Below are 98,691 nucleotides of genomic sequence, written 5' to 3' on the forward strand. Positions count from 1 at the left end.
TGTACTAACAAATTGCTTAAGAGTGATTCGTAACGCGTGGCATTTTTACTTTGCGGTGGCTTAGGGTGATTAAGGCGCCGTGCGGTAGCTTTTGTATTGCGTTACTCACACCTTAGCAAGGCGTTATTGGAATTTAGATTTAGATATTTAACTTTAAGGGAGTAAAAATGAAAGAAAAATCAATACCTAAGGCAAAAAAACAGGAAAGTTTCACCCCTCATTATGTTGCAATAAATAGAGTAAAAAGGAGCTTTGAGCGTGCTAAAGATAGGCAAAGTGATAGTTCCACTGAATTTGTAGAAGTCAAATAAAAGAGGAACAATTTAAACATGGACGTCAAAATATACGTAACTAGGGCTCTCAGTGAGGAAAGAAAACTTAACAAAGACCTAGATTTATTAATTCATGACTTTAAGCGTCACAAGCAAGGTCATCGGATATCATATTTTGGTAAAGAAGTCCCATATCATAGACCAGCTCCTGCAGCAGAAGATGCTGGGTTAATGCATATTCATATACTAGATAAAATTAAAACGCTAAAACTTGGTCAAAGTGATACAAGTGATAGTGTCTTAATTTATACTGAGGGTGCTACAAGCATCAATACTTACTTTATAATCGATTTCTTGGTGGATGGTGCTCATGCGCAGGCGAGAAGGCACGAGTATATGAGTTGGTTAATTGATAAGGCGGAAGCATTTAGGAATCAGAAATAATGAGTAAAGTGAAGATCAAAGCTACATGGTTTGAGGGTACAGAGCCTAGCGAAATTGGTGTCTACTTAGTTGCATTAAGACATCTTAGTGGTTTTGGCTCGTATGACTACTTATACTGGGATGGTAAATGTTGGTTGAATAAAACGACTTCTGATATTGTCGGCTGGTCGCCAGTATTTGACATGCTGACACAACTAGATGCTGGTTGGCCTACCGGTGACTTAGAAACAGATATAGAGTTTGAAAAATATAGGAAACAACATGGTGGTAAGTTTGATGATGATGATTTCATCGAAGTAGAGTAATCCATAATAAATTCAAATAACAAAGCATTTAAGAGTGATTCCCAACGCATGGCATTTTTCATTCCATCGTTGGGTTTTATGTTTATGGTGGTCTGGTTTAGTTTCGTGGTAGCGTTGCTCACACCTTAATGCGGCGTTAGCCGTCAGAGTATTGAGGTATCGATGGGTGAAATTACGAAAACGTATAAACTGTCTACAGATGAAGAAGATAAACAGCGTTTATATTGCAAAGAGTGCTCTGGACTTACACTACACTCAATTGTGTCATCCTTTGATGAGGATGGAAGTGAAGACTGTGGAGGCGGCAACTCAGTTGATTGGCATTGCAAGAATCAGACAATTCAGTGTTTAGGCTGCCAGACAGTCTCTTTTCGAACTGTTTCAACTTTTTCTGAAGATGTTGAATATGACCATGAAGGTCCGTATCATCCTGAAACGATTAAGTATTATCCAGGACGCGTGGAAGGGGTTAAATCTTTAGAATCACACTTGCTTCCCTATACAGTTCAACAAATATACAAAGAAACGGTTTTATCGTTAGAAAATGATCAATTTATCCTAGCGGGTATTGGCATTCGAGCAATTGTTGAAACCATCTGTAAAGATCTCCAAGCTGAAGGTCGCGATCTATACCGAAAAATAAACACTTTAAAAACTAGATCAATTGTCACTAAAGAAGGTGCTGATACATTGCATAAGCTAAGGGTATTAGGGAACTCTGCAGCGCACGAAGTGAAGAACTAGCCCTGCAAATTATTGAGCATATGCTTGAAGGAACATACATCATTCCGGCACGTGTTGAGAACGTATTTCCAAAAGACGGCTAACAAACTGTTTAAGAGTGATTCGCAACGCGTGGCATTTTTACTATGCGTTGGTTTTAGTGTTTAAGGTGGTATGCGGCGGCATCTGTATTGCGTTGCTCACACCTTAACAGGGCGTTATGTGACCAGAGAAGGAATAACATGGAATACATACCCAAACTATTAGCTAGTAAATTTAAATGGGCTGCTACTTCTTCCTTACTGAAGCTTTGGTTTATATGTGTCTGCTTTGTTTTTTTGATGCCTTTATTGGTACCGATTCTCATGCGTATTAATGGTGATTTGGTATTATTAATGTTGAGTGCCTATTTAGTGTTTCTATTAGGCATATTTTCCGCTAAGTATTACTCTAGAACAGATGTGTTGTTAGGTACTCCGGTTCCTAAAAATAATAAGCTGAATTTTGTATTCCTAGCGGTATTCTATTTTAAGTTAAGTTGTGCTGTTCTCTTGGCTGTTTCCCCACTGTTTTTTGGTGATTAGGTTTTGGGGCAAGTCACATAACAAACTGTTCAAGAGGGATTCGCAACGCGTGGCATTTTCACTGTGCGTTGGTTTAAGTGATTAAGGTGGTATGCGGCAGTTTCAGTATTGCGTTGCTCACCCCTTAACAGGGCGTTAGCTTTTTGAGGATAAACGTTGATTCTGTATAAATATATGTCGTTTAAAGCGGCTATTTCTGTTATTGAAAATTCATCACTTGGCTTCTCTTGTCTTGAAGACCTGAACGACCCATTTGAATGCACCGCTTTTGGATTCGAGGATGGTAGTGATTCATTCGTAACTGCAAGCATGGCTACGAATGCGTGTAAAAATCGTTTTTCAAGAAACTATGGTGTGCTTTCACTTACTAGACAACCATTGAATCCATTGATGTGAGCTCACTATGGAGACGAACACCAAGGTGTGGTAATTGGTTTTGATGCTAAATTAGCTGGATTTACAGATGAAGATGCGTGCGTCATACCTTGTCAGTATGGAGAAATTGTCTATTCGGCAACCAAGCCACATAAAAACTTGCCTACTTTAAGTAGTGAAGAACTGATGAGTATAGGAAATGGCATCAAATTTAACTCTGACTCGTTTAATCTAGTCAAAAGGGCATTTTTGTACAAATCTATTGAGTGGAGCTACGAAGAAGAAGTTCGAGTTGTTAAGGACATATCAGCTCTACCGTTTAGCTACCATTTCGGTAAGGGGCGCAGTAACGCTTGGAATAAAATCTCAGTAGCAGGGCGTCCATTGTATTGTTTGGATATACCAGAAAATGCTATTAAGGAAATATATTTAGGTCGGCATGTATATAAGAATGTAACTAAAAAGAATGATCTCTCCGGTGATGAACTTAAAGAGATCCTTCTCTCATGGGGACGCAAAGATTTAAAATTGTTGCAATGTAAGCCTGACGTACATTCATGGCAGTTAATAGCAGAACAATCAATCAACCAACAAAGCTAACAAACTGTTTAAGAGTGATTCGCAACGCGTGGCATTTTTACTATGCGTCGGTTTTAGTGTTTAAGGTGGTATGCAGGGGCTTCGGCATTGCGTTGCTCACACCTTAACAGGGCGTTAGCTTACCGCAATCATTATAATCCGCAGCATTAATTATTTTTAGAGAGATGTACTTATGTTACTTACATTAGGTGAACTTGAAAAATCCCAAGATGTTACCTATCACAAACTAGAAGAAGGCTTTTTCGTTTTTCCGGAAGGTGAAAATGCTGAGGAGCGTTTATCTCTAAGAATGCAATCTCTGCAGAGAATTAACGATATTGTCATGTCGCACCGTTACGCAATGACTGTTTATGATAGCAACAAACAGCAATACGACCCTGTATATAAGGAGTTTAATGAACATCACTTAAATATGTTCGACGATATACCGGAAGAAAATAAGCATTTAGTGCGCCTAGCATTTCCGAACTACAACTGGAAAGTGGAACAAGAGCAAGTAAAAAGTATCGTAGGCGAAAGTTTAGTTATCAATTTGTGGGCAACAGTAGAGCAATTTTCTAATCGAATCTTGGCTCTAACAGAAAGTCAAGGTAAATCCTCACATCGATGGCATGATATTGAGAAAGATTTCGTAGAGTTAGGTGTGGATGTTACTGAGATTGCTTCATATGCTGCAATTAATGAAATGAGAGTACTTAACAATAAAATTAAACACTTGTATTTTGTTGACTCACAATTAGCAAAGTTCGAGTCTTTTAAAGACCTCAAGGGAAAAAGCTTAGGTTTAGTTCGATTTAATTTGCAGCACTATGTCTCCTCGACTTATCACTTCATTTTTACATTGATCAATGCTATTGGGGAAACCATTTACTATCCGAAGTAGAAAATTTGACCACATCAGTAGTAAGCTAACAAACTGTTTAAGAGGGATTCGCAACGCATGGCATTTTTACTATGCGTTGTGTTTAGTGATTAAGGTGGTATGCGGCGGCTTCAGTATCGCGTTGCTCACCCCTTAACAGGGCGTTATGTGCTTTGGCGGAAATAAATATGGAAATCACAATCAGGCGTATCGAAACAGAAAGCATTGAGGACAAAAGTATATTGGAGACTCTGTTCAAAGAGTATCTATCTGGATTCTCAGTTGAACTAGATCTCTCAGTAATTGCTCAGCTATTTACACTGCCTTATTTCCTCGGATTTATCAGTTTTGTCGACAATAAGCCTGCTGGTTTTGCGGTTTGCTTTGAATCGTTCTCAACTTATCGTGCGCAAAGAGTGATGAATATCCATGATTTTATGGTGTCGGACAGCTTTCGTGGTAAAGGTGTTGGCAAGGTGCAATTGAATAGTATCGAACAATATTGTCGTGATAATGATTACCTCAAAATCACACTAGAAGTCGGTGATGATAATGTTGCAGCTAAAAAGTTCTACAGTTCATTGGACTACAAAGATTACAGAGTAGTTTTGAAAGATCAGCAACATTGGCAAAAGTACCTCAGTTAGCACGCACATAACAAACTGTTCAAGAGGGATTCGCAACGCGTGGCATTTTTACTATGCGTTGATTTTTGTGTTTAAGGTGGTATGCGGCAGCGTTTGTATTGCGTTGCTCACCCCTTAACAGGGCGTTAAGCTTCAATGAGGACAATATGGATTACGAAGAAATAAAACGACAGGGTATCGCTGATTTTGTCGAAGATGAAGAACAAACTAGACCAGATCGTATTGTTAGATTTGTCGAGCTAAATGAACTGTTTGCGCCACAGGGAGATATGCTGTTAACCGGAGGTTTACAGTCTCACTTAGCTTTTCATGAATTGGCTAATAGTTACGTTAATGGTAATTACATGGCAGTCGTATTACTGTGCCAAGCGTTTATTGAGCACTCATTGTCCGGTGAGTTCATCATGAGAGGGCAGAATACGATAGCTGAATCCTCATTTAAGAAAATCCTCGAATCTGCAAAAGCCGCTGAAATTATCAGTGAAACGCTTTTTGAACAATTAGAAGTATTACGGAAAATCCGCAACCCTTATGTTCATGCGAAAGCGGGGCTTAAAAATGGCTCATTGGCTAAAAAAATGATCGATGGTCGATTTGAATCTGCTGAAGAACTAGCTAAATCAGATGCATTAAAATCACTTGGAATACTAAAGTCTTTTGTTCGTCAAAATGTATTCACGTGGGTGCCTGAGCCTGAAGCTTAACAAAGCGTTTAAGGCAGATTCGCAACGCTCGGCATTTTCGGTTTGCTTTGAATTTAGTGATTACGGCACAATGGTTTTGGTAGGAGTGGCGTTGCTCACTACTTAACGCGGCGTTAGGCATCAGGAGGAAAATATGGATAAAGACGTACCGATTCTCCATTTACTTCAAACGTTAGAGAATATAAATGACTTTGAGTTAACGATACTCAAATGTCATCTACTTGTTGAAGAAGCATTGACAGAGATCCTTGTTAATAAATCTGAGTCATCGAAATACATATTGGAAGCTAGGCTTACATTTGCCAATAAACTACAAATATCTAGGGCTTTGACTGACACTTCATGTGAGCCTTGGGTGTGGGCTGCAATTTCAATGCTAAATAAGACTCGGAATCGACTGGCGCATAATTTAACTTCAAGTGAAGTTGAAGCAGATGTTGCAAAGTTTGTATCGTTTATACAAGACAATCAGCCAATGTGGGGAGCTGATATGCTCGATGTGAAAAATAGGGATTTCTTTTGGGCTGTATTTGTGGTGTTTAAAAAAATTAAATCTGTCGCAGGAGTCGAGTAAATGCCTAACAAACTGTTCAAGAGGGATTCGCAACGCGTGGCATTTTTACTATGCGTTGTTTTTAGTGTTTAAGGTGGTATGCAGCGGCTTCGGCATTGCGTTGCTCACCCCTTAACAGGGCGTTATGTTTCTTAGTCGAGTGTAGAAAACTATAGTTAATATTCAGATGCTTATTGTGGAAAAGGAGAGTTGATGGATGTGTATTCGTTACTAGCATTTGCGGCTTTTCTAGTGCTCATATCTTCAATGATAGTGCTCCTTGGGAGTAGTATTTCCCTCGGATTGCAGATGAAAAGAATAGACCCGAGTAGATATAAAGCGATCTACTTTTTGTTTGTTCCTTTTTCTAGTGCGCTTCTCTTTAATTACGTAAGAAGTAGCGAAAATATCTCGAAGTATCCTGAAAGTAGCTCTTGGTTGTTTACTGTCATTCGATATTCTATGGTGTCACTCTTCATATCCTTTGTTTTTATGGGGTTTTCTGCTTTTTTAGCAGCAGGTAAAAGCTAAGTTTTTAGCCGGTAAAATTGTTCTGCTCATTTACGGTAACGTACTGGCGGGTGGTAATAAACATAACAAATTGTTCAAGAGTGATTCGGCACGCGTGGCATTTTTACTATGCGTTGATTTTAGTGGTTAAGGTGTTATGCGGGAGCTTAGGTATTGCGTGCCTCACACCTTAACAAGGCGTTATGTTTTTGATAATTTCAATGTGTGCTGTATCATATAATATTATTATTAATTAGGCTTAATGTATGAAAAATAAACTTATTTTCACATTTGCATCAATTGCGCTAGTTGGTTGCGCGACAGTCCCGCTAGATCCGAAAGTGGATGTTACGGAAATTCAACCATTCATTGAATTTAATGTTAATGATTCAGTATCTATCGTTAATGAACAAAAGAATGATGACACTTTACTCTTGGTCGATCTAAAAACTGTCGCCTTCACAGGCTCGAAGAAAGAGTTGACTGATACCGTAATTGCAGTGGCTGAGAAAGAACTAATAAAACGTAAAGCTATCATTTCTCCAATAGCAACCAAGCAGTTGAATATATCGGTGGATAAATTTAGTTGTGATCAATCTGGATCTTTTTCTATGGGTTGTGAAACAGTCGTTTCTGTAGAAACGGAAGGTCAATATAAAGCAACTTATACTGCATTTGGTGAAAGCGCACTTGGTGTTCAACATGCAAGTAATTACTCATTGGCGAATGCAGTTTCAGCAATGTTTAGAGACCCTAAGATCATAAACTACTTAACTACTAAATAAACATAACAAACAATTTAAGAGTGATTCAGCACGCTTGGCATTTTCGGTTTGGGTTAAGTTTAGTGATTAAAGTGTTCAAATTGAGTGTTGTGGATGCGTGCTTCACACCTTAATTGGGCGTTAGTACGGGTTTGACATCAAAGGTCATGAGTTTTGGTGTTTATCTGTTTTGGCGCTCGCCTTTACACCTTTCAGTTTGTACCTTTCACGTTCTTTCCGGTGGCACTATATGCGGAGTGTTCGCTTTGACTTCATCGTTTACAGTCTCTAACTCTTAATCTATTTCTTTATTGCTTCTTCTTTTTCGTGGTTTTTACTAAGTCAAAATTGTCTTTCTTTGGTGTTGCTGTCGAAGTGCGAGGAACGAATCCTTTTCTAATTTGAACTCAGTAAAAGTAGGTGAGTTCAGTACGTTTTTCTTCTAGCCAACTCTCGTCTCTCTATCGATTTTAAGTTTTGTAGCTGCCCGTCTCACTTCAGTGTTCAAAGCCTTTCATATCATGCCAGTTTTCAATATCTTGGAGCGCATAAATAGAAGTAGCGCATGTATTAACAAATTGCTTAAGAGTGATTCGTAACGCGTGGCATTTTTACTATGCGGTGGCTTATGGTGATTAAGGCGCTGTGCGGTAGCTTTTGTATTGCGTTACTCACACCTTAGCAAGGCGTTAGAGCGCAGGAGAAAAAAGTATGAACATGACCGATATAGTTGAATACATTTCATATCTTATCGCCGGCATTATTATCGCTCCTTTCGGCTTCATGCTGTTTAGAGAATTCATCGGTAAAGATCGCAAGACAGTTACAGATGAAGTCAAATCGACAGTAGGTGATGAATCGAGAAAGTTTCTGGGTGGTAGGTATGGTGATGCCGTTGTAGGTCAATTTGTTGAGTTTAAACTGATAATAGCGATAGGCTTGCCAGTAGTACTATTTCTAGGAGTTTCTTCCTTGGTTAATTCTCTTTTGAAAGTTCTGTTCAACCTGTGAGTTGCGCTCTAACAAACTGTTCAAGAGGGATTCGCAACGCGTGGCATTTTCACTATGCGTTGGTTTTAGTGTTTAAGGTGGCATGCGGCGGCATTGGTATTGCGTTGCTCACCCCTTAACAGGGCGTTATGATTTTTGAGGATTAAAATGGGTACAGTAAATGACTATCTTGATGATGCTAAAACGATAAAAAGTGGACTAAAGGTTGTATTGACTTGGGCTAAGGCGGAGCGACGGAGGCGAATATTTATTTATTTCATGATCGCCCTAGGAGTTGTATCTGGATATAACTATTTCACTAGTTCGAAATTGGCAGAAGCGTACGCTCAAGAAGAACTATATGGAAAGCAAGTAAGTCTGACTGTTGACAAAAATGTTCTCAACTCAGCTATTAACATCGTTAGTAATTGTATTGACGCACGGGACAAAAAATTACCTCTTGAAAAATGGTACTGTGATTTTGCTACTACCAAATATAATAGTTTTAAAGACCTTTCAACGTTAGATGAAGAAGCTCAAAAATTGATTGAAACGTCTAAAGCGTATGAGTTAATGCTTCTTGATCTTAAAGGTCAGTTGCAAGACGTTGATTATAAATACCTGATTGCGAATAAGCCTGATAACCTCGCAATGAAAACATTGAAGATTCTCGTTAGTGATATTTTTTTATTGCTGCTATTAATAAGTAGTATAGGCGTGATTTTGTTTTTATATTGGTACTTGAATCAACCTGACGAACAATCATAACAAAGCATTTAAGAGTGATTCCCAACGCTTGGCATTTTTCGTTTCATCGTTGGGTTTTGTGTTTACGGTGGTACGGTTGTGTTTTGTGGTAGCGTTGCTCACACCTTAATGCGGCGTTATGTTTGTTATCGTTGGTAACAGAAAAAATGCAATATGATATACAATAGGGAATTTAATAGTATGAAAGTTGTGGCTAAACATAATAACTGGCTTTTATATAGTGATGGGGAAAATTACATTCTAAATTCAAGGTGTGATTATGGCATTGGAGAGGAAACTGCTACTTTTTTATTAAACGTTGATGAAGTTTCTCGTTATTTAAAATTTGGAGAGGAAGTAATTCACGAACTTTCGGATTCGGCGCGTAGTTCATCAGGAAAGCATTATTATGAGAAGCAGCGTCCTATTAGCGATGAGCTAATGAAAGAATACTATAAAGCAACGAGTGAATATATTCATAAGTATATCCGATGAAATGGGCAATGATATTTTTCAATTTTTGAACGTTGGTGATGCAAACATAACAAACTGTTTAAGAGCGATTCGCAACGCGTGGCATTTTTACTATGCGTTGCGTTTGGTGTTTAAGGTGGTATGCGGAAGTATCGGCATTACGTTGCTCACACCTTAACAGGGCGTTAGGTTTACGAGTTAACATGGGAAGTTAAAGTGGATAAAACTGAGTTGATAAAGCGACTTGAAGAGCTAGGTATAGGGTTAGAGCGTTTTACAGTCCAGATAACCAACTATGTCCATACATGGACTGAAGCCTATGAGCTAATTGTCAGCGTGATTGCGCCTAATTTGGGTGGCGTGACTCTTTATCATATCGGTAGTACAGCAATCCCAGGCTCAATTGCAAAACCGATAATAGATATAGGTATCGCATATAATGACACTTTAACTTTTAAGCAAAACATTCTAGCGCTTGAATCTCTAGGCTTTACTTGCAAAGGAGAGCAAGGAGTTGAAGGTCGTTGTTTCTTCACATATTACAACGATAACGAACGTTTCGATTATATCCATGTTCATGCTTATAAGCAGGGCGACTCAAAGTTAAGAAAACATATTCAATTTAGAGATGCTCACATTCAAAACCAAGAGTTGCTAATCGAGTACAATTCCTTAAAACAGGGCTTGGTTGCAAGTGGCGTCAGTAGGCAAGATTATCCTGCAGCAAAAGCAGCTTATATTCAAAGAATACTGTCATCTACATCGTGAAATCATAAACCTAACAAACTGTTCAAGAGGGATTCGCAACGCGTGGCATTTTTACTATGCGTTAGTTTTAGTGGTTAAGGCGGTATGCGGTAGTTTCGGTATTGCGTTGCTCACCCCTTAGCAGGGCGTTAGCTGCTTGGAGAAGATTTATGGTTCGTGTAGCCCAAATCAAAGATTTAGATGTGTTGGTTAGCCTTTTCATTGCTGAGAACGAGCACAACTCAGACTTAGCCCCAGATGTTGTTCGCAAAACTGAAGATGTACTAAATGAGACTGAGCTTCAAGACATTCTATCTGATGAAAATCAGTTGCTTATTGTTAGCGAGCACGATGGAAAGGTAGTCGGAGCTTTATTGGGGAATCTCACTGACGTTAAAGAGCGTCGTTGGACGCAATCACGAACGTATGGATATATTGAAGAGTTAATCGTTTCTAGCGAAGCTCGAAAGCTGGGTGTAGCTACAGGGCTAGTTTCTTACTTTTCTAAGTGGGCTAGTGCTCTTGGCGCTAGTTCAGTTGACCTGCATGTTTGGTCAAATAACGCAGGAGCTATCGGTTTTTATACTAGCGCCGGATTCGAATCAAAACAGAACCTGCTCTCCAAAAAGCTACGCAGCTAACAAAGCGTTTAAGGCGGATTCTCAACGCTTGGCATTTTCGGTTTGCTTTGAATTTAGTGTTTACAGCACAATGGTTTAGGTAGGGTGGTAGCGTTGCTCACCACTTAACGCGGCGTTATATGCCAGTAATCAAAAAGTCGATAGCAGCGATAATTTCGTTTCTAAACGTGCTTAGCTCGTTGACTGGGGTCGTAAGGATTCTAGTTGGTACACTTGCCATTTGTTGAGTAAGAATCACAAAGTCACCTTCATCAATATGGATCGTAGGGCACAGGTGGCTAGGGGCTTTTTTCTCTAGCAACTCGATAGGAGTTAAGGGAATGACTAAGCGAGTATTCAGTGAATCTAGCAACTCACTTTGGACATCAACAAAGTATGGGTAAGCGCTTGCGGTGCTCTTATCGTTGTTTTTATAAAGCGTAAATTGTGACATTAGAATACTCGGTATGAATCGGAAAATAGTCCGTGTTTTGCAGTTAAGTCGTTACAAGCTTCAATAGCTTCGGCATTTTGTTCTAACCATTCGGCTTTCAATTGTTGTTTTACTTCCTTTTCCAAAGCCTTTTCCATTGTTGCTGATAGGTTGATGTTTAGGCGCTTAGCTTCGGCAAGTAACTCACTGTTTAGGCTAAGGTTTGTAGCCTTTTTAGGTGCATGTGTGCTATATGTGTTTCTCATAAAGTAATCCTATGCGTATTAATGGTGCGCATTGAGTATAGGTGAAAGCTAGGCATATAACAAATTGTTTAAGAGTGATTCGCAACGCGTGGCATTTTTGCTATGCGTTGCGTTTAGTGTTTAAGGTGGTATGCGGTGGCATCGGTATTACGTTGCTCACACCTTAACAGGGCGTTAGCTCTCTCGGAAATTTAAGCAAAAGGAGGAAACATGGAAACTGTTACATTGCTAAAAGATGTGTTGTTAGATAAGGGGCAAATTCATAACTATTATGAAGGTAAAGTACCTCTTAATTTGTGGAGAGGACTAAATGTTAAAAAAGGTATGGGGCTTTTTGAACTAATTGAAGATACTCTCCTTCTTTCAAATGGTAGACCTAGACCTGCTGATATTACTATTCAAGGAATGGGAGCTGATGCGAGAGTTTTAGTTAAGGACCGGCCAAGAGGCATCAGTACGTTTGATAGACCAGGGATACCACAGGGGCCAAATTGGCAGCACTATCGGATACCAGAGGGCACACCTTTACCTTCTGGGTTGGCGATAGTTAAAGATCAGTATAACCCTCGTTTTGGTGCGTATCATTACACTATCGCTCCTGCTTATGATATGCCCTTGTCAAAGTTTAAGTTACTATTAAGTAAATTAGCGAAGTTAGCAGTAAGAGAGGCTGCGTAAGATGAATATACCTAAGCCATATGTACCGATGCTATTATCGGCAGTTAGAGACGCTGTTCTATATAATCAAAACTTGTTACATAGTGAGACTTTGAGAGAACGTGAAGATTATGAGGAACACTTAGTTCATTTGACTCAGTTTTTTGAATATTTGAAAGATGAATATAAAAGCAATGAAGCAGAATATGGTTTGAAGCTAGAGCAGTTGCTACCTGAACAAGCAGAGAGCTAACAAAGCATTTAAGAGTGATTCCCAACGCTTGGCATTTTCAGTACAAGGTTGGGTTTCGTGTTTACGGTGCAATTAATTAGGTTAGGTGGTAGCGTTGCTCACACCTTAATGCGGCGTTAGTACGGGTTTGACATCAAAGGTCATAAGTTTTGGTGTTTATCTGTTTCGGCGCTCGTATTTACACCTTTCAGTTAGTGCCTTTCACGTTCTTTCCGGTGGCACTATATGCGGAGTATTCGCTTTGACTTCAACGTTTACGGCTTCTAACTCTTAGCCTATTTCTTTGGCGCTTCTTCATTTTCGTGGCGGCTTTTGAGAGAACCTTGATTACTTTTGGTGTGGCTATTGAAGTGCGAGGAAAGAATCCTTTTCTAATTTTAAGCCAGTGAAAGTAGGGCAGTTCAGTGCGTTTTTCTTCTAGTCAACTTTCGCCTTTCATTCGGGGTAAAGTTTTGTAGCTGCCCGTCTCACTTCAGTGTTCAAAGCCTTTCATATCATCTCAATTTTCAATATCTTGGAGCGCATAAATAGAAGTAGCGCATGTACTAACAAATTGCTTAAGAGTGATTCGTAACGCGTGGCATTTTTACTTTGCGGTGGCTTATGGTGATTAAGGCGCTGTGCGGTAGCTTTTGTATTGCGTTACTCACACCTTAGCAAGGCGTTATACCACTATGTGAGAAACTGAGTTTCTGCATACAAGAAAGTAGTTTACGATTCGGCTTTTTGAAGCGGTTCTATATATGTCATATGCAGTTAAAGCTGAAGCTCTTGCTAAAGCTATTCTAGTTCTTGTCGATGGTGGAGTTGATGATTCTCATTGTTATCGCAATTTAGTTGATAATTTGTATGCGTATCGTGTCGGTGCAGTAAATGGGACAGGTAAGTGGGATACAAGAAAGATAAAAGAGCAATGCCAATGGACAATCTCAGCTCGGAATAGCGACAAAGTTGAGAAAGAGCATGTTGTGCCCATGGCTGAGGTTGTGCGCATCTTACTATCGTTAACTAACCCCCAAGTCTCTGATGTATATGATGTTATCGACAAGTACTGTGTCTACTGTATTGTCACGCCGAAAGAGCACAGTATTTTGAATGTAAAATACCAAAGAAAAATGCCATCAGAGTTCTGGGACAGTAACAGTGACTACTATATGGATGCTTGGGCAAGATACAAGTTGTCTAGTTTAGAGGTCGTATTTTAGTAGTGGTATAACAAACTGTTTAAGAGTGATTCGCAACGTGTGGCATTTTCACTGTGCGTTGGTTTTAGTGTTTAAGGTTGTATGCGGCGGCTTTTGCATCGCGTTGCTCACACCTTAACAGGGCGTTATAAAGATTAGGAGACTTTCACGATAAATGGACTTAGTTGTTGAGTTACTAAAAACTGGTGATTACTGGATTGCGATTGTTGTAGTGATCGTAACTATTGCTATAAATGCTCCTAGAGTAACCGAGTACTACTTCTTACTTAGAAAAAATAGAATGGCTCAGATTTTGTCTGCTTTACAAGAACCGAGTGTTTCGGAAGAACTAAAGACTCATTTGAAAAATGAGCTCGATATTGAGTGTTTTAAAGGTATTCATGGTATCCGCGTTAGTCTCCCAATGTTAAAAGCAGTTTATGTACTTAATGAAAGGGTTGGGGCGACGGTCTCTTTCAGACATGTTTTGAAAACAGTCCAACTTTTACCTGATATTTCAGATGTAGAGCTTTTGTCGTACCGGATTAGATTAAATATCCTAGATAAGGTTATTGCTTCTTATAACCTGGTGTTTGGATTGCTCATAGCTGGCTTTGGGTTCATAACATTTTTACTATCGATTTACTCGATTGTTACTGGATTTGAGCCAAGTCTTCTTATTTCTGGTGTTATCTTCCTACCTTTAGGTTTTTACATGCTCAATGATGGTAGTGCCTTGTTTTCTGTGTATCACATCAATAGAGCACTCAATGACTATGAAAAGGCAACTGAGAAAAAATCTTTATAACAAATTGTTCAAGAGTGATTCGGCACGCGTGGCATTTTTACTATGCGTCGGTTTTAGTGGTTAAGGTGGTATGCGGAGGCTTCGGTATTGCGTGCCTCACACCTTAACAAGGCGTTAAGTTACTTTGAAACACCTCGCATTATGACGTAATAATATTTCTGTAAATGCTGTTATCTGAGTTGAAATCATCCAATTTGTATAAAAATTGGAGATGACATGGATTTTCAAAATTTATGGAACAAGCATCCTACTATTGTGGATGATAGCGTACCTTGTTCAACAGATGGCAAAGCAAATTTTTCAGATCAGTGCGCAATTCGTTTGGGTGTTGCTCTTGCTTCTATAGGGGTTGACACAACCAGTCTTGTCCCGAAAGCAAGGCATTGTTGGTACCATGATAGCGGTTTGGGTCACGTTTTAGCAGCGGAAGAGTTAGCACAAGGGCTATCAAGAATGCCTATTTCGGGTGTTAGTAGACTTCGAAAATAGATCCTAAGCAGTTCGCTAGAAAACTTTCAGGTAAAAAAGGCATTATATTCTTTAAAGACTTTTGGTCTAGGGATGGTGAGAACTTTCGGAATCGAAGTGGCGATCACATAGACTTATGGAATGGCTCAAGGCTCACAGATTGGAAAACTTGGTTTATGATTTCGGGTTTATTCAATGCTGGAGGTAACTACAGTAAATCAAAAGAAATATGGTTTTGGGAAGTTAAGTGATGAGTGGGGTTAAATATACATTGATAATAATGGTGGTAGGTGTGTCGGTATGGGCTGCTTCTCTATTTCTTATCGACCCCTTGCTCAATCACCTCGAACCTTCACTCCCACCAGATGAATATAATCTATATTGGTTCATATGTTTTGTGGCATTAGAAGCGCTAGTCCTCACTATTGCGACATGCTTATTTGTAAAGAGAAAACAGTAACTTAACAAAGCATTTAAGAGTGATTCCCAACGCTTGGCATTTTTCATTCCATCGTTGGGTTTTGTGTTTAAGGTGGTATGGTTAAGTTTCGTGGTAGCGTTGCTCACACCTTAATGCGGCGTTAGCTGACAAGAGGTTATATTGAGAAATTTAGATGTCTTTAATTGTGCTGTTGTTGAGATCTTCCACCTATGCCTACACAACTTTCCAGTCGATACAGATATCGTCACTGGAGATTTGGCGGTTAAAGTCAGTGAGTACTTTGAAGAGCAAGATGGCGAGGATTTTTTCTATCAGTTTTTGGAAATTGAAAAAATATGTACTTACACGTTGAGTTGGCTTCACAACGAAGATTACATTCGCTTCAACAGGTACAGCGCTACGGAGTCTAGAGCTGTATTAACTGAAAAAGGTCTAAACGCGGTCAACTCTGTTCCAAAGTCGATTAAAGGCGAGAAAACTTTTAAGGACATATTCTCAGGCGGCATATTAAAACTGTCTCAGCCAATCTTAACTGGCGTTGTTGTAGAGTTTTTTAAGCAGCAGTTGGGCAATGTCAGCTAACAAACTGTTCAAGAGGGATTCGCAACGCGTGGCATTTTTACTATGCGTTAGCTTTAGTGGTTAAGGTGGTATGCGGCGGCTTCGGTATTGCGTTGCTCACACCTTAACAGGGCGTTAGTACGGGTTTGACATCAAAGGTCATAAGTTTTGGTATTTATCTGTTTTGGCGCTCGTGTTTACACCTTTCAGTTAGTGCCTTTCACGTTCTTTCCGGTGGCACTATATGCGGAGTGTTTGCTTTGATTTCACCGTTTACGGTCTCTAACTCTTAGCCTATTTCTGTGGCGCTTTTTCTCTTTCGTGGTTTTTACTAAGTCAGAATTGTCTTTCTTTGGTGCTGCCGTCGAAGTGCGAGGAACGAATCCTTTTCTAATTTGAGGTCAGTAAAAGTAGGGGAGTTCAGTGCGTTTTTCTTCTAGCCAACTCTAGTCTCTTAACCGAGTTTAAGTTTTGTAGCTGCCCGTCTCACTTCAGTGTTCAAAGCCTTTCATATCATGCCAGTTTTCAATATCTTGGAGCGCATAAATAGAAGTAGCGCATGTACTAACAAATTGCTTAAGAGTGATTCGTAACGCGTGGCATTTTTACTTTGCGGTGGCTTATGTGATTAAGGCGTCGTGCGGTAGCTTTTGTATTGCGTTACTCACACCTTAGCAAGGCGTTAGGTGATAAGCTAGTTCTTTTAGATTGAAGCCACAAACACTTACTTCATTTCGTAAGTGGTCATGGAGTTTTATTAAAAGTTTTCGTTAATCTTTTTTAAACATGGCTGAATCCGGATCAAACCAAGGGCGGTAAGCATTTTCACCAAGGCCATCCCATGAGCGGATAGTTCTAACTGTATCGCCATCAGGATATATATCTTTATCTGGGTCTAATGAACTTAACCATGCCCAATCCTCATCCCATTTAAACTCAATTTCAAAATCACCATCAGGATGAACAATAAAACGGGCTTTATTCCAAGGCTTACTCTGTTCCTTACTAGACATTAAATCAAATAAGTCACTAAAGGCATCGTCAAGTTCAATGTTGTCAGAGCTATAGATGTCGAGATCCTTCACATCATCTGAGTTAGCATCTACCAAGTAACGATCGTGAAAATACACCGCTCTAGTAGAAAGGTTCATAGCAATATCAACCCAAGCTACACACCACTGTTCGGGAGCCACCTCCAAGATAGCTCCTCCAACATGGTTATAAATTTCTTCTGCTGTTGAAAACATAAATTTACCTTAATTCTTAAATACCAAACGATTGGTGGAGCCACCATCTACAGTCCACATAGCAATAAGCCTAGAAGGCGTCGAACCCTTACTATATTTGATACGAATATCCACTTCTACGTCTTTTCCTTCATCAAGTGCCTGTGACCACCTCTTTTCCATCTGCCGCCACTCACCATGCCGATTCTGCTCCTTCAGTTGAGGCACTAGATTCACTTTTTCAGCTGGCCCTTGGAATAAAGTAGCAATGAGGTGACCACCATCATAGTTTGGGTCATCCCCTCCATACTTTGATTGAGTAGATGAATTACGGTGCAGTTTATCACGCATAGCTTGATTTTTAATGGGAGACTTTTGCAGTTTCCCCGTTACTCGTATTGTTCTACCTTGTGCATCGGTTTCGTAGGTGTACGTTACTGGGCTTCCTTCATGAGTTTAGGTTACCTCATATAAGGTATTCGGTGCAGGAGGTTCTAGTTCGCTCGCCCACGATCCCTGTTTCCCTTTTATACCAGAAGCTTGTCCTGCACTAACCTTAACAATTGGTTTCTGCTCACGGGGAATATTCCCAGCTGAATCATTAGTTAGTGAGTTTGTCTGTGTCGCAGAGCCTGTAGCACTTTTAGGTTTTGGCGTAGAAGCTTGACCGCCACTGTCTCCTATGAGCACCGTTGGGTTTCCAATCACTATTTTACCGCCGTGAGCTGTTCCGTCCCCCATACGAGCTGCGGGCTTTCCATTGATAAACAACGAGCTAGAGCCTTGGCTTATCATGCCACTTTTCAATATTTTGGAGCGCATAAATAGAAGTAGCGCATGTACTAACAAATTGCTTAAGAGTGATTCGTAACGCGTGGTATTTCTACTTTGCGGTGGCTTATGTGATTAAGGCGCTGTGCGGTAGCTTTTGTATTGCGTTACTCACACCTTAGCAAGGCGTTAGTTTGCAAGAGGAAAAACGCAGCTATATCGCAGGATCTAGTGGTAAAAGCTCAAAGTCGGAATTGTCGTATCGGCGTTCAATTTCAGTGTTAACGAGCGTGGTGAAAATCCAAAATTGGCATCTTTTTAACGGTTGGTTTGTTCTTTGTTGTGGCTACTTTTGGGTTAATTGAGCTGAACTCTTTTGTTGAAACTCTGCTCGTTAAGTTTGCTGGTACAAAAGCCGATTTACTCGCTGAAATAACGTTTTCTCTGAAGTGGTAAATTCATGTGGTTTCAGTGACTCTGTTGAAAGTCCGCATTGTGATATTGGTTTTCCAAAAGCGCTTTTTGGTGTTGTGAGTTCGTTTTCTGCGACGTTGTTTGTTCCATGTGGTTTCATTGATTAGCCGCTTTTAGACTACGCCTGACTTAAGTGCATCAAAACACATAAAGTTTATTGTTTGCAAAGTCTAAAATGACTTAAAATCAACGCTTTGGGTTTGAAAACTAACAAACTGCTCAAGAGGGATTCACAACGCGTGGCATTTTTACTATGCGTTGATTTTAGTGATTAAGGCGGTATGCAGCGGCTTCGGTATTGCGTTGTTCACCCCTTAGCAGAGCGTTATGTTCTAGGAGGAGTTTCATGTTCGGGAAAATATTTGGCAGTAATAAAGATAAAGCACCGAAAGAAAACGAAGTCCGGATAGTTCTTCCTGAAGAATCTTATACTTTACTTGAGTGGAAAAAAGATGATTTACCATGCGTTGGCATGTTGAACTCTGGACTCATTGGTTTTGAGCATCGCGAAATTTTTGGCTGGCATCTTTCTGTAATAATTGATTTTGATGACTTAGCCGAGCATGGAATGCCTTCGGAAGATGAGCAAGCTATCGTTGACCCATTTTGTGATCAATTGGACGAAGAGATTAAAGCGGGTGGTAACGCGCTCTTTCTTGTGAGAGAAACATGGAATAACACTCGTCGCGTAGTATGGCGAGTATATGACCCTGAAGTTGCGCATCAACATCTTCAGTACATAGTTGACCATTATCGTTATCCGCGACAATTTGATTGGCACATGGAACAAGATCTAGAGTGGGAGCAAGCTGATTGGTACTTCAAGCAGTTACGAACATAACAAACTGTTTAAGAGTGATTCGCAACGCGTGGCATTTTTGCTATGCGTTGCGTCTAGTGATTAAGGTGGCATGCGGGAGCATCGGTATTGCGTTGCTCACCACTTAATGCGGCGTTATACGAACGGGGAAGTATGAAGAAAATCTATAAATATATGCCTTTCCGAGAGGAGTTTTTTTCCAACTATTGTCTACGAGCAAGCCAACGTGGAGTTTTGAATGATCCATTTGAATTGAGTCCAGCACAAGATTTAGTGGATAAAGTTCTTCGTGAGGGGCTCGGTGAAGACTTCTTTGAACAAGCTGAACAATTTGTGACTGATGGTAATTTCAATGAAGTTGGTGTTATATCATTTACTGAAAACTACAATAACCTTTTGATGTGGTCTCACTACGCTCATGAACATAAAGGGATTGTTGTAGAGTTTGACTATGAAAAGTTAGATTACTTTTTCAATTACAAGCTTTCCATGAGAGATACGATTGAACGAGTACTATACAACAGGGAACGCTTTTCACCCTTACAGACTGAAGTATGTGTTAAAGACTTACTTCTAACTAAAAGTGATGATTGGATATACGAAAAAGAGCATCGTATCTTACCAAAGTTGAGACTAGCTGATTATGTTCGTGTAGAGCGTGAACTGTTCGAACAGCTTCATGAGTTTTACGATAACTTGTATGTAGACCTGTTTAATATCGTTGCAGAGGACGAACTGTCGGTCACTTTTGAAGTTGATCTTGTCGAATACGAACAGTTCAATAATCAAGACTGGGACGGTAATTCTACTGATGATCGTGAAGAAATGAAGTATAGCCATAGTGACGTGATTCTGAATGAAATCTATGGCTCTTTAGCTGTCTTACCAACATCTGTTTTCTTGTTTAAGTTGCCACCCGATTGTATATCTGCGGTTTTTGTTGGATGTCGTGCTTCTGATGAGGATGCTAGGTTAATTCAGACTCTCATCGGTAGTAAAAATATACCTATTTTCAAAGCTCAGTTAAGTAAAACTCATTTTACTTTGGGTTTCGAAGAAATGTTCGTATAACAAACTGTTTAAGAGTGATTCGCAACGCGTGGCATTTTCACTGTGCGTTGGTTTAAGTGTTTAGGGTGGTATGCGGCGGCATCGGTATTGCGTTGTTCACCCCTTAACAGGGCGTTAACTCACAATGCGTAGTGCAAATGTTGTTGAAATATGCTTGTTGTCAGTTTCATTTACATTGTATGTGAATCGCACAGTTTCATCCTCGAATGTGAAAATGTCGACAGATATGAATTGGCAATGCAAGAATGGCTTTCATTTAATTTGAGTCCTTGAGATGAAACCACTAATAATTCTCCTGCTAATTTTCACATCAAATATGTGTTATGCGAAATTAGAACAGTTGCATTTATCTAATAAGGTTGTAGTAGATATATCAATACCAGAAAAGTTATCACATTCAGACAATATGCTTATCCTGAAATATGATGATTGGTACTTCTCTCATGAGATAATAAATCCCAAGGGATTTTACACAACGATTGATTTAACTGACATTCAACATGAATTTTTAAAGTCAGTCTTTTATCCAAATCTACGGACAAGTTTACCTAATTGGTTAGGTGAACTTGCAAATGAGCAAGCAATGTCATTTGGTCTGTCAAAAACTAATGTAATTAATCGGAAGTTTGGCGACGTAGAGTTGTTGGGTGGTTATGACGATGCATCAAAGCAGGGTAACATTTTTGTTTTTGAAAAGTATCAAATTCATCATCTCAGTATTGGAGGAGAGGGTGAATATTACATTGAACTGCTAAATGCAATTAAAAGGAAGTGATATGTCTTTATCAATAGAAGAAAAGCAAGATCTAAAGTCGTTTCTTGTCAATGTATATGGTCCACAAGCTAGGAACTGGGCGATAAATGATGAAATGTTTAATCTTACATATAAAATGTTATCAGAGTCGGGAAAATGCTCTGACCTCATGGACTTAGTTCCTAGACCAATATCTGTTGGAGAGAACCCCGCAAAATGGTTGAGCAAACAAGTACGTTCAATGATCCTTAGAAAGTTGAAAGGTCGAAAAGGGCATTATGCTGTTTGTGTTAAAACGTCAGCAATAAAAATGAAAACGAACTTCTTAATGATCGACGCAGGGTTATAACTCCCCCAAAATTGTGAGTTAACAAGGCATTTAAGAGTGATTCCCAACGCTTGGTATTTTTCATACCATCGTTGGGTTTTGTGTTTACGGTGGTATGGTTAGGTATCGTGGTAGCGTTGCTCACACCTTAATGCGGCGTTAGAACTTACTACTGAAAAATCATAGAGTGAGAAATGAAAGAGTTACTTTTATTATCAACTTTGCTATTTGGAGCAAACGTTTTAGCACAAGAGAAAATCGACCTTGATAGCTCCTATCGGGAAATCGTTCCTAATGGTCATACCATAATTGAGGCTATTCATGGTGACCTAAATGGAGATAGTCGAGACGATATTGTTTTGATGATACAAGGTACAGATCAAAACAAAATTGTCACTGATGAGCTCCGTGGTCGGTTAGATCTCAACCGAAGAGGAATTATTGTTGCTTTAAGAGGTAACGACAACTACGACGTCGTTGTTGAAAATGACAATTGCTTCTTTTCTGATGATGAAGATGGAGGTGTATACATGGTTCCAGATATCTTAATGAGTATAACAAAAGGAAACTTATATATTGATTTTTTACATGGTCGATATGGTTACTGGAGTTACAACTTCCGTTACCAAGATTCAGATCTTGAATTAATCGGTTATGACGCAAGCGACAATCGAGGTCCGAGAGTGGAGGTGGTTACTAGTATTAACTACCTAACAAAAAAGATGCTTACTAAAAAAAGTGTTAACGAGCTTGACGATGATGACCCAATATTTAAAGAGATGTGGTCAACCTTTGTTCTTGAACATAGATTTAAGTTAAGTCAAATCAGCGACTTTACTGAATTTGGTGATGGTGTACGAAATAGATAGACCCGCACTGAGACGTAATTCTAACAAACTGTTTAAGAGTGATTCGCAACGCGTGGCATTTTTACTATGCGTTGCGTTTGGTGTTTAAGGCGGTATTGCGTTGCTCACACCTTAACAGGGCGTTATAAGTAATGGGAGGTTTTGTGGGTAGTAAAATTCCTAGAGCAAGATTGGTAACTGGCAATAAAATTGATGTGCTTGCCTACGAAAGGCGAACTGATGAAGCTAAAATTTGGTGTGAGACTTCAGGTTGCGAAGCAAAGCTATCTTTTGTTAGCAGGCATAATCGTAAATGCGCATCTAAAACTATTGAAATTCCTCCTTGTTTTAGATTGAAACCACATGAAATACACGCTGAGCATTGCAAGTACAATATAGCTGGTTCATTAAACATTATCGCTAAGACTTCTGAATCTGAAGTTTTTAAAGCCATAGCGGAAAAGAAGTTTGAATTTCGTCTGCACATCTTAATTAAGGCTTTACGAGAGTTATCTGCGTTCGAAGTTGGCAAGGTGAGTGAAGGATGGGGCTCAAGTGTTGAAAGTAATAAGTCGTTTAATAACAAAGGAAAGTTAAGTAACTATCTTCGCACGCTTAAACAAATTATAGAAATTAGAACCTTATTTGAGAACGACGGCGAACTGAAATCACTTATTGTTCTTAAATTTAAAGGAAATAAAGTTCCATGGTCTAGGTTCTTCTTTGACGATAGTAATATTGAAAAGTTTGCCAAATACTATGGTTCTGAAAAATATACTATTCCACTAGCTATCTCAGGTAATCTTTACAAAATAAATGAGCCAATGGAAAACTTTTCGTACCATGTGGCAGAACTGCATTCACCATTTGTTCAGCCAAATGAGAAAGGCGAGATAAAGCGAACTGTAGTACAGGTAGTCTTAAAAAAAACTAAGCTAGTTGATTCGTTAACTGTTGGAGAAGACTTTGTGTTTTTTGGACAGTGGTCAGTAAACACCAAAGAATCCAAGAAAAAGATCGGTCGTAATAACAACACGATGATTTATCAGAACATCAAGATGTACATAAGTAATTCAGATCATTTTGTTAGGTGTTAATTACTTATAACAAACTGTTTAAGAGTGATTCGCAACGCGTGGCATTTTTACTATGCGTTGCGTTTAGTTTTTAAGGTGGTATGCGGTGGTATCGGTATCGGTATCGGTATCGGTATTGCGTTGCTCACACCTTAACAGGGCGTTAAGTACAAGGAAAAAGGTGTGCAACCACATGATTTTGGGAGAGATACGACGTTTGGTTTTCCCGAAAAGCTTCGATTATCCGGGTTGCGACATATACATATAAAAGATAAAACGTCCAAGCGTGGGAACTTGAAGAAGTTTGCATTTGATAAAACTAGCAATACAGCTCTTATCTATTCTAGTAACTATTTTGATGACAATTGCTATTTACTTATTGGTTTGCTAGATAATGCTCATCACGCCTACAAAAATAACCTATTATATTTATTGGAAATGTCTGATATTGCTGATAGCTTTAGCAATAAAAATTTATAGGAACAAATATGAAAACCACTTTAAACTGGAAAAAAGGCACACCACCAACTCCCGGCATTTACTTTGTAGCACTGAAGTTGGGGCAATCTATAGGTAGATATGACTTCATGCTGTGGAGTGGAGTGGAGTGGAGTGGAAAGGTGTGGGAGACAGATCAGCAGGTTGAAATTATAGCCTATGTAGATGCCGATGATATCAAAATGGCGTTATCCCCAGAGTGGCCAGAGAATTCTGATAGAGAATTGCCTCAAACCAATAAAAAAGATCTCCCTAATGATATTTGGGTAGAAGATTAAAACTAAAGGCTAACAAAGCATTTAAGAGTGATTCCCAACGCGTGGCATTTTTACTTCATCGTTGGGTTTTGTGTTTACGGTGGTATGATTAGGTTTCGTGGTAGCGTTGCTCACACCTTAATGCGGCGTTAGCTTGACTCGGAGGTACAATGGAATTACCAACATTTAAGTATCATCCAGATCCCATTAAAACGGGTGCTTTAGAAGTTACAGATGCAAATTGTGAATGTTGTGGTGTCAGTCGTGGCTACAGGGCAACTTCTACTATTTACTCTGAGCATGACATAGAAACTATTTGTCCCTGGTGTATTTCTGATGGCTCGGCGGCGAAGAAATTCGACGGAGAGTTTGCTGATCCACATCCATTGATGAAAGCTAGACTTGATAAGTCTGTGGTGAAGGAAGTTTGCGAGAGAACTCCAAGCTATATTTCATGGCAGCAAGAAGTGTGGCTATCGCACTGTGGCGATGCTTGTGAATTTCATGGAGATGCAGAGAAGTCTGATCTATTACAGGTAAAAGACGCTGAATTAGAGGTTTTACTAAACGATCAGCTAATAGGTATTAATGAGTGGCATCAAATAGTCACTTACTATGAAAAAGGTGGAAACCCAGCAATCTACAAGTTCAAGTGTAGATCATGTGGCATATTTACTTATTCGCTGGACTTTGCGTAAAGCTAACAAACTGTTTAAGAGTGATTCGCAACGCGTGGCATTCTTACTATGCGTTGCGTTTAGTGTTTAAGGTAGTATGCGGAAGCATTGGTATTGCGTTGCTCACACCTTAACAGGGCGTTAACTGGATTGATGACGAGGTAAGTCCGATGAAAAGAATTGCGGTCATTGGTTCCGGTGGTTCGGGTAAATCCACATTTTCGGCACTATTAGGTACAGAGTTGAATTTGCCTGTTCATCATCTCGATCAGCTATATTGGAAACCAAATTGGGTTAAAACTCCAAAAGATGACTGGATCAAAATTCAAAAAGGTCTTTGTGAAAGCGAGTGTTGGATTATCGATGGTAATTATCAGAGCACCCTTGATATAAGATTTGAAGCTTGTGATACAGTAATATTCTTAGATGTAAACCGATATACCTGTATCTATCGAGCACTAAAGAGAACATTATTAAGTAGTAAGCGTCCAGATTTAGCTGAAGGTTGCGATGAAAGGTTTGATATCGAGTTCATCAAATTTTTATGGGACTATCCCAAAAAGTCGAAACCCCTAATAATGGACAAACTCAAGACGCTTACAAGAAATAAGCGTGTAATTATCGCAAAATCGGGAGAGCAAGCGCTCCGCCTTTGCAAATCCAGTTAACAAACTGTTCAAGAGGGATTCGCAACGCGTGGCATTTTTACTATGCGTTGGTTTTAGTGTTTAAGGTGGTATGCGGCGGCATCGGTATTGCGTTGCTCACCCCTTAACAGGGCGTTATGTAAATCGAACAAAAGGAGGGGTTTGAAATTGTATAAAATCATTATATCAGGAGTATTTTACTTAGTTTGTTCTTTAAGTGTTCAGGCTATGGAGCCTGAAGAATTGTTGACAAAAATAAGCCATTTTAATTTTGACTCAACAAAAAACAGGTTTGTTTCCGACAACGTAAACAACCTAAATCGCGACCTGACATTTGAAGAGTTAATAACACTCGTAGAGTATTTTGATTTTGATTCTTCCAAAGTGAAAGCAGTTAAAACATTGCGAGGTCACCACGAAGAATATTCTGATTTAGAATTATCAGAGTTGATGGAAGTTATCAACTTTGATTCAACCAAAGAAAAAATGCTAAAAGTACTTGATGCAGAGGCGGTAGAATTCTCGGAAACTACAAGCTCCAAGAGTTCTTCAACTTCAGTTACATCGACAAAGAGTACAACTCTTACTATTAGGTGTGATGGATTCGATTGTGAAACAGAATACGTAAGTAAATAGTTTTAACGCTACCACAAAAATTTACATAACAAAGCGTTTAAGACGGATTCCCAACGCTTGGCATTTTCGGTTTGATTCGGCTTTAGTGTTTACGGCACAATGGTTTAGGTAAGGTGGTAGCGTTGCTCACCACTTAACGCAGCGTTATGTTTCTTCAGGAAATACTTAGCTTTTGCGGCGACTATCTCTAATTTCCCCTTTTATTTTCCAAACATTGATACGTTCTAGCTGAAATTTATTGCCATCATTTGCATATCAATTTGTTGTATATATTGTACGCAAACGGCATAAGATACTTTGGGAAATTAAAAATGGTCAGAGGTTATAGTGAGCAGACTTTAAAAACTGAACCTGTAGTTCAGTTGGCAATACTAACGGGGTTAGATGACGATCTGAACTTTGTTCGAGGCAACAGAGAAAGTGTACTTCCAGTTCTCACGGGAGTCATTCTGTATCGACAATTAAGTAAAATCGAACAAAGAAAGGTCATGGAGCAAGCTTAGGCTCTTGGGAATCGGAGGTTTTTTGGTAAGGTGCAAATGCTAGTTGCGCAGAGTATTGCAAAACCAATGTGGAATCCTTGGAGTTTATCAAATCGCGAATTACAAGAGTACTTTAAAACACATAAAGCAGTTGCTGACTTTCTCTCAACATGGTTTATAACAATAGAAGTTAAGCTCGAAGTTGGTTTTGCCGCAGCCATAATTTATTCTTTATCAAAAGGTGGTGGCGCTTCCTTGGTGAAAGATATGGCATCTGTTCATATAGCTGAGGAAGCATTAAATAAGTTGAAGTTATCTGCTTCCGCTCAACAAGTTAGCTCGAGAGCGTTTTTCGTAGCTGTTATTCTTGCCAGTGTAATAAAAGGTTTTAATGAAGCTGACTCCATGTCCGCAAAAAAGGAACTTGTGCGTCGTAACTTACTTAGACCAGAGGATTTATAGTTAATGTTTTGGATACTGGCTCTATTTATTTCTCTGTTTGTCCTTTATTCGGATTATGCGTATTATTTTTACAGTAGGCGGAGGGGAGCAAGGTTAAAAACAACAAAACTAGTCAGCCTCGCTCTCACCGTAACATTGCCCATGTTGGCGGCAATCGAGATATTGAATGATTTTAAGGTAACAGGGGCGACTTATCAGACCGTTGTAGTATGTGTTGCGGCGTTAGTCGGTTCCTTGGTTTGTTTATCTGAAAGGTATCGTTTTAAGCACGAAAAGTAGTGTTTTAGATATCCATTGAACCCAAAACATAACAAAGCATTTAAGAGTGATTCCCAACGCTTGGCATTTTCGGGTCAAGGTTGGGTTTTGTGTTTACGGCGGTATGGTTAAGGTTCTGTGGTTGCGTTGCTCACACCTTAATGCGGCGTTATATTAAAAGAGAGCATTTTAAAAAATTGTGAAACTGTTTATTGTTCTCAAGAATTCTATGCTCTGTTCAAAAAATACAGACTGATTGGTATTATTTGGTATACCGAGTTGGAATTTGTAATAGTACCCTTTGTGAAATATTTTGAATATTAAAAAATTTATATTTTTTGAGTGTTTGTGAATTTGGTAGATCCCATTTCCATACTTATGGTTTATAAGAAGCGCACTTACATTAAAGTCATCTATTGTGTTTATCTCAGCTACGTTAGATTCGTCAAATGGCTTACATGACTTACACTCCGATTTTATTATTATTAGAGTCGATGAGCTTTTATTAAACCCCCATTCGTAATTTACTTCACTAGTACCAAACTTTTCGAATGAGTATTCACCCCAATATTCTATATTATTGATACTTATACCATTGTTGTGTAATGGGCTACTTAAGGACGTAGATGATAATAAAATGAGTAATATCGCAATAAATAGCCTTTGCATTTGTCTTTCCTTAGGTTAATCGGTTACTACCAAAAAACATAGCTTGTCAGTTTATACTGAGTGCTATCAGATTTTTTGGGATTCTGATTGTTTGTGTATGTAAGTAGCTTTTTGGAACTCTTAGTTCTGATCATTTTCTGGATCTTAGCCCACACATGTTTACCGTCAATGTATGATTGACCAAACGAAGGCTTTGTCATAATACAACCATGACTCCCTGTATCGTCATGGTAGCCAAACCGTATACCATCACGCCACTTGCCATCATGTAAAAACTGATCGTTTATATTGTCATCAACTAAAAATAGACCAAAATAAGATCAGAAACCGCTTGGGTTTTCTGTAATTACCCAGTTACCTTTAGGTAGATGCTTGTAACCATCCCAACCACCAGATGTTGCCTGCATAATGACTTTTTCGCTGCTAGCACCAGGTATAATTTTTTCTACAATAAGCTGACGTTTTTTGATTGAAAACGTTATTTTTAAACTCATGGTCACCTCTTTTTTATGTGTATGTTAGTTTCTAATCGTTGTTAGAGGAACAAAACCACAATAGTTATGCGATAGCCTAGAGTCGGTTCTCATTTTAAATGCAACTTATTGTTTAATTGGGCTAGTTTAGTTCGGTAACTGCTTTAATATAACAAAGCATTTAAGAGTGACTCTCCACGCTTGGCATTTTTGGTTTAGGTTAAGATCAGTGTTTAAGGTGCTCAAATTGAGTACCGTGGTTGCGTGGCTCACACCTTAATGCGGCGTTCTACGCTTAGAAGTAAACGATAGGTCTTATATATGATAAAAGGAAAAGTTAGGCGGACGAATAGATATGCGGATGGCAGTGACTACCTAGAGATTCACCTCAAAAAGAGTGATTGTTCAAATCTTCCTTTTATTGAAGGCGAGAGGGTTAATGTTGATTCGTTCATCGGTAATGCTCGTTATCAAGTCGGTTTGAGAATGACTCGTGATAACGACTATGCCTGGGTATGTCCTGATGCTTATGCTCAAGGGGAAAAGGAAAGGCTTGCTGACGTTTTAAGCGCTATTGGGCTAAGTGCAAATGATGAAGTGTTGGTGGAATACCGTAATTGTATACTTTACGTATATGGCAGAAGCGACTTTATAAGCAATGTTGGAAACACCCTTCCAGAAGAGGTTGATGCATTTTATTACGAAGGAGCAAAAATAAGGATCTCTGTTAACAAGTACGAGAGAAACCAAGGAGCTAAGGTTGCTTGTTTAGAGGAGCATGGAGCAACTTGCGTAATCTGCGGATTTAATGCGGAAGACACATATGGCAAAGAAGCGAGAAACATTATTCATGTTCACCATCTTACTCCTATATCTGAAGTTGGCTGCGAATATAAAGTCGACCCGATAGCAGATCTACGCCCCGTTTGCCCCAACTGTCACGCTGTTATCCATAGAAATAATGGTTGTGATGAAATTGAAAATGTAAAGTTGATGCTTATCCAGCAGCGCGCGTATAACAAAGCGTTTAAGAGTGATTCGTAACGCGTGGCATTTTTACTTTGCGGTGGCTTATGGTGATTAAGGCGCTGTGCGGTAGCTTTTGTATTGCGTTACTCACATCTTAGCAAGGCGTTAGCTTGCTATCGAAATTTCCAACCAAGAAAACCACAACCGGTGAACTTAACATAAGCCCTTTTGCAAAGAGGACGGACTGCCACTTTTTCAACTACTTCTGCTAAGCAACTTTCTATTGAATGTATCAATAGACCTTTTTGAAGTAGATCCGCTTCGAATAGTTTGCGTGTTTGTTGCGTTTTATGTGTCTTTGACCTTTATGTTGGACGAACAGGTATGGTTTAAATCAAATACTGAAAAGCTTTTAGGATGGCTAAAAACATTATTTGTTAGTTACATAGCATGTGAATTAACTTTGTTTACTAATTTTGTACACCTTTTGGTCAATAAGTACAATGACCCTTCGATGTCTTGGTATTTACCTAGTTTGGTGTTGCTAGGTTTATGGCTGTATGGAAGGTATCAAAGAGCCAGTTAATATCAAGCTAACAAATTGTTCAAGAGGGATTCGCAACGCGTGGCATTTTCACTATGCGTTGGTTTTAGTGTTTAAGGTGGTATGCGGCGGCTTTGGTATTGCGTTGCTCAACCCTTAACAGAGCGTTAGCAGTCAGAAGTAATAAGGAACTATAGATGGAATTAAAGTATCGTTCAGCTGATTTTGAAGATTTGGAAAGTCTTGTTACTTTGCTTTCAAATGACCCGCTTGGTAGCAAAAGAGAAGACGCGTCTGTCCCGCTAAATAGTGCGTATATTGAAGCGTTCGATGCAATTGCACGAGATCCAAACAACGAATTACTTGTTGTTGAACTGGAAAACTCTTTAGTCGGGATGCTTCAAATTACTTTTATTCCTTACCTAACCCATATCGGTAGTTGGCGTTGTCTTATCGAAGGTGTTCGGATCCATAGTGACTATCGTGGACAAGGTTTCGGTGAGCAAATGTTCTCACATGCTATCGAACTGGCAAAAAGCAAAGGCTGTACAATTGTTCAGTTAACAAGTGATAAGCAGCGCCCTGATGCAATCAGGTTCTATGAAAAACTTGGATTCAAAGCAACACATGAAGGGTTTAAACTCGCGTTGTAAGTTGCTGCTAACAAAGCATTTAAGAGTGATTCGCAACGCTTGGCAGTTTCGCTTCGCTCAAGTATAGCCAAGCGTCGCTCACACCTTAATGCGGCGTTATATGGCTATGGATGGCAACTGCTTGAAATCTTAGAATTAATACAGATACTTAACGACAAAGAATGTAGTGTGAATAAAGTTTGAACTACAAATGGCGAATAAAACATGAAAGATGTCATAATCCCTATAGTTTTTCCTGACTACAAGATCACTGTACGGACTCCGAGACAAGAGGTTGACTTATTACCTTGGATAACATTTGACAATTTTACCATTCCCAAGACGGAGCAAAGGTTGTCATATCTTGGGCATGCAGGAATCCTAATAATTAATGGAAAATCAGGTCTTACTAAATATTATGAATATGGTAGGTATGATTACCCAGAGCAGAAAGGCATTGTAAGGAGAGTTCCATTGCCTGATGTAAAAGTTAACGAGTCAGGCGTAGTTTTGAGTTCCTTAATACCAGTTATGCACAAAATTAGTCAAGTTGCAGGTAGCGGAACTCGAATAGAGGGTGTATACATTGAAGCGCTTGACTCTTTTGATAAGTTAAACCAGAGAGCGCAAGCAATAAAAGTAAGAAACTCAGATCCAAATCGAACGCCTTACAATTTAACCTCAAATAGTTGCATTCATTTTGTAAAACGATTGGTCGACCTGTCTGGGAATGAAACACCTTGGCTGATTGACCCACGACCTGCTTCCTACATCGGTGAATTTCGTGATGATTACAACGACCTAGATTATTTACCTAAAGTGCGCACGCTCAAAATAGAAACAATGGGAGAATTTAACTAATGAAAGTTTTTTTCATTTGCCTGTTATTTCTGCTAGCTGGTTGTGAACCTATCGATACCACAGAGGAAAAAGAGAGACCAACGCTCGTCCCTATATCAGCACACTGGGTTGGAGGCTTAGATGGTGGTGTGTACTTAGAGGTGTATGCAGAGGGGGATAATTATTCTGGGACTGTTTATTACCCGAATTCTGGTGAGACTTGGTATCAAGGTGGCTTCAAATATAGTGGAAAAGACGCTATTGATGTGAATAATAGCGAGTTGTTTTCTTCATGGGATGGCGACACAATCTATTTGACTACTGGTGAAAAACTATCCGTAAAATCAGATTAGCTCGCCATATAACAAAGCGTTTAAGACGGATTCCCAACGCTCGGCATTTTCGGTTTGATTCAGCTTTAGTGTTTACAGCACCATGGTTTAGCTAGCGTGGTCTGCGTTGCTCACCACTTAACGCGGCGTTATGTTTATTATCAAAGTGATGTATATGGAACTTGTTCAAGATCTACTTTTACCCGTTGTGTTATCGACGTTATCAGCATATGGAGCTGCTGTATTTGCATTTCGCAAGTATAAAAATGAAAAGCGTTGGGACGATAAAAGAGAAAAGTACTTTTTAGTCATCGAATCAGTCGAGTATATCGCAGCTTGGTATGAGTCGAGGCGTAATCAGATGGGAGCAGAACAGGGGTTAATCCGATTTGGTAATGATACTAGTCAGTTGGAAGTTTCAGAACGTGTTATCCAGAAATACGCAGCGATAGGTAATTTATATTTTTCCAAAGATTTTGTATCAGTTCTATCTCAACTTTATCTAAATCTTGAGCAAAAAGTATATTCTCGTGGCGAAGAATATGAGTGCGCTAATGATGATCCTGAACAAGAGTTTTGGATTGAAAATCGATATTACGCGTCGGTATCACATACTTCTTCCGAAGCACTGAAGAAACTACTTAAACTTTCGGAACGAGATTTGGTGAAAAAATAAACATAACAAACTGTTCAAGAGTGATTCGCAACGCGTGGCATTTTTACTATGCGTTGGTTTTAGTGATTAAGGCGGTTTGCGGCAGCATTGGTATTGCGTTGCTCACACCTTAACAGGGCGTTAGCTTACTGAATTAGCTCTGGAAGATAAGATAAATGTGTAAAAAATGAAAGAAATAGCTAAAACGATAGGGAATGTTAAGTTTTGGAGTATTACAGTATTTTTGTTTGTTGTGCTAACTGCCGTCAGCTATTGGGCTACAGGATTCGTGACTGAGGGTAATTATATCGAAAAGTATCAGAAACTAGATCCCTTAGTGAAAGAGTTGTTTTCTCTTGAAAGTTGGTGGACCAGAAATGCTTATTTCTGGCTGCATACCGATGTTCTTATTATTTAGCATTCAATTTTATTTGTTGAAGTTTGATCCTAAAAATGAGTATAGGGATATGTTTAATTCAGTTCTTCCATTTGTGCCAATGCTTAAATGGCTGACGAATAAGCCTATCTATTTTATGCTTGGTACAGCCTCAGTATTTCTTGGAGTGACAATTTACTTAGCTGTAGAAGGCGGGGTTGCTTATCTAGCAGGTCTGATTATTCCTGTTCCTATTTTTATTTTAACTTTCTTGCTTAAATATGCTTCTGCTCAAATTGCTTCTGGTGAGGGGTTTACTGAATGGACGTACGATAACAATAAATCTGTTGGGACAGGTTGTGCAACTATATCTTTGGCATGTTGGTTATATATTAACGTTCTCTCTCCATCGTGCGAGTTATGGACAGTCTTTAGCGCGCTCAGCGTAAGCTAACAAACAATTTAAGAGTGATTCAGCACGCGTGGCATTTTTACTATGCGTTAGTTTTAGTGATTAAGGTGGCATGCGGCGTTAGGGCTATGATTTACGAAGTTACAGCGATTGTTTATAAGAGGTTACTTTGAATTACAACAACGAATATTGGATACTTTGTCCTAGCTTTCAAGATGAAAAGTTTCATGTGGTGCCAAGTGAAGAAACTGGCTTACGCCGCTTTCACGTCCAAGAACTAGTCGATGAAGAAAATAGGGCAATATTTATTTCTGATGAATGCGGTTTAGTTGCATCACCTCCTACTATCCTTCATTGTAAACCAAGCTTAATAATTCATTCTTCGATAAAAGAACTATTTAAAATGGTATACGGTGGGAAGCTCTTTCCGGCAATAGTCGAGACGCCTGACGGCAATATGATGGACTATTACTTGGTGAATGTTTTCGAACTATTAGACTGCTGGGATAGAGATAAATCTGCATTTAAACAAAAAGACCCAGAATATTTTCCGAGAGTTTATGAATACAGTCTAGATACGTGCGTACTTGACCACATAAAAGAGAGTGAGCGATTAGTCTTTAAGATGGGGGGAACTGATTTATCTCCAATGGTCGTCCATGAAAAAATTAAGAATCGACTGGAGCCTCTTGGGATAGGAACCAATTATTTTAGGGTTGCTGACTATTGTTTTGGTGATGAGTTTGAAGAATAGCTTTTTACCCAAATCAATCATAGTCCTAACAAACTGTTTAAGAGTGATTCGCAACGCGTGGCATTTTTACTATGCGTTAAGTTTAGTGTTTAAGGTGGTATGCGGCGGCTATTGTATTGTATTGTGTTACTCACACCTTAATTGGGCGTTATGTGTCCGAGTAAGTTCGAAGATGTAATTGATAATCATGCAACTGTGCTTTCCTTCTCAAGGTCTTATTTTTAATCAGTTTTTAGTAATGTGGATTTGTTTTAAAAGTGTAGGCTAGTTTGTGTTTAAATGCGGAGGTCTCATGGTTAAACATATTTATCAACAATACAATTCTCTTAAAGAAGGTGAAAAAGAGTGTCTTAAATTAAACCCTCACCATGCTATAGCAATAAAAGAAGCGAAAGATGTTGCTTTTTTCGAAACAGAATCTCGCTTTGGCATCAATGGACACAATGATAAAAGCGATGCATTTCGTCATTGTTTTTGGTATGCGATGCTAGCTCGTGACATTGGATACAAAAATGCTCTCGAATTTACGACAGCACATGAAGACTTTCCGTAAAACCCAGAAAATGAAAAGGTCATGGATTTACACAATAATAAAGTTGGTATTCGGTTAGGGTTATCGATGGCGAGTAATGATAAACTTGCACATTATTGTCACACTTCATTGCTAGCAGGTCGTCTTAAGGTAATAAAGAAAGAGAAGAAAAAATGAAAAAATTGGTTATGATTTTCTTTATTTTACTTCAAGTATCCTGTTCAGATACAAATGAGATACAACTAAGATTAAATGACAGTAGTGTCGATTTTTCTGAAGTTGTCGAAGGTGATTGGAATCGAGTCTGTTTTTTAGGTCCGTACTCCAATAATACTGCTGCTCGTTCTTTACTGGGATTCGACTGGGATGCTGAGAATCTAAGTAGAATATCAGATTTAGATAGTATTACACTTTTATTATTTTCTAATGATGACGAAGTTATTAAATATAGTGAATTATCAAGGGAAATTGATTTTTCACTTTTTAGTAATACATGTATAAAACGTACTAAGGCAAAATTTAGCATTGGTGTGAATGATGTAGTCAATGTAGGAAGGTAAAAATAAAAGTCACCTTAGTTGTAACACATAACAAACTGTTTAAGAGGGATTCGCAACGCGTGGCATTTTTACTATGCGTTGCGTTTGGTGTTTAAGGTGGTATGCGGAAGTATCGGCATTACGTTGCTCACCCCTTAACAGGGCGTTATAGCGCTAGGCGATAGTGTTGCATTGCTCGCAATTTCAATTACCGCCTGTCTCTGGCATAAGATGCGATAAATTAAACTAAAAACATACAGTTTAATTCGTTATTCGTTTGAGTGAGTATTTGCCTTTTCAAAGTGAAAAGGAGTTACACATGGAGAGTTTGGCTTATACAGGAACAGAGCTTAAGTGGCACTTTAAAGCGACTTCTGGAATGAAGGGTTATCAATACCCTGAAGACCAGTGTGTTCCAGATAAAGGTCCTGTCCCAGAGGGAAAATACTATATTCCTCTTATATTGGGAGCTTTGGCTGAAGATGATGGTTCTGGCTTTTGTGTGCTTAAACCATCATGGCAGGTTCAAGAAATACCGCGTGGAGAAAGCGCAGGCGAGTGTGATCCTTACTGGGATAACTGGGGCTATAATCGGGTGCGCTTTGAACCATACGACGAGGTTACCAAAAAAAGATGCAGACCTTCGAGAAGTGGCTTTTACCTTCATGATTCAACTAAAGGATACAGCCATGGCTGTATCGAAGTGGAAGGACGCTTCTTCAATGAACTTAGAGCGTTTATCAAAAAAAACAGATGCTCGGAAGCTTATGTTAAGTATCAAATACCAACCGAATGTAAAAACTAATGGTGGAACTTATGTTGGCTAGAATCTGTATTTTATTATTTTGTTGCCTCCCCTTTTTGTCGTTCGCGCAGCAGACTGCAAGTAGTTTCGTTGACTTCGAGAATACACTTTCAAATTGTGTTTCTATTGATACTAGCGATACTTATGACCGTAACAATCTAACTCTAGTAGATATGAAGCTGACACTAGAAAAAAATATAGGTAGCTGTGGGTGCAAATCTGCCATAGCATCTATTACGCTTGAAAGCATGCCTTCTGGTAGTTCAAGCTTTGACTTTGCTTTGATCAAGTCTCGCATTATATCAGTTCCTTTATTGCTCGATAATACATTGAAAAATGTTAGCAGCATCAAGGGTGCTTTGGCTTGCGGTAATAACTAGCGCAATAACAAAGCATTTAAGAGAGATTCGTAACGCATGGCATTTTTACTATGCGGTGGCTTATGATGATTAAGGCGCCGTGCGGTAGCTTTTGTATTGCGTTACTCACACCTTAGCAAGGCGTTATGTGCTTTGGTGTTCGTGTTGTTTAGATGTGCATGTAAGTCAATTTAAATTATTAAAAGGCATTACTATGTCCAAAAAGGAATCGGATAAAAGTACAGCACTTAAGTTAGGATTGTTCATGGCTGGCTCGGTATTTGGTGCAGTCTTGTATATCTTTTTTGCAATTCCAGCATCTTGATTGTTCGGGTTACTAGGTGTCGTCGGTTGGGTAGCCACGGTTGGGCTCAAGCTACATGTAGGGATAGAATGTTAGTTGCCATCGTATACGTTATTGTCACACTTCTTATGGTTAAAGTGCTTTTAGAGAAGAGAGTCTCCAAAAGTGTACTTTTTTATTTCGCACTTGAACTCTATTTTGGTGCAGTTGCGGTCGCTTCTTATATCGATTAGCTGTTCTGTGAGCAAAGGTGTTCAGTTTAAGCACGCACATAACAAACTGTTCAAGAGGGATTCGTAACGCGTGGCATTTTTACTATGCATTGCGTCTAGTGTTTAAGGTGGCATGCGGGAGCACCGGTATTGCATTGCTCAGAGCTTTACAGTGAGCGTGCATGGTTGCATATTATTGGGATTACTATGATAGGGACTTCAATATGCAAAATATCCAGGACAAAAGAGAGTTTGAGGCTGCGATTCAAGCTTCAGAAGCGCAAGCAGTGAATGTTGGTCTTTGTATGGTGGTAGATGCATAAGCTAGGCAGCTTTACTCGAGACAAATAAAGCGTTTCTCTGAAGAGTTAAAGTTAGAAGTAAAACAAGGAAAAATTAGTTGAGAGGAAGCTGCAAAAAAGGCGAATGAAACTCGAAATGTAATTATGGAGATTGTAAGGGGTAAAAGTACCCCCGTCGGAAACGCATATGCTCAGCGGTTGAAAAGCAAAGGTAGAACGCTAAATGAACTGGTCGCGAAGAAAACAAACGAGATTTATCTTACCAAGCACTTCAACGATCTTACTTTAGAACAAAAGAACAAAGTGTATTCGGAAATCGTAAAGTCATCTGGCAAATCTAATCCAGATGTCAATAGGCTAATGAAAAATATTTCAAGTGCAGGACGCGGTTTGATTGTTTTATCTATCGGTCTTTCTGTGTACACGATTACCTCCTCTGAAAAGAAACTTGAGACAGCTGGTCGCGAGGCTTTAGTTGCAGGTGCTGGTATTGGCGGCGGTATTGCTGGAGGGGCAATAGCAGGTTTAGCTTGTGGTCCGGGAGCTCCAGTATGTGTAAGTGTGGGGGCTTTTATAGGTGGAACATTAGCTGCATTTGGAGTGAGTATTGCGTGGTAGTTGATATGGAACTGTTATCAAAAGATAAATTGGAAATACGTGACGTTGAGAAAGGCAGTGAGTACATATCTTACAAGATATTATTGGCTATTGAAGGCAGGTCCGCAAATTCTTTTGTCAAAGGTGTACAAGTAGAATATGGCGTAAAGTATGATAACTGTTACGTTATCTTTGTCACTGATGACATCCTTAATGAAGAAACGCTGAGAGTATATTTGTTTGATCTTAATGCAAAGCTGATCGATTACTTGTATATAGGTAGTGCTTATTCAACAGGGCGTTTACAAGACTTGACCCTTCAGAAAGACAGCTCAATATCATTTTTGTTTATAGGGGATACACTCTGGAATATAAAAGTATTATCCAAGGCAGAAATGATTATTCCTTTCGTGTCTAACCCGAAAGGGGTCAGCAGAAAAAGCGTCTTTAGTAGCTTTTTACATGTACAAGGCTCGCCAAAAGCAGAAACCTAACAAAGCATTTAAGAGTGATTCTCAACGCTGGGCATTGTCACTATGCGTTGGTTTATGTGATTAAGGTGCTTGCAGGGACATCGGTATTGCGTTGCTCACACCTTAACAGGGCATTAAATGACCTTTCAAATCGGTGCAACTTAATGTAATCGAGGTATGATGTATATTGAGTTAGCGCGAACTAAAAATATTGGTAAATCGCATTTACGCTTTGAAATTCCATATTCACTCACACTCATACTGGGGCAAAAGGGCAAACTATGGAATTTGAGTAGGACGAGAACAAAAACTTAATAAATTTGGCAAAACATAGAATTGATTTTGCTGATGCTGTACACGTTTTTCTTGATGCTAGCAGAATTGAAAGAGAAGATACACGCTACGACTATGGTGAAGCTAGGTTTCAAACGATTGGCAAGACAAAATATGGTATCTTGTTTGTGATTTATACAGAGAGGCAATCAAGTGGTAATATTAGATTAATCTCAGCACGTAAAGCTAACTCTCGTGAAAAAAATCTTATGAGAGAGATTTATTAAGCCATACTCTCAGGTGGTGTAATATGACAATCAAAAAGGTATCGATTGAGAATTTGAAGTTCTCTCGCGGGCAAACTGACAAAAAGCAACTTGAAGCGCTATCTGATAGAGAAATTAATGAGGCAGCCCTCAGTGATCCAGATAGTGTCGTTCCAACCGAAAAGGAACTTGAAGCGTTTGGTACACCAAAGGAGAGAGCATGACAAAGACAATTAAACTTTCAGACGTTCAATCACTCAACGGAAAAACGAACTGGCTCTATTTAAAAAAGTCAAATGAAAGTAGCAAACCAAGCCAAATAGCACCAGAGATTCGTCAGCATCATTTAAACCAAATGAAAAGACCGAAGTCATAGGTCATTTAACAAACTGTTTAAGAGCGATTCGCAACGCGTGGCATTCTTACTCCATCGCTGGGCTTTATGTTTACGGTGGTATGATTAGGTTTCGTGGTTGCGTTGTTCACCCCTTAACAGGGTGTTAGAACTACAAAGGCGCATACAACGACTTGAAATTAATAGACTTATAAATATCGATATGAGTCGACAAAAAGACGTACTCATATTTAACAACATATTTGCATATGTGAGTATTCCCTTAAGCTCACACCAATAAAGGCTAAATATGAAAAAGCCAAGTTTCAGCAAGCTCAAAGTAAACTATAAAACTCTTCCTACGCAAATCCATTCATGCTCAATGGCATTTCCCAATACTTGCGCAATTAGGATGAGCGAAGCTTTAGTTAAAACAGATAGTGACTTCCTTACAGCCTTGAAGAATTCGTCAAAGAATAAATGCTCGCATGGTTATTTAAGGGGGGCACAAGATCTAGCTGCAGTGCTAGGTTCTCCAAAAGTCTTAGGAACACGTACACTCGGTTGGACAAGCCAAGCAAATGGGCAACCGCCAAGCAATGCTATCGGTAAGAAAGGTATTGTATGTTATATGAATATTCCTGACTTTTCAGGGCAAGGGCATATAGATTTATGGGATGGGACTAAAGCTGTAGGCGATGCCTATTGGGAAGCGAAAACTATATGGATGTGGACATTAACATGAGTAAGTTCTCTATCTTTATAAGTATTTTGATCTCGTTTTCCGTTAGCGCAGAGCAATTCTCGATTTTTGAAAGAGAAATTAAGTTAAATGAAGATTGTACCGTAGACGTTATTAACGCTGGGAATCTCTCATATTCTCAAGAACTGAGTGATATCGGGGAAAAAAAATGTTCGTTTATTAAGTTTGGAGAAACTAGTTTAATTCATCTAGAGCGATTCAATGATAAATATGTAGTTTTGGTTGAATCTCAATCTTTCGACAACAAAGAATGCACTTCTCGTTATGGAGCGTTAATTTTCCGCCGTGATAAACCAGTAGAGTTGATCAACTGGTTTAAGGAAAGTGGTAGTTGCGGGGCTGATAGAGAAAGAAGGGTTTTTGAATACTTTGTATCAAAGTCCGTGCAAAAGTAATTCTAACAATCTGTTCAAGAGTGATTCAGCACGCGTGGCATTTTTACTATGCTTTGGTTTCGGTGTTGACGTGCCATGCTTCGGCTTGGTCATTGCGTGCTTCACACCTTAACAAGGCGTTAGCCGTCATAGAGCTTGCTATACTTAAAGTGATAGAATAGTATCACTTTAGTATTCCTTTGGAGCAACTCTCATGAAAGTAGAACTAGTTACATCACTCAAACGTCAAGCAACTAAGATTCTCGCCGATCTCCACGACACCAAAGAACCAGTGTTAATTACTGAGCATGGTAAGCCATCCGCGTATCTCGTTGATGTTGATGACTACGAGTTTATGCAAAATCGTTTAGCTATTCTTGAGGGTATTGCACGAGGTGAGCGTGCACTAGCTGACGGTAAAGTGGTAAGTCATGATGAAGCCAAGGGCAAAATGTCAAAATGGCTGAAATAATCTGGACTGAGCCAGCGTTATCTGACCTCAACGATATCGCTGAATACATCGCACTTGAAAATATCGTAGCTGCAAAGCAGTTAGTGCAAACGATCTTCTCCAAAGTCGAACGTTTACAAACTTTCCCAGAGTCAGGTCGTATTCCACCCGATCTAAAACATTTAAGTTATCGTGAAGTTGTCGTTAATCCATGTCGTGTTTTCTATAAACAAGACGGTGACAAAGTGTTTATTTTGTTTGTTATGCGCGCAGAGAGAGATTTGCGTAAGTTCTTGTTAAATAAGCAATAACCTTTAGGAATGAGCGCTTAGTATCAAGCTTGAAGTGCGACACTTAGAGTAGCTGCTCATAAATATACTCCGTTGGTGTCTTGTAACCAAGCCTTTGGCGTGGTCTGTTATTCAGTTTATATGCTATCTGGTTGTGGTTGCACAGTCTTTGTGTCACATAAGCCATTGAGGTTTTCTTAGGTAAATATTGGCGTACAGTTCAAAGGTTACAAGAAAACGGGTGTTCTTCACGAATCATTTGGTTAAGACACTACTTATAATTTTCCAAGTCAGGTCAAGCAGGCTGGGATGTTTCACATCCATATTAGACATTCTTCATCCAAACGTTGGCATTTGAAGAAGCTTTCATATCATAAGACCAGTAACACCGCGTTGATCTACTGCGAGGGCTTTTTGAATAAAAATTACTTTTTACTCTCAGGTTTTATTGAAAATGCTCTTCAATTATTTAAATTAAAACCACTTTACTTAATGGAATTGGCCGACGTAGCTGAACGCTTTCGTGAAAAGTTTTAGGAGGTAGTATGAGTATTGAGTTGAATTGGGAAAAAGGATTGCCATCATTTGTTGGTATGTATTTTGTTGCGGTAAAACTAGGACCCGCTGCTGGCGTCTACGATTTTGCTCAGTGGAATGGCTCAGCGTGGGAGTTACAAATAGAGGGTGATATAATTGCTTATGTAGATATTCAAGAATTCAAGAATTCCTTGGATATCAAATGGCCTGAAGATGTATTTATACAAAGAGAGCTTCAACAACTATCAGAAGATGACTCTGATCTTTGGTCAGAATCCTAGGGCTAACAAAGCATTTAAGAGTAACTCTCAACGCTTGGCATTTTTACCATGCGTTGGTGTTAGTGATTAAGGTGGTATGCGGTCGCTTAGGTATTTTGCGTGCTTTATACCTTAACAAGGCGTTATGTGTATGTAGCTTAAAAACGTATAGCTAATTTGTCGAGAAATATATGAAAAGGATTTTGTGTTTATTTTTAATTGTTGGATTAGTTGGATGCGCTACAGCTCCAACAGCACCATCTGATATTAAGCTAGCGTCTCATAAACGATTATATAATCAAAATTTATATAAACCTTCTGAACTTAGAACTGTTCCAGTGACGATAACACGGGACACTGGTGTTTTAGGGTCTTTGGCTACTACATTCTTGAAAATAGATGGAGAATACGTGGTGTGGCTTAACGTGATGGAGGAAATTACCATTTACTTAGCTCCAGGAGGATACGTATTCGAAGTAGAAAATGGAGTATGTCCTGATATCAAACAGTGCAAAAAATCATTAGACGTAACTATAAAAAATGGATTTAGCAATAACTTTAGGATTGCCGCTGACGACGGTTTTGAGATCATTCGCTCCAACACATAAACATAACAAACTGTTTAGGGAGGGCATCAAGCATAGCATTTTTATCATCCCTTGATTTTAGTGACTAAGGTGATGTGCGACAGCTTTTGTTCTGTGTTGCTCACTCTTAGCAGGGAATTATGCGATTGGTGGACAACTCATACCTATTGAGGTTAACATTCCTCCTCGCGGCTGCACATGGATTTCAGTCAACTTTAGAGAAAATACGATGATTGTAGAAAATGTGCTTCCTGAAAATTACGCAGAAATGCTTAGTGTTTGGGAAAATTCAGTCCGAGCAACTCATGACTTCATATCAGAAGAAGATATTGAGTTTTTTAAACCAATTATCATTGAGCAGGCTTTTCCTGCTGTCACGTTAAGATGTGTGAAAAATGAAAGTGGTTCAATTTTAGGTTTCGTGGGTATTCACGACTCAAAGGTTGAAATGCTGTTCATCTTAAACGAGGCAAGAGGGCAAGGTGTTGGTAAGGTGCTACTGCAATACGCAATAGAGCAGTTAGGCGCAACCAAAGTGGATGTAAACGAACAAAACCCGAAAGCCGTAGGTTTCTACGAGCATATGGGTTTTAAAGTAGTTTCTCGCTCACCGCTTGATGATATGGGAAAACCTTTTCCAATTCTGCATATGGCACTTTAGAGCTCGGTTTGTCGTAACCAGTTTGCTAGAAGAAACGCCCAAAGCTAATAACTTTGGGCGTTTCCGTATGTGGTGAAAAATCACATAACAATAAATTTAAGAGTGATTCGTAACGCTTGGCGTTTTTACTCCAAACCAGTTCAGTGTGCTATTTGCTTGGGCGTAGCATGACAATACCGCAGAATATTGGTTAAAATATCAACTACTATAAGAACACCATAAATTTATAAAGCCTTATGCGTTTGGGGCGTTGTGTGGCGAAGCGGGAACTGTAATGACTTATGCTGAGAAAGCACTATCATTGTATTGTATTCTTCGCCAGACATTAAATATTATGGGAAAGCCTGTGGTGGTAAAAAGCCGCAGATAATACACGGCATATGCAGAGTTCGCACAGTTGATAGCCTCACACTTTCCGATATCAGAAATTATTGCAGAATAGTAATTAGTGCCCGTGGCGTTAACTTATTAAGTCAAGAATCTAATTTCGGGATTAGTGTTTAGTTATGTTTCTAAATTAATACAAAAATGTAACTTACAACATTATAACTGAGCCATTGATCTCAAGGTGTCAATTATATAATGGTGAGGCTTCTTTATTAGGGTGATATGATTTATATTTTTACTTGAAGCATATAGGCAAGATGAAACCTGTCTAATGTATCAGGAGGTAAAATGGATTGTTTGCCGAAACTTATGGCTAGGAAGTTTGAGTGGGTTGAAAATGTGTCAATGCTCAGGATATGGATGATACTTATCTCTATATTACTAGTTTGTCCTTTCCTTGCTGTAGTGCTCATTAAAATCGACATAAGTTTGTTATTGTTTGTATGTGGCATATATTTTTTGCTTTTATTTGGTTTACTTTACGCTAAATACTATTCGTCAGAAATTATGTTATTAAAAGCATCCAAAAGCAGAAGTGGACTTATTCAAAATATGTTTTTACTTATGATTTTTCCTAGTTTAGGTGTTAATTAAAAATGGCTGGGTAAGTATTTTTATATATATTTATTGGGTGTGCGTATTCAATATGTTTTTTATTATGTTGACTATAATGGCATGTTCTCATCCAATTTTATTGGAGATAATACGCTGAAGTGTAAAACTACTAATTAATTCGCAATTTACGCCTTATCACCAAGCCTAATGGAACGTACTTTAAAACTTGTTTTTATCGTTTTTCATATAAACAGTAAACCTCCCTAAATGGACAATTATCCTGAACAGATTTTAGAAGGAAAAAGTGGAAAACATTTCAATAGTCAAGGTAAAACATCTTTTTGGATACATATTAAAGATACAATTCAGTGACGGACACATATCTATTGTTGACTTCTCATCATTTATTTTTAGTGGAAAACACCCGGATTATGAGCAGTACAGGGATACTTGTTTCTTTGTTGACTTTGACATTGTTGATGGGAATCTGAACTGGCATGATTATAATATGATTTTTCCTATTGAAGATCTTTATAAAAATAATATTGTTAATTAATGATTCTTCCTTGTTTTAAAAATTTTTAGTTTGCGAAAACTTAATTATAGACGGAAATGTTCATGGAAAAAAAAGTCTTACTATCATCAAGTCAAATAGAGAAAAGTCACATAACATATGTTAGGGAATTAAAATGTAGCTTTGTTGATTGGGAAACTAGAATAATATTAGAATCTACGCTTAATGAGCTTGAAAGGCTAAGGAGTATAAGTGAGTTTTCCGATGATGAAAATGTTCGCGCTAATGCTGCTAATGATTATATAAAGGTTCAACTACTCAGAAAGTCACTTGAGAGTGAGGCGAAGGTTGTATTTGGGGAACAAATACTTAATTTTAACCAAGAAGACTTATGATACTCGCTTTGCTGATAGGATTCCTTAGATGTATTGAAAGTGAAAACCTTATTCAATGTTGCTCCATTGGAGGGAGAAGTGAAACGCAAGTCACGAAATTTACTCGCATATGTTGAGTTACAAAATGGAGATATCTTGATAGATCTGATAACACTAACTCGCAATGGTCAGTCTTACTACTTTCAAGGAAAGCGATGGCAGCGAAACCAATGTTGTCTCGGTGAGGACGAGTGCACTGCAGATGATGGAAGTACGATACATATTTAGCTTCTAAATAGGCGACAGCGCCCTATATGGGTTGAGAGTAAAGAGTGTTACGTTTTGCCAGCTGCACAAAAACGTTATCAGCTATGGATTTCAAAGCAGCGATAAAACAGGCTTGGAGCTCTATGTTTGATGATAAAGAACTGAGGTACATAAAGATTTACTTAATTGAGAAGTATGAGCGTGATTTAGCTTTGTTAGCTAAATTAGATGAAGACAGTGATGATTATATCGAACTTGCAAACGATCTCATGCTACTGGAATGTTTAATCTTTAAATTTACTAAAGTATAAGTAAGGTTATTTCCACCCAATACGGGCACTAGGATCTACAAACTAAAAACGGAAAGAGTGACCAAATTCTCTTTTGGATTTGGAAGATTTTAGAAAAATTATTACTTCTTAGTGAAAATGATAAAGGGAAACATGAAAACATTATTAAGACAAAACAAGTTGTCCAATATTAAGCTACTTCATAGTTTTATAAACAGAGTCTTTTTCTTTAGTATTTTAGCTTACTACTTAGTGATCATTTCAGAAGAACCATTGCTTACTCAACTCAGCTTTATAGCCTTTGGTTGTGGTTTCTCACTACTTATCGATTATTCAGCATCAAAACCACGACAGTCTGTCGAGGTCTCGTTTGATGGCACTAAGTTGAGGTTTCTCAATATGTGTATCATGACATCTGATGTAAAAGAAATTCTGTATGGACAAACCAAGAGGTTTGAACACACGGTTCGTTTTCGCTACAAAAATCAGACTTACCAAGATTTTGAACTTGCTTCGAAAGACTTGATCGAGGATTTGCGATTTTATTACTTTCTCGTGGATAACCAGTTACCAGTCAAAATGTTAGATTGTAACGAGCGCTTGATTTAATGCTTCTGTAAGAACGAGGAAAAAATGAATCAATTTTGTTGTTTATATTGCGTGGGGATAATGAAAACACTCGTTATCAACGTGACGCTACTCATTTTAGTTGGATGCGTGTCAAAAGTGGATAAACTGAGCTACTTGGAAACATGGAATGACAAGTGGCAAGAGTGTGACAAGGTAGGCAAGGAAACGACTATTGTATTTCCTCAGTCTGATTGGTTCAAAAGTTTGACGCTAGATAACAAAAGAAAAGTATTCTTATACATACATTTTCTTAAGGATTACGAGTGCACTCAAGAAGAAGCCGAAAAACTTAAAAGTGTTTTGAGCGAATATGACATTACAACGCTCAATGAGGTTCTGAAAGGATTTATCTACTTCGACATGCCAAGCAATGTTGATGTTAAACATTTAGATGAACAGCAGCTTATCTTTCTCTCTAATCAAATTTTGGGGCCTTTCAATGCTATAACAACAGCAGAAGCGATGGGATTAATAAAACACGAATGAACCTAAGCTGTGAGAATTATATTGTGTCAACATCTGATGATGATCGGTATGGCGATGGACTACGAAAAAGTGAGTTATTTCGTTTTAACCATGCTTTCTAATTCAAGAAGCTTGAAGGTGCATCGCAGTAAAAGCCATGATTACTGGCGTAATTAGAGATAGTTATACCGAAGCAATTGAACTCATGTTAATTATTGGTTTTATTCCTCACAACTTTTCCTGTTTAGGGGAGCAACGTGTGTCAAAGGAGGGCTTTGTGGAGTGGATGTTAGGCATATTAGCTTTTGCTGTATTTTGGGGACAAAACGAGTTCTCTTCGATTAAGTATCGACAAAAGATAATTGAGCGCAAGATAGATCTCTTATTGGAACAATCAGGTTTAGAGGTCGATCAACGGTTTGGTGTCTCAATCGAGGTGTGTGATGCGGTTAAATCCGGGGCTAAATTAAAAGCTATTCGTCTTTATAGAAAAGAGATGGGGGCTTCGCTGAGAGATGCTAAAAGGGTTATAGAAACATTGGAAAAAGAGATTGCTTGAGCCTGTCGATATAGAACTCAAGAGTATTTAACTCAATCATATTTACTTTGAATTTGGGTATAAACACACTATTTAACTTGGTATAGTAGTCTTTGTTGTGGTTACGTTGTCACTCGACTCTCAAGGTTGTATTCTGAAGGCCTGTCCTGTCTTCACATTGGTTCGAAGCTGAACAATGCGTTACTTACGAAACATTTATTAAGTTAGCTAAATGCAAACGAATAAAAACAAAAACCCGCAATGTGCGGGTTTTTTAATCGAGACTATACTGCCAGTAAACGGCAATGGGTAGCTTAGTCAATTAAGCCATAGTCTTTACTTAAAATCTCTATGATTTCAGCTTTAGGGTTTTGGCTTAACGTAATTGGCTTTCCGGTAATTTTTTCTGCAATACCAATGTAAGTGCGAGAGATATCCATTAAAGATTCGACTGGCAATTCGTTGTTGCGAGCCAATGCTTCACGTTCTGACATACGCTCTTTATTAAGTAAAATATCTGGGTCAGGGAAGTGGTTTAGCAGGAATTGACGGAAACCTTCTTTCGAGTTTTCGACGATTTGACCTTTTTGATACGCTTTGGTATCCCAAATTCGCGATGAATCAGGTGTGCCAACTTCATCCATATAAATTAGTTTTTTATTACCTGCGGCATCGTGTACGTAACCGAACTCGAACTTAGTATCAACAAAGGTTTGGTCGATGGCTTCCAGTGCATGACTGATCACGTTAAAGCCTTCTTTGAGTAGCTTCTCATACTGCGCTATGTCCTCTGCATGAGAGAAGTTGAAAGCTGCAAAGTTGTCCACGATATTTTCGCGAGTGATGTTCACGTCATCAGCTTCAGGGACGTCAGGAATGCCTTTCAAGATACCTTTGGTTGAAGGTGTCATTAGTAGCTCTGGCAACATTTTATCTTTTTCAAGACCTTCTGGAAGCTGAATACCACAGAAGTTGCGTTCACCATTTGCATAAGCACGCCACATAGAGCCTGTAATGTACTTACGACAGATAGCTTCAATCTTAACTGGTTTGGCTTTTTGTACAATCCAGACAAACGGGTGGGGGATATCTAAAATATGGCTATCTGCAAGACCGTTTTCTTTAAACAGTTTAAACCAGTGATTTGAAATTGCGTTCAGCGCTGCTCCTTTACCCGGAACGCCTTTTAGTCCTCCTTCTCCGTGCCAAATACAATCGAATGCTGAGATGCGATCGCTGATTACCATAATGGCCAAGGGCGCATTTGGGGCGACGTCGTATCCTTTTTCTTTGATCAGTCGTGCGCTGTCTTTTTCTGTTAACCAGTAAACAGAGCGAACTTTTCCGCTGTGGACGGGCTTGTGAGTGCGAATTGGCAGGTCGTCATTGACGGCAAGTACTTGATTAGCAAGGCTCATTGCGACATTCCTATCATCTTAATCAAACGTCAGAAAGAGAACTTACTCAGCGCACAGTGCGCACTGAATAAACCGAATGAGGGCATCATACCAGAACTATTTTAACTCGCCAGAGAAAAAGCAAACGTTTGCCTTATTTTGTTTTGGTATAAAAAAGCCCCCTTAAAAGGAGGCGAGATGCAGGATGGATAACGTCGATATTATTAGTGGTATTGGCTTGGACGGCCTTCGACGAAAAAGACTTCGCACTGATAACGCTGAGCGATGTCACGAAGCATAGATTGATTGATAAGAGCAATCTCATTCGAAGCAACAACTGCGCTAGCATTGCCAGATTGGATGGCTTTAATAACGATTTCCACTTCAGAAAGTTGCTGAGATGGCTTCATCTGAATGATGTTTTGACAGCGAATATTAGAAGCAGCAAGTTGCTCAAAATCAGGACGCGGGCACTGAGCAGTAAACAAAATCCACTGCTGTTGCTGAGATAATACTGCCAACTGAGAAAGAAGTTGGTCAGAGACATCCATCGGTTGTGTTGCTTGCGCCAATACGTTGTAGCGAGAGTATGTATGAGTTTGACTTTGTAACTGCATCTTACTGTTCCTTTATACATGCTGTATGTGTATACAGTAGTTTGTTTTCGAAGTCTGATCAACCCATTTTTATCGATGACTTAGAATAAATGTCGCATGTTTATAGCTTAGGATTTTGTTAAGTTGTTGAATTATAGAAATAAAGTTATTATCGAGTGTAGATTGGCAGTGTGAGAAAATGTGAACTCATCGACATTGCGCTTCCTGTCTATACAGTGTTTTTCTACTGTATAGACAGGGGTTGCACAGTAGGATTTGACTCGGAGACGAAAAGGCAGGATGGAAAATGGTAAGCTGATACGATCAAAAAAGCGCCTTAAACAAGGCGCCTTTGAAAATCAGTTCCATTGATTTGTTGTGGTTAGCTTGCTCGCTGAACCATACGTTCACGCATTTGCAATTCACCTTGGTTAAAGAGGCGCACATCAATTTTGGCGATGTCGTAGCAAGATTTGCAAGAACGATGGTATTTACCATCTAGGTAATCATGACGAGTAACAAAGCTAGGTTTTTTGCACCAGTCACAGGTGCCTTCTTCAGTGAACATTGATTTTCTCCCCACCTACATGAATTTTGAGTCGCTAGGTGTTATTTTTCGCCAAGTATTATGGCATACAAAAGATAGCTAGGTTAAATGTCTGTTAATTTGTTTGAGAGGGAGATCGATTGCGAGCCTTTATTTTAGAGGCAGAAAAGCTCGCATGCTAAAGGGGTTTGACTTGGTTTTACTATTTTGTAACATTCTGTGAAATGGTTTTAAACGCCTGATTTAAACGCTTCATTTCTTCTTCACTTCCTCTGGAATCAGGATGATAGAGCTTTGATAGTTGTCTGTAGCGCAATTTCACTGCTTTACTGTCTGGGATACTCTGTGGGGTATAACCGAACATGGCGCATGCTACAGCCAATCTGTGTCCTTCCGATTGACCTTTGATCTTCCTAAACTCTTTGAATACCTTTTCAAGTTGACGTTTAAGCTGCTTATTTGCAAATTCAAGTTCTTTAGTTTGAGTTTCTAACTGCAGCGTTCTGGATACTTGGTGGGCGGTATTTGCATTGATATTCTGACGATGTCGACGAGTTGCGAATGCGCCTCCAGCAATTACTAAAGCAGCACCTAGGGCGCCAAAGAAGTACCAAAGTGTGGACTCTTGTGCTTGTTGCGTGGACTTCGCTTGTTTTTGGTCTTGTTCTTCTTCGTCGGTGGCTTTTTTGTCTAACTCGACGATTTCCGATACTTGTTTAGCTCGTAATTGGTTAAACCGCGCTTCCAAAAATTGATTGTACGCTTGCTCTGCTTGCGGGTTTTTTAAAGCCGAAAGTTGATACCAGGCTTCAACCAAATCGGCGTTTGATACTTCTTGCTGATGATGTTCTACAAAATCAGCCAACAAGAACCCGCGATCGTTTGGATCATCCAGTGCCACTGATGTAAACCAATACACTGCTAAGGTGTAATCTACGTCTCCGGTTAAACCTCTAGCGTAGTCTTCGGCTAACTGCTTTTGCGCTGGAATATACCCTTGATGTGCCGATTGTTCTAACCAATAGCGTGCGTCATTAGGTGAAGTTGGATTAGGGGATAGAGCCAGTTGCTGCGCTAGTTCGAATTGCGCCTCAGGCTGAGTTGGGTTTTGGGAGGCGAATGCTGCGCCCGTCAGACTGGTCATCAATACCAGAGAAAGGGCAAAAGTTTTGAAACACATGAGGTATGTCAGGTCTAGCGCTTATCGCTAGACCTGCTCCGGTAATTTTAGTTATTACCGATATGGTGCAACCAAATTACTTCAGTGGCAAGATCTGGATTTCAACACGACGGTTGCAAGCACGACCTTCAGAAGTTTGGTTTGAGCAAATTGGGTTACGCTCACCGTAGCCACGTGCGATTGCACGACCTGCTGCGACGTTTTGTGATACTAGGTATTGACGTACCGATTCAGCACGACGCTCAGATAGCGTTTGGTTGTAAGAATCGCTACCAGTACTGTCGGTGTAACCATCGATCACAAGGCTAGTGTCTGGGTATTCAACCAGAATGCGCGCCACGCCACGTAGTGTGTTATGGATGCTTGCGTCTAGTTGGTAAGAGCTTGAAGAGAAGCCAATGCCGTTTTCCATGCGAAGAAGCAGTTTGTTTTCACCTACGCGTTCAACTTGCACACCTGAATTCAGTAGTGCACGACGCAATTCTGCTTCTTGTTGGTCAAAGTAGTAACCAATGCCAGCACCAGTTGCGCCACCAGCTGCAGCGCCAATTAATGCATGTTGACGACGTTCTTTTGCATTGTCGCCCGTCGCAAGACCGATTGCTGCGCCAGCAATCGCACCGATAAGCGCACCTTGTGTGGTGGAATTTGTTTCGTATTCACCTGTGGTTGCGTTTTGGCGTTGGGTTGCTTGACAGCCTGTAAGAGCCAGCACTAGCGCAAGTGCAATAGACATCTTTTTCAAAGGAAAATCTCCGTATAAGCCGAGGCGCAATGGCGCCTCATAATGGGATGTGAATTATGGAATAGAAGGTATTGATATTTGTTATGTGAACGTCAGATTGATAGGACGTTCGTCAGCTTTTTCTGATAGTTGGCGATTGAATAACCAGTGATAGGCTCACTTCGATGGGTTATCCAACATTTTTCTCGCTTGCTCTCCGCCCACTCCGCGGTTAACTGAGACCTTACGACCCTTCTTTAGGCCAACTTCATAATCTGCTGTGAGGTTTTTCATCGCTTCTTTGAGTTGTTTCTTGAACGTCTCTCGGTCGATGTTTTTAAATTCTTTATCAATGTAGTTATTGATCTTATTTGCGGACTCTTCATCAGGGGAGATCACTGGTAGTTTCTCAAGTGCTCCTTCAACCCAACCTGAAACAAAAGAGTTCACGCGACGAGTGACTTCCATTGATGAGGTGCCTGAACCGGCAAAGCTGTTACGAAACTGACCAGTACTTTCGTTCATTTCACGATAGATAATATCGAATGCAAATGCAGCAAAAATCGCACGGTCTGCTTCACCGATAAACTCAACTCGTTTTAATCCTTTATGGTTTAGAAGTACTGCCTCGACACCAAATTTAGTGTTAATACCGCGGATCACACGCAGCAATGTTGAACTGATGTTGGCTGGCAGCAGGTGTGACGATTGCGTCTTACCCATCTTGATAAACTCAATGTCATCTTTATCCAACCCGTATTTAAGCATCAAACGATGCGCCATTTTGATGGCGTTTGCAGCCTCATTGACGTTGGCGGAATTACCCAGTTCTAAACATTTGGCGATTTTCTTCAGAGCTTTTTGTTTATCCATCGATGAACAGTACCAAGAGCAGAAAATTTAAGAAGTCGGACATATTACCTTTTTCACACTAAAAACGCCAGAAAGGCGAACTGTGAGCAAAAAGAAAGCCCCTTATTAAAAGGGGCTTAATACGGTGTTAATAGCGATTGAAACGTTATAAACCTAACTGGTCTAACAGATCATCTGCGTCATTTTTAGAACCACTTGATTGTGACGCTTGCTTGTCTTCCATACTTTTGCGAGTCGCTTCTAAAATGTCGTCTGGACTCTCGTCTTCCGCCACCTCAAACTCTTCAAGTTGAATAAACTCGGTTTTGTCCATCGCAAGCTCTAAGTAGAAAATGTTGTTATTTGCCGTAGAGAAGGTCACGCGACGCGCTTGAGGTCGGTCGAGGTTGGTGTCTACTTGCAAAATTACCTGTTTATTCAGAGCCAACATTTTGGGTTGATTTTGAGTAATGTTGGTTTGTAGCTCTTTGCGGATCTTGTTGGTGAAGTCGCCAACCAACTGATTCATCAGCTCACCAAGAACATCACCTACTTCGTCAGAGGTGTGCGAGATCGCTAACTCCTCTTCTGGCATGCCCATGTTGCGCATGTAGTTGGTGTAGACCTCCAGTGCCGCTTTAGCAGTAAAGTTAATGACCACCAATCCAGTAAACCCACCGTCAAACAGTACAAAGCAACCAAAATCCGGCTTGAGGCTGGTTTTGTTGATCTTTTGCACCATTGCTGAGTAGTTAACTTGAGAGGAAGTCGCCGAAGTAAGAACGCCAGAAACCGACTGGCAAAGTTTTAGAAGGATATCTTCAGTGGTTACAACTTTATTTTTTTTCATCCTGAAAGCTCATATTAAAGGGCTATTTCCCTTTCAATGTAAGGCATCAAGCCTCAAAAAATAAAGCATAAGTTTAATTCTTGTTTGGAGATTCTGATTTGAACGCCTTTTTAAATGTTGTAAAGTGACGTAATTCAAAGAATATTACCTCATTCATGTCTCTGTCTTCTGCTGTTGACGGTGTAGTTCCGAGGCGTGGGTGCTTAAAAATTACATAACCCGCAGCTGATTGGATCAGCGCAGTAGGGGCAGGAAGCAAATGTTACCAAGATTACACTCGCAAACGGATGTCGATCCTCTTGTTCTGAGTTTTCTCAAAGAACTTGAGCAATCCGGGTTCACTGGCGATATTGAAAGCCAGTATTCTAGCCGCCTTGCGGTAGCCACCGATAACAGTGTCTACCAGCAACTTCCTCAGGCTGTAGTTCACCCAAAAAACACTCAAGATGTCTCCCTTATTGGTCGGTTGAGCAATAAGGAAGCTTATGAACGTATAACGTTTTCACCACGTGGAGGCGGAACAGGTACCAATGGACAGTCGTTAACCAAAGGCATTGTGGTCGACTTGTCGCGTCACATGAATAAAGTGTTAGAGGTTAACGAAGAGCAAGGTTGGGTGCGTGTTCAAACGGGAGTGGTCAAAGACCAACTCAACGATGCTGTGCGCCCATATGGTTACTTCTTTTCACCAGACTTATCGACCAGTAACCGAGCAACGATTGGTGGGATGATCAATACCGATGCATCTGGTCAAGGTTCTCTCAAATACGGTAAAACGTCAGATCATGTTTTGTCGCTGCAAGCGGTGTTTGCTGACGGTTCCATCTTAGAATCGGATCTGTCTCATGGTATGCCCATTGAAGGTGAGTTTGCCCACAACGCGATGCGCATTACCGAAGCGGTGTGTCGTGATAAGCGTCAGCAAATTAATGATAAGTTTCCACCATTAAATCGATTTCTAACCGGTTATGACTTAAAGAACGCGTTTGATGAGCAGGAAGATCGTTTTGATCTTACTCGCGTACTGTGTGGGGCTGAGGGTTCGTTGGCATTTATTACCGAGGCAAAACTTAACTTAACTCGCATCCCTAAAGCTCGAACGTTAGTGAACGTAAAATACAACAGTTTTGACTCTGCATTGCGTAACGCTCCATTTATGGTTGAGGCAAATGCTCTATCAGTCGAAACCGTCGACTCTAAGGTGCTTAACCTTGCCAAACAAGACATTGTCTGGCACACCGTCAGCGACCTGATCACCGACGTTCCCAACAAAGAGATGCTTGGCATCAATATGGTGGAATACGCAGGTCAAGATGAAGAGGAAGTTGCCGCGCAAGTGGCCTCCCTGACGAGCAGACTTGATAGCATGCTAGAGACCGAAGAAGCGGGTATTATTGGATATCAAGTATGCAATGATGTTGCGAGCATCGGGCGTATATACAACATGCGTAAAAAGGCTGTGGGGCTGTTGGGGGCCGCGAAAGGGCGTGCTAAGCCGGTAGCGTTCGCGGAAGACACTTGTGTGCCGCCAGAGAATCTAGCGGACTTTATTGTTGAGTTCCGTGAACTGCTGGATGCGAAGTCACTCAACTACGGTATGTTTGGTCATGTAGACGCTGGCGTACTTCACGTCCGTCCTGCATTGGATTTATGCGATCCTCATCAAGAAGCCTTAATGCATGAAATCTCAGACGAGGTTGTTAAGCTGGTAGCCAAATACGGTGGCTTGATGTGGGGTGAGCACGGAAAAGGTTTTCGTTCTGAATATGGACCTGAGTTCTTCGGTGAGGAATTGTTTACCGAGCTACGACGTGTGAAAGCGGCGTTCGACCCGCACAATAAAATGAACCCTGGCAAAATCTGTACACCGTTAAACAGCGATGCAGAACTTGTGAAAGTCACGGATACGAAACGTGGCTACTTCGACCGTCAGATTGACGTTCAGGTGCGTGATAGCTTCAAGCAGGCAATGGAGTGTAACGGGAACGGCTTATGTTTTAACTACGACACGAGCTCGCCGATGTGCCCTTCGATGAAAGTGACAGCAGATCGTCGCCATTCACCAAAAGGGCGAGCAGGTTTGGTGCGTGAATGGTTACGTCAGTTGACAGAGCAAGGCATTGATATTCTCGACTTAGAGAAGCAGACGCTAGAAAATAAAACGCCTATCAAAACCATGATCGACCGTGTACGTCATTCAATCAATCGTCGTCATGAGTATGATTTCTCTCACGAAGTATACGAAGCAATGAATGGTTGTCTTGCATGTAAAGCGTGTGCGAGTCAGTGTCCTATCAAGGTTGATGTGCCTAGCTTCCGCTCTCGTTTCCTAAACATCTATCACTCGCGCTACCAACGTCCGGCAAAAGATTACTTGGTGTCGAACATTGAGTCGATGCTGCCCTTAATGGCAAAAGCACCAACGCTTGTGAATGGAGTGCTTAAGCAGTCTTGGGTGCAAAGTTTAACGGCATCTACTGTGGGTTATGTCGATGCACCGTTACTGTCTGTGCCTACTTTGAAGGATCGTGTAGACACGTTAACGACGGCTTATGATCTTCAAGTGCTGAGTGGTTTATCAAGTGAGGACAAACAACAGCATGTACTGATTGTACAAGACCCATTTACCAGCTACTACGATGCTGAGGTGGTGGAAGACTTTATCAAGCTGGTTAAGAAGTTGGGTATGAACCCTGTTCTTTTGCCATTTAAGCCAAATGGCAAAGCACAGCACATTAAAGGTTTCTTACGCCAGTTCAAGCACACCGCTCAAGATACCGCTAAGTTCTTGGAGATGGTTGCGGATTTAGACATTCCAATGGTGGGTGTTGATCCCGCGCTAGTGCTTTGTTATCGCGATGAGTATGCTGAGGTATTGGGCAGTAAGCGTGGTCAGTTTGATGTTTTAACTGCTCATGAATGGCTTTATCCAAGACTGAGCGAGTTCGAGGCTTTAGATACCAAAGAGCAAGCACCTTGGTATTTGTTTGCGCATTGTACTGAGAAAACAAAAATGCCAAATGCTGAGAAAGAGTGGGGGGCAATCTTTGCTCACTTTGGTGCGATCTTGAATACTGTGCCTGTAGGCTGTTGTGGTATGGCTGGCACTTTTGGCCATGAAGTGGATAAGCTAACTATGTCTCGTGATATCTATGATCTAAGCTGGAAACCAAATTTAGATAAGCTTGATAATGACCGATGCTTAATTACAGGGTATTCCTGTCGAAGCCAAGTAAAGCGTTTTGAAGGCATCAAACCTAAACACCCAGTGCAAGCTTTGCTAACCTTGTTATAACGTTTACTCAAGCCCAGTTTTACTGGGCTTGTTGTCATTAGTGCTATGTAACTGAACATGAATTTGTTTTTACTTTCATAAGGATATGAAGATTGAAAAAGCTTGAGCTTAAAGTGCCGCCTGTCGCTCTATTTTTCTTGATGATACTGCTGATGTATGGGTTAAAAGAAGCGATGCCTGAAATGAAAATTACAGTGCCGTTTGTTGAGTTCGTTACGGCGGGGCTCATTATTCTTGCTGGTTTTATCGGTATTGCTGGTGTTTATGAATTTCGCAAAGCAAAGACGACCGTAAATCCGGTTAAACCAGAGACGGCTTCACTAGTGGTGGATTCCGGCGTTTTTGCCTACACGCGTAACCCAATGTATGTGGCGTTATTATTAGTTATTGTCGCTATAGGTTTGTGGTGGCAACACTTAAGCGTCATTTTATGTGGTGTATTGTTTGTGGCCTACATGAACCGTTATCAAATAAAACCAGAAGAACGTGCGTTAGAGAGGTTGTTTGGCGAAGACTATTTGGATTATAAAAACCAAGTGCGTCGCTGGATTTGACGCAAAGATACCGAGTTACAGATGAAAGAAAGCCCAGCAATACGCTGGGCTTTCTTTTTGAAATCTGTCGGCAGTGGGATGATTATGCTGCCTTAGCAAACTTTGCTAGGAAGGCATCCTTGCGCTCGTTAAAGCGTTGAACCAAATCGTCCACTGCATCTTGGTCGTATGGCTTAAGACCACTCGCAACCATGCGCTTGATGCCTTTGCCAACAACTTCGCCATCTTCTTTGAAGGCAAAGTTTAGTGTTACTACGCCGCGCTTACCTTCAACATCGAACGTCGCACCAGTGAAATCTACTTCTGGATGAGTTAGGTCTAAACGACTGAATTCTACTTCCATGCTTTCGTAGATCACTAATGGTCGTTGGCAGTTGATCATCATTTGTTTCTCTTCCATCAGAGGAACCATGATGTGAGGGAAGTTCATGCCAGAGAATTGAACGTAGTTAGTCACCACGTGTTCAATGAACTCAGGGTTGAGGTTAGTTTCGCCTTCACGAGACATGTGCAGGTATTCTTTACCTGCTTCATCGACTACGGCACTTTCTTTTTCACACTTATTCTCGATATGAAGCGCTACGCCATCGTTCACCATTCCGGAGAAATCGAAACGCATCTTTTGGCTTACCCCTTCTTTGCTTAGCAATACGGCAAAAAGTAAATCGCCCGGCACACAAAAGCGTTTGTTGTCTTCATCATGGATAGGGTTGTAATCACCAGCGACGCGTTTAGCGAAGTGACTTGCTTGCTCACGAGTGAACTGAAATTGGTGATTAGTGTTTGAAAAATAAGGTGTTAGAAACATAATTTTTACGTAGTAACCAAAACTGTCAGGGATTATATGCGAATATCTGCGTAGCAATGGTCCATCCAGTGAAAACTTCACTGTATCTTAACAATGAAACGATAACGCAGGGCAATTAAGCATCAAAAAGAGTGCTTTTGTGTCACATTATTCAGTATGGCTATAAATCAGGAATTTACCATTCGCTTCGGGCGATGAGTATATACCCAAGTGACTTCAAGATGCAGGATTCAGAGTGTTGTCATTGGTTCCCTATTTGCCGAAAACAAGCAAGGAAAACAACGCAGCGTAACAGCCAGCTATTTCCAAGTTGTTTGACTTAGCCATTGGTTTAATAGAAAAGCGAGTCAATGACACGCTTCCAAAGGGTACTCTTTACAAATAGTAAGGACCTTGGCTTGTATATTTTATTGGCGATTCTTGATTTAGATCCACTAGACCTTTAAATCGCCGCCGCGTCTACAAACCAAGTCATTCTCGCTGAACCTAGCATCTCGAGGTTACTTGGGTATATATAAATACAATAAAGGCTCCACGCAGGAGCCTTTAAAGTCATCACTCATTATGTATTAATGCACGCTTGGTAGTAAGCTTTCTGGCATTAATGCGTTGTGCAGAGCGAGTTTGAGTAGTGCATTGGCTTGCTCGATATCTGGCGCGAAGTAGCGGTCTTTATCGTAGAACGACACTTTCTCACGCAGCATTTGCTTGGCAATTTCGATACGCTCTGAAGATTTGTTTGGTGCACGGAAATCTAGCCCTTGAGCAGCTGACAAGTATTCAACCGCCAAAATGCCACGTGTATTCTCTCCCATTTCCTTTAAACGACGAGCAGCAAAAGTAGCCATCGAAACGTGATCTTCTTGGTTTGCGGATGTTGGCAAACTATCGACAGAAGCTGGGTGAGCCAATGTTTTGTTTTCACTTGCCAATGCTGCCGACGTCACCTGAGCAATCATAAAGCCGGAGTTCACGCCGCCATTGTCGACTAAGAAGGGAGGAAGCTTAGATAGAGCGCTATCTATAAGTAGTGCCATGCGTCGCTCAGACAAGCTACCAATTTCAGCAATCGCAAGTGCAAGGTTATCCGCCGCCATAGCGACTGGCTCTGCATGGAAGTTACCGCCGGAGATGATGTCATCATCTTCCGCAAAGACCAGCGGGTTATCCGACACAGAGTTGGCCTCCACTTGTAGAATGTCTGCTGCATTGCGAATTTGCTGCAAACAAGCTCCCATTACTTGAGGTTGGCAACGCAGTGAATAAGGATCTTGTACCTTCTCACAGTTGGTATGAGATTCACCAATCTCGCTGGTCGCCTCTAACAGGTGGCGGTACGCCAAGGCGGCATCCATTTGGCTACGATGACCACGAACACGATGGATACGTGGGTCGAACGGACGACGACTGCCTAAAGCCGCTTCTACTGACATCGCACCACAAACCGTCGCTGATGAGAACAGGTCCTCGGCAATGAACAAACCTTCTAGTGCAAATGCTGTTGACGCTTGAGTACCATTAAGCAGTGCTAACCCTTCTTTTGGAGCAAGAGTGATTGGCTCAAGACCGGCGATTTGCAGTGCTTCTAGACCTGAAATCACTTTGCCATTATGGCGAGCTTGACCTTCACCAAGAAGAACCGTACTCATATGAGCTAATGGCGCTAAGTCACCAGATGCGCCTACAGAGCCCTTCTGAGGGACGCATGGGTAGACCTGAGCATTCACCAAATCAATCAACATGTTGATGACTTTTAAACGTAAGCCAGAGAAGCCACGGGCGAGGCTGTTGATCTTTAATACCATCATCAAACGAACGGTTTCGTCTGACATGAACTTGCCGATACCAGCCGCATGAGAAAGCACGATACTGCGCTGCAGTGTTTCCAAATCTTCTGGTGCAATGCGTGTATTTGCTAGCAAACCGAAGCCGGTGTTAATGCCATAAACCGTCCGGTCTTCTGCAATCACTCGATCGACCACTTGAGTGCTTTCTTCTATTGCTGGAATCGCGTTTGGATCCAGAGTAAGGTTTACGGGTGAGCGGCTCACTTGGCGTAGTTCGTTTAAGCTAATATGACCTGGCTTTAGCGTTAAATTGAGCATGTCTTTCATCCTTACTTCAGCTTTTTCAGTTCTTCATTGAGCATTGGTAAATCCAGTTTTTGCTCAGCTGCACATTGTTTTGCGATGTCGTATCCTGCATCAGCGTGACGCATAACCCCCGTTGCTGGGTCATTATGTAGAACACGTGCAATGCGCTCCGACGCGTCATCACTGCCATCACAACAAATCACCATGCCAGAGTGTTGTGAGAAGCCCATACCTACGCCACCACCATGGTGAAGAGATACCCATGTCGCACCCCCTGCGGTATTCAGCAATGCGTTTAGTAGTGGCCAGTCTGAAACGGCGTCTGAGCCATCTATCATGCCTTCGGTTTCACGGTTCGGGCTTGCTACAGACCCTGAGTCTAGATGGTCACGACCAATGACGACAGGGGCTTTGAGCTCACCGTTTTTCACCATTTCATTAAAGGCTTGACCTAAACGTTCTCGATCTTTTAAACCAACCCAGCAGATACGTGCTGGTAGACCTTGGAACTGAATGCGTTCGCGTGCCATGTCTAGCCAGTTATGTAGATGTGGGTTATCTGGGATCAGCTCTTTCACTTTTTGGTCGGTTTTGTAGATGTCCTCTGGGTCTCCAGATAATGCTGCCCAGCGGAACGGTCCGATGCCTTCACAGAATAACGGGCGAATGTAAGCTGGTACAAAGCCAGGGAAGTCAAACGCGTTCTCAATGCCTTCTTCTAAAGCCATTTGACGGATGTTATTTCCGTAATCAAGCGTTGCAGCGCCTCGGTTTTGAAGCTCCAACATAGCTTTCACTTGAATCGCCATCGACTGTTTGGCTGCTTTAACTACGCTCGCTTCATCTTGTAAACGCATGTCTGCTGCATGTGGCATGCTCCAACCTTGAGGTAAGTAACCATTCAATGGATCGTGCGCAGAGGTTTGGTCTGTTACTACGTCTGGTGTGATGTTACGTTCTACAAGCTCTGGGAAGATATCTGCTGCATTGCCCAGTAGACCAACTGAAATTGGTGCGTCAGATTCTTTGATCATCGCTAGTGCCTCATCCAAAGACGTTGCTTTTTTGTCAACATAACCGGTACGTAGGCGGTAATCGATGCGTGATTCGTCACACTCGACCGCAATCATGGAAAAGCCAGCCATGGTGCCAGCAAGAGGTTGAGCACCACCCATGCCACCAAGGCCCCCAGTTAAGATCCAGCGACCTTTGGCATCACCCTTAAAGTGCTTTTTCGCCACAGACACAAAGGTCTCATAAGTACCTTGAACAATGCCTTGTGAGCCAATGTAAATCCAGCTGCCTGCGGTCATTTGACCGTACATCATCAAGCCTTCTTTATCGAGCTCATTGAAGTGTTCCCAATTCGCCCAATGTGGCACTAAGTTTGAGTTCGCAATCAGCACGCGCGGCGCGCTTTTATGCGTCGGAAAAACGCCGACAGGTTTGCCTGATTGGACGAGTAAAGTTTGGTCATCGTCGAGTCTTTCTAACACTTCAACAATCTTATCGAAGCATTCCCAATTTCGTGCTGCTCGACCAATGCCACCATAGACGACAAGCGAGTGAGGGTGCTCGGCTACATCTGGATCAAGGTTGTTCATCAGCATACGAAGTGGCGCTTCCGTCAGCCAAGATTTGGCGCGCAGTTGTGTACCGTGTGGAGCACGAATTGTTCTGCTTGTATCAAGTCGTGGATCTTGTCCCTGGCGCTGTGTCATTTTAAGACTCCTTTAGTTTCACGTTTATATCCAAGTCTCTGCTTGGCTACTTCTCCTCAAATAACTTGGCATGAGAACTAACCATTATTCGAGTTAAGTGTTATTGAATTCGATTATTTGGGTTTATGGTCTTTCTCTGCCATGGCATTGGCAATATCCCAGCACAGACGTGCTGCCAATCGAGCCGTTTGGCTATCGACGTCATAAGTGGGGTTGTACTCTGCAATGTCTGCCAACATGAGTTTGTTCTTGTAATGCAGTATTCGATCGAGAAACGGTGCAAGGATGTCGTAGCTTACGCCTCTCGCTGCTGGCGCGCTTACCCCAGGTGCAGTTGCCGCTGGAAATACGTCCAAATCAATCGTCAGATAGAGATAATCACAGTCATCGATAAAGTGTTGGAGCTGGGTTAAATGATAGCTGTGGTTCATGTAACAAAGCTGATTATCCTCCACGTACCAGACGTTGAGTTGATCTGCTTTTTGAAAAAGAGCCTGAGTATTGCTGCTGCGGCTGACACCTATGCAGGCGTAATGAAATGCCCAATCGTTACGCTGACAAAAATGATGGATCTGATTGAATGGTGTACCAGAACTTGGCTTTACCTCTGCAATGGGGCTTTCAAAAGCGCGTAAGTCAAAGTGTGCATCGAAATTGATGATACCGATTTTTGGCTGCTTATCTGGGTGATGGGTTTTGAAGTATTTGGCCAATCCAGAAAATGAAGCCCACGCAATTTCGTGCCCTCCACCCAAGACGACGACAGGGCTATAGGGTAGGACTTGAGCAATAGTATGCGCGCACAGATTCTGACTTGACTCTAGTAAATCGTCTTCACAAACGACGGTTCCTATATCGTAAAGTGGCGCGTCCTGATGCCATGCAAGATTGGCTAAGGCACGACGGATTAAATCTGGTGACTTCTTCGCACCAATGCGACCTTTGTTACGCGCCACACCTGCGTCGGTAGCAAAGCCAAGTATTGAAACGCCTTCGCTTAAATGTGGTAGTTCTTCGGTAGAGATATTTTTGATCACGTGGTGGACACGCTTTCCTTGTTCTCCATCTTCGGCATCGTGACGACCTTGCCAGTGAAAGGGTGGGTGATTTACATCGGATTGAGACATTTTAATGCCCTCCGTGGGAAACGTATTCACCATTCACTATACGACCTACTAAGCGTTTTGCCCCGACTTGATAGCTGAGGTCTGCTGGATGCTCGATATCCCAGATGGAGAAATCGGCGTCACAGCCAATATCAATGACGCCACGAGATTCTCCGTAACCCAATGCTTTTGCAGCGTTTTGCGTAACACCACGCAATGCCTCTTGTGGTGTTAAACGGAAAAGTGTGCATGCCATGTTCATCATCAAGGTTAAATCGGCAAACGGGGATGTTCCTGGGTTGATGTCCGTTGCAATCGCCATTGGAACCTTGTGCTCTCTAAGTAAATCAATCGGTGGTAATTGGGTTTCACGTAGGAAGTAATACGCGCCGGGGAGCAGCGTCGCAACCGTTGGAGAGTTGGCTAAAGCTATTACGCCTTGTTCATCTAGGTATTCGATGTGATCGGCAGACAGACCATTGTATTGAGCGGTTAAAGCGGTACCGCCAAGCATAGAAAGCTGCTCAGTATGGCCTTTCACTCTTAATCCGTGTTGGGTAGCCGATTGAAAGACGCGTTCGGTTTGCTCTAAGTTAAAGCCTATCGATTCGCAAAACACATCGACGCTGGTGGCGAGATTTTCTTGAGCGACAAGAGGAATAATGTCGTCACAAATATGCTGAATATAGTCGTCAGCGCAATCTTTATATTCTGGAGGAAGCGCATGAGCAGCGAGTAAGGTGGTTGTGATCTTAACCTTACGTTCATGTTCCAAGGCTTTGGCTGCACGTAGCATTTTTATTTCATCATCCAGAGTTAAGCCATAACCGGATTTGACTTCAATCGACGTGACGCCGCTTGCAATCAAACCGTCAAGGCGTGGCAAAGCGAGCTCAATTAGTTGTTCTTTAGTTGCGGTTCGTGTGGCATAAACGGTAGAGAGAATACCGCCGCCTTGCTTGGCGATTGTTTCGTAAGGCACATCATTGAGGCGCATTTCAAATTCGTTGGCTCGATTACCCGCGTATACGAGGTGGGTGTGGCAATCTATTAATCCTGGCAGTAACAACCTGTTTTGAAGGTCAAGCGTTTGTTCGTAATGATCTGGATTCAGAATGGATTCGGTTTGTGCACTGTCTTTGCCTTTTTCTGTGGTACTGATGGCAACGATTTTTCCCGAACGAATGCCAACGCGGGCAGGAGGAGAAGGCAGGTAACCATGTTCTCCTTCTTGCATCGTGACTAAACGGGCGTTCTCAATCAACAGATCCATTCTTGTCGTTCCTTTCAATTCGTATTCTTTAAATGTATATACAAATAAATAGGAGAAAAAAGCATCACTGACAAGGCTAATGTTGCGGAAATGTGATCGAAACGAAGAAGTAACGTCCAGTTTATAACAGGATCTTAGAGCTTAATTTGTACTTGTTACCAGGGTGATACAGAAGGGCTGTACTGACCAGTTTATCTTGGCTCCAAGTCCGGCGATTGAGGAGTAAGCACGGTTCATTGGCTTGCATTTTCAGGTCTTGCTTAACGCGTCCATCCGGTATAATCGCTTCGACCGTATGCTCTATGGCGCTCAGTGGACAATTGTCTGATAGGTATTGGTTTGGCGTCTTACAAGTGAAGTCTTGTTGTAGATAATTTGGCGCATATTGGCTGTTGACCCAACGCAATTCAAGTTGAATCGGGTTGTTATCTTCAAAGTGTATGATTTCACTATAAAATACTGTTGTGCCTAACATCACGCCAAGCTTGGTTGCAATAGCGTCATCGGCTTTTATAGCGATTTGTTGTAACACTGCGCTGCGGTGTTCTCGTCCGCGATTACTGATTTCATCGGCAATATTGCGAATGTCTAAAAGGGGCGATTCTGATTTCTCCGCCGGATCACAAACAAAAGTCCCAAGGCGAGGGCGACGTTGCAGTTTCCCCTCGTTGACTAAGTCCCGAATGGCTTTGTTGACGGTCATTCGACTCACACCAAACTGCTCAGTCAACTTGATCTCTGTCGCAATACGATGCCCAACTATCCACTCTCCCGAGTCAATTTTATCGAGGATGAATTGCTTGATTTGCATGTAGAGTGGCGCAGACATAAAGATTTCCTTTTAATTGACTATACAAATAGTGCGTAATCTATGGACAAATTGCAAACAAACATACCTATTTTGTGTAGTGATAAAAGGAATTAGTCCGCATTCTTGTCGTCTATTACTTGCAGGAGTTTCTGCAGTTGTGTAAACAGAGACTTATCAAAACAATGAAAATAGACAGTCACAAAGGAATCGCATGTTTAAAAAACTCAAAGCGTCGCTTGGGATCGGCTCAGCTAAAGTCGATACGATCTTAGATGAAATGAGCGTGTACCAAGGGGCAACACTGCGCGGTCATGTTCAAATCAAAGGTGGTGACGTAGAGCAACAAATTGATGCCATTACCATCAAGCTCAACACCGAAATGAAAGTGGAAGTGGATGACAGTATCAGTTACCAAACTTTCACGATAGACCAACTTAAAGCGGTCGAACCGTTTGTCATTCAACCGAATGAAGAAAAACAAGTGCCATTCGAGCTCAAACTTCATGACGAAACACCAATCACAGCTGTGAGTGCACAGAAAAATCAATGCCATGTTTGGGTAGAAACTACGCTAGATATTGGCTTTGCGATTGACCCGCGTGATAGAGATTACATCGAGGTTAAGCCGTTACCAGTTGCTTCGCGTGTAATCCAAGCCATCGAACAAGCAGGTTTTACTATGGTGAAAGCGGATGTCGAGAAAGGCTTCTTGCGTGGCAATACGTTCTCTTCACGCTCCGGTATCTATCAAGAACTGGAATTTCGTAATAACGGTTTTGTGTCAACTAAAGAGATCGAACTCTCATTTATCTTAGATGGTGGGATTATCCACTGTTTAGCAGAGATCGACCGTTCATTTAGTATGTCAGGCGATCAATACCGTTCTTTCTCGTTACCGATTGGAGCTTCTGATTCAGAAGTTGCGGCAGCAGTTGCGCCGACATTGAATCTGTAAACATCTAACTTTCCGTTTCTGGAACGAATAGGTACCGATATCCAAAAGTGAAGGCGATATCGGTACTGTTATCCATGTTTCTCGCATTCTCAATCGCCATGATTTCAATGGCAGAGTTCTCCATCAAATAGCGATACCCAATCACAAACTCATTCGATGCGTCAGCAAACTCGCTTGGACCTTCAGTGGAGCCCTGATACCAATGATATTCAAGGATAAAGTGGTGATTGTTGTTTAACGCATAACGATATCCGCCTGCAAGCGCTGCCGTGTTGTGCCGGTATGGGAAGTCAACAAGCGCTCGATCACTATTTCGAAACGTCATCCCCGCCATGGAATAGAATACATTGGTTGCATTGAGTCGGTAGCTGTAGTTAATTTGTACTCCTTGCTCAAAACTGCTTCCTTTAAAGGAGCCGTGAGCGACATCGTTATAGTAGAGACTACCACCGACAGATAAACCATGATGTTCATTTTGTATTATTTGGTATTGGATATACGTTGAGAGGTTGTTTGCCAGTGTTTCACCTTCAAAATCCTCTATTAAAATGTCGTACTCGGGCATCGACATATAAAAGCGGTTCTTGTCGACTTCATCTCGTCCATTTTGTCCGATACCAAATAGGTCGTGAAAGCTTTCGGTCAGTCCATCTAAATGGTTGTCTGCAGCAAAGACCCAACGATAGTTCAGTTCCCATTGCCACTGGTCATTGATTTGCCATTTTCCACCGAGTTCAAGTTGGTTGTGATAGTAATCGAGAGAATAATCGCTTGTGTGAGCCCAGACACTTGCGATGGTGCCCGAACCATATGCTTCAACGTAGCCGGAGGGAAGACTATACCCAGAGCGAAGTACGTTAGTATGACTGACCACTTGTATTGGAGATTGCGCATAAGAGCGCAGTGGACCATACAAATCGGATGCGCTGAACGCTGGGGTACTTAGAAACAAGGCGCAACTCAAAAGAGTAGGTTGCCATCTTAAATCCATCATGATGAAAGCCTAAAATGAGATTACTCAATAAATTAACTATAGTGTCTTCATGTTTTGAATGCTGTTCAATTGCAATAATTATACAATTTGGGCTTAGTGTTGAATTGGTCGTAATGAAGTTTAGATGACATTTTGAAATCGCTCTTTGCATTCTAAATGTGAGCTAGGTACAATCCTCGTTCTGATGAAGGTCCGGTATTCGTGTTACCGAGCGACCGTCATCAACTTTCGAAATATCTTCTAATTTGAATAACATGTGTTGCTTGGTGTGCAACACCACTGTAAAGGACATAGCATGCCTATTATTACTCTTCCTGACGGCAGTCAGCGTCAATTTGACAACCCAGTTTCTACTATGGAAGTTGCGCAATCGATCGGTCCTGGTCTTGCAAAAGCAACTATCGCTGGTCGTGTAAATGGTAACCGCGTAGATGCGTGTGACCTAATTGAAGAAGACGCAAGCCTAGAGATCATCACAGTTAAAGATGAAGTGGACGGTCTAGAAATCGTTCGTCACTCTTGTGCTCACCTTCTTGGTCACGCTCTTAAGCAGCTTTACCCTCAAGCTAAAATGGCGATTGGTCCAACAATCGACAACGGCTTCTACTACGACATCGACCTAGACGAGTCTCTAACGCAAGACGATCTTGAAAAGATTGAAAAGCGTATGAAAGAGCTAGCGAAAACCAAGTACGAAGTGGTTAAGAAAAAAGTAAGCTGGCAGGAAGCACGTGATACGTTTGAATCACGTGAAGAACCATACAAAGTGGAAATCCTAGACGAAAACGTATCTCGTGATGATCGTCCAGGTCTTTACCACCATGAAGAATACATCGACATGTGTCGTGGTCCACACGTACCTAACATGAGCTTCTGTCAACATTTCACACTATTAAATGTGGCAGGCGCATACTGGCGTGGTAACAGCGACAACAAAATGCTTCAACGTATCTACGGTACAGCTTTCCACGATAAGAAAGCTCTGAAAGCGCACCTAACTCGCCTAGAAGAAGCGGCGAAGCGCGACCACCGTAAGATTGGTAAGCAACTAGACCTATTCCACATGCAGCAAGAAGCGCCGGGTATGGTGTTCTGGCATCACAATGGTTGGTCTATCTTCCGTGATCTAGAAGTATTCATTCGCGCTAAGCTAGATGAGTACGGTTACCAAGAAGTAAAAGGTCCGCTAATGATGGACCGCGTTCTTTGGGAACGCTCTGGTCACTGGGACAAATACGCTGATGCGATGTTCACAACTTCTTCTGAAAACCGTGAATACGCGATTAAGCCAATGAACTGTCCAGGTCACGTACAGATCTTTAACCAAGGTCTAAAATCGTACCGTGACCTACCGCTACGTATGGCTGAGTTCGGCTCATGTCACCGTAACGAACCATCTGGTGCACTACACGGTATTATGCGTGTACGTGGCTTTACTCAGGATGACGCTCACATTTTCTGTACTGAGAGCCAAATTCAAGAAGAAGTAACAAACTGTATCAAGATGGTGTACGATACGTACCAAACATTTGGTTTCGACAACATCGTAGTGAAACTGTCTACTCGTCCAGAAAAACGTGTAGGTTCAGACGAAATCTGGGATCAATCTGAAGAAGCATTGAAACAATCTCTTGAATCGATGGAAATCCCATACGAAATTCAAGAAGGTGAGGGTGCGTTCTACGGTCCTAAGATTGAATTCACGCTATACGACTGTCTAGACCGTGCGTGGCAGTGTGGTACTGTTCAGTTAGACTTCAACCTACCAGGTCGCCTAGGTGCAACTTACGTAGGTGAAAACAATGAACGTCTTGTACCGGTAATGATTCACCGTGCAATTCTAGGTTCACTAGAGCGTTTCATTGGTATCCTTATCGAAGAATATGCTGGTTTCTTCCCAACTTGGTTGGCGCCAGAACAGGCAATTCTTATGAACATTACTGATAAACAGTCAGATTATGTTCAGGAAGTAGTACAAAAACTACAAAAAAGTGGAATTAGAGCTAAAGCGGACTTGAGAAATGAGAAGATTGGCTTTAAAATCCGCGAACACACTTTGAAGCGTGTACCGTATATGCTTGTTGTCGGTGACCAAGAGATGGAAGCAGGCGAAATCGCAGTACGTACTCGTAAAGGTAAAGATCTCGGTAAATTTAAAGTGGATGACTTTATCGCATACATCCAAGACGAGATCTCTAGCCGTAAGCTCAATCTGGAGGAATAAGCTATTAAAGGCGGAAGACGCGGCCAACAGCCGGTAAAACAAAACCCACACCGTATGAACGGTGAAATTCGTGGCGTTCGTGAAGTTCGACTAACTGGCGCTGACGGTGAATCAGTTGGTGTTGTATCGATTCAAGAAGCGATCGCAGCTGCTGAAGAAGCAGGCATGGATCTTGTGGAGATCAGTCCTAACGCTGAGCCGCCAGTCTGTCGTGTTATGGACTACGGCAAATTCCTCTTTGAAAAGAGCAAATCTGCTAAAGAGCAGAAGAAAAAGCAAAAACAGGTTCAGATTAAGGAAGTAAAATTCCGTCCTGGAACTGATATTGGAGACTATCAGGTAAAACTACGCAACCTGACGCGTTTCCTTGAAGAAGGCAACAAAGTGAAGGTAACAATTCGCTTCCGTGGCCGAGAAATGGCACACCAAGACATCGGTGTTGACGTTCTTCATCGCTTGAAAGAAGACACTGTAGACTTTGCTGTAGTGGAATCTTTCCCAAGTAAGATCGAAGGTCGTCAGATGATCATGGTTCTTGCCCCTAAAAAGAAGTAATTAACGGCTCATCAAGTAATTAAGACCTAGCCGCCTTTCCTTCTAATAAAAGGTATAGCGGCTGGGTTTTGTTCGCCCTAATTACGTTGTTTATTAAACCTACTCAATGCGGAGTTATTCATCATGCCTAAGATGAAAACCAACAAAGGTGCTGCTAAGCGTTTTAAGAAAACTGCTGGTGGTATTAAGTACAAGCACGCTACAAAACGTCACATCCTGACTAAGCGTACTACTAAGAACAAGCGTCAACTACGTCCAAACTCAATCCTTCCTCGTTGTGAAGTGGCTGCAGTTGTTCGTATGATGCCATACGCTTAATTCTTTTTAGTTATCAATCGTTTAGTTTAGGAGAAGCATAATGCCTCGCGTAAAACGTGGTGTACAAGCTCGTGCACGTCATAAGAAAGTTCTAAAACAAGCTAAAGGTTACTACGGTGCACGTTCACGTGTTTACCGCGTAGCTTTCCAAGCAGTTACTAAAGCTGGTCAATACGCTTACCGTGACCGTCGCGCTAAGAAACGTCAATTCCGTCAACTATGGATTGCACGTATCAACGCGGCATCTCGTCAAAATGGTCTATCTTACAGCCGTTTCATCAACGGTCTTAAGAAAGCATCTATCGAGATCGACCGTAAGATCCTAGCGGACATCGCAGTATTCGACAAAGCAGCATTTGCTGTTCTAGTTGAAAAAGCGAAAGCTGCTCTTTAATTAGCAGTTTAGGATTAAGAGAAGGAGAGCATTAGCTCTCCTTTTTTATTGCTTTTTGTTTTGTTATCCGTAAGTTTTCTCACTTCTCACTTCTCACTTCTCACTTCTCACTTCTCACTTCTCACTTCTCACTTCTCACTTCTCACTTCTCACTTCTCACTTCTCACTTCTCACTTCCATCTCAGTGCTTGCTAAATCATTTTGTTATTAATCTGTGGTAGGGTTTATCGGCATAACGAGCAAAAGAGCTAGGAAAGACACCAAGGCGCAGCCGTTAGAGGACATCATTAAGGGAACTATGGCGTTGCTCCACGACTAGAAAGAGCAACTGAACAAACGAAAACTTAACCGCTAGGGAAGGAATGTATGGTTCAACGAATCAGTTATGAATTTTTGCCACAGGTTTCAGGTCCTTATGTTCATGCTACTAGACACTGTGAGACCTTATATGTTTCAGGGTTGACTGCGTTAGGCTCTTCGAGCCAAGCTGAGGGGCTAGTAGATCAAACAAAGACAGTTTTATCTTATCTATCGCAAATACTGGCTGAAGAGCAACGAGAGAAGCGTGATCTGGTGAAGTTGACTGTGTTTATTACTGATATGAGTCAACTCGCGGCGATTCGTTCAGTACTATTTGATTTCTATGAGGGCTACTTGCCGGCGTGTTCGCTGGTGGAAGTAAGTGCCTTGATCCATGCTGATTTGGCAATAGAAATAGAGGCAGTAATCTCAAGCGAGGCGTTGTAATAAGAGGTAGGGATGAAAATAAATCGATTAGACCATTTGGTTTTAACAGTAAAAGACATTGCAACCACGGTGGATTTTTATGAGCGAGTGCTTGGTATGGAAAGCATCACCTTTGGTGAGGGGCGTGTTGCACTTGTGTATGGAAGGCAGAAGATCAATTTGCATCAGCTTGGCAATGAATTTGAACCTAAGGCAAGTCAAGTAGCTTCTGGGAGTGCTGATTTATGTTTTGTATGTGATACACCAATTGCAAATGTGCTCTTCCATTTAGACTCCCATTCTGTCGAGGTTATTGATGGTCCTGTTCAACGGACAGGTGCAATTGGTAACATCCTATCGGTTTACATTAGAGACCCAGATGGTAACTTAATTGAGTTATCTAATTATCTTGCTGAGGTATAACATGATTTATTCAACAACCGAGACGATTCCAGGGCGTGAAATTGCGGAGATAAAAGGGGTCGTGACGGGCAATGTGGTTCAGTCAAAGCACATTGGGCGTGATTTCATGGCTGGCTTAAAAAGCATTGTTGGTGGTGAGATTCGTGGCTACACCGAAATGATGACTGAAGCCCGAAATATCGCTATTCAACGAATGGTAGAGGATGCCGCGAACCTAGGAGCAGATGCTGTTGTCGGTATTCGTTTTACCACCAGTTCGATTGTGGACGGTTCATCAGAGATTCTTGCCTTTGGTACGGCAGTAAAGCTCGTTTAATAAAGTATGATTTTGCACAGCGTGTTGCAAACTTATGTGCAATAAAGATGAAATCGTTAGAGGTAGCTCGTTTCTCCATTTTTAACTAAGCGTCAATGGCTGTTTTTATCTCATAATTCGCCTCCTAAAAAAGGAGGCGAATTTATGCGTGATACAGTTTTAAATAATGCAATTGTGACGTTCTGCGTGTGCTTACTGGTAGCGACGCTAGCAGCTAAAGGTAATTTACTCGTGACCATGTTGTCTTTTCCTATCGACTTCTTAGGTCTACTTGTTCTTTTATTCTTGTCATTATTTGTATCTTGGAGTGCTGTCGGGCATTTGAATGAAGGGCAATGGAAAGAATCTATTCTGTTGTATCTGATGTTGTATTACCTTGCTTTTGGTATTTTTTCAGACGGGAATACAGAGGGCTGGTCTCATTCAGTTGGCGTTGTCGGTAAACTTAAAATGACTCTGATCTACATCGCAAACTCAATAACGAGTATCTATGTTCCACTCATCATCGTTGGGATTTCTATTATCCATTTACGTTTTTTGCGCTCCCATATAGTTGACACTGAACAGAATGTGGCAGAGAAAGTTCAGCCTTAAGAAATAGAACTATTTTGTTGCATATATATGCAGTTTTTTGGCGTGTGCGTTTTAATGTGATCATTCTAAAAATGAACGTCTTTCAAAGTCGAAAGTATTCGAGTAGTTTCCATAAATCAGCATGAAATGCGACGGGCTATGGATGTTATACCGTATTTATGATGTGTTTAATTGATTAGATATAATGAAACTGAATGCATTTCTGGTGGCGGTATTGCTCATCTAAATGTGATGTTGGGTATATTAATTCACTGTTTTCTTATAAAAATATGAACTTATGGCTTGCCAATTGGTTCTAAATTGTTACAAATACCATTCAGTTGTAACATTGCCATAAGGAATTGTAGATGAGAGAACTCACTCCCGAGTACTTGTTAGCCGCATTACGACAAGCGATCAAAACCAAAGGGCTAACATATCGAGAGTTATCTGAGAAAATGGGCATGCCGTTGTCCACTTTTAAACGTCATTTAACTAGCACTAACCTAGGTCTTGATAAGCTACTTGAGTATTGTCGAGCTGTGGATTGTACCCTCGATGAGCTTCAAAAGCTGGCAAATCAGCTACAAGCTGAGGATCAGGACTATTTCAGTCGTACGCAGGATGAAGTCTTTTTCCAGTTTCCGCATCTTTACGATTTTTATCGAGAACTTCGAATGCTGAGGGGGAAGGATGGCTACACCATTCTTATGAAAAAGTATGATCTCTCAAAGCAAAGCATGTCTGACTACCTTGGTGCTCTAGAGCTGCTTGATTTGGTTTATGTGGACGAAGATAACAACATCACGCTTCACGGTCCGCTTTATTACAGCTATGCAGAAAACTCTAAACTTAACGAGAAGTACACCGAGATCCTTAAAGAACAAACGACTACACATGAGAAGTGTGTACGTGTAGCGCTATCGCGAATGAAAATCACGGAAGAACAGCTACTTATCTTAGAAGAGCAGATGGCGAAAACCGTGTTAGATTTTCATTCTAAAAACGTCGTTGCAGAGAACTTTAATGTGTCAGACTTTACCAATGTTTTGCTTATAGCAGGTCCGCATCAGCCTGTAACGTTTTCTGATGGTATTGTACAAACAGAAGTCAACTTCATTGATGACATTCGCTACGCTATCGCTTCGGCTGGGGATAAACCAAGCCTTTCGATATAGCTTCTAGTTATTTTTAGTGATTTATAGATTCACTCTTGAAATGTTTATTTAATGAACTAATATGACGAAGTGTCAATTATGACGATTCGTCAGAAATGTGGTGGCGTTTCTGCAAACCATATTCGTGTTACAATTCATTTGAGTTACACAGGGATACGGGACGAGGAAGTATGTTTAACTTTGGTTGCAACAAAGATGACAAGCAAGAGGGAGGCCGAATTGCTTCTGGTTTGACTAAGAAACAGCAGGCGATCGCTGATCGCGAGGTCGAATTAGTTCAACTGGCTAAATCTTTAGTGCAAGAACAAGGCTTTGCTAATCTCACCATGGATAAGCTAACGGCTACCAGTCCGTATTCAAAAGGGACCATCTATAACCATTTTTGCAGCAAAGAAGATGTGATCCTTGCACTTTGTATACACTCACTGAAAAGTGAGGCGGTGTTTTTTGAGCGTACGGCAAATTTTGATGGCAACACGCGTGAAAAGATCATTGCAATGCATGTTGGGTATCGTATTTACGCCCGTATGGAACCCGTATTGTCGACTTGCGCTATTGTCGCCAAAACTCCTTGGGTGATAGAGAAAGCTTCACCCGCTCGACTGAATGAATTGAACAAGCTGGAAGAAGAAGTAATATCTGGAGCGGACGCATTAGTAAACCACGCCGTGGAAATTGGAGATTTAAAATTCTCTCCTGCTGTTGGTGCTGATGCGATTGTTTTTGCCAATTGGTCGATTGCGTTTGGTTCTAATGCTTTGGCGCAAAATGCATCTAACAGTCGATGTATTCAGCGTTTGCAAGACCCGTTTTCGGTATTACACAATGCGAATATGTTACTTGATGGATTAGGGTGGTTACCTCTCTCAACAGATTGGGATTACCGCAAAACCTGGCGTCGAGTTGAGCAGGAACTATTTAGCGAAGAAATTGCTTACCTTGATTCAGTCAATCGCTGAGTAGGGTATAAACCAATCGGTTATTCGATTGGTTTTTAAGTCACACTATTTGACGGATCGTCAATAACGATTGTTTTGGTATCAGGATTTTTAATCCCTAGAGTGCCAAAACTGCGTTATTAACGCATCTGGAATTAGAGAACAGCGTAAGCTGCTTTTTTAACTCCGTTTTTTGACGAAACGTCACAAAGGGAGAGTGTGATGAAACACCACCAAGCTCAACAAGCAAGCCCCGGTCAATGGGGGAAAATACCAACCAAGTACAGTCTTTGGGTTCTGCTGGCAACAGTATTACTCGTTATTATCGCAACGATCGGAGCAAAGAATCTCTATTTTCGGGGCGACTATAATATCTTTTTCGATGGCAGCAATAAGCAGTTATTAGCTTTCGACGAAATTCAAACCACCTTCGCCAAAACAGACAATCTTGCTATCGTGATCGCTCCTGATAGCAGAGAGGTGTTTACTCCTGAGATCCTGAAACTCATACAAAACTTAACAGTGGATTCGTGGCAAGTGCCGTATTCGAGCCGAGTAGACTCTCTGGCTAATTACCAGCACACGGAAGCGGTTGAAGATGATCTCTTGGTCGAAGACCTGCTTTACGAAGAGCATGAGTTGACTCCAGAGCGAATTGCGAAAGTAAAAAATATCGCACTAACAGAGCCAGTGTTAAAAAATGCGCTGATCTCTGCAAAAGGCGATGTCACTGTCGTGAATATCACCGTTCAATTGCCGGAGGTTGATAAAACAGCGGAAGTCCAAGAGGTGATGGCTCACATTAATCAGATGCTGGCGCAGTATCAGCAAAACTATCCAAATGTTGAGTTTCATAAAGCTGGTATTATCGCCATGAACTATGCCTTCATGACCGCAGCACAAGAGGATAGCGCTACCTTAGTACCAACGATGCTGTTGGTTATTTTGTTGTTCTTAACCATCATGCTGCGTTCATTCTTAAGTGTTGTCGCGACTCTTATTGTGATTATTGGCTCGGTGATAGCAACGATGGGGTTGTCTGGTTGGGCTGGTATGTTTTTAAGCACTGCGACGGTTAATGTGCCAACCTTGGTCATGACATTGGCTGTAGCGGACTGCGTGCATGTTATTGCAACTATGCGCCAGTCGATGCAAAACGGCTTTAGTAAGGCACATTCGATAGAGCGCAGTATCTCTCTTAACTTTATGCCCATCCTAATCACGTCAGTTACAACCGCAATTGGATTTCTGATGATGAATATGTCGGATTCTCCTGTGCTGCGAGATTTTGGTAACTTATCGGCATTAGGGGTGATGATTGCCTGTTTTCTATCAGTGACGCTGCTTCCAGCGTTACTCACACTATTACCAGTCTCAGTTAAGCAACCTGCCTCACAGAGCGGGACCGACTTCATGGACAAGCTAGGAGATTTTGTCGTTTTACGTCGTAACGTGTTACTGCCAATATCAGTGATCGTTATTGCAGTGAGTGCAAGCTTGATACCGTTAAATCGAGTCAATGATGAATCCGTAAAGTATTTCGATAATCGCAGTGATTTTCGTCAAGCTGCCGATTTTATGGAAGCACGTATCAGCGGCATGACCAATCTCAGCATTGCCATCAAAACCAATGAGTCGCAAGGGATTGCTGATCCTGTTTTTCTTACCGCTATAGGCAACTTTACCGATTGGCTTCGCGAACAACCTGAGACAGATCATGTTGCAACGCTCGCGGATGTATATAAACGCCTCAATAAAAACATGCACGCTGATGATGAGCGTTACTACTTACTACCACAAGATAGAGAATTGGCGGCGCAATACCTTCTACTCTATGAGATGTCTTTGCCGTACGGCTTAGATCTTAATAATCAGATTAATGTTGATAAATCTTCGATCAAAATGGTGTTAACCGTCGATAATTTAGGGAGTGTTGAATTAGTTGACCTTGAGAACCGAATCTACGCGTGGTTTGCCGACAATGCACCGCAATATGATGTGGTCGCATCGAGTCCATCATTGATGTTTGCTCACATTGGTGAGACCAATATGGCAAGTATGCTCTCTACGTTACCAATTACATTAGTTTTGATCTCTGCATTACTCATCTTTGCGCTGCGTTCGCTAAGGCTTGGTCTCATCAGCTTGGTTCCAAATATTGCCCCGGCCGTGCTTGGTTTCGGTCTTTGGGCGCTGATCTCCGGTGAAATCAATCTAGGACTGTCAGTCGTGGTGACCTTGACGCTTGGCATTGTGGTCGACGACGCGGTTCATTTCCTTTCGAAATATCAAAGAGCACGAAAAGAAGGACAAAATGCTGAACAGGCCGTTCGTTATGCCTTCCACACTGTTGGTCGTGCACTGTGGATCACTACCGTCGTATTGGTAGCAGGTTTCTCAGTATTGGCTATGTCGAGCTTCCGCTTAAATGCAGATATGGGGCAGCTTAGTGCGATCGTGATCTTTATCGCCTTGGTCGTAGACTTTTTATTCTTGCCAACGCTACTCATGCGTTTTGATAAAGCAGCATATGTCGAGCAAACAAAGACTAAAACGCCAGAAATACAAGCGAAGAAAAACATTACGGCATCGTTGTGATTGAACAGTGCCCTCAAGGAAAACAAGACAAGGACTATATGATGAAGTTATTTAGCAAACCTCTGAATGTCGTTACATTATCGATTTCTCTGTTAATGGCTCCTCTCACTTGGGCTGACGAAGCTAAAGGGTTGGAAATTGCACAAGAGCGCAAAGCGCGTGACCAAGGCTGGGGAGATTCTGTTGCCACCATGCAAATGATACTTCGCAATGCTCAAGGAGAAAGTAGTACTCGCTTGATGCGCCTAAAATCACTGGAGGTCGCTGATGATGGCGATAAAGGGCTAACTATCTTTGATGAACCACGAGATGTTAAAGGAACCGCATTTCTTAATCATTCACACACGGTGGGCGCTGACGACCAATGGCTCTATCTACCCGCGCTCAAACGCGTAAAACGTATCGCTTCACGCAATAAATCTGGTCCATTTATGGGCAGTGAGTTTGCTTATGAAGACCTGAGCTCATTCGAGATTGAAAAGTACCGTTTCAATTACCTTAAAGATGAAACGATGAATGACCAACAGACGTTTGTATTAGAGCAAATCCCGACAGATAAAAACTCCGGTTACACCAAGCAGGTGGTTTGGCTAGATCAAGCACATTATCGTCCTCTGAAAGTAGAATTTTATGACCGCAAAGGCGCGTTGTTAAAGACGTTAGAGTTTTCTGATTACAAACAGTATCTGAATCAATACTGGCGTGCCCACACTATGGCAATGACGAATCACCAAACGGGCAAGAGTACAGAACTGACAACCAGTGAATTGACGTTTCAGACCGGTCTTAAAGATAACGACTTCAACAAAAACATCCTCAAGCGTGTTAAGTAGGGAGGTTGAATGATTAGGGCAATCGCTGCTGGCCGAGTCTTGGCTAGCATTATGGCTGTGCTTTGTTCTTCGTCTTTGCTTGGCGCTGAATTGGCTGGTCAGGTTAACTTCGAGCATCGACAATTTTTCTCTGCCGGTGCTCAAGGGCAGAGCAAAGGGCAAACATCGCTAGTGTTGCAACCAGAGCTCTACTGGGATCTTCAAGATGGTGATGCGAGTTTCACCTTTACGCCTTTTTATCGTTGGGACAGCATGGATGATGAACGTACGCATGCTGATATTCGAGAAGCCTTGTATTTAACCTATTGGGATGACTATGAACTTCGTGTTGGTATCAGCAAGGTGTTTTGGGGGGTAACAGAATCTGCGCACTTAGTGGATGTTGTAAACCAAATTGATGCGGTAGAAGCGGTCGATGGCGAAGATAAATTGGGACAACCCATGGTGCATTTTACGTCCATCAAAGAGTGGGGAACGCTGGATGTGATGATCTTGCCTTATTTTCGTGAACGAACATTCGCGGGTAAAGATGGGCGTTTGAGGTTCGATCCTGTTGTCTCCGATGATGCGTTGTACGAATCGAGTCGAGAAGAAAAGCATGTAGATGTCGCGTTGCGGTATGCACAAATGTTTGGCGATTGGGATCTCGGCTTGAGCTATGTCTATGGAACGAACCGTGACCCGTATTTTCGATTCGAGCAAGGCGAGCTAAAACCTTACTACGCATTGATGAGTCATGTTGGACTGGATGTGCAGGGAATCGTGGGAGATTGGTTATGGAAACTTGAAAGTGTTTATCGTGATAGTTTTGATAATCATGTCGGTGTTGTTACCGGATTTGAATACACGATAGTGGGGGCTTTTGAAACGGTATGGGATGTGGGTCTTATCGGTGAGTATTTATATGATAGCCGTGGTAACAACGCGCAGAACATTGGTCAAAATGATGTCTTTGCAGGTGTTCGCTTAGCGTTTAATGATGAAGATGGCACCGAAATCCTAACTGGTATCACGCAAGATCTCGATAATACCGATGTGTACAACGCAAAACTTGAGGCTTCCAGCCGCATTTCAAATCATTTTAAGTGGCAAATTGATGCTTGGTTGTTTAAAAATGATACGCCAACGGACCTCTTGTATTTCGCAAGAGACGATGATTTTATCGAGCTATCTATCCAGTACTATTTTTAGTGCGGGAGATAAGTAAATCGAAAATTCTAAGGCAAAGAGATCCATGTCATTATTTTGACTGGCTGCTAGAGCCGTAAGGAAGATTTATCGTTACTATTCCTTATGTTTGTTGTGGTTTTGATAGCGATGCGATAAGCAACTAACAAAACCCTCCGGTTTTACTTAGGGGTAGTAACGTTGAATTCATTTCGCTGGGACACTTATTTTGAAACAGGCATCGAAGAAGTCGATGAACAGCACCAATATCTTGTTGGATTTATCAACAAGTACGGCGAACTTTTGGCGCAAAACAGCATCACTCTCACGGACATTCAAGTAGCATTATTTGAACTGTCTCGCTATGCCGAGTTCCACTTCAAAGAAGAAGAGAACTTGATGCGAGAGGTCGAGATCCACCCAGAGCACCTAGAAAAACATATCCAAGTACACCGCGCATTTATGAGCGACATCATCAGTATGCAGAGCTTTATCAGTGATGCCAATAAACGCGCTGCTGAGCAGTTATTGGATTTCCTCATTCATTGGTTGGCTTACCACATTCTTGGTATTGATCAAAATATGTCTAAGCAAGTGGCTGCCATTCAATCTGGGATGTCACCGAGGGCGGCGTATGCTGAACAAGAAAAGCAAGCCAACGCATCCACTGCGCCATTGTTGGATGCGCTAAATGCTCTGTTTTCACAAGTCTCCGAGCGAAATCGTGAGCTACTCAAGCTGAACCTAGTTCTAGAGGAAAAGGTGGATGAAAGGACGAAGCAGTTATCGAATGCAAATAAACAGCTAGAAGCCTTGTCCTTAACCGACTCATTAACCCAGTTACCGAATCGTAGAAGCGCGATAAAAACGCTTAAGAAATTGTGGAAGGATGAGGACGCCAAAGACCTGCCTTTGGTTTGTATCATGATCGATGCCGATTACTTCAAACAAGTGAATGATACCTGCGGCCATGAAGCAGGGGACTTAGTCCTAACCGAACTCGCGCAAGCATTGAAGCACTACTTCCGCAGTGATGACATTGTGTGTCGTTTAGGCGGCGATGAGTTTTTCGTAATTTGCCCAGATACCGGATTAGAGGGTGGTTTGCATGTGGCAGAGGCGGTGAGAAAACAGGTTTCCCATATGCTTGTTCCTACTTCGTTCGAACCTTGGCGAGGGAGCATCAGTGTTGGTGTCGCAGAGCGTCGAGACAATATGGAAACCTACACGGATTTAATTCGAGTTGCCGATGAGAGCGTTTACTTGGCAAAACAAAACGGTAAAAACCGAGTTCAAACCGTACAAAAACTGACGCCTTTAAACTAGACTGCTTCTCATATTTAATCGCCAAAGAAAACGGTCTTCTCTTCTCGCTTGATAAGAACAAAACCAGTGACTTTCTTTGGCTTCTTATGCAAAAACAACCTCGATAAAATGGGCGTTATTCCTAGACAACGCTGCTTTTTTTACGTTTTTGTGTTCTTTTTATTCAATAACCTCTTCTTTTCATAATTCAATTTGGCCTTGGTGGCGGGTTTGGCTACTATGTACAGCTATCAAAAAACCAATCACTCCCTTATGGATACTACCAATAGGTAGATGAGGAAACGATGCAACATCTAGAAGAGATCATTGCTAACGCGAGTGCAGCAATTGAAGCTGCAGAATCGCTAGTCGTACTTGATGAAGTGCGTGTTCAGTATCTAGGTAAAAAAGGTGAGCTAACTGCTCAACTTCAAAGCCTAGGTAAACTACCACCAGAAGAACGCCGTGAAGCGGGTCAAGAGATCAACAAAGCGAAAGGCGTGGTTCAGCAAGCTATCGCAGCTCGTAAAGACGCACTACAACGTGCAGAGCTTGAAGCGAAGCTAGCGGCAGAAACGATCGACGTAACATTACCAGGTCGTCGTATCGAGAACGGTGGTCTACACCCAGTTACTCGTACTGTAGAGCGTATTGAGAAGTTCTTTGGTGAACTTGGCTTTAACACTGAGTCTGGTCCAGAAATCGAAGATGCATTCCACAACTTTGATGCACTAAACATCGCAGCTGATCACCCAGCGCGTACTGACCATGATACTTTCTTCTTCAACCCAGATTTGATGCTTCGTACTCACACGTCAGGCGTACAGATCCGTACGATGGAAAATGGCAAACCACCATTCCGTTTCATCGCACCTGGTCGTGTATACCGTAATGACTACGACCAAACGCACACGCCAATGTTCCACCAAGTGGAAGGCATGCTGGTTGATGAGAACGTAAACTTCGCACAGCTGAAAGGCATCCTGCACGATTTCCTATGCAACTTCTTCGAAGAGGAAGTGGAAGTACGTTTCCGTCCATCTTACTTCCCGTTCACTGAGCCTTCAGCTGAAGTTGATGTGAAAGGTAAAAACGGTAAATGGCTAGAAGTACTAGGCTGCGGTATGGTTCACCCGAACGTACTACGTAGCGTAGGCATTGATCCTGAAAAATACTCTGGTTTCGCATTCGGTATGGGTGTTGAGCGTCTAACAATGCTTCGTTACGGCGTGAACGACCTACGTGCGTTCTTCGAGAACGATCTTCGTTTCCTAAAACAGTTCAAGTAATCCAGGGGATAAATCACTATGAAATTCAGCGAATCATGGCTTCGTGAGTGGGTTAGTCCTTCGATTACCACTGACGAACTAACTCACCAAATTACAATGGCGGGTCTAGAAGTTGATGACGTGCTACCTGTAGCAGGTTCGTTCAACGGCGTTAAAGTTGGTCACGTTGTTGAATGTGGTCAACACCCAGATGCAGACAAACTGCGCGTTACTAAAGTAGACGTGGGTGAAGAAGAGCTTCTAGACATCGTTTGTGGCGCACACAACTGTCGCCAAGGTCTGAAAGTAGCAGTAGCAACGGTTGGTGCTGTTCTTCCAGGCGATTTTAAAATCAAAAAAGCAAAACTACGTGGTCAACCATCTCACGGCATGCTTTGTTCGTTCACTGAACTAGGTATCGATGTTGAGTCAGATGGCATCATGGAGCTAGCAGAAGACGCAGTAATCGGTACCGATTTCCGTGAATTCCTAGGTCTAGACGACGTAACAGTAGACGTAGACCTAACAGCAAACCGCGCTGACTGTTTCAGCATTCGTGGTCTAGCTCGCGAAGTTGGCGTACTAAACCGCGCTGACGTAACTGAGCCATCAGTAGAAGCAGTAGCAGCTTCAATCGAAGATAAAGTGTCTATCGAAGTGAAAGCGCCAGCTGCGTGTCCACGTTACCTAGGTCGCGTTGTTAAGAACGTAAACGTTCAAGCTGAAACGCCACTATGGATGCAAGAGAAGCTGCGTCGTTGTGGTATTCGCTCTATCGACCCTGTAGTAGACATCACTAACTACGTTCTTTTAGAGCAAGGTCAACCAATGCACGCATTCGATCTAGCGAAGATCGAAGGTGGCATCGTAGTTCGTATGGCTGAGCAAGGAGAGAAGCTAACACTTCTTGACGGTAGCGAAGCAGAACTAAACGCAGATACACTAGTTGTTGCTGACCACAACAAAGCACTTGCAATCGCAGGTATCTTTGGTGGTGAAGAGTCTGGTGTAACAACGGAAACTAAAGACGTTCTACTAGAGTGTGCATTCTTTGCACCTGACCACATCCGTGGTCGCGCACGTAGTTACGGTCTTCACACTGATTCTTCAATGCGTTTTGAACGTGGTGTGGATTACGCACTACAAGTGAGCGCAATGGAGCGCGCAACTCAGCTTCTTGTTGAGATCTGTGGCGGTGAAGTCGCACCTGTTGTTGCTGTAGAGTCTGAAGCAGACCTACCTAAGCCAAACAAAGTTGCTCTACGTCGTACTAAGCTAGACAACCTATTAGGTCACCACATCGCTGATGCTGACGTGGTAGAAATCCTAGAGCGCCTAGGTTTGACAGTTGAAGCTTCTGAAGAAGGTTGGGTGGCAGTAGCACCAACATGGCGTTTCGATATCGCTATCGAGCAAGACCTGATTGAAGAAGTTGGTCGTATCTACGGTTACGACAACATTCCTAACCAACACCCAGCAGCAGCACTTAAGATGCACAACCACGTTGAAGCGGATCTTCCACTGAAACGCGTTCGTGATCTTCTTGTTGACCGTGGTTACCACGAAGCAATCACATACAGCTTCGTTGAGCCTGAGCAACAAAAGCTAGTTGTACCTGGTGTTGAGCCTCTAGTGCTTCCAAACCCAATTTCTGCAGACATGTCAGCAATGCGTCTTGGTCTTATCCAAGGTCTGCTGAACACGGTTGTTCACAACCAGAAGCGTCAACAGCCACGCGTTCGTCTATTTGAATATGGTCTACGTTTCATCCCATGTGAATCTGCAGAAAACGGTATGCGCCAAGAGCCAATGCTTGCCGGTGTTATCGCAGGTACTCGCGGTGAAGAGCATTGGGATATCGAAACTAACACTGTTGATTTCTTCGACCTTAAAGGCGATCTAGAAGCAATTCTAGAGCTATCTGCTAACGAAAAAGCGTACTCTTTCGCTGCAGCTAAGCACCCAGCACTTCACCCAGGTCAATCTGCGGCAATCATCGTAGATGGCAAAGAAGTGGGTGTGATCGGTACTGTTCACCCAGAACTTGAGCGTAAGTTCGGTCTAAATGGTCGTACTATCGTCTTCGAAATCGAATGGTCTGCAATCAACAGCAAAGTGATCCCAGAAGCGGTAGCACTTTCTAAATTCCCTTCAAACCGTCGTGATATCGCGGTAGTCGTGGATGAAGCTGTTGCATCTGGTGATATCGTTAACGCTTGTCTAGAGCAAGGTGGCGAGTTCCTTAAAGATGCGAAGCTGTTCGACGTTTACGTAGGTAAAGGCGTTGAAGAAGGTAAGAAGAGCCTAGCAATCGCTCTGACTCTACAGTCACTTGAGCGTACTCTGGAAGATGCAGATATCGCTGGTGCGGTTGACGCTATCGTTGCTCACGTTTCTGAGAAGTTTGGTGCGTCTCTACGTGACTAATCTCATGTAACGTATCTTCTTAAGAAATGGAAACCCTGCCAGTTTGGCAGGGTTTTTTTATATCTTGAGAGATAGGAGATAGGAGATAGGAAATAGGGAATAACTAGAGCCAAACTGTCTCTACCTTCATCCTCTCATCTTCGAGGTGAATCTTATTCACGCCAATCTTTGTATTGCGGTTGTATTCGTCAATACTGTGGTCAAAACCGTAAGCAGTAGCGGGTGCCATATGTTGAGTGACTTCTTGACGCGTTACAGTCAGTGCATCATGACCATGCCCGCAAATAACATCTTGAACCCGGTACTTAGCCAAAAGCGCATGTAAGCTTGCATCGTTTTCCAAGCAAATGGCTTGTATCCAATCCGAGCCTACGGGAATAATAGGGTGATGGATAACAACAATCGGATTGATCGCATGGCGAAGTTGTTTATTGAAGCGTGCTAGCCCACGGTTATCGACACGACCAGAGCCTAAAGGGTGGCGCTTATCCAAAGGTTTAGCACTCGAATCTAAGAACAGCATGTCACGGTTATGAATTTTGGCTTTATTCACTACGTTAATAGAGCTACCGACCAGTTCCCGCTTCATCAATTTGGTGTCATCATGGTTGCCTGCAATTGCGAATATTTTCTTATCGCGAATGTGCTTTTCTAGGAAACTTAGTAGTACACGGTAATCACCCGGTTTGGGGTTGCAACAAAGATCGCCTGTGAGCAAAAGGGTATCGCATGATGAATCTTTTTGAGCATAAAGAAGCGCGCTACGTAGATTCTCAAAGCTTGAATCGTCACTTAAATGGCAGTCGCTGATTTGAATAATTGATGTCATAGAGTTGCAAAGCAAAAACGTTAGTTGTTTGACGTTAGTCTATCATTCAATCTTTTGTTTTTGATATGCCTCTACCATTAAAAGGTTTCTCTAGGTCATCTGTTTAAAAGCGCAGTGCCACAGCTTAATCGATAACTGAAGAACACCAGCGCCTTTCTTAAACGTTAACTTGATAGGTAGTTCGTGCTTGCAGGTTCTACTCTCTAGGACTGATTAATATAGCTTTGAAAATACAGTAAAAATGCAGAGATCTTCTGTGCATTCACTTGTTCACCCGCGCAACCAAGTTCTAACCAAAGTTTTTTAATATTCTTCTCTATGAGTGAGCCCCTTTTAGCTGCTGGTGGCACAGAGTTAGACGGCGGTTCTCCACAGCAAAGTTCAATATCGATGTTCTGCGATACATCTTTTAGGCATATACGTAGCCACACTTTTTGTCCTTGTTCTTGAGCTTTCGTCACAATAGCGTTTATGGTTTTCGAGTTGCTCTCTAATGAATCAATGACTACTCCACAGCAATCAATGGAAATAATTAATGCCACTGCTTATCCTTTTTTAGCTTTTCATCACTCTCACGTCTCTGACACCCTTCGAGGTAGCGGATAAAATCACATACGCCCTGAACGTTAACGTTCCCACCTTCGCACCGGAACATAGACCAGAGATCCGTCAGCTTACTTTCGAGCTGGGTTAGCGGCTTTCGTCTTGGGCTGTTTGTGGTTGTTGCTATTCTTGGTGCACTACCGCATGCAAGCCGAATGTTAATATCTTGCTTCAAATCTCGGACAATCACAGACACCCATACCTTAGATTTGCGGTCTTTTGCTCTGTTAACGAGTCCGGTTACCCATTCCCTGTCTATCTCTCGTGTTGTTGCTGAGACTCCACAAATATCAATAAATACTTCTAACGCCATTATTCACCACCAATTTCAAACCATTTTTTATCAATAGAAAGTTTCACCATATTTTTCATTTCTCTAATGATGTCTTCACTCAGTTCAGTGTGTACATAAAAGAAGATTCGAGGTGTATTTCCATATCCATTTGGCATGAGGGTATATTCATCATTGCCAAATTTTATTGTTGAAGAGAATTTGATGGCATCAAGCGTAGTTACAACTTTTGCTAAGTGTTCATAGCCACCTAGAAAAATTACAAGGCACTCTTTATCCATATAATTACAACTCCGTTGCAAGTGTTGAGAGATTTTAGGCTAATCGATAAATTGCTCAAAAAGCGAGACTCAAAAAAGAGACATGGTTAATTTAGTCGTAAAATTTAGATTGCGAATTTGTTAAATAAACAATGTCAGCGATAAAGTTTGCTTCAATCTCCTTTGAGCAATGCTTGCATTCTTTCATTTAAAAATACTTCTGGAACATCTTCAGAGGCGTATGCGTGGACGGTCTTCCCGTCGGAAAACTGAGTGACTAATTCATAGGAATTGGTTATTAGATTATCGAGGACCTCACGAGTTCGGTTCACCCTTGTAGGTATCCACCCCAGAATTCTGTGTTCAAATTCTCGATCCCAATGACCACCAATAAATTCGACTTTAACAATTTGAGGAATATACCGTTCTGCGATTGAATACTTCGTACAGTATATTTTGTAAGGTTTGTCATAGTTAGGGTCTGTTAAGCCAAATAAAGAATATTTTTCTCCATTTTTATCTACCGTTAAGGGTAGAGAGTTGAGGGAAATATTTTCACCATGGCTCTCACCGCCAATAAAAATAACTTCGTACATTATCTGTCCTCCATTAAGCCTCTATTTATTTTTCATCGGAATTTCGATTAATTGAATCAGTTCATTTTGTTCTTCATCTGTCAAAGTGGAGTGCACATAAATGAAGTTTCTAGGTGAATTACCAACTCCTTTTGGGAGTAGAACGTATTCGTCATCGCCAAAGCACACTGTTGGTGTAAATTTGATTGTGTTGAGTGTTGTTGTGATTTCCTCTAAGTGATGAGCACCACCGAGAAAAATCACACGGCATGTCTTATCCATAAAATTACAACTCCTTTGTAAATTTGCGGAGGGTTCAGGCTAATAGATAAAACACTCAAAAAGCGAGGTATAAAGGCTAGATAAGGTGAATTTATTGTTAAAAATTAGATTTCAAATTTGAAGCGTTACGTTGTGATTTGTTAAACGTTGCTTGATGTTGATGGATTATGTGGAGGCATGGTTCAAGCAAGTGATAAAGCAAACGTTAGTAGCAGCGGTAGAGTAATAATGCTTAAAAAGTTGCCAAACAAGACCATAGAAGCAACGTTCAGAGGTTCGATATTGAGTCGTTCAGCAAACAAGTAGTTCATTACAGCTGGTGGCAACATGGTAAACAACACCATCATCTGTAATTGCATGATTGGCAATGGTATCAAGGTATAGATTAAGGCAAAGGCGAGTGCTCCGGTACCGAGTGATTGAAGTGTGCACCAAAGACCCACTCGAAGACCATCCCATCTTAAATGGCACATTTGTGCTCCCAATGATAACAACATAACTGGGACGGCGGCTTGCCCAAGTAATGTGGTCGCTTCAAAAAGAGGAGACCAAATACCAATACCAGAAATGTTGATAAGCAACGCGAGCAAAGCGGATAAGAAGATCGGCATTTTGACGATTTGTTTAAGCGGATTGCCATTACTCAGTAGCATGACGCCAAGGCTTATATGTAGGCATGCTGAAACGACAAAAAGCAATACTGCGGAGGGAAGGGCGATTTCCCCGAAGGTGTAAGTAAACAGCGGTATCGCTAAGTTACCGCTGTTTCGAAACATGTGTGGTGGAGCCCATGCTTTGAATGATAATCCGCAAAACTTCGCGATGGGAACCATCACAATGCCAGGTACTACGACAGCAATAAGCGCGGCTAGTAGCAAGGGGACTTGCCCCATGTTGAGTGGCATACCGACAAGAGAAGAAAATACCAGTGCCGGAGTAAACACATCCATATTGATGCGATTGATTGGGCGAAAATCGGGCTTGAGGCATCGACCAACTAAGTAACCTACGCAAACCAAGACAAAGACGGGAAATAAGATACTGATGACTTGGTGCAACATGGTGGCTCTTTCGCGTGGTGAAAACAGGGATAAACAGTAACAACCTTTCAGTTAACCGTCATGGAGCAATCAATAGAATTTTGTCGCTGTTCAAGCTTTCATGCTCCTAGTGTCACGCTATATCTGAATAACAAGTCTGCTAAATAGGACCGACCAGATCTATTTTCAAACGTACTCAACTTACTGAAAAGGTAAGAAGTTTTGTGTCAATTGTTTGTAAAGTAGCCAGTATCTGACATTTTTATTAAATAGTGATTAATGTTGTTTTGAGTTTTAAAACTAGTAATTTGAACTGGATATTTTTGCCATTGGAGAGGGAATTAAAGGAAAATCTGGAAATGGTGGTGGGTAAACTATCTTCGTGGTGCAACATTCCGTATATTAGCAAAGAAAAAAGTTGGCGAAAATCATAAGCTTGGCATACACTTCCTGATGTAACCCCGATATGTTGTTGAATTGGTAGGGTAAAACTGCTCTGGCGCTACACTAAGGTAGCATTGTTTAACATAGCTTTGAGGAAAGTTTTATGGCGCTCACAAAAGCCGAACTTGCAGAAAACCTGTTTGATAAATTGGGATTTAGTAAACGGGACGCCAAGGAAACGGTGGAAGTGTTCTTTGAAGAGATTCGTAAGGCACTAGAAAGTGGCGAACAGGTAAAACTGTCAGGTTTTGGTAACTTTGACCTTCGTGACAAGAATGAACGACCTGGTCGTAACCCGAAAACTGGCGAAGATATTCCTATTACTGCTCGACGTGTCGTTACGTTCCGCCCGGGTCAGAAGTTGAAAGCTCGCGTAGAGAACCTAAAGACCGACCAGTAAGCCATGTAACATGGAATGAGACCACGCTTTGTCGTGGTCTTTTTGTTTGTGGCTTTCATTACTGACTAAAGAACAAATAAAAACCACCGCAATTGCGGTGGTTTTTCAGTATTCAGGGAATCAGTTTCTAAAATACTGTTTGCTTAGGCTGCTTCTAGGTGCGTCGTTAGGTAAGGATGCCAAGCCTCTTGATACAAGTTTTTAGATTGAGTACGCATGTTACGAATTGATGCCATCTCGATATCATTTAGGTTACGACCTTCAACCAGAGCTTGACGTTCCAGTTTCTGAATTTGCTCGTACAAATCATGCTCCGGACCACTTTTTACATCAGCAATCGCTTTTAGATGCAATTGGACTTCAGCAATTAGGTTGGTTTTTGGTAAACGGACCAACAAGTTGAGATCACGATAACCAGAAGCCGTTGGTTTTTTAAAGCGGTTTTTTACTTTAACAATGGTTGTTTCGCGCTCTAACGTTTCATATACCGACACCAAGCTTGCTACGTCATTTGCAACGATAGTTGCACGGGCTAAGTCGGTGATACGTTCTACTTGACCGTCAAGTTCGTGGGCGATTTTCTCTTCGGCGCGGTGCTGAGATTTAACGCCAGCAAAATAAGGCTGTGCGTCAGTGAGAAGGGCAGTACTCTTACAGATGGTTTCTAGCTCAAACTGCGCTTGGTGCGCTTTGCTGTAAAGTACGTCGAAATCTGAATAAGGCTGTGTTGGTTTGGAGTCGATTGACTGAATGCCATACAAACCACTAAGGCTATGTTTAAACAATTTTGAGCAAACTTCGTTTTGGCTAGCAGAACGGTCTTGCTCGTTACTCGGGACATTTGGAAGTGCGGCGAAAGCCGGCGCACGGCTTAGTACTAATAGCATCAATGCCGTAGTACGTAGAAATAAGCTCATTCACTCTCCTTAACTTGCTTGCACTTAGAAAATGGGTAATGAAAAGGTCACTAAGATTCGCAAATCAGGTACTACCTAGTTAATGGGGTCTCTACGATAGATTCCAAGGTTGATTTTCAACCTTATGGTGGAATCGTGTTCTAGATCACCATTTTGCTTTCCTTTATTCTGACCATCAGAACAAGGAAGGGTTCCTTCTTGAACGTTAGCCATACTAACATTGCAGTATTAACCAAAGATGAACGGCATAGACAAATTTGAAAAAATCATTAGTCTTAGCCCACAAAAGTGAAGCGCAAAGCTCGAATCCACTATCAGCCGACAAGTAGAAGAATCATGAGAGATCAAGAATTTTGGCACAATAAATGGGCCAGTAACCAAATTGGTTTTCATCTAGAAGACGTGAACCCACTATTGCCTGCATTTTGGCAACATACGGCTGCAAAGCGTGATGATAAAGTTTTGGTGCCTCTGTGTGGTAAGTCAGAGGATTTGATTTGGTTAGCGACCAAACACGACGAAGTTCAGGGCGTTGAGCTAAGCCAAATTGCGGTAAGAGCGTTTTTTGCTGAGCATTTTTACACACCAACGGTAACGCCTGTTAATGGTATGCACGAGTTATATCAGTTTGATGAGCTGTCGATTTATACGGGTGATTTCTTTACCGCCCCAGTATCTAAAGCCGATATCATTTACGATCGTGCTGCGTTAGTGGCTCTTCCTAAAGAGATGCGAGCAGAATATGCTGCTCGTGTTAAGCAATTGCTGAATCCTGGCGGTCGTATCTTGTTGGTCACGTTGAACTACCCGCAAGAAGAGATGGCAGGACCTCCTTTTAGTGTTCCTGTAGAAGAGATTGAACAGTTATTTTCCGGTTATAAGATCACATGCTTAAACGTAGATCAAGCCGATGATAATCACCCTAAAATTGCCAAAAAGGGTCTGAGTCACTTCTCTGAAGAAGTGTATTTAATTGAAAGTGAATAGGGTAACCGAGTTTATACAAATAAAAAGCGCAGCCAATTGGGCTGCGCTTTTTGTTTCTTGGAGCGAACTAGTGAAATCAGTAAACGATCTGTACTTTAGAAGCGCTGTTCACTGCATCTTCAATCGAATCTTCGATAGTCTTACGACGCGTTAGAACAACGCCTAAACGACGGCGACCATCGATTTCAGGCTTACCAAACAAACGAACTTGAGTTTGTGGTTGAGCCAGGGCATTGGCAAGATTATCAAAGCGAATATCTGTTGATGTACCTTGCCCTAGGATGACAGCTGACGCGGACGGGCCGTATTGAATGATACTGTTGATTGGCATGCCAGTGAACGCACGAACATGCAGAGCAAACTCAGACATTTCCTGAGAAATCATAGTTACCATGCCAGTGTCGTGTGGACGAGGTGAAACTTCGTTGAAAATTACTTTATCACCTTTCACGAACAGCTCTACACCGAAGATGCCGTAACCACCGAGCGCATTTACGACTTTCTCCGCTGTGTATTCTGCTGCTTTAATCGCAGTATCTGACATTGCTTGTGGTTGCCACGACTCTCGGTAGTCACCATCTTCTTGACGATGTCCAATTGGTGCGCAGAAATGGACGCCATCTTTCGCTCGTACTGTCAGCAGCGTAATTTCATAGTCGAAGTCAATAAAGCCTTCGACGATCACACGACCAGCACCAGTACGACCGCCTTCTTGCGCGTACTCCCACGCTGCTTGCACATCTTGTTCTGTTTTGATGACGCTTTGTCCTTTACCAGACGAACTCATCACAGGTTTTACTACACAAGGGATACCAACGTGCTCAACTGCCGCTTTAAAGTTATCAAAGTTATCTGCAAACTGATAAGGAGAAGTCGTTAAGCTTAGCTCTTCAGCTGCAAGACGACGGATGCCCTCGCGGTTCATAGTCAACTTAGTTGCTTTCGCTGTCGGAACGACGTTCACGCCTTTTTCTTCTAGCTCAACTAATTTGTCTGTTGCGATAGCTTCAATTTCCGGAACCACATAAGCAGGTTGCTCTTTCTTGATGATTTCTTCTAATGCTTTGCCATCAAGCATATCGATGACGTAGCTGCGATGAGCGACTTGCATTGCTGGTGCGTCAGCATAACGGTCACACGCGATCACTTCTAAACCAAGACGTTGACATTCAATTGCTACTTCTTTACCAAGCTCGCCAGAGCCCAGAAGTAATACACGGGTAGCATGAGTGCTAGTAGCAGTACCAAACATAGTGTTCCCTTACAAAATAAAGTGGTGGAAGCGAATTTTCAGGGGATCATACTGATTTTTGCGAACGAAGCAAACGTTTGCGTGTGATTTTAAACAATAAAAAAAGGCCCTGCGTCATGCAGAGCCTCTCTCATAAGAGCATTGTGAGTTAAATGTTAACAAAACTCACTGGAATATCTGGGTTCAGTGCCTCTAGTGTTGATTGAGTATCGGCTAGGTGGCTGATCTTACCCTGTGAGTTCTCAACCAGAGCAGCAGCTTTGATGTCTTCAAACTGCTCACCAGCCATCAGGATTTGAATCAGTGCAACCTGAAGTGGTGGAAGGCTAGGGTTGAATGCTGCGTTTTCTGCGTAAGCACCTTGGAATACGCGACCACTGTTCATCTCAAGAGCAATACCGCTCAAGTTGTTAGTGTAAGGCGCGTGGCTGATGTTCATGGCGCTCACCGCTTTTTGAATCAGAGCGTCATCTTCATCACACACAAACTCGTGTTTTACATCTGCCATTAGACCAGATTCGATGCCTAAGTCTGCAGGACCAAAAGCTTCTGGAAGGTAGTGGTGTAGTGACTTTTCTTCGCGCTCTGGCAATTGGATCTTTAATTCTTTCGCCGTAGTTAGTTCATTCATGAACTGACGACAGTGACCACAAGGGCTGTAGTTAATGGTGATATCTTTAACACCACGTTCGCCTTTCATCCAAGCATGGCTAATCGCGCATTGTTCAGCATGAACAGTTTGACCTAACTGAACACCAAAAAACTCCATGTTCGCACCGAAGTAAAGGCGACCAGATAGACCACGAACAATCGCGCCTACATAGAATTCAGAAATCGGTGCGTAAGAAAACGCAGCGGCAAAAGGAAGTAGAGCAACACGAAGCTCTTTATCAGAAAGATTGGTAGCGTTTAGTAGCGCTTCAAACTGTTGCTCAGAAATAGTGGCATCAAAATCGTCAGAAAGGACGATAGGAGCAAGAGGTGTTGAAAGTGCTTCAGGAGCGCTTGCTAGCGCCTGTTCAATGCGACTTTTCATGTTGAATCCTTGTTATTGCATGGACAGTTATTCTATGTGAAAGGTGGAAATGTTCTGTGCTTTAGATCACGTTAATGTGTGCAATGATAATTTACGTTACATAATTAGAGTGAGCTCACACATGTATTCGATTTCACTAAGATTTAACGTTATCTCTGTCCCACTAATAACTATATCAACGTATATTCATACTGCGAATTTTCTGGAAGAGATTATGACCTGCTCACTTGATAGCAAAGCAGGTCATTGAGGTTATTATTGGTATAACCAAACCGCCAAAGCAAAGAAGCTTGGCGCGAGAATCGAGGTGATGATGCCACAAAGCACCAATGCAAGAGATGAAAACGCTGCATCTCCCGGTTGTTTCTCAGCACATGTTGCGGTGCCGAGAGCGTGAGAAACAGTACCCATTGTTAGACCGCGCGCAATTGGATGCTTAATACCAATGATATTGAAGATCGGGTACGCAAGGATGGCACCAAACAAACCCACAATAAGCACTAAAATTGCCGCAACAGCTGCTTCTCCGCCTAAGTGGCTAGAGATTTCCATCGCGATAGGGGTCGTCACAGACTTACCAACCAAGCTGGCTATTAAGCTAATGTCAGCTTTAAATGCCACCGCAATGAGCGTAGCGGTAAGCATGGACATAACACTACCTAACGTGCAAGCTAGAGTGATAATGCGCCAATTGGCTTTGATTTGAGGCAGTTGTTCATAAAGTGGATATGCCAGCGCCACAACGGCGGGTTGAAGTAAAAAGCTGATGTATTCGTTGTCAGCGTAATATGTTTCAAATGGCACTTTCAAAAAGGTTAGCAACGGGATTAATACCGCGATACTGATCAAAAGCGGGTTAGCAATCGGATTGTTCACCTTGATTGCAATTTGGCGTGCGGCAAGGAAAACCACAATAGTGACAAGTAACCACATACTAGTGCTTCTCCTTCAGTAAGTAATCTAAGAACCATGCCAAGCTGACCAATACGATCAGTGAGCCGCCTACTGCACTCGCAATAATTGGCAGCGCGTTAGCCAGTAGCATATCGAAGTGTTGCATCAGACCCACGCTGATAGGCACGAATAGCAGGATCATATAGCGGATGAATAGGGTTGCACCTGGCTTAACCCATTCCACTTTGACTAAGCCAAGGGTCATTGAGAAAAACAGCACAAGCATCCCGATGACACTTCCTGGAACAGAAATGCCAATGAATTTTTGAATGGTGTTGCCGATACCAAGTGCTCCCATGATGAGTGCGAGGGAGATGAGCAAATGGATCAGCTGTAGTAATCGATCTTTTATCATTTTGACAGCATATAAAACAACAAGCACACCCGAAGGTGCGCTTGAACAAGGTAAGAAATTAGGAGGCTAGGCTCTCTACATAACGATAGACGGATTTTAATATTGCTATCTTCTTTTCGTCACTTTCATGTTCGTGAACTAAGTTTTCTAAATTCATCATGTACTCTTCAATCTGACTTTCGAAAACTTCACGACAATGTTGTGCCCAGCGTCTTTGTTCTTGTTCATCTAATGTGCCTGCATAATGGCGAGCACGGTAACGGAAAAGCAATGGTTTGATTCGTTTATCATCGAATTCAATGTCCAGTGCGGCTAAGTTATTCGGATCGGTTTCACGAATGATGTCCATAGCAGCGCGATCAGCAGGCGAGAAAAAACCATCGTAAAGCTGCGTATCAACGTCATTACTCTTTTCGAATTCACGTTCTATAGAGAATAGACTAATCAGCTTCTCTCGGATCTCTGGGTGTTGGCGCAACAACGCTAAATTGTTTAAACATTGTTGGCGGTCAATACCAATGACTTCCGCATTTTCCGCGGTTAATGTTTTTGCTGGAGCGAGAATAGGGCACTTGTTCAGATGCACCAGCTTCACTGGTACAGGCAGTAAGTCGCCCAATTCGTCACGCTTGGTGTACAAGCGTTCTTTCAGTTCTTCCGCTGAAAGTTCAAGGATCGGCTGAGGATCTTTGGCTAAATCAATCGTGATAACAGCGTTGTTGTTGGTTGGGTGCCAAGCCACAGGCACAATCCAGCTTGTGTATTGGCATTCACGCCCAAGCATGCCTGATACATGCATCAACGGAGTCATATTGACAATATCAACCAGCTCATTGAGTTTGCGCTTGTTACGCATCGAGAAAAAGTAGTCAAATAGCTTAGGTTGGGCGGCTTTAACTTTCTTCGCCATTTCAATCGTGGCAATCACGTCGGCCATCGCATCGTGAGCATTGCTGTGTTCAATGCCATTCGCTACGGATAAATGCTCTAGCTTGAAGCTTGTAAAGCCTTCATCGTTCTCTGGCCATTCTACGCCTTCAGGACGCAGGGCATGACATGCTCGCATCACGTCAAGCAAATCCCATCGTGAGTTGCCGTTTTGCCAGCTCCATGCGTATGGATCGATGAAGTTTCGGTAGCAAGTGTAACGAGTGACTTCATCATCAAAACGTATGCTGTTGTAGCCAAGGCTAGTCGTCTTTGGTTTAGACAATTCAGCATGAATTTTGGCGATAAACTCAGGTTCAGGTAAGCCTTCTTGCATTGCTTTTTGTGGTGTAATACCAGTGATCAAAGCTGCTTCTGGCGAAGGAAGGTAATCAGCAGGTGGGCGACAGTACATGACCAAAGGTTCACCGATGATATTGAAGTTTTCATCAGTGCGAACGCCTGCGAACTGGCTTGGACGATCTTTGGCTGGACTTGTTCCCCAAGTCTCGTAATCAAAAAAGAAAAAAGTGGGCTGATTATCTTGGTGCATTCTGCTTACCGTTTACGGAACCGATTGAGGGTATTAGACCATTCAACGCCTTGACTCGCAACGAAAGATGCAAGGTGATGTTGTGAAAATGGAAAAGCCGAAGTGTCACTTTCGGCTTGAAGTTTTTTATTTGGTTAAATGGTGTTCAACTGATTTTTGGACCTGTACTTGTGTTACTTTTGGTACACATTCCAACGTTAAACTACAGAACTTAGTAATGCAGCCAGCGCTCATATTTAAAGTATTTTTAACGTTGAACCGCTGAAATAGTTATTGAATTCGGTTAAGTGGCTTCGAGGTAAAAACATAACGTGTAGTGTTGAAGGCGATAGCTTGTGACTAGCTTAGTCATCTAAACCCAGATTATTGCCAATGTGGCGATTTCAAAGCCAATAGGGATTACACATAGGCTGAAGTAGTTTGCTCTCTGAGACTTGAGCTTTAAATTTAAAAAGGTTTTTTTATACTCTAAAAAAGTACAATCGAAAAATTAGACCCAGACATTGTTTTCCGCCTTTAGCTCACTATCTATATCGCCGGTGTTTATTACTCCTTTAGGTTCAATTAACATAACGTGACACTCTGTTTCAGCCACAGGTTTGTGGGTGACACCTTTGGGTACAACATAGATTTCGCCTTCATCGAGGGTAACATAACCATGTTGAAATTCGATTCGCATTGAGCCAGATACGACAAAAAACAATTCATCGGTATCTTTGTGGTCATGCCAAGTAAACTCCCCCTTAAATTTCGCGATTTTTACCTGATAGTCATTCATTTCAGCAATGACTCTGGGGGACCAAAAATCGTCAAATTTCTTTAGTTTTTCTAATAAATTAACAGAATTATTCATGGTTATTTCCTTTTAGGTGGGGATATCGTTTTTAACATGGTACAAGCCGCAACTTTCTATCGTTTAATCTCATACACCACGAGTTAATGATTTGTAACTCCCATTGACGCTTAAGCTAGAAGGTATGTTCGTATATTCATTACTTATTTAAATAGAAAAGTTTAGCGCCCAGAACAAGAAACGTTGCTCCGCTGATGCGATTAAACCAGCATATTGTTTTTGTGGGTGATTTTTCAATTTTTGAACTAGCATAGTTGGCTATTGCGCCATAACTGACAAGTACGAAGAAAGAAATAGTGATAAATATCAATGTCATGGAGATAAATTGATAACCAATAGAATCGTCAATATTTAAGAACTGTGGAAATAGAGCAGTGAAGAATATCACTGGTTTTGGATTTGTCACAGCCAAGAAAAAACCTTCACGAAAGTATGTAGTATAACTATTATTAGTTGGTTTTTTTCTATCAAATTCATTGTTATCAGGCTTAAAAATCAGATGTAATTGTTTAATTCCCAAATAGAATAAATAAATGATGCCGGCAACTTTAAAGATATTGAAGTATAGAGCAGAGGTTCTTATCAATGTGCTTAATCCAAACATTGAACATGTCGACAATAGTATCAACCCTAATACATTTCCAAATGCTGATATGACAACGGGTTTTGTTCCGTTTATTGCGCCATTGTAAATAGAAATAAAAACAGCAGGACCAGGGCTTACTATATAAAAGAAAGCAAATATACAATACATCATTAGTGTGTCTAAATTCATATTATCTACCTAGCTATAGTACATCACAAAAAATTAACCCATGGCTTATATGAAAATGCTGGCTAAGACATTTATTGCTGCGCTGTGATTTATCTTCAAGCAAATTTTTATTCAGTGTTTTTAACTGGTGTTTACTTCCTTTTGCTGAGTAATGTGTTTTATTTTCTGTATTGTGCAAATTGTTATGCTTCTGGGTGTTATATCAATAGTGAATTACAAAAGCAATGTTACACAGTGTTCCATATAGGAGACAATGTAAGATGATAAAGTTTTACTGTTTACAAATTATTGTATGATTCATATGCTGTGCCAGGTATGGTTTACAAGCAAAATTGATGATTTGACATTTTAAACATTAATTGGATACTGATTTATTTTATCGAATACATCAAGTAATTAGCGATGCTATGCTGTTATTTAGATTTATTAGTCATTTCTAATGTTTCTTGAGTAATTGCATAAAAACTAAATTATCAATAAATAAGTGAAATTTCATTTGACACGATATTTTAAAGCTGCAATATGTAAAGGTAAAATATTGGTTTCAACTATATTTTAAACTCTATATTGTCATAAAACATGGAGAAGCTGAAATGAAAACAATTGGATTGTTGGGTGGAATGAGTTGGGAATCAACAGTTATCTACTACAAAGCGATCAATGAATCGATCAGGGATAAGCTTGGAGGGTTGCATTCGGCAAAAATCACTATGTGTAGCGTTGACTTTGAAGAACTTGAGAAGTTACAGCGTCAGAATAAATGGAGTGAGATTGCTACAGTATTGTCAAATTCAGCGAAGCTCATTGAATCTGGTGGTGCTGATTTTCTTCTAATGTGCGTGAACACAATGCATAAGGTGGCTTCTGAAGTTGAATCTTCTGTTTCTATTCCTCTCGTCCATATTGCAGATGCAACAGGTAGCAAGTTAGTTGCGGATGATATAAAGAAAGTAGGGTTGCTTGGAACACGCTTTACCATGGGAGAAAGCTTTTATAAACAGCGTATTATTAATAAGTTTGGAATTGACGTTATAGTGCCTGATATTGATGCACAAGATACTATTCATAATATTATTTATAATGAACTTTGCTTGGGGATTATTGACAACAAATCTCGTCAGCACTGCCTTGAAATAGTGGATACCCTTCATAAAAGTGGGGCTGAAGCAATAGTTTTAGGATGTACTGAACTACCACTCCTTTTACAACAAAACCACACCGACATCCCATTATATAATACGACAGCAATACATGCAGAAGAGGCTGTTTTACTGGCATTGAAAGGATAGTACAAATAGCCTAAAAATTTTGTTTGGAGATTGATGCATGTCAAAGCTAATTAGAATACTCAAATAGAAAACTCACAACACTTTGTTCTAAAAATTGGATAACTACGATATTTATTAAGAGTGTATTCAATATCAAATTGAACATAGATACAATTAATAAGGGTTCGCTATAACTAATTTTATAGTCCTTAGCTAA

At 41.3% G+C, this 98,691-nt stretch carries 118 protein-coding genes and 7 pseudogenes; 89 read left to right on the forward strand and 36 right to left on the reverse strand.

The annotated features are described in order from the left end of the window. Window positions 1–167 precede the first annotated feature (167 nt). The 16 genes and pseudogenes from OH463_RS23120 (at window position 168) to OH463_RS23250 (ending at window position 10,942) form a co-directional block, all read left to right on the forward strand. Entirely contained in the window at window positions 168–311 is a 144-nt protein-coding gene (locus OH463_RS23120) for a hypothetical protein (RefSeq protein ID WP_171904776.1), read from the forward strand. Window positions 312–329: 18 nt separating this feature from the next. Next, entirely contained in the window at window positions 330–716 is a 387-nt protein-coding gene (locus OH463_RS23125) for a type II toxin-antitoxin system YafO family toxin (RefSeq protein ID WP_029791167.1), read from the forward strand. Continuing rightward, window positions 716–1,021 (forward strand): hypothetical protein, encoded by a 306-nt coding sequence (locus OH463_RS23130; protein WP_017191351.1) that lies wholly within the window; start codon window positions 716–718, stop codon window positions 1,019–1,021. The genes OH463_RS23125 and OH463_RS23130 overlap by 1 nt, the downstream gene beginning before the upstream one ends. 162 nt (window positions 1,022–1,183) lie before the next feature. After that, on the forward strand, window positions 1,184–1,765 hold the full coding sequence (locus OH463_RS23135; protein ID WP_269992757.1) for a DUF4145 domain-containing protein: 582 nt from the start codon (window positions 1,184–1,186) through the stop codon (window positions 1,763–1,765). A 221-nt stretch (window positions 1,766–1,986) separates the two neighbouring features. Continuing rightward, complete coding sequence (locus OH463_RS23145; protein ID WP_017191348.1) at window positions 1,987–2,328, forward strand: hypothetical protein; 342 nt, start codon at window positions 1,987–1,989, stop codon at window positions 2,326–2,328. Window positions 2,329–2,736: 408 nt separating this feature from the next. Further along, a pseudogene (locus OH463_RS23150) lies at window positions 2,737–3,303 on the forward strand (DUF2971 domain-containing protein); the annotation flags it as partial. A 172-nt stretch (window positions 3,304–3,475) separates the two neighbouring features. Continuing rightward, window positions 3,476–4,186: a hypothetical protein gene (locus tag OH463_RS23160; protein ID WP_269992760.1), complete on the forward strand. Its 711-nt coding sequence runs from the start codon at window positions 3,476–3,478 to the stop codon at window positions 4,184–4,186. 167 nt (window positions 4,187–4,353) lie between these two features. Then, on the forward strand, window positions 4,354–4,812 hold the full coding sequence (locus OH463_RS23170; protein ID WP_269992762.1) for a GNAT family N-acetyltransferase: 459 nt from the start codon (window positions 4,354–4,356) through the stop codon (window positions 4,810–4,812). Window positions 4,813–4,958: 146 nt separating this feature from the next. Next, entirely contained in the window at window positions 4,959–5,516 is a 558-nt protein-coding gene (locus OH463_RS23180) for a hypothetical protein (protein ID WP_269992764.1), read from the forward strand. 133 nt (window positions 5,517–5,649) lie between these two features. Then, a complete protein-coding gene (locus OH463_RS23185; RefSeq protein WP_269992767.1) occupies window positions 5,650–6,090 on the forward strand; it encodes a hypothetical protein in 441 nt (146 codons plus the stop codon). Window positions 6,091–6,845: 755 nt separating this feature from the next. Beyond that, on the forward strand, window positions 6,846–7,364 hold the full coding sequence (locus OH463_RS23200) for a hypothetical protein (protein ID WP_033907392.1): 519 nt from the start codon (window positions 6,846–6,848) through the stop codon (window positions 7,362–7,364). 690 nt (window positions 7,365–8,054) lie between these two features. Then, window positions 8,055–8,354 carry a hypothetical protein gene (locus OH463_RS23215; protein ID WP_005536942.1) on the forward strand — a complete coding sequence of 100 codons (300 nt, stop codon included), beginning with the start codon at window positions 8,055–8,057 and terminating at the stop codon, window positions 8,352–8,354. Window positions 8,355–8,501: 147 nt separating this feature from the next. Beyond that, on the forward strand, window positions 8,502–9,101 hold the full coding sequence (locus tag OH463_RS23225) for a hypothetical protein (protein ID WP_193232168.1): 600 nt from the start codon (window positions 8,502–8,504) through the stop codon (window positions 9,099–9,101). Window positions 9,102–9,281: 180 nt separating this feature from the next. After that, complete coding sequence (locus OH463_RS23230) at window positions 9,282–9,575, forward strand: hypothetical protein (RefSeq protein WP_053343375.1); 294 nt, start codon at window positions 9,282–9,284, stop codon at window positions 9,573–9,575. A 195-nt stretch (window positions 9,576–9,770) separates the two neighbouring features. Then, a complete protein-coding gene (locus OH463_RS23240) occupies window positions 9,771–10,322 on the forward strand; it encodes a GrpB family protein (RefSeq protein WP_269992779.1) in 552 nt (183 codons plus the stop codon). Window positions 10,323–10,471: 149 nt separating this feature from the next. Then, complete coding sequence (locus OH463_RS23250) at window positions 10,472–10,942, forward strand: GNAT family N-acetyltransferase (protein ID WP_193294259.1); 471 nt, start codon at window positions 10,472–10,474, stop codon at window positions 10,940–10,942. Window positions 10,943–11,057: 115 nt separating this feature from the next. Here the strand turns inward: OH463_RS23250 and OH463_RS23255 are convergent, their stop codons facing one another. Next, window positions 11,058–11,375: a CcdB family protein gene (locus tag OH463_RS23255; protein ID WP_050905157.1), complete on the reverse strand. Its 318-nt coding sequence runs from the start codon at window positions 11,373–11,375 to the stop codon at window positions 11,058–11,060. Next, window positions 11,375–11,620: a type II toxin-antitoxin system CcdA family antitoxin gene (locus OH463_RS23260; RefSeq protein ID WP_038140558.1), complete on the reverse strand. Its 246-nt coding sequence runs from the start codon at window positions 11,618–11,620 to the stop codon at window positions 11,375–11,377. The genes OH463_RS23255 and OH463_RS23260 overlap by 1 nt, the downstream gene beginning before the upstream one ends. A 210-nt stretch (window positions 11,621–11,830) precedes the next feature. On the opposite strand from OH463_RS23260, the gene OH463_RS23270 reads away from it, so the two are divergent. The 7 genes from OH463_RS23270 to OH463_RS23310 all read left to right on the forward strand — a co-directional run bounded on the left by OH463_RS23270 (window position 11,831) and on the right by OH463_RS23310 (window position 16,014). Continuing rightward, the gene (locus OH463_RS23270; protein WP_017190377.1) at window positions 11,831–12,298 is read left to right on the forward strand and encodes a hypothetical protein; all 468 of its coding nucleotides are present in this window, start codon (window positions 11,831–11,833) and stop codon (window positions 12,296–12,298) included. 1 nt (window position 12,299) lies between these two features. After that, entirely contained in the window at window positions 12,300–12,530 is a 231-nt protein-coding gene (locus OH463_RS23275) for a hypothetical protein (RefSeq protein WP_005446124.1), read from the forward strand. Window positions 12,531–13,273: 743 nt separating this feature from the next. Then, window positions 13,274–13,735, forward strand: a complete 462-nt coding sequence (locus OH463_RS23285) for a hypothetical protein (RefSeq protein WP_017190375.1) — start codon at window positions 13,274–13,276, stop codon at window positions 13,733–13,735. A gap of 154 nt (window positions 13,736–13,889) precedes the next feature. Next, window positions 13,890–14,522: a hypothetical protein gene (locus tag OH463_RS23295; protein WP_029790609.1), complete on the forward strand. Its 633-nt coding sequence runs from the start codon at window positions 13,890–13,892 to the stop codon at window positions 14,520–14,522. A 216-nt stretch (window positions 14,523–14,738) separates the two neighbouring features. After that, a complete protein-coding gene (locus tag OH463_RS23305) occupies window positions 14,739–15,011 on the forward strand; it encodes a hypothetical protein (RefSeq protein WP_017190374.1) in 273 nt (90 codons plus the stop codon). A 44-nt stretch (window positions 15,012–15,055) separates the two neighbouring features. Further along, window positions 15,056–15,241, forward strand: a complete 186-nt coding sequence (locus OH463_RS26325; RefSeq protein WP_409394024.1) for a T6SS effector amidase Tae4 family protein — start codon at window positions 15,056–15,058, stop codon at window positions 15,239–15,241. A gap of 350 nt (window positions 15,242–15,591) precedes the next feature. Continuing rightward, complete coding sequence (locus tag OH463_RS23310; RefSeq protein ID WP_017190372.1) at window positions 15,592–16,014, forward strand: hypothetical protein; 423 nt, start codon at window positions 15,592–15,594, stop codon at window positions 16,012–16,014. 749 nt (window positions 16,015–16,763) lie between these two features. Here OH463_RS23310 and OH463_RS23325 read toward each other — a convergent pair. The 3 genes and pseudogenes from OH463_RS23325 to OH463_RS23335 form a co-directional block, all read right to left on the reverse strand. After that, the gene (locus OH463_RS23325) at window positions 16,764–17,240 is read right to left on the reverse strand and encodes an immunity protein YezG family protein (protein WP_017190371.1); all 477 of its coding nucleotides are present in this window, start codon (window positions 17,238–17,240) and stop codon (window positions 16,764–16,766) included. A gap of 9 nt (window positions 17,241–17,249) precedes the next feature. Then, window positions 17,250–17,639: pseudogene (locus tag OH463_RS23330) on the reverse strand (DNA/RNA non-specific endonuclease); the annotation flags it as partial. 36 nt (window positions 17,640–17,675) lie between these two features. Beyond that, on the reverse strand, window positions 17,676–18,014 hold the full coding sequence (locus OH463_RS23335; protein WP_269992797.1) for a PAAR domain-containing protein: 339 nt from the start codon (window positions 18,012–18,014) through the stop codon (window positions 17,676–17,678). 796 nt (window positions 18,015–18,810) lie between these two features. Between OH463_RS23335 and OH463_RS23350 the strand changes: the two genes are divergently transcribed. The 13 genes and pseudogenes from OH463_RS23350 to OH463_RS23435 all read left to right on the forward strand — a co-directional run bounded on the left by OH463_RS23350 (window position 18,811) and on the right by OH463_RS23435 (window position 27,020). Beyond that, on the forward strand, window positions 18,811–19,305 hold the full coding sequence (locus tag OH463_RS23350) for a DUF695 domain-containing protein (RefSeq protein WP_050903659.1): 495 nt from the start codon (window positions 18,811–18,813) through the stop codon (window positions 19,303–19,305). Window positions 19,306–19,437: 132 nt separating this feature from the next. Further along, window positions 19,438–20,355: a DUF2971 domain-containing protein gene (locus OH463_RS23360; RefSeq protein WP_017190368.1), complete on the forward strand. Its 918-nt coding sequence runs from the start codon at window positions 19,438–19,440 to the stop codon at window positions 20,353–20,355. 274 nt (window positions 20,356–20,629) lie between these two features. Beyond that, window positions 20,630–21,130 carry a hypothetical protein gene (locus tag OH463_RS23365; RefSeq protein WP_269992804.1) on the forward strand — a complete coding sequence of 167 codons (501 nt, stop codon included), beginning with the start codon at window positions 20,630–20,632 and terminating at the stop codon, window positions 21,128–21,130. 1 nt (window position 21,131) lies between these two features. Beyond that, on the forward strand, window positions 21,132–21,458 hold the full coding sequence (locus OH463_RS23370; RefSeq protein WP_005445737.1) for a hypothetical protein: 327 nt from the start codon (window positions 21,132–21,134) through the stop codon (window positions 21,456–21,458). A gap of 173 nt (window positions 21,459–21,631) precedes the next feature. Beyond that, on the forward strand, window positions 21,632–22,306 hold the full coding sequence (locus OH463_RS23375; protein ID WP_269992806.1) for a hypothetical protein: 675 nt from the start codon (window positions 21,632–21,634) through the stop codon (window positions 22,304–22,306). Window positions 22,307–22,449: 143 nt separating this feature from the next. Further along, complete coding sequence (locus OH463_RS23385) at window positions 22,450–23,382, forward strand: hypothetical protein (protein ID WP_269992808.1); 933 nt, start codon at window positions 22,450–22,452, stop codon at window positions 23,380–23,382. Window positions 23,383–23,538: 156 nt separating this feature from the next. Then, window positions 23,539–23,841 (forward strand): annotated as a pseudogene (locus OH463_RS23395) (type II toxin-antitoxin system YafO family toxin); the annotation flags it as partial. Window positions 23,842–23,849: 8 nt separating this feature from the next. Then, entirely contained in the window at window positions 23,850–24,137 is a 288-nt protein-coding gene (locus tag OH463_RS23400) for a hypothetical protein (protein ID WP_269992810.1), read from the forward strand. A 149-nt stretch (window positions 24,138–24,286) separates the two neighbouring features. Then, the gene (locus tag OH463_RS23405) at window positions 24,287–24,814 is read left to right on the forward strand and encodes a CbrC family protein (protein ID WP_005445729.1); all 528 of its coding nucleotides are present in this window, start codon (window positions 24,287–24,289) and stop codon (window positions 24,812–24,814) included. Between the two features lie 149 nt (window positions 24,815–24,963). Further along, on the forward strand, window positions 24,964–25,461 hold the full coding sequence (locus tag OH463_RS23415; RefSeq protein ID WP_005448066.1) for a DNA topology modulation protein: 498 nt from the start codon (window positions 24,964–24,966) through the stop codon (window positions 25,459–25,461). A gap of 141 nt (window positions 25,462–25,602) precedes the next feature. After that, a complete protein-coding gene (locus tag OH463_RS23425; RefSeq protein ID WP_269992815.1) occupies window positions 25,603–26,076 on the forward strand; it encodes a DUF4476 domain-containing protein in 474 nt (157 codons plus the stop codon). A 311-nt stretch (window positions 26,077–26,387) separates the two neighbouring features. Beyond that, a complete protein-coding gene (locus OH463_RS23430) occupies window positions 26,388–26,579 on the forward strand; it encodes a hypothetical protein (RefSeq protein WP_253184481.1) in 192 nt (63 codons plus the stop codon). Between the two features lie 36 nt (window positions 26,580–26,615). Further along, the gene (locus tag OH463_RS23435; RefSeq protein ID WP_230842082.1) at window positions 26,616–27,020 is read left to right on the forward strand and encodes a hypothetical protein; all 405 of its coding nucleotides are present in this window, start codon (window positions 26,616–26,618) and stop codon (window positions 27,018–27,020) included. A 1,247-nt stretch (window positions 27,021–28,267) separates the two neighbouring features. Here the strand turns inward: OH463_RS23435 and OH463_RS23440 are convergent. Beyond that, window positions 28,268–28,441: a hypothetical protein gene (locus OH463_RS23440; RefSeq protein ID WP_010448855.1), complete on the reverse strand. Its 174-nt coding sequence runs from the start codon at window positions 28,439–28,441 to the stop codon at window positions 28,268–28,270. A gap of 300 nt (window positions 28,442–28,741) precedes the next feature. On the opposite strand from OH463_RS23440, the gene OH463_RS23450 reads away from it, so the two are divergent. The 20 genes and pseudogenes from OH463_RS23450 to OH463_RS23590 all read left to right on the forward strand — a co-directional run bounded on the left by OH463_RS23450 (window position 28,742) and on the right by OH463_RS23590 (window position 40,829). Beyond that, on the forward strand, window positions 28,742–29,464 hold the full coding sequence (locus OH463_RS23450) for an HNH endonuclease (protein WP_017190365.1): 723 nt from the start codon (window positions 28,742–28,744) through the stop codon (window positions 29,462–29,464). Between the two features lie 666 nt (window positions 29,465–30,130). Next, window positions 30,131–30,586: a GNAT family N-acetyltransferase gene (locus OH463_RS23465; protein ID WP_017191321.1), complete on the forward strand. Its 456-nt coding sequence runs from the start codon at window positions 30,131–30,133 to the stop codon at window positions 30,584–30,586. A 204-nt stretch (window positions 30,587–30,790) separates the two neighbouring features. Then, a complete protein-coding gene (locus OH463_RS23470; protein ID WP_005442026.1) occupies window positions 30,791–31,426 on the forward strand; it encodes a hypothetical protein in 636 nt (211 codons plus the stop codon). Further along, entirely contained in the window at window positions 31,426–31,758 is a 333-nt protein-coding gene (locus OH463_RS23475) for a hypothetical protein (RefSeq protein ID WP_017191334.1), read from the forward strand. Before OH463_RS23470 ends, OH463_RS23475 begins: the two co-directional genes overlap by 1 nt. A gap of 154 nt (window positions 31,759–31,912) precedes the next feature. Further along, window positions 31,913–32,413, forward strand: coding sequence for a hypothetical protein (locus OH463_RS23480; protein ID WP_269992830.1), 501 nt, complete (start codon window positions 31,913–31,915; stop codon window positions 32,411–32,413). Window positions 32,414–32,748: 335 nt separating this feature from the next. Beyond that, a complete protein-coding gene (locus tag OH463_RS23490) occupies window positions 32,749–33,222 on the forward strand; it encodes a hypothetical protein (protein ID WP_269992835.1) in 474 nt (157 codons plus the stop codon). Between the two features lie 127 nt (window positions 33,223–33,349). Then, window positions 33,350–33,934 (forward strand): imm11 family protein, encoded by a 585-nt coding sequence (locus OH463_RS23500; RefSeq protein ID WP_269992838.1) that lies wholly within the window; start codon window positions 33,350–33,352, stop codon window positions 33,932–33,934. A gap of 292 nt (window positions 33,935–34,226) precedes the next feature. After that, window positions 34,227–34,487, forward strand: a complete 261-nt coding sequence (locus tag OH463_RS23510) for a DUF6973 domain-containing protein (protein ID WP_269992839.1) — start codon at window positions 34,227–34,229, stop codon at window positions 34,485–34,487. A gap of 152 nt (window positions 34,488–34,639) precedes the next feature. Next, the gene (locus tag OH463_RS23515) at window positions 34,640–35,026 is read left to right on the forward strand and encodes a hypothetical protein (protein WP_269992840.1); all 387 of its coding nucleotides are present in this window, start codon (window positions 34,640–34,642) and stop codon (window positions 35,024–35,026) included. Window positions 35,027–35,324: 298 nt separating this feature from the next. Beyond that, on the forward strand, window positions 35,325–35,810 hold the full coding sequence (locus OH463_RS23525) for a L,D-transpeptidase family protein (RefSeq protein ID WP_269992841.1): 486 nt from the start codon (window positions 35,325–35,327) through the stop codon (window positions 35,808–35,810). Between the two features lie 11 nt (window positions 35,811–35,821). After that, window positions 35,822–36,190, forward strand: a complete 369-nt coding sequence (locus OH463_RS23530) for a DUF2195 family protein (protein ID WP_053350296.1) — start codon at window positions 35,822–35,824, stop codon at window positions 36,188–36,190. 995 nt (window positions 36,191–37,185) lie between these two features. After that, window positions 37,186–37,605, forward strand: coding sequence for a hypothetical protein (locus OH463_RS23545; RefSeq protein ID WP_230544371.1), 420 nt, complete (start codon window positions 37,186–37,188; stop codon window positions 37,603–37,605). 5 nt (window positions 37,606–37,610) lie between these two features. After that, complete coding sequence (locus OH463_RS23550) at window positions 37,611–38,078, forward strand: hypothetical protein (RefSeq protein ID WP_269992842.1); 468 nt, start codon at window positions 37,611–37,613, stop codon at window positions 38,076–38,078. A gap of 287 nt (window positions 38,079–38,365) precedes the next feature. Next, window positions 38,366–38,617 (forward strand): annotated as a pseudogene (locus tag OH463_RS23555) (BrnT family toxin); the annotation flags it as partial. 23 nt (window positions 38,618–38,640) lie between these two features. Continuing rightward, window positions 38,641–38,820 (forward strand): hypothetical protein, encoded by a 180-nt coding sequence (locus OH463_RS23560; protein WP_017190351.1) that lies wholly within the window; start codon window positions 38,641–38,643, stop codon window positions 38,818–38,820. Then, entirely contained in the window at window positions 38,817–38,972 is a 156-nt protein-coding gene (locus OH463_RS23565) for a hypothetical protein (RefSeq protein WP_017190350.1), read from the forward strand. Before OH463_RS23560 ends, OH463_RS23565 begins: the two co-directional genes overlap by 4 nt. A 268-nt stretch (window positions 38,973–39,240) precedes the next feature. Then, window positions 39,241–39,675: a T6SS effector amidase Tae4 family protein gene (locus OH463_RS23570; protein WP_017190349.1), complete on the forward strand. Its 435-nt coding sequence runs from the start codon at window positions 39,241–39,243 to the stop codon at window positions 39,673–39,675. After that, window positions 39,672–40,088, forward strand: a complete 417-nt coding sequence (locus tag OH463_RS23575) for a hypothetical protein (RefSeq protein ID WP_226982075.1) — start codon at window positions 39,672–39,674, stop codon at window positions 40,086–40,088. Before OH463_RS23570 ends, OH463_RS23575 begins: the two co-directional genes overlap by 4 nt. Before the next feature lie 193 nt (window positions 40,089–40,281). Next, window positions 40,282–40,539 (forward strand): type II toxin-antitoxin system Phd/YefM family antitoxin, encoded by a 258-nt coding sequence (locus OH463_RS23585; protein WP_005445660.1) that lies wholly within the window; start codon window positions 40,282–40,284, stop codon window positions 40,537–40,539. Next, window positions 40,527–40,829, forward strand: coding sequence for a type II toxin-antitoxin system RelE/ParE family toxin (locus OH463_RS23590; protein WP_005445657.1), 303 nt, complete (start codon window positions 40,527–40,529; stop codon window positions 40,827–40,829). Before OH463_RS23585 ends, OH463_RS23590 begins: the two co-directional genes overlap by 13 nt. Window positions 40,830–40,872: 43 nt before the next feature. Here OH463_RS23590 and OH463_RS23595 read toward each other — a convergent pair. Further along, window positions 40,873–41,025, reverse strand: a pseudogene (locus OH463_RS23595) (IS30 family transposase); the annotation flags it as partial. A gap of 62 nt (window positions 41,026–41,087) precedes the next feature. On the opposite strand from OH463_RS23595, the pseudogene OH463_RS26330 reads away from it, so the two are divergent. From OH463_RS26330 to OH463_RS23645, 11 genes and pseudogenes are all read left to right on the forward strand, one after another. Beyond that, window positions 41,088–41,345, forward strand: a pseudogene (locus OH463_RS26330) (type II toxin-antitoxin system YafO family toxin); the annotation flags it as partial. 8 nt (window positions 41,346–41,353) lie between these two features. Further along, on the forward strand, window positions 41,354–41,626 hold the full coding sequence (locus OH463_RS23600; RefSeq protein ID WP_050903611.1) for a hypothetical protein: 273 nt from the start codon (window positions 41,354–41,356) through the stop codon (window positions 41,624–41,626). Between the two features lie 170 nt (window positions 41,627–41,796). Continuing rightward, window positions 41,797–42,213, forward strand: coding sequence for a hypothetical protein (locus OH463_RS23610; protein WP_005445653.1), 417 nt, complete (start codon window positions 41,797–41,799; stop codon window positions 42,211–42,213). 208 nt (window positions 42,214–42,421) lie between these two features. Further along, entirely contained in the window at window positions 42,422–42,853 is a 432-nt protein-coding gene (locus tag OH463_RS23615; protein WP_269992843.1) for a GNAT family N-acetyltransferase, read from the forward strand. 166 nt (window positions 42,854–43,019) lie between these two features. Next, window positions 43,020–43,254, forward strand: a pseudogene (locus tag OH463_RS26335) (hypothetical protein); the annotation flags it as partial. An 845-nt stretch (window positions 43,255–44,099) separates the two neighbouring features. Then, window positions 44,100–44,351 (forward strand): DUF2442 domain-containing protein, encoded by a 252-nt coding sequence (locus tag OH463_RS23620; RefSeq protein ID WP_269992844.1) that lies wholly within the window; start codon window positions 44,100–44,102, stop codon window positions 44,349–44,351. Window positions 44,352–44,413: 62 nt separating this feature from the next. Then, window positions 44,414–44,704 (forward strand): hypothetical protein, encoded by a 291-nt coding sequence (locus OH463_RS23625; protein WP_017190343.1) that lies wholly within the window; start codon window positions 44,414–44,416, stop codon window positions 44,702–44,704. A gap of 311 nt (window positions 44,705–45,015) precedes the next feature. Then, the gene (locus tag OH463_RS23630) at window positions 45,016–45,261 is read left to right on the forward strand and encodes a hypothetical protein (protein ID WP_123947168.1); all 246 of its coding nucleotides are present in this window, start codon (window positions 45,016–45,018) and stop codon (window positions 45,259–45,261) included. Window positions 45,262–45,393: 132 nt separating this feature from the next. Next, entirely contained in the window at window positions 45,394–45,849 is a 456-nt protein-coding gene (locus OH463_RS23635; RefSeq protein WP_005445642.1) for a hypothetical protein, read from the forward strand. A 60-nt stretch (window positions 45,850–45,909) separates the two neighbouring features. Further along, complete coding sequence (locus tag OH463_RS23640; RefSeq protein ID WP_017817978.1) at window positions 45,910–46,356, forward strand: hypothetical protein; 447 nt, start codon at window positions 45,910–45,912, stop codon at window positions 46,354–46,356. A gap of 136 nt (window positions 46,357–46,492) precedes the next feature. Next, window positions 46,493–46,894 carry a DUF6793 family protein gene (locus OH463_RS23645; protein ID WP_005445628.1) on the forward strand — a complete coding sequence of 134 codons (402 nt, stop codon included), beginning with the start codon at window positions 46,493–46,495 and terminating at the stop codon, window positions 46,892–46,894. Between the two features lie 293 nt (window positions 46,895–47,187). On the opposite strand, the gene OH463_RS23650 is transcribed toward OH463_RS23645, so the two are convergent. From OH463_RS23650 to OH463_RS23680, 7 genes are all read right to left on the reverse strand, one after another. Then, window positions 47,188–48,291, reverse strand: a complete 1,104-nt coding sequence (locus OH463_RS23650; protein WP_269992845.1) for a phosphoribosylaminoimidazolesuccinocarboxamide synthase — start codon at window positions 48,289–48,291, stop codon at window positions 47,188–47,190. A gap of 203 nt (window positions 48,292–48,494) precedes the next feature. Further along, on the reverse strand, window positions 48,495–48,887 hold the full coding sequence (locus OH463_RS23655) for a SulA-like leucine-rich domain-containing protein (protein WP_009697340.1): 393 nt from the start codon (window positions 48,885–48,887) through the stop codon (window positions 48,495–48,497). A 361-nt stretch (window positions 48,888–49,248) separates the two neighbouring features. After that, the gene (locus tag OH463_RS23660) at window positions 49,249–49,434 is read right to left on the reverse strand and encodes a hypothetical protein (RefSeq protein ID WP_005445621.1); all 186 of its coding nucleotides are present in this window, start codon (window positions 49,432–49,434) and stop codon (window positions 49,249–49,251) included. A gap of 181 nt (window positions 49,435–49,615) precedes the next feature. Beyond that, on the reverse strand, window positions 49,616–50,593 hold the full coding sequence (locus OH463_RS23665; RefSeq protein WP_026138246.1) for a J domain-containing protein: 978 nt from the start codon (window positions 50,591–50,593) through the stop codon (window positions 49,616–49,618). Between the two features lie 76 nt (window positions 50,594–50,669). Beyond that, window positions 50,670–51,329, reverse strand: a complete 660-nt coding sequence (locus OH463_RS23670) for an OmpA family protein (protein ID WP_017190341.1) — start codon at window positions 51,327–51,329, stop codon at window positions 50,670–50,672. Between the two features lie 165 nt (window positions 51,330–51,494). After that, window positions 51,495–52,190, reverse strand: coding sequence for a DUF2786 domain-containing protein (locus OH463_RS23675; protein ID WP_005445617.1), 696 nt, complete (start codon window positions 52,188–52,190; stop codon window positions 51,495–51,497). A 145-nt stretch (window positions 52,191–52,335) separates the two neighbouring features. Next, window positions 52,336–53,019 carry a DUF3334 family protein gene (locus tag OH463_RS23680; protein ID WP_009697342.1) on the reverse strand — a complete coding sequence of 228 codons (684 nt, stop codon included), beginning with the start codon at window positions 53,017–53,019 and terminating at the stop codon, window positions 52,336–52,338. 259 nt (window positions 53,020–53,278) lie between these two features. Between OH463_RS23680 and ydiJ the strand changes: the two genes are divergently transcribed. Together ydiJ and OH463_RS23690 are read left to right on the forward strand one after the other, a co-directional pair. Then, window positions 53,279–56,314 (forward strand): D-2-hydroxyglutarate dehydrogenase YdiJ, encoded by a 3,036-nt coding sequence (ydiJ, locus tag OH463_RS23685; RefSeq protein WP_269992846.1) that lies wholly within the window; start codon window positions 53,279–53,281, stop codon window positions 56,312–56,314. 92 nt (window positions 56,315–56,406) lie between these two features. Then, complete coding sequence (locus OH463_RS23690; protein WP_005445612.1) at window positions 56,407–56,868, forward strand: methyltransferase family protein; 462 nt, start codon at window positions 56,407–56,409, stop codon at window positions 56,866–56,868. 82 nt (window positions 56,869–56,950) lie between these two features. Here OH463_RS23690 and OH463_RS23695 read toward each other — a convergent pair whose 3' ends face one another. From OH463_RS23695 to hutC, 6 genes are all read right to left on the reverse strand, one after another. Then, a complete protein-coding gene (locus OH463_RS23695) occupies window positions 56,951–57,676 on the reverse strand; it encodes a DUF3581 domain-containing protein (protein ID WP_005445610.1) in 726 nt (241 codons plus the stop codon). Between the two features lie 569 nt (window positions 57,677–58,245). Further along, window positions 58,246–59,781: a histidine ammonia-lyase gene (gene hutH, locus OH463_RS23700; protein WP_009697346.1), complete on the reverse strand. Its 1,536-nt coding sequence runs from the start codon at window positions 59,779–59,781 to the stop codon at window positions 58,246–58,248. Window positions 59,782–59,792: 11 nt separating this feature from the next. After that, entirely contained in the window at window positions 59,793–61,490 is a 1,698-nt protein-coding gene (hutU, locus tag OH463_RS23705) for a urocanate hydratase (RefSeq protein WP_269992847.1), read from the reverse strand. Between the two features lie 113 nt (window positions 61,491–61,603). Continuing rightward, a complete protein-coding gene (hutG, locus tag OH463_RS23710; RefSeq protein ID WP_009700164.1) occupies window positions 61,604–62,617 on the reverse strand; it encodes a formimidoylglutamase in 1,014 nt (337 codons plus the stop codon). Between the two features lies 1 nt (window position 62,618). Further along, a complete protein-coding gene (gene hutI / locus OH463_RS23715) occupies window positions 62,619–63,869 on the reverse strand; it encodes an imidazolonepropionase (RefSeq protein WP_017190337.1) in 1,251 nt (416 codons plus the stop codon). A gap of 121 nt (window positions 63,870–63,990) precedes the next feature. Further along, on the reverse strand, window positions 63,991–64,698 hold the full coding sequence (gene hutC, locus OH463_RS23720) for a histidine utilization repressor (RefSeq protein WP_269992848.1): 708 nt from the start codon (window positions 64,696–64,698) through the stop codon (window positions 63,991–63,993). 193 nt (window positions 64,699–64,891) lie between these two features. Between hutC and OH463_RS23725 the strand changes: the two genes are divergently transcribed. Further along, on the forward strand, window positions 64,892–65,635 hold the full coding sequence (locus OH463_RS23725) for a sporulation protein (protein ID WP_009697351.1): 744 nt from the start codon (window positions 64,892–64,894) through the stop codon (window positions 65,633–65,635). Window positions 65,636–65,639: 4 nt separating this feature from the next. Here the strand turns inward: OH463_RS23725 and OH463_RS23730 are convergent, their stop codons facing one another. Beyond that, the gene (locus OH463_RS23730; protein ID WP_269992850.1) at window positions 65,640–66,629 is read right to left on the reverse strand and encodes a DUF3187 family protein; all 990 of its coding nucleotides are present in this window, start codon (window positions 66,627–66,629) and stop codon (window positions 65,640–65,642) included. 295 nt (window positions 66,630–66,924) lie between these two features. Between OH463_RS23730 and thrS the strand changes: the two genes are divergently transcribed. The 16 genes from thrS (at window position 66,925) to pheT (ending at window position 83,872) form a co-directional block, all read left to right on the forward strand. After that, window positions 66,925–68,853: a threonine--tRNA ligase gene (gene thrS / locus OH463_RS23735; RefSeq protein ID WP_005445593.1), complete on the forward strand. Its 1,929-nt coding sequence runs from the start codon at window positions 66,925–66,927 to the stop codon at window positions 68,851–68,853. A gap of 3 nt (window positions 68,854–68,856) precedes the next feature. After that, window positions 68,857–69,408, forward strand: coding sequence for a translation initiation factor IF-3 (gene infC / locus OH463_RS23740; protein ID WP_074050532.1), 552 nt, complete (start codon window positions 68,857–68,859; stop codon window positions 69,406–69,408). A gap of 123 nt (window positions 69,409–69,531) precedes the next feature. Beyond that, window positions 69,532–69,726, forward strand: a complete 195-nt coding sequence (rpmI, locus tag OH463_RS23745) for a 50S ribosomal protein L35 (RefSeq protein WP_005445589.1) — start codon at window positions 69,532–69,534, stop codon at window positions 69,724–69,726. A 40-nt stretch (window positions 69,727–69,766) separates the two neighbouring features. After that, window positions 69,767–70,120 carry a 50S ribosomal protein L20 gene (gene rplT / locus OH463_RS23750; RefSeq protein ID WP_004727974.1) on the forward strand — a complete coding sequence of 118 codons (354 nt, stop codon included), beginning with the start codon at window positions 69,767–69,769 and terminating at the stop codon, window positions 70,118–70,120. Between the two features lie 366 nt (window positions 70,121–70,486). After that, window positions 70,487–70,867: a RidA family protein gene (locus OH463_RS23755; protein ID WP_017190336.1), complete on the forward strand. Its 381-nt coding sequence runs from the start codon at window positions 70,487–70,489 to the stop codon at window positions 70,865–70,867. 12 nt (window positions 70,868–70,879) lie between these two features. Then, window positions 70,880–71,269 (forward strand): VOC family protein, encoded by a 390-nt coding sequence (locus OH463_RS23760; protein ID WP_069218040.1) that lies wholly within the window; start codon window positions 70,880–70,882, stop codon window positions 71,267–71,269. 1 nt (window position 71,270) lies between these two features. Further along, window positions 71,271–71,585 carry a heavy metal-binding domain-containing protein gene (locus OH463_RS23765; RefSeq protein WP_005443150.1) on the forward strand — a complete coding sequence of 105 codons (315 nt, stop codon included), beginning with the start codon at window positions 71,271–71,273 and terminating at the stop codon, window positions 71,583–71,585. 144 nt (window positions 71,586–71,729) lie between these two features. Next, entirely contained in the window at window positions 71,730–72,179 is a 450-nt protein-coding gene (locus tag OH463_RS23770) for a hypothetical protein (protein WP_050932775.1), read from the forward strand. Between the two features lie 347 nt (window positions 72,180–72,526). Next, window positions 72,527–73,336, forward strand: coding sequence for a helix-turn-helix domain-containing protein (locus OH463_RS23775; RefSeq protein ID WP_005445576.1), 810 nt, complete (start codon window positions 72,527–72,529; stop codon window positions 73,334–73,336). Between the two features lie 170 nt (window positions 73,337–73,506). Next, the gene (locus OH463_RS23780) at window positions 73,507–74,295 is read left to right on the forward strand and encodes a TetR/AcrR family transcriptional regulator (protein ID WP_269992853.1); all 789 of its coding nucleotides are present in this window, start codon (window positions 73,507–73,509) and stop codon (window positions 74,293–74,295) included. A gap of 201 nt (window positions 74,296–74,496) precedes the next feature. After that, window positions 74,497–76,872, forward strand: a complete 2,376-nt coding sequence (locus tag OH463_RS23785; RefSeq protein ID WP_269992855.1) for an efflux RND transporter permease subunit — start codon at window positions 74,497–74,499, stop codon at window positions 76,870–76,872. Window positions 76,873–76,913: 41 nt separating this feature from the next. Next, complete coding sequence (locus OH463_RS23790; protein WP_009703828.1) at window positions 76,914–77,705, forward strand: outer membrane lipoprotein-sorting protein; 792 nt, start codon at window positions 76,914–76,916, stop codon at window positions 77,703–77,705. Between the two features lie 9 nt (window positions 77,706–77,714). After that, on the forward strand, window positions 77,715–78,896 hold the full coding sequence (locus tag OH463_RS23795; protein ID WP_269992857.1) for a hypothetical protein: 1,182 nt from the start codon (window positions 77,715–77,717) through the stop codon (window positions 78,894–78,896). Window positions 78,897–79,073: 177 nt separating this feature from the next. After that, entirely contained in the window at window positions 79,074–80,198 is a 1,125-nt protein-coding gene (locus OH463_RS23800) for a GGDEF domain-containing protein (RefSeq protein WP_009697359.1), read from the forward strand. Window positions 80,199–80,482: 284 nt separating this feature from the next. After that, on the forward strand, window positions 80,483–81,466 hold the full coding sequence (pheS, locus tag OH463_RS23805) for a phenylalanine--tRNA ligase subunit alpha (protein ID WP_005439802.1): 984 nt from the start codon (window positions 80,483–80,485) through the stop codon (window positions 81,464–81,466). A gap of 18 nt (window positions 81,467–81,484) precedes the next feature. Continuing rightward, complete coding sequence (gene pheT, locus OH463_RS23810) at window positions 81,485–83,872, forward strand: phenylalanine--tRNA ligase subunit beta (RefSeq protein ID WP_049535856.1); 2,388 nt, start codon at window positions 81,485–81,487, stop codon at window positions 83,870–83,872. 103 nt (window positions 83,873–83,975) lie between these two features. Here pheT and OH463_RS23815 read toward each other — a convergent pair whose 3' ends face one another. From OH463_RS23815 to OH463_RS23845, 7 genes are all read right to left on the reverse strand, one after another. Continuing rightward, window positions 83,976–84,701: a metallophosphoesterase family protein gene (locus OH463_RS23815; RefSeq protein ID WP_017817995.1), complete on the reverse strand. Its 726-nt coding sequence runs from the start codon at window positions 84,699–84,701 to the stop codon at window positions 83,976–83,978. 203 nt (window positions 84,702–84,904) lie between these two features. Continuing rightward, on the reverse strand, window positions 84,905–85,243 hold the full coding sequence (locus tag OH463_RS23820; RefSeq protein ID WP_029791121.1) for a hypothetical protein: 339 nt from the start codon (window positions 85,241–85,243) through the stop codon (window positions 84,905–84,907). Next, the gene (locus OH463_RS23825) at window positions 85,234–85,617 is read right to left on the reverse strand and encodes a hypothetical protein (protein WP_017817997.1); all 384 of its coding nucleotides are present in this window, start codon (window positions 85,615–85,617) and stop codon (window positions 85,234–85,236) included. The genes OH463_RS23820 and OH463_RS23825 overlap by 10 nt, the downstream gene beginning before the upstream one ends. Next, window positions 85,617–85,877, reverse strand: a complete 261-nt coding sequence (locus tag OH463_RS23830; protein WP_005445548.1) for a hypothetical protein — start codon at window positions 85,875–85,877, stop codon at window positions 85,617–85,619. The genes OH463_RS23825 and OH463_RS23830 overlap by 1 nt, the downstream gene beginning before the upstream one ends. 152 nt (window positions 85,878–86,029) lie before the next feature. Beyond that, the gene (locus OH463_RS23835) at window positions 86,030–86,452 is read right to left on the reverse strand and encodes a hypothetical protein (protein ID WP_017817999.1); all 423 of its coding nucleotides are present in this window, start codon (window positions 86,450–86,452) and stop codon (window positions 86,030–86,032) included. Between the two features lie 21 nt (window positions 86,453–86,473). Continuing rightward, on the reverse strand, window positions 86,474–86,713 hold the full coding sequence (locus OH463_RS23840; protein ID WP_009697363.1) for a hypothetical protein: 240 nt from the start codon (window positions 86,711–86,713) through the stop codon (window positions 86,474–86,476). 182 nt (window positions 86,714–86,895) lie between these two features. Further along, complete coding sequence (locus OH463_RS23845) at window positions 86,896–87,774, reverse strand: AEC family transporter (protein WP_017818000.1); 879 nt, start codon at window positions 87,772–87,774, stop codon at window positions 86,896–86,898. A 526-nt stretch (window positions 87,775–88,300) separates the two neighbouring features. Between OH463_RS23845 and ihfA the strand changes: the two genes are divergently transcribed. Further along, complete coding sequence (gene ihfA / locus OH463_RS23850) at window positions 88,301–88,597, forward strand: integration host factor subunit alpha (RefSeq protein WP_005445544.1); 297 nt, start codon at window positions 88,301–88,303, stop codon at window positions 88,595–88,597. Window positions 88,598–88,740: 143 nt separating this feature from the next. On the opposite strand, the gene OH463_RS23855 is transcribed toward ihfA, so the two are convergent. Continuing rightward, complete coding sequence (locus OH463_RS23855) at window positions 88,741–89,514, reverse strand: phosphoribosylglycinamide formyltransferase (protein ID WP_005445543.1); 774 nt, start codon at window positions 89,512–89,514, stop codon at window positions 88,741–88,743. A gap of 336 nt (window positions 89,515–89,850) precedes the next feature. On the opposite strand from OH463_RS23855, the gene OH463_RS23860 reads away from it, so the two are divergent. Further along, window positions 89,851–90,501: a thiopurine S-methyltransferase gene (locus tag OH463_RS23860; protein ID WP_042606219.1), complete on the forward strand. Its 651-nt coding sequence runs from the start codon at window positions 89,851–89,853 to the stop codon at window positions 90,499–90,501. A gap of 76 nt (window positions 90,502–90,577) precedes the next feature. On the opposite strand, the gene purT is transcribed toward OH463_RS23860, so the two are convergent. From purT to OH463_RS23895, 7 genes are all read right to left on the reverse strand, one after another. After that, on the reverse strand, window positions 90,578–91,753 hold the full coding sequence (gene purT, locus OH463_RS23865) for a formate-dependent phosphoribosylglycinamide formyltransferase (protein ID WP_042606220.1): 1,176 nt from the start codon (window positions 91,751–91,753) through the stop codon (window positions 90,578–90,580). A gap of 148 nt (window positions 91,754–91,901) precedes the next feature. Further along, window positions 91,902–92,789 carry a cytidine deaminase gene (gene cdd / locus OH463_RS23870; RefSeq protein ID WP_269992865.1) on the reverse strand — a complete coding sequence of 296 codons (888 nt, stop codon included), beginning with the start codon at window positions 92,787–92,789 and terminating at the stop codon, window positions 91,902–91,904. A gap of 255 nt (window positions 92,790–93,044) precedes the next feature. After that, window positions 93,045–93,722, reverse strand: coding sequence for an LrgB family protein (locus OH463_RS23875; RefSeq protein ID WP_005445538.1), 678 nt, complete (start codon window positions 93,720–93,722; stop codon window positions 93,045–93,047). A 1-nt stretch (window position 93,723) separates the two neighbouring features. Then, window positions 93,724–94,098, reverse strand: a complete 375-nt coding sequence (locus OH463_RS23880) for a CidA/LrgA family protein (protein ID WP_005445537.1) — start codon at window positions 94,096–94,098, stop codon at window positions 93,724–93,726. Window positions 94,099–94,156: 58 nt separating this feature from the next. Next, a complete protein-coding gene (gene sbcB / locus OH463_RS23885) occupies window positions 94,157–95,578 on the reverse strand; it encodes an exodeoxyribonuclease I (RefSeq protein WP_005445536.1) in 1,422 nt (473 codons plus the stop codon). Between the two features lie 490 nt (window positions 95,579–96,068). Continuing rightward, window positions 96,069–96,431 carry a cupin domain-containing protein gene (locus OH463_RS23890; protein WP_050921748.1) on the reverse strand — a complete coding sequence of 121 codons (363 nt, stop codon included), beginning with the start codon at window positions 96,429–96,431 and terminating at the stop codon, window positions 96,069–96,071. Window positions 96,432–96,570: 139 nt separating this feature from the next. After that, window positions 96,571–97,206, reverse strand: a complete 636-nt coding sequence (locus OH463_RS23895; protein ID WP_269992868.1) for a LysE family translocator — start codon at window positions 97,204–97,206, stop codon at window positions 96,571–96,573. 593 nt (window positions 97,207–97,799) lie between these two features. Here OH463_RS23895 and OH463_RS23900 point away from each other — a divergent pair. Then, window positions 97,800–98,495 carry an aspartate/glutamate racemase family protein gene (locus OH463_RS23900; protein ID WP_042606224.1) on the forward strand — a complete coding sequence of 232 codons (696 nt, stop codon included), beginning with the start codon at window positions 97,800–97,802 and terminating at the stop codon, window positions 98,493–98,495. Window positions 98,496–98,691 lie beyond the last annotated feature (196 nt).

It is taken from the genome of Vibrio sp. NFR, assembly GCF_027587095.1.
GTDB lineage: Bacteria > Pseudomonadota > Gammaproteobacteria > Enterobacterales > Vibrionaceae > Vibrio > Vibrio harveyi.

What these genes read in the sequence shown, in the direction of transcription:
- OH463_RS23430 (WP_253184481.1), top strand. Translation starts at nt 26,388, where the DNA reads ATGGTCAGAGGTTATAGTGAGCAGACTTTAAAAACTGAACCTGTAGTT.
- OH463_RS23880 (WP_005445537.1), bottom strand. Translation starts at nt 94,098, where the DNA reads ATGATAAAAGATCGATTACTACAGCTGATCCATTTGCTCATCTCCCTC.
- OH463_RS23180 (WP_269992764.1), top strand. Translation starts at nt 4,959, where the DNA reads ATGGATTACGAAGAAATAAAACGACAGGGTATCGCTGATTTTGTCGAA.
- OH463_RS23480 (WP_269992830.1), top strand. Translation starts at nt 31,913, where the DNA reads ATGGAACTTGTTCAAGATCTACTTTTACCCGTTGTGTTATCGACGTTA.
- OH463_RS23635 (WP_005445642.1), top strand. Translation starts at nt 45,394, where the DNA reads ATGAAAACATTATTAAGACAAAACAAGTTGTCCAATATTAAGCTACTT.
- OH463_RS23665 (WP_026138246.1), bottom strand. Translation starts at nt 50,593, where the DNA reads ATGTGTTTCAAAACTTTTGCCCTTTCTCTGGTATTGATGACCAGTCTG.
- OH463_RS23650 (WP_269992845.1), bottom strand. Translation starts at nt 48,291, where the DNA reads ATGAGCCTTGCTAATCAAGTACTTGCCGTCAATGACGACCTGCCAATT.
- OH463_RS23780 (WP_269992853.1), top strand. Translation starts at nt 73,507, where the DNA reads ATGTTTAACTTTGGTTGCAACAAAGATGACAAGCAAGAGGGAGGCCGA.
- OH463_RS23860 (WP_042606219.1), top strand. Translation starts at nt 89,851, where the DNA reads ATGAGAGATCAAGAATTTTGGCACAATAAATGGGCCAGTAACCAAATT.
- OH463_RS23525 (WP_269992841.1), top strand. Translation starts at nt 35,325, where the DNA reads ATGGAGAGTTTGGCTTATACAGGAACAGAGCTTAAGTGGCACTTTAAA.
- OH463_RS23590 (WP_005445657.1), top strand. Translation starts at nt 40,527, where the DNA reads ATGGCTGAAATAATCTGGACTGAGCCAGCGTTATCTGACCTCAACGAT.
- OH463_RS23730 (WP_269992850.1), bottom strand. Translation starts at nt 66,629, where the DNA reads ATGATGGATTTAAGATGGCAACCTACTCTTTTGAGTTGCGCCTTGTTT.
- OH463_RS23470 (WP_005442026.1), top strand. Translation starts at nt 30,791, where the DNA reads ATGAAAGATGTCATAATCCCTATAGTTTTTCCTGACTACAAGATCACT.
- purT (WP_042606220.1), bottom strand. Translation starts at nt 91,753, where the DNA reads ATGTTTGGTACTGCTACTAGCACTCATGCTACCCGTGTATTACTTCTG.
- OH463_RS23170 (WP_269992762.1), top strand. Translation starts at nt 4,354, where the DNA reads ATGGAAATCACAATCAGGCGTATCGAAACAGAAAGCATTGAGGACAAA.
- OH463_RS23295 (WP_029790609.1), top strand. Translation starts at nt 13,890, where the DNA reads ATGGACTTAGTTGTTGAGTTACTAAAAACTGGTGATTACTGGATTGCG.
- OH463_RS23160 (WP_269992760.1), top strand. Translation starts at nt 3,476, where the DNA reads ATGTTACTTACATTAGGTGAACTTGAAAAATCCCAAGATGTTACCTAT.
- ihfA (WP_005445544.1), top strand. Translation starts at nt 88,301, where the DNA reads ATGGCGCTCACAAAAGCCGAACTTGCAGAAAACCTGTTTGATAAATTG.
- hutU (WP_269992847.1), bottom strand. Translation starts at nt 61,490, where the DNA reads ATGACACAGCGCCAGGGACAAGATCCACGACTTGATACAAGCAGAACA.
- OH463_RS23135 (WP_269992757.1), top strand. Translation starts at nt 1,184, where the DNA reads ATGGGTGAAATTACGAAAACGTATAAACTGTCTACAGATGAAGAAGAT.
- OH463_RS23120 (WP_171904776.1), top strand. Translation starts at nt 168, where the DNA reads ATGAAAGAAAAATCAATACCTAAGGCAAAAAAACAGGAAAGTTTCACC.
- OH463_RS23600 (WP_050903611.1), top strand. Translation starts at nt 41,354, where the DNA reads ATGAGTATTGAGTTGAATTGGGAAAAAGGATTGCCATCATTTGTTGGT.
- OH463_RS23370 (WP_005445737.1), top strand. Translation starts at nt 21,132, where the DNA reads ATGTCTTTATCAATAGAAGAAAAGCAAGATCTAAAGTCGTTTCTTGTC.
- OH463_RS23440 (WP_010448855.1), bottom strand. Translation starts at nt 28,441, where the DNA reads ATGAGTTTAAAAATAACGTTTTCAATCAAAAAACGTCAGCTTATTGTA.
- OH463_RS23145 (WP_017191348.1), top strand. Translation starts at nt 1,987, where the DNA reads ATGGAATACATACCCAAACTATTAGCTAGTAAATTTAAATGGGCTGCT.
- OH463_RS23510 (WP_269992839.1), top strand. Translation starts at nt 34,227, where the DNA reads ATGGTTAAACATATTTATCAACAATACAATTCTCTTAAAGAAGGTGAA.
- hutC (WP_269992848.1), bottom strand. Translation starts at nt 64,698, where the DNA reads ATGTCTGCGCCACTCTACATGCAAATCAAGCAATTCATCCTCGATAAA.
- OH463_RS23585 (WP_005445660.1), top strand. Translation starts at nt 40,282, where the DNA reads ATGAAAGTAGAACTAGTTACATCACTCAAACGTCAAGCAACTAAGATT.
- sbcB (WP_005445536.1), bottom strand. Translation starts at nt 95,578, where the DNA reads ATGCACCAAGATAATCAGCCCACTTTTTTCTTTTTTGATTACGAGACT.
- OH463_RS23830 (WP_005445548.1), bottom strand. Translation starts at nt 85,877, where the DNA reads ATGGATAAAGAGTGCCTTGTAATTTTTCTAGGTGGCTATGAACACTTA.
- OH463_RS23530 (WP_053350296.1), top strand. Translation starts at nt 35,822, where the DNA reads ATGTTGGCTAGAATCTGTATTTTATTATTTTGTTGCCTCCCCTTTTTG.
- OH463_RS23890 (WP_050921748.1), bottom strand. Translation starts at nt 96,431, where the DNA reads ATGAATAATTCTGTTAATTTATTAGAAAAACTAAAGAAATTTGACGAT.
- OH463_RS23435 (WP_230842082.1), top strand. Translation starts at nt 26,616, where the DNA reads ATGCTAGTTGCGCAGAGTATTGCAAAACCAATGTGGAATCCTTGGAGT.
- OH463_RS23365 (WP_269992804.1), top strand. Translation starts at nt 20,630, where the DNA reads ATGAAACCACTAATAATTCTCCTGCTAATTTTCACATCAAATATGTGT.
- OH463_RS23895 (WP_269992868.1), bottom strand. Translation starts at nt 97,206, where the DNA reads ATGAATTTAGACACACTAATGATGTATTGTATATTTGCTTTCTTTTAT.
- OH463_RS23215 (WP_005536942.1), top strand. Translation starts at nt 8,055, where the DNA reads ATGAACATGACCGATATAGTTGAATACATTTCATATCTTATCGCCGGC.
- OH463_RS23325 (WP_017190371.1), bottom strand. Translation starts at nt 17,240, where the DNA reads ATGTTTTCAACAGCAGAAGAAATTTATAACCATGTTGGAGGAGCTATC.
- OH463_RS23840 (WP_009697363.1), bottom strand. Translation starts at nt 86,713, where the DNA reads ATGGATAAGACATGCCGTGTGATTTTTCTCGGTGGTGCTCATCACTTA.
- OH463_RS23785 (WP_269992855.1), top strand. Translation starts at nt 74,497, where the DNA reads ATGAAACACCACCAAGCTCAACAAGCAAGCCCCGGTCAATGGGGGAAA.
- OH463_RS23375 (WP_269992806.1), top strand. Translation starts at nt 21,632, where the DNA reads ATGAAAGAGTTACTTTTATTATCAACTTTGCTATTTGGAGCAAACGTT.
- OH463_RS23795 (WP_269992857.1), top strand. Translation starts at nt 77,715, where the DNA reads ATGATTAGGGCAATCGCTGCTGGCCGAGTCTTGGCTAGCATTATGGCT.
- OH463_RS23125 (WP_029791167.1), top strand. Translation starts at nt 330, where the DNA reads ATGGACGTCAAAATATACGTAACTAGGGCTCTCAGTGAGGAAAGAAAA.
- OH463_RS23755 (WP_017190336.1), top strand. Translation starts at nt 70,487, where the DNA reads ATGGTTCAACGAATCAGTTATGAATTTTTGCCACAGGTTTCAGGTCCT.
- OH463_RS23285 (WP_017190375.1), top strand. Translation starts at nt 13,274, where the DNA reads ATGTCATATGCAGTTAAAGCTGAAGCTCTTGCTAAAGCTATTCTAGTT.
- OH463_RS23185 (WP_269992767.1), top strand. Translation starts at nt 5,650, where the DNA reads ATGGATAAAGACGTACCGATTCTCCATTTACTTCAAACGTTAGAGAAT.
- OH463_RS23130 (WP_017191351.1), top strand. Translation starts at nt 716, where the DNA reads ATGAGTAAAGTGAAGATCAAAGCTACATGGTTTGAGGGTACAGAGCCT.
- pheT (WP_049535856.1), top strand. Translation starts at nt 81,485, where the DNA reads ATGAAATTCAGCGAATCATGGCTTCGTGAGTGGGTTAGTCCTTCGATT.
- OH463_RS23225 (WP_193232168.1), top strand. Translation starts at nt 8,502, where the DNA reads ATGGGTACAGTAAATGACTATCTTGATGATGCTAAAACGATAAAAAGT.
- OH463_RS23770 (WP_050932775.1), top strand. Translation starts at nt 71,730, where the DNA reads ATGCGTGATACAGTTTTAAATAATGCAATTGTGACGTTCTGCGTGTGC.
- OH463_RS23875 (WP_005445538.1), bottom strand. Translation starts at nt 93,722, where the DNA reads ATGTGGTTACTTGTCACTATTGTGGTTTTCCTTGCCGCACGCCAAATT.
- OH463_RS23350 (WP_050903659.1), top strand. Translation starts at nt 18,811, where the DNA reads ATGTTCGGGAAAATATTTGGCAGTAATAAAGATAAAGCACCGAAAGAA.
- cdd (WP_269992865.1), bottom strand. Translation starts at nt 92,789, where the DNA reads ATGAAAAGTCGCATTGAACAGGCGCTAGCAAGCGCTCCTGAAGCACTT.
- rpmI (WP_005445589.1), top strand. Translation starts at nt 69,532, where the DNA reads ATGCCTAAGATGAAAACCAACAAAGGTGCTGCTAAGCGTTTTAAGAAA.
- OH463_RS23625 (WP_017190343.1), top strand. Translation starts at nt 44,414, where the DNA reads ATGGAAAAAAAAGTCTTACTATCATCAAGTCAAATAGAGAAAAGTCAC.
- OH463_RS23560 (WP_017190351.1), top strand. Translation starts at nt 38,641, where the DNA reads ATGACAATCAAAAAGGTATCGATTGAGAATTTGAAGTTCTCTCGCGGG.
- OH463_RS23550 (WP_269992842.1), top strand. Translation starts at nt 37,611, where the DNA reads ATGGAACTGTTATCAAAAGATAAATTGGAAATACGTGACGTTGAGAAA.
- OH463_RS23825 (WP_017817997.1), bottom strand. Translation starts at nt 85,617, where the DNA reads ATGGCGTTAGAAGTATTTATTGATATTTGTGGAGTCTCAGCAACAACA.
- OH463_RS23680 (WP_009697342.1), bottom strand. Translation starts at nt 53,019, where the DNA reads ATGAAAAAAAATAAAGTTGTAACCACTGAAGATATCCTTCTAAAACTT.
- OH463_RS23565 (WP_017190350.1), top strand. Translation starts at nt 38,817, where the DNA reads ATGACAAAGACAATTAAACTTTCAGACGTTCAATCACTCAACGGAAAA.
- OH463_RS23670 (WP_017190341.1), bottom strand. Translation starts at nt 51,329, where the DNA reads ATGTCTATTGCACTTGCGCTAGTGCTGGCTCTTACAGGCTGTCAAGCA.
- OH463_RS23725 (WP_009697351.1), top strand. Translation starts at nt 64,892, where the DNA reads ATGTTTAAAAAACTCAAAGCGTCGCTTGGGATCGGCTCAGCTAAAGTC.
- OH463_RS23400 (WP_269992810.1), top strand. Translation starts at nt 23,850, where the DNA reads ATGAAAACCACTTTAAACTGGAAAAAAGGCACACCACCAACTCCCGGC.
- OH463_RS23575 (WP_226982075.1), top strand. Translation starts at nt 39,672, where the DNA reads ATGAGTAAGTTCTCTATCTTTATAAGTATTTTGATCTCGTTTTCCGTT.
- OH463_RS23335 (WP_269992797.1), bottom strand. Translation starts at nt 18,014, where the DNA reads ATGATAAGCCAAGGCTCTAGCTCGTTGTTTATCAATGGAAAGCCCGCA.
- OH463_RS23275 (WP_005446124.1), top strand. Translation starts at nt 12,300, where the DNA reads ATGAATATACCTAAGCCATATGTACCGATGCTATTATCGGCAGTTAGA.
- OH463_RS23655 (WP_009697340.1), bottom strand. Translation starts at nt 48,887, where the DNA reads ATGCAGTTACAAAGTCAAACTCATACATACTCTCGCTACAACGTATTG.
- OH463_RS23640 (WP_017817978.1), top strand. Translation starts at nt 45,910, where the DNA reads ATGAAAACACTCGTTATCAACGTGACGCTACTCATTTTAGTTGGATGC.
- OH463_RS23845 (WP_017818000.1), bottom strand. Translation starts at nt 87,774, where the DNA reads ATGTTGCACCAAGTCATCAGTATCTTATTTCCCGTCTTTGTCTTGGTT.
- OH463_RS23675 (WP_005445617.1), bottom strand. Translation starts at nt 52,190, where the DNA reads ATGGATAAACAAAAAGCTCTGAAGAAAATCGCCAAATGTTTAGAACTG.
- OH463_RS23405 (WP_005445729.1), top strand. Translation starts at nt 24,287, where the DNA reads ATGGAATTACCAACATTTAAGTATCATCCAGATCCCATTAAAACGGGT.
- OH463_RS23615 (WP_269992843.1), top strand. Translation starts at nt 42,422, where the DNA reads ATGATTGTAGAAAATGTGCTTCCTGAAAATTACGCAGAAATGCTTAGT.
- OH463_RS23475 (WP_017191334.1), top strand. Translation starts at nt 31,426, where the DNA reads ATGAAAGTTTTTTTCATTTGCCTGTTATTTCTGCTAGCTGGTTGTGAA.
- OH463_RS23835 (WP_017817999.1), bottom strand. Translation starts at nt 86,452, where the DNA reads ATGTACGAAGTTATTTTTATTGGCGGTGAGAGCCATGGTGAAAATATT.
- OH463_RS23775 (WP_005445576.1), top strand. Translation starts at nt 72,527, where the DNA reads ATGAGAGAACTCACTCCCGAGTACTTGTTAGCCGCATTACGACAAGCG.
- OH463_RS23695 (WP_005445610.1), bottom strand. Translation starts at nt 57,676, where the DNA reads ATGTTTCTAACACCTTATTTTTCAAACACTAATCACCAATTTCAGTTC.
- OH463_RS23255 (WP_050905157.1), bottom strand. Translation starts at nt 11,375, where the DNA reads ATGTCACAATTTACGCTTTATAAAAACAACGATAAGAGCACCGCAAGC.
- thrS (WP_005445593.1), top strand. Translation starts at nt 66,925, where the DNA reads ATGCCTATTATTACTCTTCCTGACGGCAGTCAGCGTCAATTTGACAAC.
- hutH (WP_009697346.1), bottom strand. Translation starts at nt 59,781, where the DNA reads ATGCTCAATTTAACGCTAAAGCCAGGTCATATTAGCTTAAACGAACTA.
- OH463_RS23760 (WP_069218040.1), top strand. Translation starts at nt 70,880, where the DNA reads ATGAAAATAAATCGATTAGACCATTTGGTTTTAACAGTAAAAGACATT.
- OH463_RS23450 (WP_017190365.1), top strand. Translation starts at nt 28,742, where the DNA reads ATGATAAAAGGAAAAGTTAGGCGGACGAATAGATATGCGGATGGCAGT.
- OH463_RS23815 (WP_017817995.1), bottom strand. Translation starts at nt 84,701, where the DNA reads ATGACATCAATTATTCAAATCAGCGACTGCCATTTAAGTGACGATTCA.
- OH463_RS23270 (WP_017190377.1), top strand. Translation starts at nt 11,831, where the DNA reads ATGGAAACTGTTACATTGCTAAAAGATGTGTTGTTAGATAAGGGGCAA.
- OH463_RS23660 (WP_005445621.1), bottom strand. Translation starts at nt 49,434, where the DNA reads ATGTTCACTGAAGAAGGCACCTGTGACTGGTGCAAAAAACCTAGCTTT.
- OH463_RS23900 (WP_042606224.1), top strand. Translation starts at nt 97,800, where the DNA reads ATGAAAACAATTGGATTGTTGGGTGGAATGAGTTGGGAATCAACAGTT.
- OH463_RS23305 (WP_017190374.1), top strand. Translation starts at nt 14,739, where the DNA reads ATGGATTTTCAAAATTTATGGAACAAGCATCCTACTATTGTGGATGAT.
- OH463_RS23765 (WP_005443150.1), top strand. Translation starts at nt 71,271, where the DNA reads ATGATTTATTCAACAACCGAGACGATTCCAGGGCGTGAAATTGCGGAG.
- OH463_RS23855 (WP_005445543.1), bottom strand. Translation starts at nt 89,514, where the DNA reads ATGAGCTTATTTCTACGTACTACGGCATTGATGCTATTAGTACTAAGC.
- ydiJ (WP_269992846.1), top strand. Translation starts at nt 53,279, where the DNA reads ATGTTACCAAGATTACACTCGCAAACGGATGTCGATCCTCTTGTTCTG.
- hutI (WP_017190337.1), bottom strand. Translation starts at nt 63,869, where the DNA reads ATGGATCTGTTGATTGAGAACGCCCGTTTAGTCACGATGCAAGAAGGA.
- OH463_RS23230 (WP_053343375.1), top strand. Translation starts at nt 9,282, where the DNA reads ATGAAAGTTGTGGCTAAACATAATAACTGGCTTTTATATAGTGATGGG.
- OH463_RS23415 (WP_005448066.1), top strand. Translation starts at nt 24,964, where the DNA reads ATGAAAAGAATTGCGGTCATTGGTTCCGGTGGTTCGGGTAAATCCACA.
- OH463_RS23360 (WP_017190368.1), top strand. Translation starts at nt 19,438, where the DNA reads ATGAAGAAAATCTATAAATATATGCCTTTCCGAGAGGAGTTTTTTTCC.
- OH463_RS23200 (WP_033907392.1), top strand. Translation starts at nt 6,846, where the DNA reads ATGAAAAATAAACTTATTTTCACATTTGCATCAATTGCGCTAGTTGGT.
- hutG (WP_009700164.1), bottom strand. Translation starts at nt 62,617, where the DNA reads ATGTCTCAATCCGATGTAAATCACCCACCCTTTCACTGGCAAGGTCGT.
- OH463_RS23645 (WP_005445628.1), top strand. Translation starts at nt 46,493, where the DNA reads ATGATTACTGGCGTAATTAGAGATAGTTATACCGAAGCAATTGAACTC.
- rplT (WP_004727974.1), top strand. Translation starts at nt 69,767, where the DNA reads ATGCCTCGCGTAAAACGTGGTGTACAAGCTCGTGCACGTCATAAGAAA.
- OH463_RS23465 (WP_017191321.1), top strand. Translation starts at nt 30,131, where the DNA reads ATGGAATTAAAGTATCGTTCAGCTGATTTTGAAGATTTGGAAAGTCTT.
- OH463_RS23570 (WP_017190349.1), top strand. Translation starts at nt 39,241, where the DNA reads ATGAAAAAGCCAAGTTTCAGCAAGCTCAAAGTAAACTATAAAACTCTT.
- OH463_RS23790 (WP_009703828.1), top strand. Translation starts at nt 76,914, where the DNA reads ATGAAGTTATTTAGCAAACCTCTGAATGTCGTTACATTATCGATTTCT.
- OH463_RS23250 (WP_193294259.1), top strand. Translation starts at nt 10,472, where the DNA reads ATGGTTCGTGTAGCCCAAATCAAAGATTTAGATGTGTTGGTTAGCCTT.
- pheS (WP_005439802.1), top strand. Translation starts at nt 80,483, where the DNA reads ATGCAACATCTAGAAGAGATCATTGCTAACGCGAGTGCAGCAATTGAA.
- OH463_RS23260 (WP_038140558.1), bottom strand. Translation starts at nt 11,620, where the DNA reads ATGAGAAACACATATAGCACACATGCACCTAAAAAGGCTACAAACCTT.
- OH463_RS23515 (WP_269992840.1), top strand. Translation starts at nt 34,640, where the DNA reads ATGAAAAAATTGGTTATGATTTTCTTTATTTTACTTCAAGTATCCTGT.
- OH463_RS23610 (WP_005445653.1), top strand. Translation starts at nt 41,797, where the DNA reads ATGAAAAGGATTTTGTGTTTATTTTTAATTGTTGGATTAGTTGGATGC.